Genomic DNA, 98,751 nt, shown 5'->3' with positions numbered 1-98,751 from the left:
CTCCTAGAAAAAACTTAATTTTGTTAATCCGTCCAACTTTTTGGGGTCATGTCAATTTGACACCCTTTTCTGTTTTAGTATTTTACTTATAACATCATTACACCAGGGATTTCTCCCACTTTTTTGTAATAGTTGACCACTTCGTCGGCATTGTTTACATAGTTTTCGATTGAGATCGAAGTGTATTTTCCTCCTGAAGATTTTTTCTCAGAAAACTTAGCTGAGGCATGAGTAAACAAGCCTTTTACCTTTTCAGCTTGGTCAGAATCAGATTTTACGATGAATTTGAAAGTATAAATGGACGGAAACTGTTCTACCTCAATCAATTTATCTTTGAAGTTTTTGTAAAAGTCCTGATTGTTGCTGTCGTCTTGTATGTCTTTGATGTTAATATTGTTGTTTAATTCTTCCATTTTTTCTTCTCCTTTCCCTTAAGTATCAATAAGTGTACCCAAGGCCAATATATGACAAAACGTTATATTTTTGGTTTTGTTTAATTTTCCATTGAAGTAGGTAATGATTTTTTTTGTGTTCCAAATTTTAGATTCGGTACATCAGTCATCTGGAATTCCAATGTTCCGCCCTTCAACATTTCATTATGGGTGATATATGTCTTTTTATATGGTTTTCCATTCAATGTAATGGATTTGATATAAATATTCTTTTTAGAATTGTTTTTGGCAATAATGCTGAACGTTTTGCCATTAGGCATGCTGATTTCAGATTTATCAAGAGCTGGACTTCCGAATACATATTCTCCATTTACCGGGGAAGCAGGGTATAAGCCCATCATCGACCAAACTGCCCAAGCGCTCATTTGACCAGCATCTTCATTTCCAGCATAACCATCTGGCCTTTCATGGTACATGGAATCTATAATGGCTCTAACTTTTTCCTGTGTTTTCCATGGTTTGCCTAGGTAGGAATACATGTAGGCAATATGATGGCTCGGTTCGTTTCCATGAGCGTATTGACCAATAAAACCACTTGCATCAGGAGATTGGTTTTCTCCAGTCATATAGGATGGGGCAGTGAATAAGGTGTCCAGCATCTTGTCTAGACCATCCTTTTTCGGGAACAATTTAGCTAAACCCCTAACGTCATGAGGGACAAAGAAGGAGTGTTGCCATGCATTTCCTTCGATATATTGGCTTTTTGAGAATTCATGTTCAGAATAGAACGGATCAAAGGGTTCCACGAATTTTCCGTTTTTCAATTTAGCCCGCATAAAACCAGAGTTAGGATCGAAAAGGTGAATGTAATTCTTAGCGCGTTTAGTGTATTCTTCAAACTCCTTTTTCTTTCCTAGTTTTTTGGCAACCAAGGAAATGCAATAATCATCAAAGGCGTATTCCAGAGTTGATGTCACTGATCCGCCGTTTACATCTTGCGGAACATATCCATATTCAATATAATCTGGAACTTCCCTGATTTTCTGATTTGCACTAGCTAGCATTGCCTTAAATGCTTTTTCCTGATCGATTCCAGGGATGTCTTTTAAAACAGCATCTGCAAGTACAGGGACAGCATGATAGCCAGTCATGGTATTGGTTTCAAAAGTGCTAAGGTCCCAAACCGGGAGCAATCCATTTTCATCATAAAAAGCTAACATGCTGTTCATCATGTCTGTGTAACGTTCAGATTGCGTGATGCTTAGTAAGGGTTTTAATGCACGGAAGGTATCCCAAAGTGAAAATAATGTGTAACGTTGGCCGGCATTATTCATTTTATGTAATTCCCCTTTGTAGTTCTTGTATTCACCATCTTTGTCTGAATAAAGGGTTGGGGAAACGGCAGTATGATATAAAGCAGAATAAAAGATTTTTTTTAGGGTTTCATCAGTGGATTCTACCTTGATTTTTCCTAATTCTTTTTCCCATTGGTTTTCGGCATTCGATTTAACCTGTTCAAAATTCCAATTTTGGATTTCATTTAATGCTTCAATTGCTTTTTCTGCTGATGTGGTTGAAAGAGCAACCTTGAGATCTACTTGATCTGTCTTTTGGAAAATAAATTGTGCATTTACTGCATTAACCGGGCCTTGTCTTGAATTGTTAAGTTGAGAAATCTGTTTTTCATTGGTTTTGTTCCCATTCAATAAATAAGAGTTAAATGGTTTATTGAAGCGGATGGCAAAATAAATATGCTGTTGATTTGCCCAGCCATAAGAATATCGTTTACCAATTGCTGTACTGTCGTTTAGGATCTTGATTTCGGTATCCATAGGTCTATCCCAGTTATAGGCATGTCCAAGGTCTAATCTGATCGTTGGTTCTGTGTTTTTAGGAAAAGTGTAGTTATGGAGTCCTACGCGTTCGGTAGATGTTAACCTAGCTTGTATCCCGTTGTCTAATCTCACTTCGTAATATCCCGGGCTAGCTTTTTCATTATTGTGTGAGAATTTTATTCGGGTGTCGCAGTCCTTTTTATTGACTGGTTGATTTAAGGGCATAATGGCAATATCCAGCCAATCGCCGATACCCGTTCCGCTGAGGTGCATATGGCTGAAACCAGCGATGGAATCTGCACTGTAATGGTAGCCACTCACCCAATCCCAACCATTCTTACCATTGTCGGGAGATAGTTGAACCAAAGAAAAAGGGACAGTAGCACCTGGGAAAGTGTGACCATGACCACCTGTACCGATAAAAGGGTCAACATATTTTGTATATTGCTGAGCGGCGACTTTGCATACAGGAAGAGACATTAATCCTGTTGCAAAAATAATTGCAAATGATTTATAATGTAATTTCATAAATGTCGTTATAAATAGTGTACAATAACAAATGTACGTTTTTAAACCTAATAAACCCTTTTAGCCAAATTTTTAGCAAAATCTTTAGCATAAATTTGCTAAAATTTAGCCGAGTTTATATATTTGATAGATTTTGAATTGCATTTTATTAACCTAACATGAGAAAACGAATTTTAATTAGTGACATTGCAAAGAACCTTGGGGTATCCGTGACGACCGTATCATTTATTTTAAATGGTAAGGCTAAGGAAAAAAGGATCAGTGAGGGTTTGACTAAACGGGTTTTGGACTATGTGAAAAAAGTGGGGTATAAGCCCAACCAATTAGCTCAGAGTTTGAGGACAGGTCAATCCAAGATTTTAGGCTTGATCGTTGAAGATATTTCCAATCCCTTCTTTTCCAATGTCGCCAAGTATATAGAAAGGATTGCCTACGACAATGGTTATCATATTATTTATTGTAGTATGGATAATGATGAGACCAAAGCAAGGGAATTAATCCAATTGTTTTATGATAGACAAGTTGATGGGTATATCATAACACCTCCTGAGGGACTGGATGATACGCTTTCGAATTTAATCAAGAATAATGTGCCATTGGTCCTTTTTGACCGCTATATTCCTCAATTAGAGACCCATTATGTGGTATTGGACAATTTTAATGGAGCATTTGAAGCAACTAGGCATTTATTGGAAAACCAGAATAATAAACGAGTTGGCTTTGTTTCTTTGTATTCTAATCAAACCCAGATGCGAGATCGACTAGATGGCTATATGAAAGCAATTGACGAGTTCCAACAACAGGCGTTTATTAAAAAAGTGAAGATTGATGAAAACGAAGATTCCTCAATAGATCAAATCCATGAATTTATCAGTGCCAATAATCTAGATGCTGTTTTATTTGCAACTAACTATCTGGCAATTGATGGTCTAAAAGCAGTGAAAAAGTATAGTATGAAGTTGCCAAATATGGTGGCGTTCGATGACCACACCCTGTTTAAGCTGTATGAGCCAGGCATCAGCGTGGTAACTCAGGATACTTCTGCCATAGCAAATGAGCTAATCCATACCCTATTAAATGAGATTAAGGGGAAAAACAAGGAATTACAGAAAATTGTAATCCCTAGTGAACTATTGGTTCGAGGTTCTTCGGTTATTTCTGAGGAGACGCTGGAACAAACTTCATTGAAATAGAATTGACACAGTGCCTAGTGTTTTTGGAGGTGAAGCCTTCGCCTTCAAAAACATGGCCCAAATGGGCCCCACAGGCAGCACAAAGGATTTCGGTTCTTCTGCCATCCGCATCAGTTTCTCTTTTTACTGCTCCTGGGATTTCATCATCAAAGCTTGGCCATCCGCAATGGGACTCAAATTTGTCTTCGGAATGGTATAAAGGAGCATCACATCGCTTACAAACATAAGTTCCCTTTTCTTTGTTATTCAGGAGTTGACCAGTAAACGGTCTTTCTGTTCCTTTATTAAGGATTACGTATTGTTCTTCGGGAGTTAATTCGTTGTATTTTTTGCTTTGTTCCATGGTTTCCACATTATTGTTTGATTGCGAATGAGCACAACCAGATAAAACAATTAAAATTAATATGCAATATATTGCTTTCATAAGGAAGCTAATTTACTAAAAAAAGATTATTGAAATATCAATTGAATGTTAATTTGTAATGATATAGAGCTATATAAAGCGTTCTATTTAGAATGATTATAAATTGATAAATTACGTCATCAAATTGTCAGGGATTGCTTAATAAGTTATACTTTTGTGCATTGTTTTGTACGGTATTGTGTACATGTACTGAAGAGTCAACAATTAATTATTACACATAAAATAGTATAAAGTGCTAAATATGAGAAATATCTCATCCGTTTTGGGAAGACTTGCGAAGTCAATATCAATCAGTTTGGTATTGTTATTTGCCGTTACTACTACCACGCAGGCGCAGGATGCTGCGAATGGTGCAGCGCTATTCAAGTCGAATGCGTGTAATTCATGTCACGCTGTAGGTAAGAAATTGACCGGTCCAGATTTGGCTGGTTTGTCTGAGCGTCGAGAAGAAGCATGGATTGTGAAATGGATCCACAACCCGCAAGGGATGATTGATTCAGGCGATCCACAAGCTGTTGAATTAAAATCTCAGTATCCTACAACAATGGCTCCTTATGCTGGCCTTTCAGAAGGTGATATTAAGGACATCATTGCGTACTTGAAGGCAGAAGAGGTGAAGTTAGCTGAGAAGAAGGCTGCTGGTCCTGCTGCTGGAGGTGCTGGTGCTGCAAGTTCAGATGCGAACAATTTGATGATTATCGGATTGATTGCATTGTTTGTAGTAGCTGTAGCTGTGATTTTTGCATTGAACAGAGTAACAAAAACTTTAGAACGTGTTATTGCTAATAACCAAGCGTCAATTGCTGAGGCTCAGGCGAAAAGTGAAGAGGAAGGCGAGAGTGGTTCTGTAAAATTTGCTAAGGCATTCTTAAAGAACAAAAAGTTGGTATTCTTCGTTGTACTGATGGTCGTTGGTTTATTGGGAGTTGCAGGTTGGAAAACCATGTGGAATGTTGGTGTTCACCAAGGTTACAAACCAGTTCAACCAATTAAATTCTCTCACCAAATTCACGCTGGTGTCAATCAGATTGAGTGTCAATATTGTCACGGTGGAGCATTTAAATCTAAAAACGCTTCGATTCCATCAGCAAACGTATGTATGAACTGTCACAATACAGTAACAGGTTCAGATCATTATGATGGTAACATTTCTCCAGAGATTGCGAAATTATACCGTGCAGTAGATTGGGATCCAGAAGCTAGAACGTATGGTACAAACACAAGACCTATCGAATGGGTTAGAATCCATAACTTACCAGACTTTGCATATTTCAACCACTCACAACACGTTGTAGTTGCTGGAGTTGAATGTCAAACATGTCACGGTCCAATCCAAGATATGGAAGAAGTTTACCAATATTCACCACTTACCATGAAATGGTGTATTGACTGTCACAAAGAAACTTCTGTGAACACAGACAATGCGTACTATGATCAATTGATCGAGGCTCATGATAAGCTGAAAAAAGGTGAGAAGATGACAGCAGCTATGATCGGTGGATTAGAGTGTGGAAAGTGTCATTATTAATAAATTAATTTAGAATAACGGAATCTTATATATAGCTTAAATGGAAAGCAATAAAAAATATTGGAAAGGTTTAGAGGAATTGAATCAAACTCCTGCTTTTGTTGAAGGAAGCAAGAGTGAGTTTGCTGAGCCTATTCCCGTAGAAGATGTGTTAAATGAAGCTGGTTTAAGTACCAAGACACCTCGTCGTGACTTTTTGAAAGCTTTAGGTTTTGGTTTAGGAGCTGTGACATTAGCAGCGTGTAACCGTACGCCAATTCACAAGGCAGTACCTTATATAATCAAACCTGAAGAAGTTACTCCAGGTGTACCAAACTTCTACGCTTCTTCCTTCAATGGTCAGAGTGTAATCGTTAGAACAAGAGAAGGAAGACCAATTTCATTGGAAGCAAATCCTAATGCAGTTGGCTTAAATCAAGGTACAGACGCTTCAACATCTGCATCTGTACTTGACTTGTACGATATGTCCAAATTACAAAATCCTCAAATTGGAGGTAAAGATGTAGATTGGGCAAAATTGGACCAAGCGGTAGTTGATGCATTGAATAAAGCACAAGCAGCAGGAAAACAGATTACAATTGTTTCAAACACAATCAATAGTCCTTCTTCATTGGCTGCTATCGCGGCATTTGCTGCAAAATATCCTGCAACTCAACATGTTCAAGTTGATGCAGTTTCGTACAGCGGTATCATTGAAGCCAATAGAGCTTCATTTGGTAAAGCAGTTGTTCCTTCCTATCATTTTGATAAAGCGCAAGTTGTTGTTTCAGTAGCAGCAGACTTTTTAGGAACTTGGGTAGCTGGAGAAGAACATACACAAGACTATATTAAAAACCGTGACTATAAATCGTTGAAAGGCGGAAAAATGTCACGTCATATTCAATTTGAATCAGGTTTATCAATGACTGGTTCAAATGCGGATGTTCGTATTGCAATCAAACCTTCAGAAGAAGGAGCAGTATTAATCAGCTTGTACAATGCCATCACTGGACAATCAGTTGCTGGCGGTACAAACAATGCGAAAGCAAAAACAGCAATTGCTCTTGCTGCTAAGGAATTGGTGAATGCAAAAGGTTCATCAGTGGTTGTAGCAGGATCGAATGATACCAATGTTCAAGCTTTAGCAAACGCAATCAATACAGCATTAGGGGCATATGGTTCAATCATTGACCTTGATAATTTCTCTAAACAACATCAAGGATCGGATTCAGCATTTCAAACTTTCTTAACAGCGGCTAAAGCTGGTCAAGTAGGTGTAGCTATTTTCTGGAACACAAACCCAGTTTATGACTACTTTAAAGCTGATGATGTAAAAGCAGCAATTTCAAAAATTGGTTATACAGTATCCTTAGGTGATCGTGCTGATGAAACTTCATCAGAATTGAAAGCTATTGCTACAAATAATACATTCTTAGAATCTTGGGGTGATGCTTCTGCAAAAGAGGGATTATTTACCATCGTTCAACCGACCATCAATCCAGTATTTAACACACGTCAAGCTGAACAAAGTTTGATCAACTGGGCTGGTGTCAACAAACCTATCCATGACTTCGTTAAGGAAAATTGGGAGACCAATATCTTAGCAGGAACCGGAAAAGTTTGGAAAGATGTACTTCAACAAGGTTTTGTTTATAAAGGTTCAAACACTGGTTCTTCCTATTCAGCTAACGTAGATGTCAATGCAATTGCTGCTGCAATTACAAATGATGCTAAACGTGTTGCTGGAGGGGTTGAATTAAAGATTTATGAATCTCCAAATATTAGAGACGGACGTTGGGCTAACAATGCTTACTTACAAGAATTGCCAGATCCAGTTTCTAAAGTAACTTGGGATAACTATGCAGCAATTAACCCAGCAGATGCTGAGGAATTAGGGGTTAAAGAGACCGGAAAAGTTACTGTTGAAGCAAATGGCTATAAAGTAGACCTTCCAGTGTTGTTACAACCAGGTCAAGCAAGAGGTACAGTCTCAATTGCAATTGGTTATGGTCGTACTAAAGTTGGTAAGGCAGGAAATAATGTAGGTGTTAATGCTTATCCATTTGCAAGTTTAGTAAATGGTACTATTCAATTCGCTGCAAAAGCTTCGATTTCAAAAGCTTCTGGAATTTATGAATTGGCTCAAACACAAACGCACCACACGATTGAGGGACGTAACATTATCCGTGAAACTACATTTGCTAATTACTTAAAAGATCCTAACTCTGAGTCTGGTCGTTTCTCTGATACGCACCAAACATATGATCTATGGAATAAATTTGAACAACCTGGTCACCGTTGGGTGATGGCAATCGATTTGAATGCTTGTACCGGTTGTGGATCTTGTATTGTTGCATGTAACGTTGAGAACAACGTTCCGGTTGTAGGTCGTGACGAGGTTCGCCGTCGTCGTGAAATGCACTGGTTGCGTATCGACCGTTACTATACCTTGAATACAGGAGAGGGCAAATTAACAAAAGAGAAAGAAATTGCTAAGGCAGCTGGTTATGACTACGAAGATGTATCGGTAGTTTATCAACCGATGTTGTGTCAACACTGTGAGCACGCTCCATGTGAGACCGTATGTCCAGTGTTAGCAACCGTTCACTCTTCAGAAGGTCTTAACCACATGGCTTATAACCGTTGTTTCGGAACACGTTACTGTGCGAACAACTGTCCATATAAAGTACGTCGTTTCAACTGGTTTAACTACTGGAATGATTCTCGTTTTGACAACTACTTGAACAACGAGTTTACACAATTAGTATTGAATCCAGATGTAACCACACGTTCTCGCGGGGTTATGGAGAAATGTTCAATGTGTATTCAACGTATCCAAGCAGGTAAGTTGCAGGCTAAAGTGGAGAACCGTAAAGTGAAAGACGGAGATATCAAAATGGCTTGTCAAGCGGCATGTTCGGCAAATGCAATCATCTTTGGTGATGCAAACGATCCGGAGTCAGAAGTTTCAAAAGCATTACGTAATGAACGTGTTTATTATGTGCTTGAAGAAATCAACGTACAACCAAATATTGGTTATATGACGAAGGTAAGAAACACATTTGAAGCATAATTTATTCTAGACTGAAATAAAATAACTATGTCATCGCATAACGAATCAATATTAAGAGAACCATTAATCACCGGCAAGGATATCACCTATGCAAAGATTACAGATGATATCTTACTTCCGGTTGAAAATAAACCAAACAAAGCGTGGTGGATCGGTTTTACCGTAGCTGCATTAGGCGCAATGTTATGGGTTGTAAGTGTTGGATATACGTTCTGGACGGGTATCGGCGCTTGGGGATTAAACAAAACAGTAGGTTGGGCATGGGATATTACCGACTTCGTATGGTGGGTAGGTATTGGTCACGCCGGTACCTTGATCTCCGCTGTATTATTAATATTCCGTCAGAACTGGCGTAACTCCATTAACAGATCGGCTGAGGCGATGACAATCTTTGCCGTAATCTGTGCTGCTACTTATGTAGTAGCTCACATGGGACGTCCTTGGTTGGCTTACTGGATTTTCCCATTACCAAATCAATTTGGATCCCTATGGGTTAACTTTAACTCCCCATTGGTATGGGACGCATTTGCGATCTCTACCTATTTCACTGTATCATTAGTATTCTGGTACTGTGGTCTATTACCGGATATCGCATCGGTTCGTGACCGTGCTTCTGGTATTAAGAAAAGAGTTTATTCTATTTTATCATTTGGATGGAATGGATCAGTAAAAACTTGGCAACGTTTTGAAATTGTTTCCTTGATCTTAGCTGGTATTTCCACACCATTAGTACTTTCTGTACACACTATTGTATCCATGGACTTTGCTACATCGGTAATTCCTGGATGGCATACGACAATCTTCCCTCCATATTTCGTTGCAGGGGCGATTTTCTCAGGCTTCGCGATGGTACAGACCCTATTGTTGATCTTACGTAAAGTAATGAATTTTGAGGATTACATTACTATGTTCCATATCGAAGCCATGAACAAGATTATCATGACTACTGGTTCAATCGTAGGTATCGCCTATTTAACTGAGTTATTCATTGCATGGTACTCAGGTTCTGAATACGAGATGTATGCATTTGCTAACCGTATTGCTGGACCATATGCTTGGGCTTACTGGGCGATGATGACATGTAACGTAATTTCTCCTCAGTTATTCTGGTTCAAGAAAATTCGTACAAGTATTCCTATTTCTTGGATTTTGTCTATCGTTGTGAACATCGGTATGTGGTTTGAGCGTTTCGTAATTATCGTAACATCATTACACCGTGACTACTTACCATCATCATGGGCAATGTTCTACCCAACTTGGGTTGATGTAGGTATCTTCGTAGGATCTATCGGATTGTTCTTTACTTTATTCTTATTATTCCTTCGTTTCTTACCAGGTATTGCGATTGCAGAGGTTAAGTTGTTGTTGAAAAGCTCAAGCTTACAGCATAAAACTAAACTTGTTCAAGAAGGTGCATTCCCTGAGGAGCAAGTTGAATACTTCAGAGATTCATTGGATAAATACGATACAGTTACAGAAGCGGACATTAAGGCATTACATCAAAAATAATAGCAATGAGCAATACAAAATATATACTAGGTAGTTTTGCTGATCCTGATGAAATGATGCATGGGATTGACAAGTTGCAAGCAAACAATATTAGCATTTACGACTGTTTTACACCGATGCCAATCCACGGGATTGAGGCGAAGTTGGGTGTAAGACCTTCCAGATTACCCATTGCGGCTTTTATTTTCGGAGCATTGGGAACAGTTTTAGGATTTAGTCTTTTGTTTTACACCATGTCCTATGACTGGCCTATGAATATTGGTGGAAAACCATCAATGCCATTGCCAAACTTTGTTCCAGTAACATTTGAGGTGACAATTTTATTATGTGCCTTGGGTATGGTTGCAACATTCTTTTTCCGTAACCATTTATTTCCAGGCCGTGCACCACGTGTGATGGACTTGAGAGCTACGGATGATCGTTTTATTATTGCAGTAGATGCAAATGAAAATACTGACCATGCGTTGATCGATGGCTTGTTGAAAGAAGCAGGAGCAGTAGAAGTTAAGTACAATGAAAGAAAATATGTTAGTTATGAATAAAAGGAATTTTCTTGGAACTGTATGTGTTGCTGTCGCTTTAGCAGCAGTTGTTTCTTCATGCGGAGATGGCACCACTCGCAGTGCAGGATGGGAATTCTCACGTAATATGTATGATCCAATTGCTTTTAATCCGGATCAGCCAAATAAGAATTTTAAGAATAATAGTACAGCTCAAACTCCACCTCAAGGCTCTAATCCTATCGGATTTGATCGTTTTGACTATGGAAACTCTGTTGAAGAATATGAGCGTGCGGGATTGGAATTAAAGAACCCTTTAGTTGTCAATCCAGCTCACTTAAAAGAAGGAGAGGCTTTATACTTGACGTACTGTGCAGTTTGTCATGGTAAAGATGGAGCAGGTGATGGTGCTATTACAAAAGATAGAGAAGTTGAGGATTCTAGAGGCAAAAGAGCTCTAGAGAATTTCCCTCCGCCACCATCATACCATAAATCAGCTGGAACTCCATCTTCAAGAGGAGGTCAAATGTCTGAATTGACAGATGGAAAGATTTACCATACAATTACTTATGGATATAATGCGATGGGTTCACACGCTTCGCAACTATCTCCAGAGGAGCGTTGGAAAGTGGTAATGTATGTTCACGAATTGCAAAAAAAATAATTTAACATCGAATATTATAAATGGGAACTCACAATCATCATCACGATTATAATTTCAGCGAGCAATTTAAATTCGCAGGTATCGCCAAGGTCCTGAGTTTAGTTGCAATCGTTGTAGGGATAGCCGCAATTGCAATTGGCTTACTATCAAGTGACCATATAATGGTTGAGCGTACATATGCCAATTTATTATTGATGGGATATTATTTTACTTGTGTTTGTGCAGCAGGAGCTTTTTTCGTTGCCTTACAATTAGTAACTCAATCAGCATGGTCTGCAGGTTTAATCCGTATTCCTCAGGCAATGGCTAGTATCCTTCCAATTGCTTCCGTGATTCTATTAATCATCGTAGCGTTAGGATTGAATACACATAATTTATACCACCACTGGCATGCAGATGGATTGACTGATCCAAACAGCCCTAACTATGACAGTTTAGTTGCTGGAAAGTCTGCTTTCTTAAATGTACCAGGATTCTTGATCCGTCAGATTATTTTCATGGGTAGTTATAGCATTTTTGCCTTTATCCTTGCAAAATTATCTTACAACGAAGATTTAGCAGGTGGCTTAAATTCATATAAAAAGAGCTTTAAATTATCCGCAATATTTTTGGTAATCTTCGGATTTACTACTCCAATCTGGTCATTTGATACCATTATGTCCTTGGAGGCACACTGGTTCTCTACTATGTTCGGTTGGTACAACTTTGCAGCAATGTGGGTTAGCGGATTAGCTGCTATTACGGTTATCTTAATCTTGGTTAAGAAAGCTGGTTATATGAACTGGGTAAATGAAAACCACTTACATGACTTAGGTAAATTAATGTTTGGTTTCTCGATTTTCTGGACTTATGTATGGTTTGCTCAATTTATGTTGATCTACTATTCAAACATTCCAGAAGAAACTGTTTATTTCTATAAACGTTGGGAACCAGAATATAAGCCATGGTTTTGGATAAATATTGTTATTAACTTTGTGGCTCCATTATTACTATTGGTAGACCGTGACGCAAAACGTAAGCAAAACATGATGTTGTTTGTTTCTATCGTCTTGTTGTTAGGTCACTGGTTAGACTACTATATCATGGTAATGCCTGGTACAGTTGATGCACACCGTGGTTTTGGTTTCATTGAAATCGGTACTGCAATAGGATTTGTTGGAATCTTTACTTTCTTAGTTCTTTCGAAATTGAGCAAACATGCTTTGGTACCGAAGAACCACCCGTTCTTGGATGAAAGTTTACACCACCAAATTTAATAGAGATTAAGTTGAAATAACGTTCAAACGTGTTATAAGAGATGAAGTTTAAATTACATAACAGATTTAAGTCCTTATTTGGAGGCTTATTAGCTATTAACCTATTGTTTGCTGCTCCTGCAATGGCTACCATTCAGGAACAAGCAGCTGATACAGCGAAGGTTGAGCAAGCGGCAACACCTGCAGTAACTGCAGATTCGGCTGCTGCACCAGCTGATAGTGCTGCTGCGGCTCCTGCTGCAACAGACTCAGCTAGCGTTTCAGCATCTAGTACTTCAAGCAGCACAGTAACTCCGGCTGCTTCAACAACTAAAGAAGAGAAGAAAATTGATCCTCAGGTTTACAAAAACTTGACTTACTATATTTTACTTTTCTTGGTTTTATGTACTGTGGTTGCAGTTATCGGAAAGGTACAGTCGATCTACGTATTGACTAAGAAAGTAAATGGAAAATACAATCCTTTGGCAAATAATACACTACAAGCAGTTTTATTATTTGTTTTCTTGGTTGGATTTTTAGGATTTGTGTATTACGGATATGCAGTTTGGGGAAGCTGGTCATGGAGACCTGCGGCGACCGAGCATGGTAAGGATATTGATAGAATGTTCATCATCACTACAGTTATCATTACTATCGTATTAGTATTGGTTCATATTTTATTATTGACCTTTACTTTTATCTATAGAATGCGCGCAAAACGCAAAGCATATTTCTATCCACATAATGATGCTATTGAAAGATTATGGACCATTGTTCCAGCGGTAGTATTAACTATCTTGGTATTGTTCGGTTTCTTTACTTGGAGATCAATCACCAATATTCCAGAAGATCTAAAAAAATCAGCTTTACAGATTGAAGTTTTAGGTGAGCAGTTTATGTGGACAGTTCGTTATCCAGGAGCTGATGGTGAATTTGGAAAACGTAATTACAAATTGACAACTCCTTTGAACTCTTACGGTATCGACTATAATGATAAAACAGCATGGGATGATGTTAAAGGTGATGAAATTGTAATCCCGGTTAACAAACCAGTGCGTTTCCACATTATGTCAAAAGATATTATCCACTCATTTTATATTCCTGATTTCCGTGTTCAAATCAACGCAGTACCAGGAATGACCAACTACTTCCAGTTTACACCAACCATCACTACTGATGAGATGCGTGATAAGATGAATGACCCGCAATACAACTTCGTTATGTTATGTGCGAAGATCTGTGGTGAATCTCACTACAACATGCAAAAGAATGTAAGAGTGGTTACCGAAGTTGAGTACAAAGAGTGGTTAAGCAAACAAGCTAAATTCTTCACAGAAGACCTTCAAAAAGAGTTTGCTCAAACAGAGGGAGAGAACACTGAGAAGAACGACCGTATCGCGGCTTCAATAAATTAAATATAACAGAGAATTTAAATAGAATATGTCAACTACAGTTATATCGCACGACGCAGCTCATCACGGATCACATGATCACCATCATGAGACGTTTTTGACGAAGTATATCTTCAGTCAAGATCATAAGATGATTGCTAAGCAGTTCTTGATCACTGGTATCATAATGGCGGTTTTCGCTATGATCCTGTCGATTTTATTCCGTATTCAATTAGCATGGCCTGATCATGAGTTTCCAATTCTTGAGGTTTTCTTGGGAAAATGGGCTGAAGGTGGTCGAATTAGACCGGACTTCTTCCTGTCATTGGTAACTATTCACGGTACCATGATGGTATTCTTTGTATTAACAGCAGGTCTATCAGGTACGTTCAGTAACTTATTAATCCCTTATCAATTGGGTGCCAGAGATATGGCTTCTCCATTGATGAACATGTTATCATACTGGTTTTTCTTTACAGCTTGTGTGATCATGGTCGCTTCTTTCTTTATCGAAAGTGGTCCCGCATCTGCTGGATGGACAATTTATCCTCCACTATCAGCGGTTCCAAAAGCTATCGCAGGTTCTGGATTAGGTATGACCCTATGGTTAATTTCCATGGCTTTATTTATTGCATCACAGGTATTAGGAGGTGTTAACTATATCTCTACAGTATTGAACATGCGTACTAAAGGTATGGAATTATGGAAAATGCCTCTTACGATTTGGGCATTCTTCTTAACAGCTATCGTTGGTTTGTTATCTTTCCCAGTTTTAGTTTCTGCAGTAGTTTTATTATTCTTTGACCGTTCAGTAGGTACTTCCTTCTATTTGTCAGATTTAGTTGTTCAAGGTACAATCCTTCCAAACGAAGGTGGTTCTCCAATTTTGTTCCAACACTTGTTCTGGTTCTTAGGACACCCTGAGGTATATATCGTAGTAATGCCTGCATTAGGTTTAACATCTGAGGTAATTTCTACAAACTCTCGTAAACCAATCTTTGGTTACCATGCGATGGTTTATTCATTAGTTGGTATTACTGTATTATCTTTCATCGTTTGGGGTCACCACATGTTCGTAACAGGTATGAGTCCATTCTTGGGAGGTGTATTTATGATTACCACGTTGATCATTGCTGTTCCTTCAGCCGTTAAGGCCTTTAACTATATTGCAACCCTATGGAGAGGTAACATCCGTTTCACTCCGGCTATGATGTTTGCAATTGGTATGGTTTCTTTCTTCGTATCTGGAGGTTTAACAGGATTGTATTTAGGTAATGCTGCATTAGACATCAACTTACATGATACTTACTTTGTAGTTGCTCACTTCCACTTGGTAATGGGTTCAGCATCTATCTTTGGTATGTTGTCAGGAGTTTACCATTGGTATCCTAAAATGTTCGGACGTATGATGGACGAGCGTTTGGGTTACTTCCACTTCTGGTTGACATTCATTGGTGCTTACTTGGTATTCTTCCCAATGCACTTTATGGGTATTGATGGAGTTCCTCGTCGTTACTATGCTTTCACTGAGTTTCCATTTATGGAAAAATGGGTTTCAGTTAACTTGTTGATCACTTGGGCGGCTATCGTTTCAGCTGTTGGACAAGTTGCTTTCTTGTGGAACTTCTTCGGATCCATCTGGTGTGGAAAACGTGCTCCGCAAAACCCTTGGGATGCAAATACATTGGAGTGGACTACTCCAGTAGAACATATTCACGGAAACTGGCCAGGAGAAATCCCAACAGTATACCGTTGGCCTTATGATTACAGTAAACCTGGACATGATGCAGATTTCATTCCTCAAAGTACTCCACTGTCACAAACAATGAGCTCAAACTTATTGCATGACTGGGAAGGAAATGAAGAGGGTATTGAAGCTCAAAAGGTTTACAATCGTGAGCATAACAGAGAAGAAGAAGGGTAGGTTCATACCTACCTCTCTTTATACTTTTTAATGTAAAAGGAGAGATCTATGTATCCAGCAGCTGAAAAGCGTTTTATACGGATAAATAAGATCACGATTATCGTTCTTTTCTTAGTAATAACAGCAGGAGGAGTCGTTCGGAGTACAGGTTCAGGAATGGGCTGCCCGGATTGGCCAAAATGTTTTAACAGGATTATCCCTCCAACAGATGCTTCTCAATTGCCTGAAGGTTTTGAGCAGCATTATGTAGAAGGTCGCATCAAGAAGAATGAACGCTTTGCCAAAATGATCGAAGCGTTTGGATATTCGCACTTAGCAGATCAAATTCGTCACGATGAAACAATCCATGAGCATGAAGAATTCAATGCTGTAAAAACTTGGACTGAATATATAAATCGTCTGACTGGAGTTTTAGCCGGTTTCAGTATGCTGTTTACAGCAATATATTCTTTTACTTATTGGAAAAAGAAAAAAGCCATAGTCATATGGAGCGTTCTTAATCTTATTGTCGTTGTTATACAAGCCTGGTTAGGGTCGATTGTTGTTTCAACAAATCTTACCCCTTGGGTCATTACCATTCACATGTTGTTGGCTTTAATAATTGTTTGTATTGCTATACAGACGTATTATTGGGCGATTAAATTGCGAGACAACTCTTTCTTGAAGAATACCAATAAAGGGTTCACATGGATCACATTGATCTCACTGGCAATTTTAGTTATTCAAGTAGTATTTGGTACTGATGTTCGGGAGATAATCGACCATCTTAATCAACAAGGAGTACAACGTAGCGAATGGATTGATTCTATTGGGTTACCTTATGTAACGCATAGACTCTTAGCATATGTCACCTTAGCCTTGAGTGTGTTTTTATACTTCAAGATTAAGTCTTCAGAATTGATCAATACAGTTCAATTCAAGTATGCGAAGATTTCATTGGTATTAGTTTGTATCCAAATGTTGTCAGGGATAATATTGGCTAGGTTTCATGTTCCCGCAGTGGCACAAACAGTGCATTTGGTAATTGCAAGTTTATTGGTTGGTTCACAATATTATTTATTGTTGATCCTAAACAAACCAGAGAAAGCATTATCAACAACGGTTTAGGGATTTATTTTGGTTATGAAGGAATTTATTTCAGATTTTAACAAACTTGTCAAGCTGAGGCTTACGCTAACAGTTGTGTTCTCTGCCTCCATTTCATTTTTGATTGGAGCAACACAGCAAGGTGATATCATCTGGTTTAATTGGGCGTTGTTGACTATTGGAGGTTTTTTGGTAACAGGTGCTGCTAATGGATTTAACGAGATCATCGAAAGAGATCTGGATAAATTGATGAAGCGTACCGAGGATAGACCATTACCTGCAGGAAGGATGACCACAGGACAGGCTTTGATTTTAAGCGTGTTCATGGGAATAGCTGGGACATTGATCTTAGTAGAATTGAATTTTATTGCAGGTTTATTATCTGTGTTTTCAATTTTCCTGTATGCCTTTGTCTATACCCCATTAAAACAAAAATCACCAATAGCAGTGTGGGTAGGAGCGATTCCAGGAGCATTGCCACCACTTATCGGTTATTACGCTGCATTTGAATCTGCAGGATTCGGATTAGCTTATGCCGAAGTTAGTGAACAGGCAATCGTAATTACGCCTTTAGTATTGTTTACCATTCAGTTCTTCTGGCAATTCCCCCATTTCTGGGCGATTGCTTGGGTATCTGATGACGATTACAAAAGAGCAGGGTTCAGGTTGCTGCCTACGACGAGAAAGGATAAATTATCAGCATGGTTCATTTTTGTTTCATGTCTGCTAATGATTCCAATTGGTTTTCTTCCGATGTATTTTGGAATCGGCGGATGGGTTTTCACCATTCTTTCCTTAATAGGAGGATTACTTTTCACCTGGTATGGTTATCAACATCTACACAAGATGGAGGTCAGTACAGCGAAAAAGATTATGTTTACTTCTTTTGCTTATTTGCCCTTAACTCAATTAGTGTTGTTGTTTGATTTTATACCTTTTAAATAAAAAATGGATTTACAATTATCGATGGATAAGCAAGAGTTGATGAATGAAGAACTATTAAAATCAAGAAAAGCTAAGAAGTTTAATCTTTGGCTTGGAATGATTGGTATGTTCATGATGTTTGCTGCTTTGACAAGTGGATTTATAGTATATACTGCGAGTGGTGTAGATAAGGGTATCAAAACTATCTTACCATATGCATTCATCTATAGTACCACAGTAATTGTATTAAGTAGTATTAGCATGCACTTAGCTTACAAAGCGGTAAAAGCTAATCAAATATCAAAACAAAAGACCTACTTATTGATTACTATTGTATTAGGGGTAGTTTTCTTTTGGTTACAAGTCGAAGCTTGGTCTGTATTGTTTCATAGAGGGATTACCTTTGTGAACTCTAATGCTTCGCAGTCGTTCATATACGTATTTACAGGCTTACACTTGGCCCACATCATAGCCGGAATATTGGTGTTGGTTAGATGTTATATTGGAGCAATGCGCAAAATTGCCCTTGATAACAATATCTTCCGGATGGAACTTGCCTCTATATTTTGGCATTTTCTAGGTCTATTATGGATTTATATTTATGTTTTCTTACTTTTGAATCAATAACAGTAAACAATGAGTACAACAGTATCGCAATTGGATAAGGTAAAACAAGGACCTTGGAGCGGAGGTAAATCACCTTGGAACTTAGAGTATGGAAAGATCATGATGTGGTTTTTCCTAGTATCAGATGCATTTACATTCTCTGCATTCTTGATTTATTATGGTGCTCAAAAATTTGCGCAACCTACCTGGGTTGATGCGGATAAGGTATTCCAATCTATTCCGGGTATCGCAGATTCAGGTCAACCTTTGGTTTTCGTGGGTATCATGACTTTTATTTTGATCATGTCTTCCGTTACTATGGTACTTGCCGTAGAAGCAGGACATCGAAATTCAAAGCAAGAGGTTGTCAAATGGATGTTATGGACTATTTTAGGTGGTCTAATGTTCATAGGCTGTCAGGCTTTAGAGTGGAGCCACTTACATCACATGGGCTTCTGGTTCGGTCAAAATCCAGCAACTGGATTGACGGATGATGATGCCATTGTGAAGGCACTCCAACCTTATTTTACTAAGGACATTTCTTACACAGCTGCCTTGCAGTTCTCTAATCTATTCTTTACCATTACAGGTTTCCACGGATTCCACGTATCAATCGGTATATTGTTGAACATTATTGTGTTGAGCATGACCTTAAACAATACGTTTGAAAGAAGAGGAACTTACCTAATGATTGAAAAAGTAGGTTTATACTGGCACTTTGTGGATTTAGTTTGGGTATTCGTATTTACCTTCTTCTACCTAGTATAATTTTTGTAAGAATTATTTTAAAATTCATTGAACATGACTAATCACGAAAATATATCAGAACACGATGCGCATGCGCATGGCGAAGGAATGGATAAAAAACGTATCTGGAGTGTATTCTTTGTTCTATTAGCTTTAACAGCATTAGAATTCTTAATCGCTTTAGGTTTTGTACACCACTGGGGAATCATACAAAAAGGAATGCTAGTGAATACAATCTATATTGTATTGACATTGGTAAAAGCTTATTATATCGTAGCATTCTTCATGCACTTGAAGTTCGAGAAATCTAGCTTTATCGTAACTTGTGCAGTAGTATTTTTCTTTATTATCTATTTCATTATATTAATGTTGGTTGAAGGTGGTTATTTACACACTGTAATGACTCATCAACCTACTTTCCCACATCAATAAGCATATAAGTAATGAGTAAAACTACTCGTTCAAAAAATATATCAAAATTAATAATCCTGGCACTTGTTCTATTTGTGCCAGGTTTTTTATATATACTGGTTAATAAAATGGGCTCCAACGAGTACATTAAGCTGCCAGTTTTTGGAGAGAAAAAGCTTTCTGGTGAAATGCGCCGTGTGATGGGAAGAGAAATCCCTGACACCGTATTCCACCAATTAAGTCCGGTTGAGTTTATGAATTATGACAATAAACCGGTTAAATTCCTTGGTACTGACACAGCCGTTTCAGTAGTTCATTTATTCTATACCAGAGATCAAGGTCTTTCTAAGCAATTGGTTCATGATATGAGTACCATTGCAGTTAGATTCAAATCGAATCCGAAGGTTGAACTTTATTCTATATCAGTTGATCCGAATGATTCGTCAGCAGATCTAGAAAAGTTTATTGCGCCTTACAAGAAAGACAAAAATCCACTTTGGTTTGTCGTAAATAAACCAAGTGTAGATATCTTTGAATTTGCAAGAACTGCAATGCTCATTGAAGCCATGCCAGTACCAGCGGATAGCACAAAATTTATTATCAGCAACCAATTTGTCTTGATAGATTCTGAGAAAAGAATCAGAGGTTTCTATGATATCAGTCTTCGATCAGAATTGGATCGCCTAGAAGATGAGATCAAAGTACAATTGGTTGAAGAGGTTAGAAATAATCCATTAAAAGTAGAGAGAAAGTAATTATGGGAATGACTGAAGAAGAAAAGAAGTATAAAGGCATAATCTGGACCCTGTCTGTAATTATTCCTCTAGCGGTTGCTGCCTTATTTGGCATAAACCTTCAAAAGATGGGCTATGATGTGGAACCCCTAAGTTTTCTGCCTCCGATTTATGCTACCATCAATGGATTGACAGCAGTATGCTTGGTAATCGCAGTTGCTGCCATCAAAAGAGGAAATGTCAAGATGCACGAAAACTTGATTAAGTTGTGCATGGTTTTCTCTTCCTTGTTTCTGCTGATGTATGTAGCTTATCACATGACTTCCACATCCACAAGTTATGGTGGCGAAGGAGCAATAAGGTATGTGTATTTTTTCATTCTTGTGACACATATCATTTTATCGATCGTCATTATCCCATTCGTATTATTTACTTTTGTTAGAGGGATTGCAGGTGCCTATGAGCGTCATAAGAAGCTAGCACGCATCACTTATCCTATGTGGCTTTATGTTGCAGTTACAGGAGTAATTGTGTATCTCATGATTTCTCCGTATTACACGCATTAATAGATTGAGATATGAAGAAAGTTTGGATTTATCAGGCAGATCGATTTTTTACCCAGCCCGAGCATGAGATTGCTCAAGCTAAATTAGATTCTTTTATCAAAGAATGGACTGCGCACGGTAGTCAGTTAGCAGGCAAGGCAGAAATTATCAATAACCTCTTTATTGTATTGACCGTTGACGAAGAGATCGCTCAGGTCACTGGATGTTCTATTGATAAGTCAGTCAGGATCCTGAAAGAGCTGGAGGAAGAATTGAACATTGGTCTGTTCAACAGGACCTTGATCAGCTACCGTGATAGTGAAAACAATATACAATTGGTTTCAAGGGATGTTTTTGAAGCGCTGTGCAAGGAAGGTGAAGTAAATGCTGAAACCATTGTCTTCAACAATTTAGTGCAAACTGAAGAAGAATTAGTGAACAATTGGCAGGTCCCAATGAAAAACAGTTGGCATGCCACTGTATTTAAATAGAAATTTCAAGAAAAAAACATAAAGGGCTTTGCAATCTGCAAAGCCTTTCTGTTTTTATAACTGTTATTTCGATTACTTTTTGTCGATGCTAAGTTTTCCAGGCCCCATAATGGCGAATGCGATATAGACGATCATGAACTCAATCGCGTGTGATGCTCCAGACAGACCATCACCTTTGGCAAGATGGTTCAATGTAGCCACCAACATGGTCAAGGCCAAAATAATGGCTGCTGGTCTTGTCCACAAACCTAATATCAATAACAGAGATCCTAGGGACTCTGCTAATCCTGCGGTAAATCCAAAAATAGTAGGCATAAAGTCAATCCCTAAGTTTCCCATTGATTTACCAATTGCAGTCCATTTTTCTGGACCACCCATTAACTTCTGTAGGCCGTGAAAGGCAATCATGGTCAATCCGAATCCTATGCGAATTATTAATAGACCTAAATCTGTTCTTGAATTTTTCATATTGAATAATAAGTGTCTGTAACTGAAGCGAAGATACATATTTTCAGAAATAGCTTCCATTATCATAGATCAAGAAGATAAAATTTTTGAATTATGGAATTATTTTTTTGTATTCTTCATGAAAATCACCATAGAAATAGCAGAATACTCCAAATTGCCTTATCTTTGTTCTCTGAGCTGAAAATGGCTCGATATTAATCATTAATTGCAATCAAATTGGATATATTCAGTAAACAACGTTATACCATTACATCTGCATTGCCGTATGCCAATGGTCCACTTCACATAGGCCACCTTGCTGGGGCTTATATTCCAGGAGATATTTTCGTGCGATTCTTAAGATTAAACAACAAAGACGTTGTTTATGTTTGTGGATCGGACGAGCATGGCGCTGCAATCACGATTAAAGCCAAGAAGGAGGGCGTAACTCCTCAAGAAATCATCGATAAATACAACCAACAGATCAAAGATAGCTTTGAACAGTTTGGTATTTCTTTCAATATCTATCACCGTACTTCTGAGCCTATTCATCATCAATTGTCCCAAGAATTCTTCTTGAACCTTTACGAAAAAGGAGAGTTTATCGAACGATATTCTGAACAATATTATGATGAAGAATACCATCAGTTTTTAGCAGACCGTTATATCGTAGGGACCTGTCCGCACTGTGGAAATGAAGGCGCCTATGGTGACCAATGCGAAAAATGTGGTACCTCACTTAATCCGACAGATCTGATCAACCCTAAATCGACCCTTAGTGGTAAAGCTCCGGTATTAAAGGAAACAAAACATTGGTATTTGCCTTTGGATAAATATCAACCTTGGTTAGAGAAATGGTTGATCGAAGGCAAAAAAAATGAATTGAAATCAAATGTATTCGGACAATGCCAATCATGGTTGAAATCCGGATTGCAACCACGTTCTATGACCCGCGACTTGGATTGGGGGGTAGATGTTCCTCTGGATGAAGCTGAAGGGAAGAAATTATATGTTTGGTTGGATGCTCCAATCGGATATATCTCTGCGACCAAGCAATGGGCCATCGATGAAGGAAAGGATTGGGAGAAATATTGGAAACAACAATCCAACCCTGAGGACAATTCAACATTGATCCATTTCATCGGGAAAGACAACATTGTCTTCCACTGTATTATTTTCCCAGCAATCTTACACGCTCATGGCGAGTATATCCTCCCTGAGAATGTTCCTGCCAATGAATTCTTGAACCTAGAAGGGGATAAACTTTCCACCTCAAGAAACCATGCCGTATGGTTGCACGAATACTTAGAGGAATTCCCAGGTAAGCAAGATGAATTAAGATATATGCTGACCTCTATCCTTCCTGAAACCTCAGATTCTGAATTTACTTGGAAAGATTTCCAGGCACGTGTAAACAATGAGCTGGTTGCCATTTATGGTAACTTCGTAAACCGTGTGATGGTTCTTTCCCATAAATATTTTGAAGGAAAGGTACTATTGGGCTCTCCATTGACTGAATCTGATCAAGCGGTATTAAATGAACTTGCTACCTATCCAGGATTGATTAAGCAATCGCTATCCCAATACAGATTCCGCGAGGCCTTAGCACAGTTTATGAGCGCAGCACGCTTAGGTAATAAATACTTGGCTGATGAAGAACCTTGGAAAGTAATCAAACAAGACGAAGAACGTGTGAAAACCGTATTATTCGTAGCTAGTCAAATTGTTGCAAACCTTGCCTTATTAGGCCAGCCTTTCTTGCCTTTCACTTCTACGAAAGTCTTTGAAATGCTGAACTTAGCCGCTCAGAATTGGGATGAAGCAGGAAAATCTGATCTATTGGAATCGGGCCATCAATTAGGTGAAACCCAATTGTTGTTCGATAAGATTACCGATGAACAAGTAGAGTTCCAATTGAATAAATTAGCCAATGCCAAAGCAAGCAATGCCTTAGCTGCACCTAAAGCAGAGCAAAAAGCGAATATCAACTTCGATGAATTCATGAAAATGGATATCCGTGTTGGTAGAATCCTGACTGCAGAGAAAGTCGCTAAAACTAAAAAGCTTTTGAAATTGACCATCGATACAGGCATTGATAAGCGTACGGTTGTTTCGGGTATTGCGGAATACTTTACGCCTGAAGAAATCGTAGGGAAACAAGTGTCCATCTTAGTCAATCTTGAACCAAGAGAAATTAAAGGGATCCAATCTCAGGGTATGATCTTGATGGCTGAAGATGCAGATGGCCGTCTAGACTTTGTTAGACCAAATACAGATATCTCCGCTGGAAGTATCGTAAGATAATCATTAACATAATTGAAATAGGAAAAGGCTGGTCTCATCGACCAGCCTTATTATTTATAGCGCTTTTTCTTCTTCTTTTTTCTGTCCAGTACCTGTAAACAGGATCAACAAAACAAACAACACAAAGGAAGGGACTACCCAACCTAATTCATATTGAAAGAATGGAATATGGTTCAGGGTTGAAATCATGCTTTCACTCAATAAGTTGAAATGTTTGGCCAATGATAAACAGGCAATAACGGTCGAACCGATCAAAGCAGCCACATAAGGCTTTTTGTTTTTCACAAAGCTTCCAAAGAAAACCGTGTATAGAACCAATGTGATGACAATCGGATACACAAAAGTTAGGATAGGATAAGCAAAGGAAATAATATTATCTACACCTGTAATAGAAAGCACACAAGATGCTACACAACATACAGTCACCAAAAGCTTATAACTCAATTTTCCTTTGGTCAATGAAGAAAAGAAGGTTCCCACAGCAGAAGTCAATGCAATGGCAGTCGTCAAACAAGCCAAAGCGATACTTACTGCGATGGCAATGGTTCCAAATGGTCCCATGATGGCACGTGAAATACGGATCAGCAATTCCGATCTCTTGATCGCCAAATCCTCGATTCCAGAAGTTGCACCAAGATAGATTAAACCTCCATATATAATGAAGAGGCAGGATGCAGCCAATATACCAGCTGCGATTACCACTTGGTTCTTTGATTTCACGCTCGTATAGCCCTTTGTGCGTGATGCCGTAATAATAATCCCGGCAAAGATCACAGACGCCAGCACATCCAAGGTTTGGTAGCCATCCACAAAACCTAAGGTAAAGGACTGCGCCGTATCCAAGGAAGATTCACTGAAATCTCCCATAGGGGAGAATAGACCCATGGCAATCAAGCTAATCAATAAGACCAGCAGCAATGGCGTCAATAGATTCCCGATAATATCTACCACTTTTGATGGCGCAATGGTCAATAACCAAGTCACTGCAAAAAAGGCAATCGAGGTCCAAAGGGGATCCGCATTAGGGAATGATGGCAATATTCCAACTTCAAAGGTTGTAGCTGCCGTCCTGGGAATGGCAATCAGCGGCCCAATACAGAGCATGATGACGGTTCCTAAGATGGGTGAAAGAAATTTGTTGATCCTAGTACCAAGATCCTCAAATGATTCCCCAGAATTTACAACGGAGAGTATTCCGAAAAAAGGCAATAATATTCCGGTCAGGCCAAATGCCAAGATGGTGATCCAGACATGGTCTCCAATTTGTATTCCGATATAAGGGGGGAGTAATAAGTTTCCAGCTCCGAAGAACATGGCAAATAAGGCAAAACCTATCGTGATTATGTCTCTAGTTTTCTTCAAAATGATTAGGTATAAAAAATTTCAATTAATTGTTTGGCCTCCTTGACATCATGGACCCTCAATATTTGGGCACCACGTTCCAGAAGCAAGGTGTTAAGTGCGATTGTTCCAGGTAATACTTGGTCCGGGGTAGATTTTATTTTTTTGTAGAGCATAGATTTTCTGGAAATACCTCCTAAAAGAGGTAACCCGAAATAATGAAGCTCTTGGATGCGCATCAGTAACTCATAATTCTGTTCAATGGTCTTGGCAAAACCATAACCAGGATCAAGGATGATATCCTTTACCCCTAATTCCCTGAGTTTTGCAACATTGTTCCCCAGACTTACCGCTACATCGTTTACAACATCATCATAATCTGTCATTTGCTGCATGGTAGCCGGTGTTCCGCGCATATGCATCAAAATATAAGGAACTTGAAGCTTAGCAACCGTATTGAACATATCCACATCTAGACTCCCCCCTGAAATATCATTGATGATATGGACCCCAGCCTTTACACAGGCTTCGGCAACATCAGCCCGAAAGGTGTCAATAGATAGAATAGCTTTAGGAAATTGCTTATGTATGGCTTCAATAATTGGTATAGCGCGATCTAATTCTTCTTGATGACTTATTTCCTTTGCTCCAGGTCGGCTTGAATAAGCACCGATATCGATGATATCTGCCCCTTCGCCAATTAATCTCTCCGTATGCTCCAAGGCTAAGTCCAGCGATTGGTGCTGGCCCGCATCATAAAATGAATCTGGTGTCAGATTGAGAATGCCCATGATCCTTGGGACTTCAAAAGTCATGAGTTGATTGCCAAGGCGAATGCTCTGACAAGGAACAGGCTGAAAAACTGACATTTACGTAAGATTAATAAAAAAATAAGGCTGCAAATTCTCATTTGCAGCCCCCAAAATAAGTCTTTTGTGTCTACTTTACAACTAGAACACCATCTGCAACCAAAGAAATATCCTTTCTTGGCTGGTTAATTTTAGCAATTTCTTCTTTGCTCTTGCCCATATCCTCAGCATAATGCTTTTGCCACTCTACTGTGGTTTCTTTCACTTTTGCCTTGCCTTCCAATACCACAGTCTTGCCAATGATATCTTGAGGAACAAAATAAGCATAGTCTGTAAAACGTACCATGATCGGTTCTTTGCCTTCTTCTGTTTTCAGCGTCAGGAAACAACCTTTTTTCGTACATACCTGAACAACCTCGCCTTGAACTTTCCCTGTATAGGATTCCTTTCCAGCTAGGTTCTTTTCAAGTTGTTTGACAGAGATAGCGCCATTTTTATCTATTTTCTTACCATAGCTAACACCAGCTTTTGCTGGTTGAATGGAAGTTTGTGCATGGCTAAATGCAATGAATGCAACTGCACAGATCAGTAAAGAGATAATTTTTTTCATATTTTTTTTCTAATAAATTCAAATTTTCCACTCAGGTCCAATTTCATGATCGTCGAAGCCGTACCATTTGAAGGATCCTGTTGCCCAAATTTAACAACATAATCCACACCATTTACAATCTCATCAGAGACTTCCATAAAATTCCTTGCTGAGGCTTCTCCACTGATGTTTGCCGAGGTAGAAACTATAGGTTTTCTGAACCTTTGTAACAACTGCTCGCAAAAGGGATGGTTCACAACACGGATCCCAATACTGCCATCCTCTGCTACGACATTGGTGGCTAAGTTCTTTGCTTTGGAATAGATAATGGTCAAAGGCTTATCCGTTGCTTCCAATAATTCATAAGCAATTTCAGGAACCTCGCTCACATAGCTTTGTAATTGATTGTCATTGCCCAAAAGGATGATCATGCTCTTACCTTTATCTCTTCCTTTCAACGCAAATATCTTTTCAACAGCTTCTTGATTTGTCGCATCACAACCAATACCCCAAATGGTATCGGTAGGATACAGGATCAATCCCCCAGACTTCAGTGTTTCCAAAGCCTGATTCAAATCCTCTTTATCTATATAAGGTCTTTGCATCAGGGTGCTATACTGCTACATTATGATCACGAAGCGCATCATTTAATGAAGTCTTCTTATCGGTAGATTCTTTTCTCTGTCCAATGATCAATGCACAAGGTACTTGAAATTCTCCAGCAGGGAACTTCTTGGTATACGAACCTGGAATTACCACAGAACGCGCAGGTACATAGCCTTTATATTCTACAGGCTCCGAACCTGAAACATCAATGATTTTGGTAGATGCGGTCAATACCACGTTTGCACCTAGTACAGCTTCTTCCTCAACTCGAACGCCTTCAACGACAATCGCTCTTGATCCAACGAATACGTTGTCTTCAATAATTACTGGCGCTGCTTGTACAGGTTCTAATACACCACCAATACCAACACCACCGCTTAGGTGAACATTCTTGCCGATCTGAGCACATGAACCAACGGTTGCCCATGTATCCACCATCGTACCTTCACCAACATATGCACCAATATTCACATAAGAAGGCATCATGATGACTCCCTTAGACAAAAAAGCACCGTAACGGGCTGAAGCTCCAGGAACAACACGGACACCTAACTCCTTGTAATTTGTTTTTAATTTCATTTTGTCATGGTAGACAAAAGGATCATTCTTGATTACCTCCATATTACGGATAGGGAAATAAAGAATTACAGCTTTTTTAATCCAATCATTGACATACCAAGATTCTCCAACAGGTTCAGCAACACGTAATTCACCTTTGTCCAAGTGCTGAATTACGAATTCAATCGCCTCGTAGTATTCTTTGTACTCCAATAACTGTCTGTTCTCCCAAGCTTCTTCTATTAATTTTTGAAGGGTTGTATTATCTACCATAATATTCTTAAAAGTAATTTTAAATTATTAACAAATATGGAGATTTTTAATGATATGTAAGTTACAGAAGGGGCAAAATTAAGAAGATATGACTATTTTTGTAGGATGGCAGAGGCAGCAGACAAATTGCGGATTGATAAATACTTATGGGCAATTCGTATATTCAAAACCAGAAGTTTGGCAACAGAAGCTTGTAAAGCAGGGAAAGTTAAACTCAATGGCCAAAATGTAAAACCTTCCGCAATCGTTAAAGTAGGGGAAACCTATAGTATTCAGAAGGGAATTGAGCGTAAGGTCATTAAGGTTACTGGATTGCTCGAACGTAGGTCTGACGCCAAAACGGCTGTTCAATTTTATGAGGATCACACACCAGTAGAAGAAACCTATGCTTTCAAATCATCATTCCATGCACCTGTCCTGAAAAGAGACCGTGGAACTGGTCGACCTACTAAAAAGGACAGAAGGGAAATTGATGATCTGAAAAGTGATTGGTGGGAAGAAGATAATGATAACTAAACTTGAATTAAAGAAAGTATTCTTTTCTATTTTATATTTATTGGCACTGGTAGTACAACCTTCCTTTGCCCAATCCGTTGTGGATGTGAGCCCTAAAGACTCTGTGGAAAGGGAACTTAAGAAGGTACTAGGCAGAAAGATTGAATTCGAAAAGGAAAAATTGATGAAGATCTTCGAAATCAAGGAACGCCTGAAACTCATGCCATCCCCTGCCGATCGATATAACTTCCAAGAAAAACTTTATAACGAGTTCAAGACCTATCAAATCGACTCTGCTATCTTTTATGTCAATGAAAATAAAAAGCTAGCCCTACAATTGAATGATAACTTTAAAAAGAATGAAGTCGATATCCAATTGGCAAGCTTATACTCCTCTGCGGGTCGATTCATCGAATCAAACGAAATCCTAAAAGGTATCCCAAGGCATAGCCTCTCCAGTGAACAGGAGGCTGATTATTACCGTGCTTTCTCCGATTTCTATTCCCATTATGGACAAAGTACCAACCACTATAATTATTTTAGCCTGAGCGAAGTCTACCGCGATTCCTTGCTCAACGTTCTTCCTAATGATTCCAAAGAACATCGAATAAGTTCTGCAACAAGAGCATTATTTGGGAATAATTTCGAAAAGGCGGAAAATGAATTGCTGCAATTATTGAGTGAATATAAAGATACCGACCATGAACGGGCTGTAATTGCCTATTTATTAGGATTGCTCTATAAAAACAAAGATGACCAAGAAAAACAGATCTACTATTTAGGTCTTTCTGCCATCACCGATGTTAAAAATACGGTTAAGGATAATGCTTCTATGCAAAGTCTCGCCTTGGTCTATTTTGAAAGAAATGAAATCGATAAGGCATACCTCTTTATTCAGGAAGCCATGGAAGATGCCCTTTTCTGTAATGTGAGATTTAGGACCATCGAAAACTCCTCTTTTTATCCGATTATCAATTCTGCTTTTCAGGAAAAAGAACAAGCTAATAAAAATCAGCTCAAAAACTTCCTGTACACCATATCCCTGATGTCCATCCTGCTTTTGGTCGCCTTCATCATATTATATATGCAGATGAAGCGCTTGAAAAAAACCAGAAAGGACCTGAAAAACCTAAATGACGAATTGCAAGGCCTAAATGCCCAATTGTTAAAAGTCAATCAAGACCTTCAGGAGTCAAACCATATTAAGGAAGAGTATATGGCGCAGTTTTTTGAATTATGCTCCGCCTATATCGATAAATTAGATAATACCCGAAAAGGCATCTTAAAAAAGATCTCCAATAACCAATTGGATGAACTCAGTAAGGAATTGAAATCTCAAGATTTTATCAAGACCGAACTTGATGACCTCTATCACAACTTCGACGTGATTTTCCTGAACCTTTATCCAACCTTTATTCAAGAGTTCAACAACCTGTTAAAACCCGAAGAAAGATTAACCTTGAAACATGATGAATTGCTGAATTCTGAACTCCGTATTTTTGCGTTGATCCGTCTCGGTATTTCTGATTCCACCAAGATTGCTAGGTTCCTCCGCTACTCTTTGCGTACGGTTTATAACTATAGAGTTAAGGTCCGTAACAAAGTTTTAGGTACCAAAGAGGACTTCGATGAACAGATTAAGGAGATTGGTAACCTAAAATTTTAGCAAAACCCTTTACTTTTTTTCTTTTTAAAAGCGCCTAATAACCTGTAAAACAATGCTTATTGATTTACTTTGGTTACTTTTTTGTTTTCACCCACCGCAAATGCTCACTAAAAATTAGCACCCTGCTTAACTTTGGATTGGGAAGTTTAGGTATACCCTAAATTATTTTATTAATCTCATAACTGATTATAAGACGTATGAAACTTTTTACTAAAGTTAGTATCGGTCTTTTCCTTTTTATGGTATCTGTTTTTTCAAATTTTGCCTTCGCGCAAAATGGAATTCGAGTTTCAGGAAAGGTTATAGACGAAGCCAACAATGAACCAATTATTGGGGCTACCATTACCGTTATCGGAGGTTCTGCATCTACCTCTTCAGATAACACGGGACTATTTACACTCGAGAATGTTCCGGCAAATTCAAAACTTCGAGTTTCTTATCTAGGCTATAAAAGCCAAGAAGTAATTGCACAGGCAGAAATGACCATCACTTTGAGCCCAGAAACAAATACGCTGGAAGATGTCGTTGTTATCGGTTATGGTGCAGTTAAAAGAAAAGATGTAACAGCCGCTATCTCCTCCGTATCATTGGAAGACCTTGACGAAAGACCAATTGTCAATGCCAACCAAGCTATCCAGGGTAAAGCAGCAGGGGTAACCGTTTCTCAACCTTCTGGTGCTCCAGGTGGTGGAACTTCTATCCGTATCCGTGGTACGACTTCCTTCAACGGAAGTAATGACCCGTTGTATGTTGTTGATGGAGTAACCGTTGACAATATCAATTTCCTTTCGCCTAATGATATCGCTGATATGCAGATCCTAAAAGATGCATCGTCAGCTTCTATCTACGGGTCGAGAGCTGCAAACGGGGTTATCTTGATCACTACCAAACAAGGTAGAGTTGGAAATCCAAAGATTACTTTAAATGCTTTAGCCACTCAAAATAGAGTGACCAACAGCATTACGCCCTTAAATACAGCGCAATACAAAGAGTTGATGGATGAGATCGGCATTGTGAAATTGCCTGATGGATTGACGGATCAAACAGATTGGTTCGATGAAACCTTCAGCAATGGATTGACCCAAGATTATCAGCTTTCCATTTCAGACGGTTCGGATAGAATCAAATACTTCCTTTCCGGTGGCTATGTAAACGATAAAGGGATCGTTCATTCCACATTCTACAAACGTTATAACTTCAGGGGTAACATTGAAAATAAAGTGAGGGATTGGTTAACAGTGAATGCTAACTTCTCCTATGCTGACTATAACGGAAACGGAATGGTGGAAGGTACAGGTTCCAATAGAGGTGGTGTTGTGCTTTCTGCTATCAATACGCCGACTTTTGCTCCGATCATGGACCCTTTCAATCCAAAACAGTTCTATAATAACTTCTATGGTCTGAACGTGACGTCTCCACTGGAGAATTTAGCGACCACTGGAAATAACCGCAACCGTGAAAACAGATTGATTGGATCAGGTTCGGCAACAGTACACATTACTCCTGGATTGAACTTCAAAACTTTATTCGCGTTAGACAGAAGAAATGCTTTTTCATCTACTTTCTTGGACCCATTGTCTACTTCATGGGGTAGAAACCAATTCGGTGAAGCAACGGATTCTAGAAACATGAATACCGTAATCACCTTTGATAACACTTTGACTTACAATAAAAGCTTTGATAAACATAACTTCGAAGCCATGGCTGGTACAGCTTGGTTAAGCTCAAACTATACCAACAGTTATATCCTAGGTTCGCACTTTAGAAATGATTTGATCGAAACCTTGAATGTGGCCAATAAAATCTCTTGGACTGGTACAGGTTCATCAGCATCTGATTGGGCAATGATGTCTTATTTCGGACGTCTTTCCTATAACTATGATGGCAAATATTTGGTAACCGCCAATTTAAGATCTGATGGTTCCTCTAAATTACACCCAAGCAAAAGATGGTCTATGTTCCCATCGGTTTCGGCCGCTTGGCGTTTATCGTCGGAGGAATTCCTAAGTGATGTGCCTTGGATGAACGACTTAAAACTTCGTGGAGGTTGGGGTCAAACAGGTAACCAATCGGGTATAGGTGATTATGCATACTTACAACGCTATAATATTATCCGTTCCCCATGGTTCGAAGAAGGTAAAACCAACGATTTAGCTTCCGTAACTCCAGAAAACCTAAGAACAATTGACTTAGGTTGGGAAAGAACCACACAAACTGGGGTAGGTTTAGACTTTACAGGTTTCAACAATAGATTGACCGTAAACTTAGATTACTACTACAAGAACACAACTGATATGTTGATGTGGGTGGATCTTCCAGGTAGTGGTAATATCTCCCAAATCCAAAGAAATGAGGGTGAAATGACCAACCGTGGTTTTGAAACCAATATCAATGCCGATATCTTAAAAGGCGAAGGCCTAACTTGGTCTTCAGGTTTTAATATCTCTTTCAACAGAAATAAATTCACCAAATTGGTGCTGAAACCTGTTTATTTCGATGCTAGAACCACTGACTATGTCAATGAAACCGTAGTAAGAAACGAAGCAGGAAGACCTGTAGGCGGTTTCTTTGGTTATGTCAGCGAAGGCGTAAATCCTGAAACGGGTGATATGATCTATTCCGATATCAATGGCGATGGAAAAGTGACTGTCAACGATAAAACTTATATCGGTGATCCTAACCCTAACTTCACTTTCGGATTTACCAATAATCTTTCCTACAAAGGATTGAACCTCAATATCTTTATCCAAGGTTCTCAAGGCAATGATATCTACAACGTTTCCAGAATGGAAATGGAAGGCATTTACGATGGTAAAAACCAATCTACACGTGTTCTTCAACGTTGGAGAGTCCCAGGTCAAGTTACCGAAGTGCCTCGTGCTGGTTATGATATGAAAAACTCCTCATACTTCGTAGAAGATGGAAGTTATATCCGCTTGAAAAACATCTCCCTTTCCTATAACATCAAAGCTCCAGCTTTGTCAAAAATTGGAATTAACAAATTGGCACCGTTTATCTCAGCCACCAACTTAATTACCTTGACAAAATACACCGGCTTGGATCCAGAGGTTAACCAATGGGGGAATTCAGGTAGGGTGCAAGGTTTAGATTGGGGTACATATCCTCAAACTAGGTCGTTCGTGTTTGGATTAAATATGGAGTTCTAAGATTAAGATGATGAGAACAATGAAATTTAATATAATGAAGAAGATGCTGATCGCAGTACTCGGTACTGTGGCCATCTCAAGCTGCTCTCTTGATAAAGATCCTCTTGGTCAATATTCTGACGTGACCGAAGGGGTAAATGAAGAAGGAAAAAAAGTAGTCTTTAAAGACAAAGCCGCGGTAGATAACTACATGCAAGGCTTATATAATATCCTACGTGATAGACAGGAACATTGGTATCTTGACCAAATGCTGATTGCTGAATCGCATTCAGACAACGCATACGCAGGAACGACTGGTGCCGAGGTAGTGCCTTATGAAAATAATGGCATCGAAGGTTCCAATTCAGTTGTTCAGCGCGATTGGATCCGATACCTGGAAGATATTGCTAAACTCAATATCCTGATCGTTAATGTGGATTCGGTTGCTGACAATTCCCTGTCCTCAGCATTGCGTAAGCAATACAAAGCGGAAGCAAAAATTCAAAGAGCTTTGATTTTCTTTGATATGGTGCGTCTATGGGGCGATATCCCTTTGGTGACCACAGTGGGTAAAGACATCACCGCAGAAAATATCGAAGAGGTTTACGACGATTATTTCCCGAGCCAGACGCCTGAAAAAGAGGTTTACGAATTCTTGGCCAAGGAATTGGAAGAGGCCATCGTCGATGCGCCATCCAATAATGCCGCTAACAAAACAAAATTCTCCAAATCCGTAGCCAAAGCTTTATTAGCTAAGGTCTATGCTGAAAAACCAATCCGTAACTATGCAAAGGTTATTCAATATGTGGATGACTTAGCAGCAGATGGATTTGCTCTAGACGCAGATTATAAAAATTTGTTTGGAGTTCAAGAAGGAAATGCAGAACCATTGATCAGAAATAGCAAAGAGGCTATTTTAGAAACCCAATTCTTTGCGGGTAATGGTAACTGGGTAACCTGGATGTTTGGACGTGACTTATCAAACTACAATAGCAATTTTACATGGGCAAAATGGATCACTCCTTCAAGGGATTTAATAAATGCATTCACCCGCGAAGGAGATGAGATCCGCTACACAGAATCCATTGTGTATTACCAAGCTGGTTGGAGCAACTACTATCCGGCAAGCAACTACCCATTCATGTATAAAACTCGTTCGGCATTCAGTAACATCATCAAAATCCGTTATGCGGATCTGTTATTGCTGAAAGCTGAAGCATTGATCAATGGCGATAGCCCTAATCTTACAGCAGCAGCTGCAATTATCGATCAAGTTCGCCAACGTGTGAAACTTCCGAAATTGAGCAATGCCGTTAAAGGAAGCAAAGATGCCATGTTAAATGCCTTGTTGAGTGAGAGAAGATTAGAATTGGCTTTCGAAGGGCAACGCTGGTATGACTTGGTGCGCTTGAATAAAGTTGAATCGGTGATGAATGCAGTGTATGCAAAAGATTCAGGCAGAAAAGCCCAAGTTTATCCATTTACAGAGAATTCATATCGCTTGCCAATTCCGCAGTCGATTATAGATGAAAACCCTAAAATCAAGCAAAATCTAGGATATTAATACTGAAACTATGAATAATTTAAAGAAATATATATTTGTTGCAAGCTTGTTCTCCTCGATTTTTACGGCTTGTGGAAATGACACGAATATCAATGGCGGAGACCCTGTTCCTGTAGACCCTACATCCGGAGATGTATTAATCTATACTACAACCGGTTCGCTAAGCCATGATTTCAAAAAATCCTATGTGGACTTTAGCAAGACCAGTAACATGGGAACTAAGACCATTAAGATCGATGAAAGCAAAACATTCCAAACCATGGATGGATTTGGTTCTGCTATCACCGGTTCAGCAGCTTTCAACTTATTGAAAATGGCACCAGAGGACCGTACGAAATTCCTTAAAGAAACATTCTCTCCAACAGAAGGTATGGGTCAAAGTTATATCCGTATCGCGATTGGCTGTTCTGATTTCTCATTGGATGAATATACTTTGGCAGATAAACCGGGAATTGAAAACTTCGCACTTCAATCGGAAGAATTGGAATATGTGATTCCTGTTTTGAAAGAGATTATCGCCATCAATCCAGAGATCAAGATCATGGGCTCGCCATGGACTCCTCCAAAATGGATGAAAGTGAATAACTTGACGGAATTGAAACCCTACGATTCTTGGACTGGGGGACACTTGAACCCTAAATACTACCAAGACTATGCAACCTATTTTGTAAAGTGGATCCAAGCCATGAAAGACCATGGTGTGAATATTTACTCCATTACAACACAAAATGAGCCATTGAACGACAAGAACTCGGCTTCATTGGTGATGTTTTGGAATGAGCAACAAGCATTTGTTAAAAATGCGCTTGGTCCTAAGATGAAAGCGGCTGGATTAACAACCAAAATCTACGCATTCGACCATAACTATAACTATGATAATATGCCAGAACAACAGGATTATCCAGTCAAGATTTTTGAAGATCCTGCTGCAGCTGCTTATTTCGCTGGTTCTGCTTACCATAACTATGGTGGTGACAAGGCCGAGTTATTGGATATCCACGCCAAAGCACCGAACAAAGATTTGATCTTTACGGAAACTTCCATTGGAACTTGGAATGACGGCCATGCACTAGGCAAAAGATTGTTGGAGGATATGCGTGAGGTAGCCTTAGGTACAGTAAACAACTGGAGCAAAGGGGTAATCGTATGGAATTTGATGTTGGATTCAGAAAGAGGCCCTAACCGTGAAGGTGGTTGCCAAACTTGTTATGGTGCCGTTGATATCAGCAAAGCCGATTACAAGACCATCCGTAGAAACTCACATTACTACATCATCGGGCACATGTCAGCCGTGGTAAAACCAGGTGCAGTCCGCATTGGGTCTGAAGGTTATACAGATGCTGGATTGTCATATGCTGCTTTCAAAAATACCGATGGTAGCTATGCTTTTGTGATTGCAAATGCTAATGGAAGCAATTCTAGAATTGTTATTGAGGATGGGAAAAATCATTTCAGTTATGATGTTCCTGCAGGTTCTGTTGTTTCTTATTCTTGGAAAAAATGAAAAAATTAATCAATTATTTAGCCTTTTCACTTCTTTTGAGCCTAATGTTCTCTTGTAAAGAAGATGAATTAATCGTGCCTTATGGCGCTGGGGAGCCTGCCATTGAAATAGTTAAAAGTCCAACTGCTTCTTTGTTTGGCGATAGCTTGCAATATACCGTGAATGTTTCGGATAAAAGCGTAGACCTGTCTACCTTGAAAGTACAATTATTGTTCAGTGATGAAGTCGTATCGGAACAGACCATACGTACAAAAGAAGCTGGATCGTACTCTGGAAAATTATTTGTTCCTTACTTAAAGAACATTCCTAATGGTTCTGCCTTATTGAAGTTTACCCTTCAAAATGTGCAGATGGTGAGTAAAACGGAAGAAAAAGTCCTGAATATCACGAGACCAGATTTTCCTTATTTAAACTTGGTAGCCGAAGGAAAGACCTATCGTATGAGCAAGGTTGGACCTAACCAGTACGAGGTTTCTGATGAATTTAAGATGAAAGCTCCGGCTTATATCGAAGCGCCTAAAGTAGGTGAATTTGGAAATAAGATTCAATTTGGATGGGAGAATAAAGCGATCCTGCAAGGGGTAAATACGCCAATTCCTTTTTCAAATGCTTTCGATGGAGTTTATAAGATCAGCTTCAACACCTTGACTTATGCAGCTTCACCTTTCCTTCGTTATGCAATCAATGATACGGATATGTCCATGGTAGAAGATGAAATCTTCTCAGTAGACCTAACGATCAACAAAGATGAAGAATTGACCTTTGAAGGAATGCCAGCGGGTTGGTGGGTCGATAAGGACTATATCCGCCAGGATGCGGGCAAATATTACTTCAATGCCATGTCTGGAAAATACCGTTTCATTGCCGATCTAGGTAAAAAATATATCAAGGTAGAAGCTATGAACGGAAATGATCTAGCAAGATTGAATGCCGATGGTACCGGAGCAATCTGGATTATTGGTGAAGGTATCGGTAAACCAACTGTTGCAGATAATCAGGTTGGTTGGGATCCAGGAAAGGCCATCTGTGTGACACCAATTGGAGGAAAGAAATACCAAGTGACCGTAGTGGCTGGACAATCCATCAATACCGATAATATCAACTTCAAATTCTTCCATGAAAAAGGATGGAACGGTGAATTCAAGAATACAGACTTGACAACCACTAGCGACGTTATCTTGATTGGAGATGGAACAAATGGCCGTGACCCAGGTAACTTAGGTCTTCAGGCTGGTAAAAAACTGGAAGCAGGTGCAACCTATGTATTCGTAGTTGATCTGTCTGAAGGAAATAACAAAGCAAAACTTAGTGTGACAAAACAATAAAACAACTAACAGTTTAGATTGATTAGGGGTGGATGAAGGCGTTTCCACCCCTTTTGTTTTTCAGGTATTAATTACGTTCTTTGTTTAAAACTGAATCTAATTATGAAAAAGAGTGTAACCTACTTATTAATCTTAATGTGTGTAACGATGAATTTAACGCCTTCTTCTGCACAGAGCAATTCAAAACCGAAGTATGTTTTAGCCATTCATGGAGGTGCAGGTACGATACTAAAAAAGAATATGACGGACTCCCTGGAGAAAGCCTATATCGAGAAATTGACCGAATCCCTACGGGCTGGTTATGAACAGATCAAACAGGGAAAATCTAGCTTAGACGCCATCGAAGCTGCTATCCATATCATGGAAGATTCACCACTTTTCAATGCTGGTAAAGGTGCCGTATTCACAAATCAAGGTAAAAATGAACTGGATGCCGCCATTATGGATGGATCTAATCTTAAGGCAGGTGCTGTAGCTGGTGTTACCAATATCAAGAATCCCATCAGTGCAGCGAGAGCTGTCATGGATAAATCGGAACATGTCATGATGATTGGAAAAGGCGCAGAGGAATTCGCGCAGCAAAATGGTATCCAAATTGTTGACCCATCCTATTTCTGGACCAAGCAGCGTTGGGATGGACTGCAAAGGGCATTGGAAAGAGATAAAGATCGTGCTGAACTGGACCATGACGATAAAAAGGCTTTCTTGCCTCCATATAAAGATGAAAAATTTGGAACTGTGGGCTGTGTAGCCTTGGATAAACATGGTAACCTTGCAGCAGGGACTTCCACTGGAGGTATGACCAATAAAAAATTCGGCAGGGTGGGTGATGCGCCAATTATTGGTGCAGGAACCTATGCCAACAATGCCACGGTAGCTATTTCATGTACAGGTTGGGGCGAGTTTTTTATCCGTTCTGTTGCTGCATTCAATGTGTCCGCAAAAATGCAATATGCCAAAATGGATGTTGCCAAAGCTTCGCAGGAAGTTATCGATGAAATTGGAAAATTAGGTGGCGATGGTGGATTGATTGCAATCGACAAAAATGGAGAAGTCGCTATGCCATTCAATACTGAAGGCATGTACCGTGGAACGGTCACTGCAGATGGGAAAATCCATGTGGAAATCTATAAATAAAGAATAAATTATAGCATTACTCCGGTATGCTATAATAATTCATATACCTCACGATGCTATTAGCTCTTCTGTTAATATAATTAGAAGGTCTTCTAGCATCCCACTTTTGTGGACTAGGCAAGATGGCAATGATCAATGCGGCCTCTTTCTTGGTCAGGCTTTTTGCCGACTTATGAAAGTAATACTGTGCCGCCCCTTCGGCTCCATACACTCCCTGTCCCGTTTCTATCACGTTCAGGTATACTTCCAAGATTCTTTTCTTACTCCAAAAGACCTCAATCAGTACCGTAAAGTAAGTTTCTAAACCCTTGCGGAGCCATGAACGTCCAGGCCATAGGAATACATTTTTTGCCGTTTGTTGGCTTATGGTGCTTCCGCCCCTTAATCTTTTTCCTTTTTTGTTTTTCTCAAAAGCTTCTTTGATCGCTTGGGTATCAAAACCATTGTGCGTCATGAAGTGTGCATCTTCACCAGCTAAAGCGGCTCGCTTCAGGTTGTTTGAGATGTCCTCATAGTCCAACCATTTGCGTTCCATTTTCCAATCCTTACCATCTGCTTTCCGCTCAAAACCTCTTTTTAACATCAAATAGGTAATGGGCGGATTGGTAAACCGTAGGGCAATGACCCAAAGTATGGTCAATACGAAAAAGGCAATCACTCCCCTGATTACCCAAGGAAGGACCTTGGTCTTCAGTGTGCTCCCGAAGGATGTCTTGGTTTGCTTTTTCCTGTTCTTGCTCGTAGAACGTTTGATTGCCATTACTTTGAAATTTTATGCAAACATAAGATGTATTTTTTAATTATTATGTCATTTCCCTAATGCTTTTTGGATGTAGGCATTGTTTTGCAAATCGCCACAATTCTGCTATTTTTACATCTTATACAAAAAAAGAATAACCTTGGCAAAAGCAAAGAAACAAACCCCTTTAATGCAGCAATATAATACCATCAAGGCCAAATACCCCGGTGCCTTATTGCTGTTTAGAGTTGGGGATTTTTATGAGACGTTTGGAGAAGATGCTGTTAAAGCAGCCAAGATTTTAGGAATCGTATTGACAAAGAGAGGAAATGGCTCTGAATCTGAGACCGCTTTAGCCGGTTTCCCGCACCATTCCCTGGAGACCTATCTGCCTAAATTGGTGCGAGCCGGACAGCGGGTAGCGATCTGTGATCAATTGGAGGATCCTAAACAAACCAAAACCATCGTAAAAAGAGGAGTAACTGAACTTGTTACACCTGGTGTTTCATACAATGAAAATATAGTCCAACAGAAATCCAATAATTACCTCGCTTCTATATTCATGGATAAACAGGTAGTAGGTGTCTCCTTTCTGGATATTTCAACCGGTGAATTCTTGGTCGCCCAAGGTTCCGTGGGATATATCGACAAGCTTTTGCAAGGCTTTAAACCTACTGAAATCATCCTTCCAAAAAAACAATATAAGGAGTTCGTGGAACAGTTTGGTTCCAACTATTACACCTATACCTTGGATGAATGGCCATATACCGGTGATTATGCCACCGAAAACCTCCTGAAACATTTCGAAGTCAATTCCATGAAAGGTTTTGGTATCGACCGTATGCCTATCGGGATTGTTGCAGCGGGCGTGGCATTGCACTACCTCAATGAAACCGAACATCGAAACCTGCAGCATATTTCCAATATCTCCAGGATCGAAGAAGATCGCTATATGTGGCTGGACCGTTTTACGATCCGCAACTTGGAGCTGATCAGTTCAGCCAATGAAAATGCAACTACACTTTCCGATGTGCTTGATGAAACTTCATCTCCAATGGGCGCCAGATTGTTGAAAAGATGGATCGTTATGCCCTTAAAGGATGAAAAATCCATAAATGAAAGACTTCAGGTCGTTCAGGATTTTTATCAAGATAGAAACCTAAGGGACCAATTGGTCCAAGAGATCAAACAGGTTGGTGATCTGGAAAGATTGATCTCTAAGATTGGACTGCAAAAAGCAAATCCTCGCGAAATCATCCAACTCAAAAGAGCCCTTTATGCCGTTGAGAAACTAAAAGAGCTTTGCCAAGAACAGGAATCAGAATCCTTAAAGGTCATTGCAGAACAGCTTAATCCCTGTCTGATTATCCGGGATAAGATCGAGCAGACCATTCAAGCTGAACCTCCAGTGGCCTTGAACAAAGGCAACGTTATTGCTGATGGAGTGGATCCTGATTTAGATAAATTGAGAAAGGTTGCCTTTGGTGGTAAGGATTATCTCCTGGAAATTCAGAGACGTGAATCTGAAATTACAGGTATTCCATCCCTGAAAATTGCATTTAATAATGTATTTGGCTATTACCTGGAAGTTACCAATACCCATAAGGATAAGGTGCCTTCGGGTTGGATCCGTAAACAGACCTTGGTCAACGCTGAACGCTATATTACCGAGGAACTGAAGGAATATGAGGAGCAGATCTTAGGTGCCGAGGAAAAGATTCAAGCCATTGAAAACCGTATTTATGCAGAGCTTATGCTCGCTATTGCGGAATATATCAAACCGATTCAATTAAATGCCCAATTGCTTGCAAAATTGGACGTGCTCTTGAATTTTGCCATCATTGCAGAAAAGAATTTCTATGTAAGGCCTGATGTCAATGTAGGAAAGAACATCGATATCAAAGGAGGAAGACACCCCGTTATTGAAAAGAATCTACCAATAGGGCAGGACTACATTACCAATGATACCTTTTTGGATCCCGAAGGTCAGCAGATCATTATCATTACAGGGCCTAACATGGCCGGTAAGTCAGCTTTACTGAGACAGACGGGGTTAATTGTGCTGATGGCGCAGATCGGTTCCTTTGTGCCGGCTAAAGAAGCATCCATTGGTATAGTGGATAAGATATTCACCCGTGTTGGTGCATCGGATAACCTAAGCTCTGGAGAATCTACCTTTATGGTGGAAATGAACGAGACGGCAAGTATCATGAACAACCTGTCTGACCGTAGTTTGATCCTGTTAGATGAAATTGGCCGTGGTACCAGTACCTATGATGGTATCTCCATTGCATGGGCCATTGCGGAATATCTGCACAACCATCCTTCTTGCCGGGCAAAAACTTTATTTGCCACCCATTACCATGAATTGAATGAACTGAGTACTTCCATGTCGCGGATCAAGAACTTTAACGTGAGTGTGAAGGAGGTCAACAATAAAGTGATTTTCCTTAGAAAACTGGTTCCTGGTGGCTCTGAACATAGTTTCGGTATACATGTGGCTAAGTTGGCCGGTATGCCTCCAAAACTGATCGGACGTGCTGGCGAGATCCTCAAACGCCTGGAACAGGAACGGACCGGCGGAGAAAAGATCAAGGATAGTATGCGTAAGATCCAAAAACAGGCTTATCAACTTCAGATGTTTGCCATTGATGATCCTGTGCTGGAAAAGATTCGGGATATGCTGAATAATTTGGATGTGAATACCCTCACTCCGGTAGAGGCATTGATGAAACTGGACGAGATCCAGCGTTTACTGAAGAACTAAAAAATATGCTGGTAGTTTAGTACCTACCAGCATCATATATATCATAGGAGATGTCATTTGGATCATACCCTAATCGAGGGTCGACCCGAATGATCATCGTTCCACGGAACGATTCACCGGCATATAAGGTCCCAATGGGTGCCTCATTGAAAAAAGGTGCCCCATTATGTCCAACCAGGGAGAACTCTAAGTAATAATCACCATCCTGACCTTGGTAATAATCAATGTTGGAAAGATTAGTTACCGCATACTCCACGCGGTAAGTATCTGGACTCACTTTATAGACATCAAAAACATCTACAGCAAAGTCTTCAGGATAAAAATAAGATCCCCCGATGTATTCTTTTGAACAGGCTGAAAATAGTCCTACGACCATGATCAAGGCTACGATTTTAAGTAATTTTGCTTTCATATGCTTGTCTGTCTTTAGGGAAATAGACTATAGGGATTCCATTTAGATTAATCCCAGCCTATAAATATTTTAGCAATGGTTCTTTTTTGGCTCAAAAACAAGCATTTAAAATTACCTTTGTGCTATGGGAAATATCTTCCAATTCAAGCAATTTTCAGTTAATCAAGAACACTGTGCCATGCGGATCAATACCGATGGGGTGTTGTTGGGGGCCTTTGCCGAACATATACAGGCCGATTCCATTCTAGATATTGGAACGGGAACAGGGGTCATAGCACTCATGCTGGCCCAAAAATATCCGAAAGCGAAAATTTGGGCTGTGGAAATCGATAAACAGGCCTCCCAAAGGGCATTGGAAAACTTTCAAGCTTCGCCCTTTCAGGATCGTCTTTCCATTGTGCACTCTGATATCTTCCATTGGAAGGCAGAAACTGAATTTGACCTGATTGTCTCCAATCCTCCTTTTTATATCAATTCGTTGCATAACCCTGATCAAAGGAAGAAAGTGGCCAAACATACCGATGTGGAATTCTTTAAGGGTTTGTTCCATTTTGCAGGCACAAAGCTTTCAGCCCTTGGAAAATTGCAGATTGTGGTGCCCATGGAGCTGTTAGATTTTATGGTAACCGAAGCTAAAGAGAATCAACTATTTCTGGACCAACAGATCAATATGCAATCCTTTGTTGATTCAGAACCCTTTCGCTGCATACTGAGTTTCCAAAAACAAGAAATCAAACCTGAGCGGCAGACTTTTGTTATCTATCAGGAGAGATCCCAATACTCAGATGCCTATAAACAGATCTTGAAACCTTATTTTTTAGCTTTTTAACATGAAAATCGGACTTCTTTCAGATACCCACGGATACCTAGATGATGCGGTCTTAAAACATTTTGAAAAATGTGATGAAATCTGGCATGCCGGTGATTTTGGCTCCATGGAGATCATCGAGAAATTGGAAGCCTTTAAGCCTCTTCGGGGTGTTTATGGAAATATCGATGATAAAGATATCCGCCTGAAATTCCCTGAACACCTCAGGTTCCATTGTGAACAGGTGGATGTTTGGATGACCCATATTGGTGGCTATCCAGGAAAATACAGCCCCCTGGTCAAACCTGAAATCTTGAACAATCCCCCGAAACTGTTTATTACAGGGCATTCCCATATCCTGAAGGTACAGTTTGATCCGAAGCTACAGTTGCTCCACCTCAATCCGGGAGCTGCCGGTAAACAAGGCTGGCATCAGATAAGGACCGCAATGCGTTTTGAAATTAATGGAGATAAAATTGAAAATTTGGAAGTTATAGAATTAGGAAGCAGAGCCTTATAGACTATCCCTCACTTCAATTAAAAAGCTTTTTAACCCCTCCAAAGATTCAATGATCCTTTGGTTTTCCCTTGCTTCGTTCTTGTTGCTTCGTAAGAATTCACGCGCTCCTTGTAGGGTATAACCCTTGTCCTTAACCAAATTGAAGATGATCTTGAGGTTCGCAATATCATTCTGGGTGAATAGACGATTCCCTTTTTTGTTTTTCTTAGGTTGTAGAATATCGAATTCACGCTCATAAAAACGGATTTGAGATGCATTTACACCGAACATCTCAGTGACTTCACCCATGGTATAATACAGCTTGTTTATTTCTCGTTCTTTGTACGGCATGAACTTTTAATTTTAGTGTATTAACAAATATACAATCTAAGTTTGAAAATCAAAAAAACCATGATTGATATAAAGTTAAAGGCGATTTCGTAATTTTAAACTTTAGATGAAAGGTAAAGTAATTGTAAGTAAGTTTTGGACCAAGTTCTTTTCCATGGGAAAAGCGCAAGCTATTACCATATTTCCTTTTATCTTCCTCAAGCATTCTTCTGACCGCGACAACAGGATTCTGATCAATCATGAACGAATCCACGTTTTGCAAGCCTTGGAGTTGCTCATTATCCCGTTTTATTTACTCTATCTATTGGAATTCAGCCTGCGAATGCTACAATACCGCAACTTTACAAGGGCTTACCTGAATATCTCCTTTGAGCGGGAAGCTTATGATAATGAGCATAACCTGAATTACCTCAAATCTAGAAAGCTATTTAGCTTCTGGAAGTATGTAACAAGGTAATTGGAGATTTATCAAAGAGGGCATATAAGCTATGCCCCCAACTTATCAAATACTTTCATTACGCCCATGATGCATGGAGCATTACCATTGATCTGTTCGAAACGGGGAAACCGGTAATCCATTGGAGTTAAACAGATTTGGCATGGCGATCTCCGTGAATCCAAAGCGTACCGCTACTGGGTCTTTGACCTCTGCAGATTCTACAATCAGCTTGTCGCCCTTAATCTTGCCCTTTGCCGCTTTGAACTGCTTGTCTGCTGCTGCAATAAATAAGTCAGTAATTTCACCTTTTGAAGTTAATTTCCCCTCTAGGTTACTAAAGCTAATTTCAATGCTGTTGCCTTTTATCTCCTGCGATTTAAAGATTGGTGATTTATAATCTTTCAGGGGTTTATGGTAAACCTCGGCAAGTGCTAGATCTGCCAACCGTTTAGCAACCGCCTTTTTCTGGATAGGATGGATGTCCTTAATATTGTCTACCAAGTCTGTTATCACGACCATGCCGGTATTGGGTAGCTCGTTTGCGGTCTTGGCCTGCTGTTCTCTTAGATAGGCTGCCAGAGGCTCTTTATTGTTATATTGGAAGGGTGCAATCTGCACGAAGTAAAAAGGGAAATCATCGTTCCAAGCTGATCTCCATGAACTGACCATGGTCTTCATCAGTTTATCATATCCATCCCATGTCCCTACATTGCTCTCGCCTTGGTACCAGAATGCTGCCGTGATATTATAGCCCGCAAAGGGATGTACCATGGCATTCCAAAGTACCCCACTGTTGTGCGGTCGCCAATCATTTGCACTTTGTTGCTTAGCTCGCTGCAACAGGAAAGGATCGTTATCGATTAAATAACTCGGCGTCCATACCTCTGCGGCCGTGCCACCCCAACTGGAATTGATCACTCCAATAGGAACCTGCTCCTGGGAATTGATCTCTTTTGCAATAAAATAACCAATGGCTGAAAAGGGCTGTAAGGACTCTGCACTTAGGGTTGCCCATTTATTGGAAATCTGATCTTGAGGGGTCAATGCGCCGTTCCTGCTGATATGTAATAACCTGATGTTTGGGTTATTGGCAGTTGGCATCTCATCGATGATCTCTTTGAGGTTTTGGGCCGCTCCCCATTCCATATTAGATTGTCCTGAACATAAGAATACATCCCCTAATAGAATATCTTTCAAGCTGATGCTCTCTTGGTTGGCCATAATCTTTATCTCATAGGGCCCTCCAGCTTTTCCTGCTGGCAAGGTGGTTTTCCATTGCCCATCACCATTCGTCTTTGCTTTTACGGTGTCTTGAAACCATGTTCCAACAATGCGGATTTCCGAACTGGCAGGTGCCAATCCCCAGAAATTGATATCGGTTCCGCGCTGCAAAACCATATGGTCCGAAAAGAAATTAGGGATCCGGAGCTGGGCGATGACACTTTGCTGAAAAGCGAATACGGCCAACAGGGAAAGTAAAAAGAGATTTTTTAAGTTCATGTGATTTTTTTAGGTTTATTGTTGTCTAAATTTAACAAAAAAATCTAAATCTTTATTCTGTTTAGCCTTGCTGGACAATTCGTTTTCAAAAATAACGCAGGTTTTCCGATTGATGATTTGACCTCATTCGAGGCATATTCGGAAAATTCCGAATTGGCTGGAGCTTTTTGGCAAGGTTTCTCGAATATGTCTCGAATGATTCTCGAAGCAGACCCCAAAATGGAAGGGTCAAGTTAGGGGGAAGAATAGGCATAAAAAAAGCGAGCCATGTCTAGCCCGCTTTCAAATATGTTTAGAGAAACTCTACTTTACCATTTTAAGGAAAGTGGATACTTTTTCTTTTAATTGTCTTCTGTCTACGATGAAATCTAGGAAACCATGTTCCAGAACGAATTCTGAAGTTTGGAAACCTTTAGGAAGATCTTTTTTGATGGTTTCTTTGATGACACGAGGTCCGGCGAAACCGATCAATGCCCCTGGTTCAGCGATATTGATGTCACCTAACATGGCATAAGAAGCTGTAACCCCACCAGTGGTTGGGTCAGTCAATAAACAGATGTAAGGTAATTTAGCTTGAGCCAAAAGGGCTAGTTTTGCCGAGGTCTTGGCCATTTGCATCAAGGAGAATGCAGCCTCCATCATACGGGCACCACCAGATTTAGAGATCAACATAAAAGGTAATTTATGCTCGATACAGTAATCGATGGATCTAGAGATTTTTTCTCCAACTACAGAACCCATTGAACCTCCAATAAAGGAGAAATCCATACAAGCTACAACAAGGTCTTGCCCGTTAACTTTACCAACGGCAGATCTCAAGGCATCGTTCAGACCCGTTTTCGCTTGGCTATCCAATAATCTGTCTTTGTAAGGTTTAGTGTCCACAAAGTTTAATGGGTCACCCGCTTTCAGGTTCGGAAATAATTCAGTGAATTCGTTGTTGTCGAATAATATGGAGAAATAGGCAGTTGATCCAATGCGGATGTGGTAATCACAGTAATGGCAAACATACTTGTTTTCAACTTGTTCCACATTCAAAAGAGGTTTTTTACAGTTAGGACATTTGTTCCACATCCCATCAGGTGCCTCTTTTTTGTTTTCTGTTGCAGTATGTATACCTGCTTTGTTTCTTTTAAACCAACTCATAGACTCATGTTAATTCGGTTTACAAATAAACGAAAAATATCTAATATGTGTATTTAGAAAACGAAATGAAGGAAATAAAGGAGAGTTTAGGCCAATAAAAAATGGGTAAGCTCCCTCTATCGCACCGCTCAACCAAATACCCTTGCTTTGTTCCCAACCTGGGGGAGTCAATGGGAGCTGGTCGTAGAGGACTTACCCACGGCAAAATTAACAAAAAATTAATCTTTTCGAAAAGAAAATCGCATTTAGGACGTATCCGGCTGAGATTCAACCTGAAAATTACATTTTGTCCTTCTGATATTCGCCTCTCAGGGCGAAATATCCAAAGACCCCAAGGCCAATCGAGATGATCGGTGTGAGGATAAACAGAATGATAATTCCAAAAACAACGTCTTCTTGCTTTCCGGAAATAATTTTTGGCAAGCCAAATTTGGCAATGCAGAAATATGCCGCAAGTAGCGCTAAAGCTATCCAAAGGATCCCTAATATTTTTTTAATGCTCTCCATATCAATTCAAATCTTTTGCAACCATGTTTTTGTTGATGTATAGGGCGCCTATGACAAAACAGACCGCCGAAATAATGATCGGGTACCATAAACCCTCCAGGTAAAATGTGGGATCGGCCGCTGTTTTTGCATTCGTGGCCAAATAAGTGGATACGGCCGGCAATAACCCGCCGAAGATTCCATTGCCGATATGATACGGTAGGGACATAGAGGTGTACCTGATTTTTACAGGAAAGATTTCGACCAAGAATGCCGCAATAGGACCGTAAACCAAAGTGATATAGATGATCTGTATAAAGATTAATGCAATCAGTTTAACATAATTGGAGCCAGCTAAAAAGACTGCAGTCTTGCTGGTACCCTTGACCGTATCGGTGTTTTCGATGCTGTGCGATCCATCATTGTAATAACGGGTCAGCGATTTGATCTCATGCTCATTATCTGCACTCACTGGAATAATGGTTTCCGTTCTTTTATCAACCAATTCCTGTTTGTTTTGACTGTTTGTGATCTGGTACATGGCTTGGTAAATTGGCCTATAGGTCAGTACCGCCAATAACATACCGGTGAGCATGACCCATTTTCGCCCGACCTTGTCCGAAAGCCTGCCAAAGACCACAAAGAATGGGGTTCCAAAGAGCAGGGCAATCCCTAAAATAATATCAGCCTGATCGGAATCGAGGAACATGACCGTTTTCATAAAGCTCATGGAATAGAACTGTCCAGTGTACCAAACCACACCTTGACCCATTGCTGCCCCAAATAAAGCCAATAGGACAAACTTAAGATTGTACTTATTTCCAAAACTTTCTTTCAGTGGATTAGTGGAGGTCCTCCCTTCCGCTTTTGCTTTCTTGAATTCTGGGGATTCATCCATGTTCTTACGGATCAGGTATGAAACATAGACCATAAGGATAGAAAGAAGGAAAGGGACACGCCAGCCCCAATGATCGAATTGAGCTTCGGTCAGAACAAGTTTAGTCAGTAAGATGACCACTAAGGAGATGAACAGGCCAAAGGTAGCCGTCGTTTGTATCCAGGAGGTCCAATATCCACGCTCTCCATTCGGAGCATGCTCGGCCACATAGGTCGCAGCGCCTCCATATTCACCTCCTAAGGCAAGCCCTTGAAGGAGTCTCAGGATCAGGACGATCAATGGGGCCAGAAAACCGATGCTTTCATAGCTGGGGATACATCCAATGAGGAAGGTCGCTCCTCCCATAAGCATCAGGGTGACCATGAAGGTATATTTCCTTCCGATCAGGTCGCCCAATCTGCCAAAGAATAGTGCGCCGAAAGGACGGACCACAAAGCCGGCGGCAAAGGTGGCCAAGGTAGACAGGAAGGCTGCGGTTGGATTGTCCGAAGGGAAGAATTTGGTGGAAATAACAATGGAAAGACTTCCGAAAATAAAGAAGTCATACCATTCGATCAGTGTCCCTAAGGAGGAGGCACCAATCACTTTCCAAATTCCTTTTTTACTTGCTTGTTCTTGCATAAAAGAAGTTTAGGTTTAAGGTAGTTTATAACGTTTTCCGGGTAAGGTCTGAATGATTCCATTCATTTCCATTTCCAGGAGGATCATAGCTAGTTTGCTCTGCGGAAATTCGCAGTAAGCGGCAATATCATCGATATGAGACTCTTTGCAGTCTTTAAGATAGTCAAAAACTCGTTGTTCTTGTTTAGTTAATTCAAAAATTAACGGGAGCTGTACATTTTTTTTGTTCTTGCTTATGGGTTCATCCCATTGCATCAGGTTGAGCAGGTCCTTTGCATTTCGGATCAGGTGCGCTTTGTTGGAACGAATGAGTTCATTGCAACCTGCCGAATAATAGAGGTCAACAGAGCCAGGAAAGGCACATACATCCCGGTTATAGCTATTGGCGATATCCGCGGTGATCAGTGCGCCTCCTTTATTGGCCGCCTCCACAACGACCGTCACATCGGATAGGCCTGCAACAATGCGATTCCGCATCGGAAAGTGGGTCTTTTCAGCAGTGGTTCCAGAAGGGTACTCGCTTAAGAGGCAACCATGCCTGCTGATCTCTTCGGCTATTTCACGGTGTTCAAAAGGGTATATTCTATCCAGACCATGTGCCAGGACAGCGGCAGTCTCCAGGCCTTCGTGCATAGCAGACCGATGGGCCATAATATCGATGCCGTATGCCAAGCCACTCACCACCAAGACTCCTAATTCCTTTAGGTCATGGACCAGTTCTTCGGTTAACCTTCTGCCATAGGAAGTCGCATTTCTGGTGCCTACGATACTGATGGATTTAGCATGGTTCAGGTTGCAATTGCCCTTTTGGAAGAGGATCAATGGAGCATCTTCACAATGCTTGAGCCGAGCTGGATAATTATCGTCTTCAAACCATAGGAGCTGTATATCGTTCTCTTCCATAAACCGATATTCTTCTTCAGCTTCTTTCAGATAGGTTTTGGAAATCAACTGTTCGATTGCGACTTTTTGTAAACCAGGGATGAGTTTAAGTTCTTTTTGGGGGCATTTGAATATTTCTTCCAAGCTTCCACAGTAGGCGAGTAACAAACGGCTTGTTTTCGGGCCTATACCTTTGATCTTGGTTAAGGCAATTTTTTCTATTGCATTCATTTTGGTTAGCTTAGAATTAAAGATAGGGATTCGATACACCTTATGCAATATCTATAAAGTATAATTGATTACCTTTGCTGAAAAAGAAGTCCATGGAAATGCAAGAACCTTTTGATATCGAAGTTGGAGGCGTAACCTATTCCGTTTTTCCGGATGAGGAGGATACCTATACTGTTTTTAAGGACGGAAAGGAATATGTACAGATCATAAAAGATACTGAAACCACTTGGTTGAAACTGAATCCGGAGACCGGTTTACCCTTGTTTGGGATGGACGAAGAGATTAATTTGATAGGGGCGGAGATCAATAAAAACGTGGAAGAGAAGTAGGTTGTTGAAGGGCAACATATTTGCTTCAATATGAGCAATAGACATAATATCATTAATCAATAGGTCATATGGATAAGAAAATCTTTACAATTGAACTGCCCGAAAAGGAAACTAAGCTATTCAAGCAACTTCTTATGAAGCTAAATGGAAAAATTGTTTCTCAAAGCAATAAGCCCAGCCATGAGACCCTAGAAGCTATGAAGGAATTGCAGGAGGGAAAAGGAGTAAGTTTTTCAAGTGTTTCTGAGCTTTTTAAAAGTATCGTTAAATAAAAGCAACCAATGTGTGGTTGCTTTTTTTATAACATTAAAAATCTTCTCCCCCTGTGCCCATTTCAATTCGCCTTTTTATAAAGCAGTTGAAAGTAAACAGGCAATTACATCGGGATATACATTACATACTTGGTATCAAAGAAATCTTCTTTGAAATAAGACGATATAGGGTGTAATTCAGCTTTTACTCTGGCTTCTTTGATTTCTTCTTTCAGATCACCACCCTTCAGATAAAGGATGCCATTAGGGATACCATTTTTATCTTGTTTTTCAATTTTGTTTCTCACCCAAGGGATAAAGTCACCTAAACGGGTAACTGCTCTGGAAACCACAAAATCGTATTTATAGTCCAATTGCTCGGCTCGGATATGGTCTGCTTCGACATTCGTAAGGCCTAAACCTTCTGCTACTTCGCGAACTACCTTGATCTTTTTGCCGATAGAGTCCACCAAATGGAATTTAACCTCTGGAAATAGGATCGCTAATGGGATTCCAGGAAAACCACCTCCGGTGCCTACATCTAGAACTCTTGTATTAGGGGTAAATTCACCCACAAACTTTCCTATTGCCAAGGAATGTAAAACATGTTTCAGGTACAGGCTTTCGATATCTTTTCTGGAGATCACATTGATCTGGTCATTCCATAAGGGATATAGTTCTTCCAATTTGGCAAATTGCTCTTTCTGGGTTTCCGTCAGTTTCGGGAAGTAATTATAGATAATGTCGACAGTAGGGTTCACGATGTAATAAATTAAGGGTTTTTATTTCCAAGAGACCTGCTTTTTGGAACGATTGAACAATCCATTGAAGCAGATGTAAAAATAATAATATAGATCTAATATCGGCAACCAGATTAAGAGGTCGCTGACGGCTAGTTTTTTGTAGATTGGGTTGAAGATCAAGAGTTGGCAGATCAATCGGATCAGGTAGGCCCCCAAGGCCAAATACCAATAGGATGGTCCATTTGCGACACAAACGATTAACATCACATAAAACAACAGGGCGGTTATCAATTGCGTTCCCAGCATGCGTTTATGTTTGCCTCTGTAGAGAACAGATGCCCCAGAATGCCTTGCCTTTTGTTTGTAATAGGATTTCCAAGTTCTTTTTGGATCAGAATAAACAAAGGCATCGGGATGGATATTGATCTCTACATTCGTTTTGTTGGCATTGGCATTTACAAAAAGATCATCATCACCAGATTTGATATGCATATGCTCGGTAAAACCTTTATTCTTAAAAAACAGCTCTTTTGTATAAGCAAGATTTCTCCCAACGCCCATATATGCATTTCCTTTTAAGGCATAGGACAAATAGCTCATAGCGGTATGGCTAGTTTCAAAGCGAATTAGTCGATTCAAAAAGCCTGGAAATTTGAAGTATGGCGAGTAGCCTAGCACAATCTCCTTGTTTTCTTGGAAGGATCCTGCCATTTCACGCAGCCAATTGCTGCTATTGGGTTGACAATCGGCATCCGTCATCAGGAGGTAAGGATATTGGGCTCCCTTGATCCCCATGGTAAGGGCAAATTTCTTGCTGTGCTTTAATTGTATATGCTCCTTGATCTCAACGATCTTGAGGTGGGCATATTGCTCTGCAAATTCCTTTAAAACCCATTTGGTATCATCTTCTGAGCAGTCATTGACTACAATGACTTCAAAATTTTGATAATCTTGCTCTAAAATAGCGGGAAGATAGGTCCTTAAATTTTCTTGCTCATTATGTGCACAGATGATAATAGAAACCTGCTTACCGGCTGCATTATCTTGTTTGGGTTTGACCTTGTAGAAAGCCAGTTTTCCATATACAAACAAAATATAGTTGAGTTGGATTATCAACAAAAGCGCCAAGACTCCATAAGGAATAAGCGATAGATCGAGATCGATATAGAAAATTAAACCCATAAAATTAGGTTCAAAGATACAGGTTATCGCCCAAATTTCTGTTAATTGTTAAGAAATGCGAATTAAAGGGCTGATATGCCATTCGCTAAGAATTTTATAGTATTTTTGCGGTCGATTAAGGATTACTATGAATTTTACGCTTCAAGCACAAGATAAATTTTCAAAAGCAAGGGCCGGAGAGATTGAAACCGCTCACGGAAAGATACAGACACCTATTTTTATGCCAGTTGGTACTGCCGGAACTGTAAAGGCGGTGCATCAACATGAATTGGTAAATGATATTCAAGCACAGATCATCTTAGGGAATACCTATCACCTGTACCTAAGACCAGGATTGGATGTGTTGAATAAGGCCGGAGGTCTGCATAAATTTATCAATTGGGACCGTCCAATCTTAACCGATTCGGGAGGTTACCAAGTTTATTCCTTGACCGAAGTAAGGAAGATCAAGGAAGAGGGGGTGACATTCAGGTCGCATATCGACGGTTCAAAACATTTGTTTACTCCAGAGAACGTGATGGATACCCAGCGTATCATCGGTGCCGATATTATAATGGCATTTGATGAGTGTACTCCATATCCTTGTGATTATCGCTATGCTAGAAGGTCCATGGAAATGACCCACCGTTGGTTAAAGCGTTGTTGTGATCGTTTTGATAGCACAGATCCTTTGTATGGCTATGATCAGACGCTTTTCCCGATCGTTCAAGGTTCGGTTTATAAAGATCTGCGTGAGAAATCAGCAGAGACCATCGCTTCATTCAATAGAGAGGGGAATGCAATCGGCGGACTTTCCGTAGGGGAGCCTGCTGAGGAGATGTACGCAATGACTGAGGTAGTGACCAATATCTTGCCGCATGATAAGCCAAGATATTTGATGGGCGTAGGTACTCCAGTGAACCTTTTGGAAAATATAGCCTTAGGGATCGATATGTTTGACTGTGTGATGCCGACCAGGAATGCAAGGAACGGAATGCTGTTTACGCAAAATGGTATCATCAATATCAAGAATGAAAAGTGGAAGGATGATTTCAGTCCTATCGAAGCGGAATCAGACTTGATGGTGGATCAAATCCATACAAAAGCTTATTTGAGACATCTGATCAGGTCACAAGAAATTTTAGGGGCACAAATCGCTTCATTACATAATTTACATTTTTATCTTTGGTTAGTTAATCAAGCAAGGGAAAAGATCATTGATGGAACGTTTTATGATTGGAAAAATAAAATGGTTCCAGTATTAGGTCAAAGACTATAATTCGAGAGAAAGCGCATGTTTAAGATCATCGATCGATATATCATGAAAAAGTACTTGTCTACTTTTGTTTTCACAGTGGCGATCTTCTGTGTCGTGATTGTGATATTTGATATTTCGGAGAAGATCGATGATTTCAATAAATATGGGGCTACCATGACGCAGGTATTCTTTGAATACTATGCATTGGGAAGTCTGCCTTTCTTTATCAACATGCTTACTCCGCTGTTCAACTTTATTGCCGTAATTTTCTTTACTTCCAAGATGGCCGATCAGACGGAGATTGTGCCGATCCTAAGTGGAGGGATGAGCTTTAATAGGTTGCTGAGGCCATATATGATCTGCGCAGCTTTGATATTTGGGATGACTTTGCTGTCCAATGTCTACATTATCCCTTTTACCAATAAGGTGAAGGTGAATTTTGAGAACGTCTATGTCAAGCCCAATAAAGTGAGTACAACCTCTTCTTCCATTCATATGCAGGTGGATTCAAATACCTATGTATATATGGGTTCCTTTGATACCAAATCCAAGGTGGGATATAACTTCAGCTTGGAGAAGTTTGATGGGGACAAGATGTTGGAAAAGTTGATGGCAGAGCGTGTGACTTGGGATTCTGTGGCTGGGAAGTGGAGCCTGCACACCTATACCACGAGGGAAATCAAGGGATTGAAGGAGGAGATGCTGAGCGGTGAGAAAAAGGATACCACCTTGGATATGCGCCCGCAGGATTTCGAATCCTATGAGGACGTGTTTACCACGATGGACCAGCATGAGCTCAATGAACGTATCAGCAAGGAGGAAGTTCGTGGGACCGGGATGATGAATGAATTGCTGCTCGAAAAATATAAAAGAATCATAAATCCATTTTCGGCTTTTATCTTGACCTTGATCGGGGTTTCCCTATCATCCAAGAAAGTCCGTGGTGGTATTGGCTTGAGCTTAGGTCTAGGTATCGGCTTGAGCTGTATATATATCGTGCTTGAACGATTTTCAAGTATGTTCTCCATCAAAGGGGGATTGGACCCTCTGATCTCTGTATTGATCCCCAATGTCATTTTCTTGATATTGAGTTTTTATCTGTTGAAAAAGGCTCCTAAATAAGCATCACAAACCATGTCACAGTTAACCATTAACCGCAATACACTGATATTGCACTTTACCGTATTAATTTGGGGCTTTACAGGTGTTCTGGGCGAATTGATTACCGTTTCTGCCCTACATTTGGTATGGTACAGGGTGTTGATTGCTGCGGTTTCGTTGGTGCTGTACTATCTATTTACCAAGAGGTCCCTGCTGGTTCCCAAAGATCAGCTGTTGCAGTATCTGGGTGTGGGGGTGATCGTGGGCTTGCATTGGGTTCTGTTCTTTCATGCCATCAAGGTGTCCACTGTATCGGTTACTTTGGTTACCCTATCTTCAGTGACCTTGTTTACAGCCATATTGGAGCCTATCATAAACCGAAAAAGGATTTCCATTGCTGATGTGATCGTTGGACTGGTGATCATTTTCGGAATCTACCTGATCTTTAAATTCGAGTTCAAATATTTCTGGGGAATCGTTTATGGCTTGTCCTGTGCATTCTGTGCCAGTATATTTTCCATATTGAATGCCAGAATGGTAAAGAAAGGCAGTCCGACGACGATTACCTTATATGAGATGGTCGGTGCTTGGATCGGCGTTTCTTTGGTTATGTTGTTTACAGGGGATTTCGATGAACAGATGATTCTCAGTCAATCTGATCTGTTGTATCTTTTGTTATTAGGAGTGGTTTGTACGGCGATCGCCTATGTGTTGGGTGTTGCGGTAATGCGTGAACTATCTGCCTTTACGGTTGCCCTGACGACAAACATGGAACCTGTTTATGGGATTATCTTAGCATTACTGATATTTGGACAGAAAGAAGCGATGAGTACAGGCTTCTATTTTGGTGCTGTTATTGTCTTGGCAGCTGTATTTGTATATCCTTATCTGAAGACAAAGATCAAGATTTAACCTTCCGTTGATTAAAGCTTTACAATAAAGTTACACTTGGTTGTTTGTGCAAACGATTGCTTATTTTATGCAAACGTTTTCGTTGTGAAATATTCATTTAATCTTTTCTATAAACTTTTACCTTCCTGCGTCTAAGTTGTGATATGGCCTACGGCTTATTACTAAATTTTATTTAATAGATTAATTATGATAAAGAGATTTTCAAGTCCGTTTTTTCCATTGAAAAGATCTCAATTAGTTACAGGAGCCATTATTTTAGGGTTGAGTCTATCAGGTGGATATTCTGTTGCCAATGATCTTAGTAAGGATAAAAAGGAAATCCATGCTTTTCAACAGGAGGTCAAGGGAAAGGTGACTTCAGGAGGTGTCGTCCTGCCAGGGGTGACTGTAACCGTGAAGGAAGATCCGAGTAAATCGACTTCTACCAATGCAGAAGGGGAATTCAGTATCGCCGCTGAAACTGGTCAGACTTTGATGTTTTCTGCCTTAGGGCATGAGAAAAAGGAGGTGGCCGTAACAGGTGCTACACTGAATGTGGAGCTGAGCGCAAGTGAGGAGAATATTGATGAAGTGGTGGTGACGGGTTATTCCACACAGAAAAAGGGAGAAATCAGTGCGTCCATCGTTTCCTTAGATCAAAAGAAACTGAAAGACAGCAAGTCTCCGAATGTATCTAACCTCTTGCAGGGAAAGGTTGCGGGAGTGGATGTGGTTGGAACAGGTAGACCTGGGCAACAAGCAAATGTTAAGATCAGGGGTAGAAGTTCCCTTTCTTCAGGAACAAATCCTTTATGGGTAGTGGATGGTGTTATCACGCACGGCGTTGCCAATATAAACCCGAATGATATCGAGACTATTTCGGTATTGAAAGATGCCGCAGCTACCACACAATATGGTTCCAGAGGTACCAATGGGGTAATCGTTGTAACTACCAAAAGAGCCTTGCGCGAAGGTGAGGGAACATTCTCGGTAAACCTTTCTTCTGGTGTCAGCAAATTCAACTTCGGGCAGTTTAAGCTGATGAACTCCCAGGAGCTTTGGGATTACTACCAAACCTTCCCTAATCAGAAAGATATTGATCCGAATGTAACCCCGGATGTCCTTAACAACGATTATAATTGGATCAAAAACGGTACTCAAACCGCTCCAGTGAACGACTTCTCGGCAAACTACATGGGTAAAACCGAAAAGACATCCGTTTTTGCAAGTGCCAATTACTACGGTGAAAAGGGATCTTTGAAAGGTTATGATTTTGAAAGGATGACCGGCCGTTTCAATGTGGAACATAAACTGACCGATCGCTTGACTTTCAAGCCTAAATTGAACGCGGCTTACACTACCTATCTGGACAAACAACATTCACTATATAATATGATGTTCTATTTGCCATGGGACAACCCAAATAATGCAGATGGAACAATCAAGAATCCGCAAGATGCCGATGCCAATGTGCTTTGGTTAGGTCGGGACCATACCAACTATTTGTATGATCTACAATATAACTACGGTAAGGGGCAGACGTTTGATATGCAGGGTAACTTTGATTTCTCGTATAGGATTTCAGATCGATTCACTTTCGAATCTATGAACAACCTGACCTACTACAACCAGACAACCATGAGTTATGCTGATCCGAACTCGAATGCTGGTCGTAATGATAAAGGAACCATCTATCAATTTTCTGATAAACGGATCACCAGGTTCTTTAACCAGATGTTGAAATATAATGAAACGTTCGGCAAACATACTGTATCAGGTTTTGCAGCCTATGAATACTCTGATTATGTGTATTCAAGTCTGAATGCTAAGGGTAAAGGGATTGCTCCAGGATCTCAGATCCTAGGGAATGCAGCCAGCGTTCTTGATTTCGGTGGAACCAAAAATGATTATTCTTTCCAGTCTGGAATCTTGCAGGGTACTTATGGTTATGATAACCGCTATAACCTGATGGCTTCCTTCCGTGTGGATGGATCATCAAGATTTGGTCAGAACCAACAATATGGTGCATTCTACTCCGTAAGTGCTGCATGGAATATTAATAATGAAGCTTTCTTTAATGTTCCTTCCATTAACTTGTTGCGTCTGAAAGCGTCCTATGGTGGCGTTGGAAACGTGCCGATCGATTATTATTCTTCATTCGCGACCTATGGCCTAAACGCCCAATACAATGGCGAGCCGGCAGCGATCCAGAAGAACTTCCAGAATGCGAATGTAAGTTGGGAAAAATCGTACGATGCCAATTTAGGTTTGGAACTGGGCATGTTCAATAGACTGAACTTATCGGTTGATTTATACAATAAAAATACCAGCGGACTGCTTTACTATGTGGAGTTCCCTTCAACTGCGGGATGGGATGGGTATTGGTTGAACATCGGTGGATTGAGGAACCGTGGGGTGGAAGTTGCCCTGAGTGGTTCGGTATTCAGTCCGGAAAACCCATTCCAATGGGACTTAGGTGTCAATATCGCTCATAACAACAATAAAATTACCTCCTTGAAAGATGGGCAGGATATTCCTAAAGGCAATATGCGATTCTCCGAAGGTCATGATGTTGACTCTTGGTACATGCGTAAGTGGGCCGGAGTAGATCCTGAGAATGGTGATCCTCTTTGGGAAACCATTGATGAGAATACTGGAGAGGTTTCAACCACTTCTAACTATAACGATGCTGCATTGCAGTTTGTTGGAGCAGCAACGCCTAAGTTCCAGGGTGGTTTCAACTCGGCAATGAACTATAAAGGTTTTAACCTGAATGCCAGCTTTGCTTATCAAAACGGAGGTGTAACCTATAATGCTGCCAGAGAGTTATTCGATTCAGATGGTGCCTATGCGTCATACAATCAAATGATCCTGATGGATGGTTGGTCAAGATGGTCTGCTGAAAATCCAAATGCTACCCATCCAAGAGCGGAGTACAATAACACCAGTCTTTCCAACAAAACCTCTTCTAGGTATTTGGAAAGCACGAATTTCTTGCGATTGAGAAACGTGACATTAGGTTATACCTTCTCGGAGAGCCTGGTTAGCAAATTGAAATTAAAAGGATTGAACGTTTATTTATCTGGTGATAACCTATGGACTTCAACCAAATTCTCCGGTCTAGATCCAGAGGCTGCGATCTTAGGAAATGATAATTCAGCGGATAAGGCTGGAGGTGGTGATGCTACCTCGCAATATCCTGCACCAAAACGCTTGATTTTCGGGCTTAACCTAACATTTTAAAAGAAAGAAAGATGAAGAAATTATTCATATTAAGTGGGGTCGTTGGTCTGTTGATGACATCTTGTTCTTTGGATAAGGAGCCTTATGATGCGATGACCAATGAATCGATCGAAAACACTGAGGGTGCTATCCAAGCTTTACATTTGGGGAATTACCACACCTTGAAAGGTTGGGTTGAAAACTGGCACCGCGTTACAGAATATCCAGGAGACAATGTCTCGTTGAGTGGAACAACTACCGATAACCTGTTTTATAATTACAACTACAAAAGAGTTGTCAATAATGCAAGGGTCAATAGCTATTGGGAAAACTCATACCGTGTAATTGCGGGAACCAATTTATTGCTTCAGAAATTGAAAGAAGGCGAAAGTGATGAGGTTGATCAGATGATTGCCGAGAATCTTTATTTGAGAAGCCTGATGTATTTCTATTTGGCAAATGTGTTTGGCAAGCCTTATACCCAAGATCCACAATCTTTGGCTGTGCCGATTAAACTATCCGATGATCCATTCGAGATCCTTCCACGTAATACCGTTAAGGAGGTCTACGATCAAGTGGAGAAAGACCTCTTGAAAGCAGAAGGTATGTTCAAATCCTATAAAAGTAATGTGTATGGAAATGTTTATGCAGCACAGGCATTGTTGGCGAGGGTTTACCTGTTCAAAGGCGATAATCAAAAAGCCGTTCAATATGCTGATAAGGTTATTGAATCGGGTAAGTTTTCCCTTTTGGCGGGGTCTGATTACAATAAACTAACTGTTTCCACTCCGGAAGAGAACAGGGAAAACATCTTTGCCATCAAATTCGTAAAGGATATTGATTACCCAGATGATGGATGGAATACGATCGGTTCCATGTATGCCAATATCCAAGGTTCAGGTTGGGGGGAGATGTATGCGTCCAGGACCTATTTGGAGGAAGTCAGGAAATATCCGGAAGATGTCCGCTATAAAATGATCCAGCCTGTTGTTGAAAAAGCAAATGAATTGCATGCATATTACGTCACTGATGATTTCAAATATGCGAGTGTGCAAGTTACCCAAGCTGGAACGGATTATTCTTATACAGAAGCTGGAGCTAAAAAGAACCTGATCAAAGAATCTAACGGAGCCGGTGCTTTCCAATACTATATTCAAATTGCAGGTAAGAAAAGAACAGTTTTGATTGACAAGAAATTGGCAAACCGTAACGGATATCTGAAATACTATGTGATGAAATGTTCCGGTCAGGAAGGCCAAGCGCATTTATGGTCGCCAATTATTTCCAGATTAGCTGAAGTTTATCTGATCCGTGCGGAAGCCAATGCGAAATTAGGCGATGTAACTTCGGCATTGAAAGATGTAAACCTAATTAGGCAAAGAGCCGGAATTCCTACAGCAGGACTTTGGACAGCTTCCAACTTAAATGGGAAGACGGCCCTGGATGTCGTATTGGAAGAAAGAAAATTGGAGCTTGCTTGGGAAGGACATAGAAAGTTCGATGTGTTCAGGAATGGTAAACTCATGGATAGAAAATATCCAGGAACCCATACTTCAGGAACAACTCCAATCTTGACCATCGATGCGAAGAGCAATCAAGCAATAGAATTTATTCCAGAGCAGCAAATTGTACTTTCCAACGGTGTCCTGAAACAAAATCCTTAAAACATATTATTAATATCAATAGAGCAGCCAATACCAGGCTGCTCTATTGATTTATAGCCCCGAACTATTAAAGTTCTGGGACTTTATTTGTCATATTAAAAAAAACTTTAGAGAATTATGATATTTGCAGGGGATAGGCCTTCGTAGTTTTAATTTGCTTTCCATGATGCATTTCTTTCTTGAGAAGAATAGTTTAACAATTCGTTTGCATTTATGAGTTATTAAGATTTCGAATATGTTAAAAAACTCTATTATTCAACTGATTAAAGAAGTTTATCCAATAAATCAGGTTAAAATTTCCTCCTGGAATTATTTAAGTTTTAGGAATAAATTTTCTATCTTTCAGCATAATTTGACGAAGTCAGATGTCTTTGTAGAGATAATCATCTAAGTAAAATTACTTAGTGGAAATTCTACAGAGATTCTTAATAACATTTCTAACTGTTAATTTTCAAAACTATTTTTAGGCCATCCCTTTCAGGGACGGCCTATTTTTTTGAAAAAAATGGGCAAAAGTTCAATAAAAGATTTCTCCCAAGAGGAGATTGAAAAAGAGCGAAGTCCATTATTTGTGCATAAAGCTGTCATTTTCTGATTTCTCACGCAAGATGTGCGATTTATCCGTAACTTTGTACCTTTACAAGATACCTGAAAACGTTGCCGTGAGGTAACGAATAGAAAGAAATATGGCAAATATCGTAGCAATTGTAGGGAGACCCAATGTTGGTAAATCGACCTTATATAACCGTTTGACAGAGAGTAGAAAAGCTATCGTAGATGACTACAGCGGGGTTACCCGTGACAGGCATTATGGACAAGCGGAATGGATCGGAAAGAAATTCACCGTGATCGACACGGGTGGGTTTGTTCATGGTTCAGATGATGTCTTTGAAGCAGCCATTCGAGAGCAAGTTTTGATTGCCATCGATGAGGCATCCGTTATTTTATTTGTAGTGGATGTCACTACTGGAGTAACCGATTTAGATGATGAGATCGCAAATATGTTGCGTCGCAGCAAAAAACCAGTATATGTCGTTGCCAATAAGGTGGATAGCGCCAAACAAACCCATGATTCAGCAGAATTTTATTCCTTTGGATTAGGTGAGATCTTCAATATCTCATCCATGACTGGTTCAGGTACTGGTGAACTTCTTGATGAAGTAGTCTCTAATTTTGAAAACGAAGAGGAAGATGATACCGAATTGCCTAAGTTTACTATCGTTGGTCGTCCTAACGTTGGTAAATCCTCATTGACGAATGCCCTGTTAGGTAAAGAAAGAAATATCGTAACCCCAATCGCAGGGACTACGCGAGATTCCATCCGCATCCATTACAATCAATTTGGCCATGAGTTCCTGATGGTTGATACTGCTGGATTGAGAAGAAAATCCAAAGTGAATGAGGATATCGAATTCTACTCGGTCATGCGTACGATTAAAGCATTGGAGGATTCCGATGTGGTGATCTTGATGATTGATGCCAAAGACGGTATCGAAGCACAGGATATCAATATCTTCCACTTGGCAGAGAAGAACAAAAAGGGTATCGTGATTTTGGTGAACAAATGGGATACCATTGAAAAAGACCATAAAACAGCCAAGGAATTTGAGCAAGCTATCAAAAACAAGATTGCGCCATTCACGGATGTTCCAATCCTATTTACTTCCGTAACGGAGAAACAACGTATCTTCAAGACCGTAGAAACGGCTATGGAGGTCTACAACAATAAAACTAAAAAGATCCCTACTTCTAAACTGAATGATGTGATGTTGGAGATTATCGAAAGGTATCCACCCCCAGCAACCAAGGGAAAATTCATTAAGATTAAATACGTAACGCAATTACCGGGAAGATCGCCAATGTTTGCTTTCTTCTGTAATCTGCCTCAATACATCAAAGATCCGTACAAGCGTTTTATCGAAAACAAACTGCGCGAGAACTTTGACTTTTCAGGAGTGCCAATCCAGATATTCTTTAGACAAAAATAATTAGTTTCAACCGTCGTATGGAGCATAATTTAGTATTATACAATACCCTTACCCGTAAGAAAGAAAAGTTTGTACCCATCCATCCTAACCTTGTTGGGATGTATGTTTGTGGACCCACTGTGTACAGTGATGTGCATCTAGGGAACTGTAGGACTTTTGTTTCCTTTGATTTGATTTTCCGCTACTTGTTGCACCTTGGATATAAAGTACGTTATGTGCGTAATATCACAGATGCTGGGCACTTAGAGGGAGACAATGATGAGGGGGATGATAAATTTGCGAAAAAAGCGAAGCTTGAACAGTTGGAACCCATGGAGATCGTTCAGAAATATACCATTGGATTCCATGACGTACTGCGTTTATTCAATACCATTCCACCAAGCATCGAACCAACTGCAACCGGTCACATCTCTGAGCAGATTGAAATGGTACAGGAGATCATCAAGAATGGTTTTGCCTATGAGGTAAATGGTACGGTCTATTTCGACGTGGAAAAATACGTCAAAGAATATAACTACACCATCTTGACCAATAGAAACCTAGAAGATCTATTGAACAACACCCGCGAGTTGGGTGGGCAAGATGAGAAGCGCGGCAGACTTGATTTTGCCTTATGGATCAAGGCTAAACCAGAGCATATCATGCGTTGGCCTTCTCCTTGGGGAGTAGGGTTCCCCGGATGGCATATCGAATGTTCAGCGATGAGCAGGAAATATCTGGGCGATCAATTCGATATCCACGGCGGTGGAATGGACTTGGCAGCTACCCACCACACCAATGAGATCGCACAATCGGAAGCATGTAACCATACCACACCGGCAAAATATTGGATGCATACCAATATGTTGACCGTGAATGGAACGAGGATGTCCAAATCTGCAGGAAATGGTTTCCTTCCGGGCGAACTGTTTACCGGTAACCATCCGCTTTTAAATAGGGGGTATTCACCAATGGCCGTACGCTTCTTTATGCTGCAGGCCCATTACAGAAGTACATTGGATTTCTCCAATGATGCCTTGGATGCTGCAGATAAAGGCTATAAACGCCTGATGGCAGCTATCGGCTTATTAGAAAAGGTAGTACCGTCGAAATCTTCTAATTTTGGCGACTTGGCTGAAATCAAAAAACGCAGCTATGCTGCCATGGATGATGATTTCAACAGCCCAGTTTTAATAGCTGAGTTATTTGAGGCTGTGCGTATCATCAACTCCATCTATGATGGGAAACTGACGATTACCGAAGCAGACCTCAACGAGCTGAAGAAATATATGCAAGAGTTTGTATTCGACATTCTAGGGCTTAAAGATGATCAGATCGGCGAAGGTGACAATATGGATGACCTGATGCAGATCATCATCAATATGCGTAATGAAGCCAAGAAAAACAAGGATTTCGTGACCTCCGATCGTATCCGCGAACAATTGAATTCCGTAGGTATCCAACTGAAAGATAGTAAGGAAGGAACACTTTGGAATAAGATTTGATTAGTAAGGTAAAATTTACAGTAATGATTAATAAAAAAGGCTTAACTCTATTAGCCGCAACGCTAATTTCTTTTTCGAGTTTTGCCCAACTACCTGAGAAGGTAGGGGGGCTTCTTTCGGTTGATAGAACAGCAGCGAATCTTTCAAAAACAGAAAGTCCCTATGCTGGACTTAAATATATCATTGACAAGGAATCTACTTTCCTTGTGCCTTCACCAGTCAATGCAGCAAACTATTTAGATAATAGACCCAATCTCCCAGATCGTCTTTCTTGGAACCCCAACTTTGTCCTTGTATCTAGGAGTCTGGACTGGGGAGTAACCTCAGGACCTATCGAATTCCAGAAGATGGGTTCTATCAAACGTTTCGGACAGTATCTTACGGTATGGCATCGTGATAGAAAGGGAAACTGGAGAGCTCACCTACGCGCCGAAGTAGAAAACTACGGCAAGAAGAAAGCCAGTCCTTTGGAATATTACGAACCCGATGATAAAGCATACCTAAAACATCGCTCTGTAAAGCGCTTAGAGCAACGTGAGGAAGTCGTAATGCAAACAGATGAACTCTTCTCTACTATTCTAAAAGCGGATACTAAAACGGGCTATAAAGAGTTCTTGGCAGATGATGCCCGGTTCTACTTCCCATGGCAGAACGAAATCGAGGGTAGGGACAATGTATTGGCCTTCCTGAAGAAAGAAAGAATCGAGATCGACACGGATCCTACCGAGGTAGGCCGTGCCTATAGCGGCGAATTTGCCTATACTTCCGGTACGGCTACCGTAGGCCTTAAGGACAAGGTGGTAAAATTCAGTTATATCCGTATCTGGCAACTAACTGGCGAGTTCCAATGGAAAGTGATCTTAGAAATGATGTTCGAAAGATAACAGGACAAAATAATATAAAAGAAAAACCCCGGTCAATCGATCGGGGTTTTCTTTTATCATTTAATTTTTTCTTAATCTTCTTTCGATGAGGCTAGGTTCTCACTTGCCGGCGTAATCCACATCTGCAGTTCATCACAAGTCGCAAATTCATTGTTGATGTGAACAAAGGTGTTCTTTGTTTTCTTTTCAAACCATTCACTTAAGCTTCTGCGGGTTTTATCCTCCTGTGCAGCTTCCTGGATCTTCGCAAAATCCTGCTCCAAGCTAGCTTTGTGCGGTGGGATCCTTGTTTTCAAGTAAGTGAACTTATAGCCAGACTTTCCTGTTCTAGGATCTTGGAATGGATATGGTCTAGACAATTGGCCTTCTTTCAAGGTATCGATTGCCATGAACACTTCTTTTTCCAACATGTCCACAGGGATCAAGGTAGAACGGGATGCTGATTGTTGGTTAACCACCATACCGCCATTGAATTTGGTCTCTTTATTATCCGAATATCTTGTTGCTGCGGTACTGAATGGTAATTTACCAGAATGTACGCTGTCATAGATCGAATCAATTTTACCTTTGATCCTGTCCATACTGGCAGTAGTTGGTTTGGTAGTCACAAGGATGTGCCTAGCATTTACCTCCTCACCACGGCGCTCCAACACCTGTAGGAAATGGAATCCGTATTCCGTTTCAAACACTGGAGAAATCTCGCCTTCCTTCAATCTAAAGGCCATAGCCGAAAACTCTTTCACGTAGTTTTCACGCGGTGCGAAACCTAATTCACCACCTTGCACTGCCGATCCTGGATCTTCCGAATAGAAACGGGCAACCGTACCGAAGTCAGTTCCGTCCATGATTTGCTTACGATATCCTTCAGCTTTCTCCCTAAATACGTTTTTCTCTTCTTTGGTCAACTCCGGATAGATCACCACTTCACCAATCTCCACTTCCGTGTTGAAAGCCGGTAAGCTATCTTGGTTCAAGCCTTCAAAATATTTCTTTACCTCCTGAGGAGTAACTGTAACCTTGCTAATGATGGTATTCTGGAACTTTTCAGCTTTGATCTGCTCCGAAAGAACAGGTCTCATCTCTTCTTTGTACTGCAACAAAGAACGCTTTAAAAAGGCTTCTAATCTTTCTTTACCACCTGCTCTACGCGTCATTTCACGCATACGGGCATTCAATTGATCGTCAACTTCAGATTCTGAAACTTCCACAGAGTCCAATACGGCCTGTTGCGAAAGCAATTTGGTCATGATCAATTGTTGAAGAGCGGTACATTTGAAGTCTTCACTTGGCGTTCCGCCGTTGGCTAGGTACTGCGAATATTGCATGTCAACATCTGATTGCAAAATAATTCCGGAACCCACAGTCGCCACTACACGGTCAATCAGTTTTTCTTGGGCATTAGCCTGAAATGTACAAGCTAATAAAAGTAATATAAGGAAACTTGAAAAGTTTTTCATGCTGTCTGTTGTCACACTAAATCTAAAGTTCAATCGCAAAATTATTAAATATTATGCCTTTTTTCTACTTTTATATAGTAATAATTGTAATAACACCTAGCCTAAGCTAAGATATTCGGGCTAAAATACTTAAACGGCTTTAAACTTAGGGCGATTTAACCATATTTAACAGATGAACACACGACTGCTATTTTTCCTATTCCTTTTCATGAATGTCACATTAACCCAAGCTCAGAATCCCCGGATTCCACTTTATGTCGGCACCTATACTTCCCCAAATGGAAGCAAGGGAATTTACGAATTCAGTTTTGATACCAAAACAGGAGATGCAACCTTGGTCCGCGAGAAGAGTACCCCTAACCCTTCATTCTTGGACAGAAGGGGCTATTTCCTGCTTGCTGCAAATGAAATGACCGACGGTAGTCAATCTCTTTCCTCCTTTTCACTGGGCAAAGAGGGCTTGACTTTTCAGAATAAACTGGCGACTGGCGGTTCCGCACCATGCCATGTGGTTATCGGTAAAGATGCTGAATATGCCGTAGTTTCCAATTATCTGGGGGGTGCTTTAGATTTATTTCAGCTGTCTCCAAAAGGAGAAATCCTATCCAAGGACGATACCAAACTATATCATGGAAAAAGTGTAGATAAAGCCCGTCAAGAGGCTTCCCATATACATTCCGCTTTTTTTGGTCCCGATAATTTACTGTATGTATCCGATTTAGGCGGTGATAAGATTTATATACTCGATATTCAGAAAGCTGACAACGGCAAATTCCAATTTGTTGAAAAGGGGAAACTCCATGTCAATCTGGGCGGAGGACCTAGACATATCGCTTTTCATCCCAATGGCAATGTCCTGTATTCCCTGATGGAAATGACCGGTGATATCGAAGTTTTCAAGAAGAAAGATGGCGTTTGGGATTCCTACCAGATTATCTCCATGCGTTCTCCAGAGTTTGAGGGAAAAAGTGGTGCCGCAGATATCAAAGTGTCCTCAGATGGGAAATTCCTATATTCCACCGATAGAATTGATGCCAATACCATAACGACCTTTGCGGTTGGCAAGAATGGGAAACTAAGAAGAAAAGAAGTGATTTCAGTACAGGGGAAAGGACCTCGAAATTTCAATTTCAGTCCAGATGAGCGATTCATCTTGGTTGGCAATCAGCTGACTGACGAAATTGTCGTTTTCAATAGGGATAAAAAATCGGGAAAATTAACCGATTCGGGAAAAAGGATCAAAGCATCCAAGCCCGTTTGTATCCTGTTTTAGTTAATCTGTTGCATCGTCGGTATCCGCGATATTGTCTGGCGCATTCTGGTCCGCTTTTTTAGGGTCGCTTTCCAGGCAGTGGGTCTCTTTATTGTACATCCCTTTCAGTTCATCGATGACTGTACCTTTCCACAGGGGAATGCCAATGAAATAAGCCGCCTTTCCGATCATATGCGCTGCAATTGGTGCCGTAAGCAGTAAAAAGAAGATGATGGCAATGGATTTTGTCGTCACGGAAACATCCTCAGGGAACATGATGGCTGCACAGATCAGCAACAAGCCGACCCCTAGGGTAGAAGCCTTTACCGTAACGGATAAACGCAGATAGAAATCAGGCATTCTCAGTACCCCGATGGAGGCAAAGAGGATAGAAAGTGCACCAACAGTGCTCAGTATAGCTAGAATAATTTCAATCATCTTTTTGTTTTTCTATATAGTAAGAGAATGCAATGGTACCGAGGAAGGCGATCAGTGCCAAGATAATGGCAACATCCAAGAGCACTTCCTGCTCCTGACGGATACTGTAGACCGTAATGATCCCAATACCAATGGTAATGATGAGGTCCAAGGCCATAACCCGGTCAACAACGGATGGTCCCTTGAACAAACGGATAAACACCAATAAAACCGATATGGTCAAGATTGGCAATATGACAAAATCAAAGTAGGTTTCTAAACTCATCGTAATATCTCCAATAATTTCCGTTCAACCCCTGTTTTTAATGTCCTTATAAATTGTTCTTCGTCCTTGAGGTACATAACATGGATGTAAATGGCTTTCTTATCATCACTGATGTCAATAATCAGTGTCCCCGGAGTCAGGGAAATGAAAGTCGCCAATATATTGATCTCAAAATCGGTCGTGGTATTGACAGGATAACGCACGATTCCCGGTTTGAAGAAGTATTTCGGAGTGATCACATCATAGGCCACCTGAATATTCGCTTTGATCAACTCAAATAGGAAGAAAAAGAAGAAACTGATGATCTTGGGTACACGATAGAAATAACGCTGATCAGTTTCATTCCTGTTCATGATCCATAGCACGCCGAACCCCAGCAAATAGCCGAAGATAAAGTTAGAATAGTACAGCGAGCCTGTCAGAGCTACCCAGATAAAGGATAGGAGCAGGTTCATTAAAAAAAACTTGATCATTGTTCAAAAGCTTTATCGCCCAAAACGGTACGGATGTAAGGGCTCGTGTCCAACAATTCATTTGTAATTCTATCGACCACCGTAATGATGTTCTCCGCATTGAATCCAATGTACAGGGTTACGGAGCACAGGATCAGGATCGGTCCCACCAACAGTATTTTCTTAAACAAGGGCTGATCATGGAATTTGTCCTCAACAACCACTCCGGCTGGAACATCCTTCCAGAAAACATCGGCCCACATCTTGGCAATCACATACATGGTCACCAAACTTCCGATGATCAATGCCGCAATGAAGAAATACTGCTTATCCACGAAAGCTTCCTGGAAGAGGTAAATTTTAGGCCAAAATCCTGAAAGCGGTGGAATGCCCACCAATGAAAACAGGACCAAGGCGATGATCAGGGAAATCAAGGGATAATCTTTATATAATCCGCCCAGTTTTTTCATGTCCATGCTGCCTCTTACCAAACGAATATACCCAGCGATCAGGAACATATTGGTCTTGACCATGATGTCATGGATCAGGTAGAATACAGTTCCCATTAAAGCGAGTTTGGTAAACATGGCAATACCTCCTAGCATAAACCCGATATGGCAGACGATAAGGTAGGAGAACATCCTTCTGATATTGGTCTTGATCAATGCCCCAAAGGCTCCCGTCAATACCGTCAAAACAGCAAGGACCATAAAAAGGTTCCTGGTGAACTCATCGGGTATAAAGATCAGACTGAAAACCCTTAAGATGGCGTAAATCCCTAATTTAGTCAATAAACCACCAAAAGTTGCCGCAACGGCAGAGGGTGGAGTATGGTAGGATGAAGGTAACCAGTAGTACAATGGGAATACCGCCGACTTGATTCCAAATCCTAGAATAAAGAAGATCGACGTAATGCCTACCAATGCCTTATTATCAAAATCCCTGATTTTTAGGGAAAGATCAGCCATGTTCAAAGAACCGGTGATTCCATATAGGATACCAATACCGGTCAGGAAAAAGGTGGAAGCCAAAATATTCATGGCCATGTACTTCACGGCACCTTCCAATTGCGCCTTTCTGCCCCCCAGGGTCATCAATACAAAGGAAGAAATGATTACCACCTCAAACCAAACATACAGGTTAAAGATATCACCAGTCAAAAAGGCTCCGTTCAGACCCATCAACAGGAAATGGAAGATAGGGAAATAGCCATATAGCATCCGTTGCCTGCTCAATCCAACCGATGAAAAGATGGATACGGCAAAGCCTGCAATGGAAGTCAATAAGACCATGGTGGTACTCAGCATATCTGCAACGAATACAATCCCAAAGGGAGGCTCCCAATTGGAGGCATTCATGTGCAAGGAACCTTCCGTGTACACCTTTGCAAATAAACGAATGGCAATCAGCAAACCTATAAATGCTCCACCAACGCTCAAGAAGCGCTGTGAAATAGTCTTTCGCCAAGCAATCAATTGTATGATTGCCGTAAAAAGATGTATGAATACAGGGGCTAAAATATGGTTGTCGATCATATATCTTCTTCTTCCGGCGTGTTTAAATCATCTAAATCATCTGTGTCCACTAAAGCATAAACACGTTTTAACAATACAATGGCAAAGGCGGTCAGGGCGAAACTGATTACAATTGCCGTCAAAATCAAGGCCTGTGGAATAGGGTCTGCATAAATATCCTGAAAAACATTGTGCGATGAATCGATCACAGGCGGTTTACCCTTGGTGATCGAACCTAATAGGAAGATCAGGATATTTGTCCCGTTCCCTAAGAGCATAATGCCCAGTAATAGCTTGACCATGCTCCTCCGAAGGATCAGATAGACCCCGGCAGCATATAAAAAACCTAAAACGAGTACTAACAGTAATTCCATCTATTAATCCTTAGTAAGTGAAATAGTGAATAAAATAGTTAATACAACTCCTATCACGACTAGGTAAACCCCTAGGTCAAAGAATAAAGCCGATCCGATCATCCCGATAACCGGGATTTTTTCTTCCCACCACAATCCAGTCATGGGAGGCAGCCCAAAAAAGGTAGGCATCACCACGGCAACAGCAGAGATACCCAATCCGATGGGAATCAGGGACAAGGGTTTCCTGCCCAATATCTTCATGGTCGCTTCCGTACCATTGGCAAAGCTGTGCAATACAAAAGCTATGGAGGCCACTAGGCCACCCACAAATCCTCCTCCAGGATAATAATGCCCTCTCAACAACAGAAAGAAAGAGAATAGAAGTAAGATGGGTAACAGGTATCTTGTAGCTGTCTGTAATATTATACTGCGCATGGTCTTATTCCTTTTCTGAAGATTTTAATCTCAATTTCAATAAACTGTATACGCCTAATGCGGCAATTCCCAAGACTACCGTTTCAAACATGGTATCAATCCCACGGAAATCTGCCAAGATCAAGTTCACCACATTCTTTCCTTTTGCCAAGATATAGGCGTTCTCGCCGTAAAAATCGCTGGTTTGCGTTTGTATCGGCTCATACAGCACTTTCAAGGCGATAATGGAAAGTATAGCGCCAAAGCCCAGGGCAACGATGCTATCCCGGTATCTTTCTCTCTTTGAAGCTAGGTTCAGGAAACTCGGTAATTTATATAGGACCAATACGAAAAGTACGGTACTCAAGGTGTCAATGGTAAATTGGGTCATGGCCAAATCTGGCGCACTGTAGAACACATACATCAAACAGATACAATATCCGATGACACTCATCGCCACCACCGATGTCAATCGGGAAGGGGTGGAGATAACGATCACCAAGGCACCCAAAAGGATGATCACGACAGCCACCTCGTAAATGGTCAATGGGGTCAGGTTGTCAAAATCAATCTGGATCGGGCCACTCTGCCAAAGTTTATATATCAATAAAGCTTCCGCAAAAAGGATGATCTTCATGTGGTATGACCGTAGATAGCCATTATGGAAGAAGTTACTGAACCAATCGGCAAAGCGTACGATGTCATTGGCATAACCGGTTATGATCCGCTGCGGAGAAATCCTATCTAGGTTTTCCACCCGCTTTACCTTTGCTTCGCTAGGCTTATTGATGAAATAAACAAAGGTTCCTGCCCCAAGTGTTGCCAAACTTAAGATCAGCACGGTGTTGAAGCCATGCCAGATTGCCAAATGCATTTCGGTATCGGCAGCAAAGATGGAATTGGCAGTTTGATAACTCAGGAAGTTTCCGGTCAGTCCGGGGATCAATCCAAAGATTAGGCCTAAAGAGGCAAGGATCAATGGTGGAATCCACATGGATTTATAGGGGAGGTGCAGTTTCGAATAGGCTGATGGAAGCTCGCCAAAGAAGGGCTTGATCCCTGCCATAAATCCAGCTGCCACCAAGCAGACATTGGTTGCGACAGCCAATATCGTTAAGATCAATATCCAATTTTCCTTTGCATGTAGGGTCGCTTCATAAATGAGGTCCTTGCCAATAAAGCCGAATGTAGACGGAAGGCCAGCACTGCTCAACGCGGCTAAACCAGCGGCAAGGGCAACTGGGCCCAACACTTTCCGCAAGCCAGATAGTTTCGTGATATCCCGTGTCCCAGTTTCATGGTCGATGATTCCTGTGACCAGAAATAGGGTGGCCTTATAGAGTGCATGCACCAGGATAAATACACTGGCTGCAATAACAGCTTCCTTCGTGCCGACTCCCAACAAAAAGACCAGCATACCAAGGGCTGAAATGGTCGTGTATGCCAAGATAGATTTCAGGTCTATCCTGAACAGGGAGTGAACCGCGGAATACAACATCGTAAATCCACCTACACCTATCAAGGTATAGCTCCATAATTCCGTTCCGCTCAGCACCGGGAAAAACCTAGCTAAGAGATAGATCCCCGCTTTTACCATCGTGGCAGAATGCAGATAGGCCGACACCGGAGTAGGGGCCTTCATAGCTCCCGGCAACCAGAAATGGAATGGGAATTGGGCCGACTTGGTAAATGCTCCAATAAAGATCAGGAAGAGGATCAATGGATATTGGGGATGGTTCAAGATAACGTCCCGATATTCTATTAATTCAGAAATCCTATAGGTTCCAGCTACATTGCCTATCAAGACAAGGCCGGCAAGTAAAAAGAAACCGCCCATACCGGTAATGGTCAGCGCGGTCATTGCACTTTTTCGGGATGCCTCTTGGTCATTGTTAAATCCGATCAGGAAAAAAGAACTGATACTGGTCAATTCCCAAAAGATAAACAGCAAAAAGATATTATCCGAAAGGACCAAACCCAACATGGCCGACATAAATAGATAGAGATATCCAAAAAATCGGTCAAAATAGGGGTGTCCTTTGAGGTATGTTCGGGCGTAAAAGAAAATTCCGCAGCCAATTCCGGTAATCAACAGGCAAAACAACAGCGATAGACCATCCAACTTGAGGTTGAAGTCGACCCCTAGCGATGGAACCCAGCTGATTTCTTGGAAAAAGGTAGATCCAGCAGCAATTTTTGGGATATATCCCATGTAATAAATAAATAGAGCTGTGGGAATGAGCGGAATGATGATGCTCCAGGATGATTTAAGCTTTTTGCCAAATGGAATGAGCAAAATCGAAGAAATCAAACCTAGAAGTATCGTAAATAACATGCGCGCTCTCTTAAAGAATTAATGGGATTCGGCTAAAAATAATAAAAAACAGCCATTTTTCTCGCCTTAATTAAGAGAAAACATGATGAAATTCAAAAATAATTGCATTAAGCCAATTCCTCAAAATCCATCATGAATATTTTTGTCCCCCAATAAAAACATATACTTTCAATAAAAATCCCCTTTTCTTATTAAATTTAGATAATCAACTTTTAATCATTATGAATTTTAAATCTCTTTCAGTGCTCTCCACTTTGTTGGCGTTGCTATTGTTCTCGCAGCAGTTAATTGCCCAGCAAAGCTATGTCAAACCTAAACTTACAAACAGCAAATCCTGGTCTTTGGTTTTGATTCCTGATCCCCAAACCTATGTCAAATACGACCGTAATGTGGGGATATTAAACCTGATGACCTCTTGGGTCCGTGAAAATGCAGACTCTTTAAATACCCAATTTGTGCTATGTACAGGTGATTTGGTTGAACAGAATGATCTATTGAACCCAGATACCAAGGCGGCCAACCAAAACAGCAAACAGCAATGGACCAATACCAGCGAAGCTTTTCGCAAACTAGATAACCGTGTTCCTTATGTCTTGGCAACCGGTAACCATGATTATGGCCATGTGAGCGCTGAATATAGAGCTACCCAATATGATAGGTATTTCTCGCCGGAACAAAATGGATTCAATGCAAGAGCATTGCGTGAGGTAGGTCCAAGCCTGAACGGCAACTCATCGGCTGTCAATGCTGTCTATGAGTTTGAAACGCCTCATCCAAAGAAATTATTGGTAATGGTCCTTGAATTTGCACCCCGTAATGAAGTGCTTGCTTGGGCAAAGAAAACCTTGGATCAACAGAAGTATGAAAATCATGACGTGATCTTGTTGACCCATACCTATCTGGACAGCAAAAGCAACCATATTCAAAAAGAAGGCTACAAGATTGAGGATGCTAACTATGGTGCGGCGGTTTTCGAAAAATTGGTCAAGCCTTCTAAAAATATCCGAATGGTATTCTCTGGACATATTGGCGATCCGGATAATTTTGACGGACACATCGGGTTCAGACAGGATAAGAACGCTGCCGGAAAAACCGTTAGCCAGATGACCTTCAACGCCCAAGCGATGGGCGGTGGCTGGTTCGGTAATGGTGGTGATGGCTGGTTGAGATATTTGGAATTCCTTCCGGATGGAAAGACCGTAAAAGTGAAAACCTTTTCGCCGCTTTTTGCGATCTCCCCAGCAACCCAGAACCTAGCATACAAGACTGAAAAAAACCAGGAATTTCAATTTTCATTGGAGGATTGATTCGATTTTCCTGACCAATTGGCTTCGGGTCTTGCTTTGACCTCATTCGAGACATATTCGGAAAATTCGGAATGTGTCTCGAATGAGGTCAAAATATAAACTAGGAAATTTCTAAAAAACTAGCCATAACATTTTTCCAGATCAAAACGGCAAAACAGGACATAAAAAAATGGAGCCCACTTATACTGTAGGCTCCATTTTTTTATGGAATATTTTTTTTAAATCCTGTGCGATTATTTCTTCATTTCCTTGGAACCTTCAATAATAGCTTCCACTACGTTTGGATCTTGAAGGGTCGAGGTATCACCTAGATTATTTAATTCGCCTTCGGCAATCTTACGCAGGATCCTACGCATGATTTTTCCAGACCTAGTTTTAGGAAGGTCCGTAACGAATTGGATAATATCTGGTTTTGCAATGGCTCCGATAATACGGGTCACCGTTTGCAGGATATCTTGTCTTGTTTTTTCGGCGTCGATATGGTGGTTGGCAATGACGTATGCATAGATACCTTGCCCTTTAACAGGGTGAGGGTAACCTACGATTGCTGACTCCACAACATCCGAGTGCATATTGATTGCATTTTCAACCTCAGCAGTGCCGATACGGTGTCCGGATACGTTCAATACATCATCCACACGACCGGTAATGCGGTAGTAGCCTTCAGGACTGCGGTAACAACCATCGCCAGTGAAGTACATATCTTGATAAGTAGAGAAATAGGTTTGTCTACAACGCTCATGATCGCCCCAAGTCGTCCGCAACATGCCTGGCCAAGGGAACTTGATACATAGGTTGCCCGTCACATCGTTGCCTTGGATTTCTTCACCGTTTTCATCCATTAAGCATGGTTGAACTCCCGGTAGTGGCAACATCGCATAGCCAGGGATCTCTTTCGTGATGCCTGCAATCGGGGTAATGAGGTGTCCTCCGTTTTCAGTTTGCCACCAGGTATCTACGATTGGACATTTGCCATGGCCGACTTTATCGTGGTACCAGTTCCATGCTTCCTCATTGATCGGCTCACCTACAGTACCTAAAACACGTAGCGAAGAAAGATCTTTTCCTTCTAGGAACTCATCGCCAAAGGCCATCAATGAACGGATAGCGGTAGGAGCGGTGTATAAGATATTCACTTTATATTTATCGACAATATCCCAGAATCTACTTGCATTCGGGTAGGTCGGGATTCCTTCAAACATCAAGGAGGTTGCTCCTTGAGAAAGCGGACCATAGACGATATAGCTGTGTCCGGTAATCCAACCGATATCAGCTGTACAGAAGTAAACTTCGCCCGGTTGATATTGGAAGGTGTTTGCAAAGGTGTATCCTGTATAAACCATGTATCCAGCTGTAGTATGAACCACGCCTTTCGGTTTCCCGGTTGATCCGGAAGTGTACAGGATGAACAAGGTGTCTTCAGCGTCCATCTCTTCAGCAGGACATGCAGGATTACCTTGGGTTTCCACTTTCTTGATCTCATCTTCCCACCATACATCACGGCCTTTGATCATGGAAACTGGAGTACGGGTACGGGTCAAAACGATTACTTTTTCAACAGAATCACATTGCATCAAGGCATCATCCACAATAGATTTCAGTTCCAATATTTTTTGGCCACGGAAACCACCGTCGGAGGTAATGACCAATTTACAGTCTGCATCGTTGATGCGATCAGCGATAGAGCGAGCGGAGAAACCGCCGAATACCACATTGTGGATCGCGCCGATACGAGCACAAGCCAAGACAGCAATGACCAATTCAGGTACCATCGGTAAATAAATGCATACCCGGTCGCCTTTGCGGATATTGTTGTTCTTTAGGACATTCGCAAACTGCTCAACTTTTTGCAATAATTGTTTATAGGTCAGGATACGGTGTGCCTCATTGGGGTCGTTAGGTTCCCAGATAATGGCAGGTTGATCTCCTAATTTATAGATATGACGATCTAAACAGTTCTCTGTAATATTAAGTTTCGCGCCTTCAAACCACTTGATGTCTGGATCTTTAAAGTTCCAGTTCAACACATTGTTCCATTTTCTTTTCCAAAAGAAATGGTCTGCCACATCACTCCAAAACGCTTCGGGTTCTTCTACACTCCTTTTGTAAGCTTCTTGATACTCCTCAAAAGATTTAAGCTGAAAATTCATCTTTTTTTAAAAAATTATAGGTCTACATTATCTTTACATCAGGAAATTATTTAATTCGGTCAATTAGTTATTGAATGCGGAAAAAACAAGGACCTGTATAGCTAATTTAATTTTTTTTCGATTGAAATACTAATTTTTGTAGGCTAGGAACAAATATTGAGAGCAATTGTTAGGTTACCATGACAGGCATTTTGAAAAGGATATATTATTTTTTGGTTCATACGAATCTACTGATTGCCTTGGCAGCGGTGGCCCAATGTGCCTTGACCTATTATATCCTACAGTTTCCGGTCAACAATGATATCCTGATCATTGAAGGCGCTACCACCTTGCTTCTCTATAACCTGAGCCTGTACCTGTCCTTGCCGAAAGATCCCAGCAAATCACCTTTTCAACGAACCCGATGGATCGGGAAGAACATGTGGCTTTTTTGGTTATTGAGTGGCCTGTCAGTTTTGATCACGGTTTGGGCCTTGTTACATGTGCATATCTTGACCTTGTTTTTTCTGGGCTTTATTGGTGTGATCAGTTTGGCCTATGCCGTTCCGCTGGTCAAGGTCAATAATAAATGGGTAGGGATGAGGCAGGTCCCTGGTCTGAAGGTTTTTTATATCGCCTTGGTCTGGTCCCTAAGTAGTGTGGGACTTCCCGTAGTGGAGCTGTTTGCCAATGGCGAGCAAATAGATTGGTACTTTGCCAATTACTTAGGACTAGTAAAAATTGTGTTCCTAGTGCTTTGTACACTCCCTTTTGATATCCGGGATTATGAACAGGATAGTTTGTATAACCTGAAAACAGTGCCGATCTTGTTGGGAAAAGAAAAGGCCATTAATTTATCCTATGGAATAGGGGTCTTCCATTTGGTCCTAATCCTTTTGTCCCCAAATACCTGGGCCGTTAAAATAGGTTTGTTGTTGACGACAATCCTCATCTTGGCCATGTTCAGGATCATTATCTTTTCAAAGGAAAAGCACTATCACCATGTCTATCTGCTAGACCTAGCTTTAGTGCTTCAATGGTTCTTTGTATGGCTATTGATACTCGTAAGCAATAACCTTATCGGCTAATACTTCGGATAGCTTATAATAACTTTCGAATGTCCAACCGGCAACATGTGGGCTCAATAGTACATTTTCCCTTTGGATCAGGTCCTGATACCAAGGCTCTTCGGCCAAAGCTGGGAATTTCTCAACGGGCAGCACATCAAATGCCGCGGCAATAATCTTACCTTCATCCATTTTCTTTAATACCGCTGGAACTTTAACGATTCCCCCGCGGGCACCCATCAAAAAGAAGATGGGTTTCCTGAAATGGAATAGGTATTCGTCATCCACCATACCTCGGGTCTCACGTGTTAAAGGGATATGGAAACTCAATACATCGGCTCTCCGCACGACTTCTTCCATAGAGACCTCGGTGGCATAGAGGTCGGAAAAACCAGTTTTATACTTGTCATAAGCAATGACTTTTACGTCGAATCCAGATAGTTTCTTCGCCATGGCTTGACCATTATGGCCATATCCGATGAGCGCCACGGTCTTTCCTTTCAGCTCATAGCCTCTGTTTTCTTCTCTTTTCCATTCGCCAGATCGAACCTCCCGATCTCCACGGTTCAGGTTGTTCATCAGGCTCAGAAGCATTCCGATCATGTGTTCCCCTACAGCATCGCGATTGCCTTCATTGGCGGGGATCAATTTGATACCCTTGCTGCTAGCGTATACTTCATCAATATTGTCCATTCCCGCTCCGGCTCTACCGATCATCTTGAGGTTGGGGTTGAGGTCAATAAATTCTTTGTCCACTTGGAATTTCGAACGGATGATAAGGCCATCAAAATCAGGGATAGCTTTTTCAGCTTCCGCTCTGCTGATGTCGGGTTGGTAAGAATAGGCAATTGCAGCGCGACTTAGTTTCTGCAACAGAACTTCATGTATATCGTCGACTATTAAAATATTCATATTATGCATTATTTCATGAAATCTTCCTTGAACAGCTTGATCAAAGCTTTTTGGTTCATGCTGTCGGGCATGATCTTCATGAGGTTATTTCGGACTGAAATTAAGAATTTATTCTCCCATTGAGCAACATCACCGATCAATTTTGAAGTATCTGTGATATACTTGGTCCGGGATAATCTTCGCTTTTCAAAAGATAGGAAGGCTTGCCATACGGACTGATCCTTTTGAAGTTCCTGATGGAGTACCGCGACATCTTCCATGGCTTGGCATGCCCCTTGGCCCATATTGGGGGTGCAGGCATGTGCGGCATCACCAATGATCAGGATATTGCCAAAGGCAAAGTTCTTTAACGGTTTGATATCAATGATATCGGACCAGATCAAATCGGAATCCAAGGTTCTCTCCAGTACTTCTTGTATAGGTTGGTGGTAATTTCCGAACTGACGCTTCAGTTCCTGTACGCCGTAATCCCTGAAAGTTGGGTTTTGCTGTGGGCCATTGATACAGGCATACCAATAGATGCGTTTATTGACAAGTGGTGTTAGGCCAAATCGGCCTTTATTTCCCCAAGTCTCCGATCCTCTGTTCAGGTTGAGTTCCGTGTTGTCTATCGTCGCTCGCCAACAGCTATAACCAGCATATCTGGGTTTTGATGTTGGGACGAGCTGTTGTCGCAAGGGAGATTTGACACCATCAGCAATGATGAGGTATTTGCTCCTGTGCGAACTTCCATCTTCAAACTGTATTTCCACATAATCCTCTTTTTGGGTAATTTGACGTGCTCTCTTGCCAAGAGCAATGTGATCCTGATTTACTTTTGATAAGAGGTATAAGTGTAGATCGGCGCGATGGATGGCAAAATTCTTTTGCGCGTATTTATCGGATAATTTACTGGTGTTTGGGTTGACGAGGATATTGCCTTTCTGGTCAAGGATGGCAAAAGAATCTAGGTAATAGCCGATCTTTTCGACTTCCTCACGGATTCCGATATATTCTAGGGCTTGCATGGCATTGGCTGCTAGGCCAAACCCCGCCCCGATACCTTTGATTTCTTTGGCTTGTTCAAAAAGAGTGAATTCACGGTTTAGGTTTTGTAGAGCAATGGCAGCGGTCAGTCCGGCGACCCCGGCTCCAATAATGGTAAATTCACTTTGTACATCCATGTCAGAGACTTTTTGATATTTCGTTGGTCAAGGTTTCAAAATCTTGAACAGACAGGCGTTCTGCCCTTAATTCATAGAGCGGATTGTCACTCATCCTATCTTTAGGGACTACAGCTGATAGGGCATTCCTCAAGGTTTTACGTCTTTGGTTGAAGCCTGCCTTTACAACGCGCCAGAATAATTTCTCATCACAGTCCAAGGTCACCCGATTGTTGCGGACCATGCGCATCACGCCGGAAAGTACCTTTGGCGGCGGATTGAATGCGCCAGCTTTTACGGTAAAGAGATAAGAAACATCATAGTATGCCTGCAGAAAAACACTCAGGATTCCGTATTCCTTGTTTCCCGGTTTGGCCACACAACGTTCGGCTACTTCCTTTTGGAACATCCCCACCATTTCGACCACACGGTTTCTTTCTTCCAGGACCTTAAAAAGGATTTGGGAAGAAATATTGTAGGGAAAGTTTCCGATAACGGCCATCTTTTCACCAAAATATTGGCTGAAGTCCAGGTTTAGGAAATCGCCATGGATCAGACGGTTGCCAAGTTCAGGGTATTTGTCTGCTAAATATTCAATGGATTCATCATCGACATCAATCAAGAAGGTTTCATAGGCCTCATTTTGAAGCAGGAAATCGGAGAGAACGCCCATTCCAGGTCCAACTTCCAAGACCTGGTTGAAGCCAAGAGAAGGAGTTAAAGCATCAACGATCCGTTGTGCTGCATTTTTATCGTTAAGGAAATGCTGACCTAAATGTTTTTTTGCGCGTACTGAACCCATAGGAATTATTTGCTACAAAGATAGTGTTTTTTAGGTGAGCAGGATTTGAATTGTATGTTGCATTTGCATGTTAATGGCATTTGAACCTTAATGTTTATGTTTTTTTGCTATTTTTGACTATATCTAATAGCATTGAAGATGAGTGAGAAACTAAAAATAGGCATTTCAGTAGGAGATATTAACGGAATCGGTTTAGAGGTTATTATTAAATCCTTGATGGATAACCGTGTTCTGGATTTCTTTACGCCCATAGTTTATGGCAATACCAAAGTTGCCTCCTTCCATCGAAAGGCGATTGGAGTGAATGACTTCAGTTTCAATGTGATCAACTCAGCGGATCAGGCAAACGCTAAGCGTCCCAATATGATCAATTGCTGGCAAGAGGATGTAAAAATCAGTTTGGGCGAGCAAAACGAAATTGGTGGGAAGTATGCCTTTATTTCTTTGCAAAAAGCTACAGAGGACCTGAAGGCAGGTTTGATTGATGCTTTGGTCACTGCGCCGATCAACAAACATAATATACAGCAAGAAGGCTTCAACTTTCCTGGACATACCGAATACCTACAGGATGCATTTGATGCCAAGGATGTCTTGATGTTCATGGTGAGCGATGACCTGCGCGTTGGCGTGGTTACGGGGCATATTCCTGTGAAGGAAGTTGCGGCTTCCATTACGGAGGAGGGTATCCTGCATAAATTGAGGATGATGAACGAAAGCCTGAAGAAAGATTTCTGGATTCAAAAACCAAAGATTGCGGTCCTTGGCTTAAATCCACATGCCGGTGATGATGGCCTGATCGGTACCGAAGATCGGGATATCATAAAACCAGCTATTGAGAAAGCTAATGAAGAAGATATCTTCTGTTTTGGCCCATTCCCAGCTGATGGTTTCTTTGCTGCTGATGCCTATACCAAGTTTGATGCGGTCCTAACCATGTACCATGACCAAGGTTTGATTCCATTTAAGCATATCGCTGCGCGTAATGGAATTAATTTTACGGCAGGTCTTCCAGTTGTGCGTACCTCCCCAGATCATGGAACCGGATATGACATCGCTGGAAAAAATATGGCCTCACATGCATCTTTCTTAGAAGCGATTTTTGAAGCTGTTCATATTGTAAATAGACGTAGAGAACAAGAGGTTCTGACTGAAAATCCATTAGCGTTCCGTAGGCTGTCGAAAGATCGTGACTAAGTAAAGGCGGGATTTTATAAAGGCTAACACCTGTTGTCTATAAATTTCATTACTTTTGCACTTTGTTGCTATGAGTGAGAATTTAAGTCATCCCATTTTTTCCATAATAAGAGAATTAGCCCATCAGGAGGGAGTTTCCTGTTTTGTTATCGGAGGCTATGTCCGTGATAGAATCATGGGCCGTCCATTCAAGGATGATATCGATATCCTTGTTTTGGGGAGCGGGATTGATTTCGCCAATAAACTAGGAGAAAAACTACATACGAAAGTTGCTGTCTATAAATCATTTGGAACAGCGATGTTGGTCTATGAAGGCCTTCAGGTTGAGTTTGTTGGTGCAAGAAAGGAATCTTACCGAAAGGATTCCAGAAAGCCTATCGTAGAGGACGGTACCCTTGAGGATGACCAAAATCGTCGTGACTTTACCATCAATGCCATGGCTTTTTCGCTGAATGAAGCAAATTATGGCGAACTCATCGATCCCTTCCAAGGATTGAACGATATCCAAAACAGATTGATAAGAACACCATTGTCTCCGGACATCACCTTTTCAGATGATCCATTGAGAATGATGCGTGCCATTCGTTTTGCTACCCAGTTAAACTTTAGGATCGACTCAACTGCCCTGAATGCCATCAGTGAAAACGCAGACCGTATCCAGATCATCTCCAAAGAACGGATCACTGACGAACTCAATAAAATTATCCTGGCTGAAAAACCTTCCATCGGTTTCAAGTATTTATTTGATACGGGCCTTCTGGAAAGGATATTTCCTGCCATGTATCAATTGTACGGTGTGGAATATGTGGATGGTAAAGGGCATAAGGACAATTTCTACCATACCTTGGAAGTATTGGACAATGTGGCGGAAATGTCTAATGATCTTTGGCTTCGTTGGGCAGCGATCATGCATGATATTGCCAAGCCTGCCACCAAGCGCTTTGATAAAAAAGTAGGATGGACCTTCCATGGACACGAGGACCGTGGGGCGAAGATGGTTCCCAAATTGTTTGCAGACCTGAAACTTCCTTTGAATGAAAAGATGAAGTTTGTGCAGAAATTGGTGATGCTTCATCTCAGACCGATTGTCTTGGCCAAAGATATCGTGACAGATTCAGCGGTTCGCCGCCTGTTGTTTGAGGCTGCTGATGATATCGATGATCTGATGTTGTTGTGCCATGCGGATGTTACCACCAAAAATGAATATAAAAAGAGGAAGTACAGGGACAATTTTGAGCTCGTAAAACAGAAACTGAAAGATGTTGAAGAACGGGACCACCTGAGAAACTGGCAACCTCCGGTGGATGGTGATGATATCATGAAAACCTTTGGTATCGGACCTGGAAAACATGTCGGAATTATCAAGAAGGCTATCCGTGAGGCGATTTTGGAAGGTGAAATTCCAAATTCCAGACAAGAAGCGCTATCATTGATGATAGAAAAAGGGAAAACATTGGGCCTAACCAAAGTTTGAACGGATTGATTTTTTAAAAAAATATGTAATTTTAAAGCTTGAAATAGAGCTTATCCAAATTAATACATTTTACGAATATGGCGATTTATAGATTTAGAGTAACTTTTGAAGACTACGAAGATGTTTACAGAGAGATTGACATGCCTTCAAAAAGTACTTTCTTAGATTTACACACACAGATTCAAAAAAGTACTGGCTACGACCAAGAGCGTTCCTCTTCGTTCTATGTGAGCAATGACCAATGGAAAAAAGGTACGGAGATTGCCTACTTGCCGAACGATAGGAAGAAAGCTGCTGGCGTGTTGATCGTGGAAGATGTTCGTTTGAGTAAATTTATTGATGATCCACATCAAAAGTTTTACTACACCTATAACTTTGACCGTCCGTATGATTTTCATGTGGAATTGATCAAGATCTTGAAAGAAGAGGAGGGAAAAGAATATCCTGCCCTATTCAAGAAAGTGGGTGAAGCACCAAGAAACTTGACTGCTGCAAATTTCCCTGTTACGGCGGATGATGAAGACGATGACGATTTTGTGCCAGAAGATGCAGAGGAATATGGTGTAGATGAGGAGGATGATTATGATATGTTTGATGATGAGGAAGGCGAAGAGTCTGAAGGTGAATCAAACAAGTCTAATGAAGACGAATATTAGGAGTATTCGACGATAAGATTTTAAATAGATGATAGAGCTTCTATCATCTATTTTTTTTATTCTGTAAATAAGTAAAAAGGATGTCCACTGAATTGAATAGGCAAAAAACATTGATCGTAGTCGTTGGGCCTACTGCTGTAGGAAAAACTGCTTTGGCAATCCAATTGGCTAATCATTTTAAAACATCCATCATCTCTGCAGACTCCAGGCAGTTTTACCATGAAATGAGCATAGGGACGGCAAAACCCAATGCTGAGGAATTAGCCCAAGCATCCCATTATTTTATTAATTCCCATTCCATTGCTGATGACTATACGGCCGGTGATTTTGAGCGGGAAGCTTTGATTCGTTTGGCGGTCTTGTTCAAGAGCAGGGATGTGGTGATCGCGGTCGGTGGTTCTGGACTATTTGTGCGGGCACTGACGGAGGGCTTGGATGACCTCCCAAAAGCAGGGGATGATATCCGTGAAAGCCTGAATGAATGGTTTCGAAGGGATGGCTTGGAGCCTTTGAAAGAGCGATTAAAAAAGATCGATCCGGTTTATTATGAGAAGGCGGACATTGACAATCCGCAACGTGTGATCCGTGCCATTGAGGTTTTTGAGGCTTCTGGGAAACCAATCTCTTATTTTATGACCAATCAGAAGGCGGAAAGACCTTTTCAGGTTATTACGATTGGTTTAAATACTGATCGGGAGTGGCTCTATGACCGTATTAATCAAAGGGTGGACCTGATGATGGAGGCGGGATTGTTGGAGGAAGTGAAATCCTTATTGCCGTTCAGGAATAAACCTGCCCTGTTGACCGTAGGCTATGCTGAAATCTTTGATTATCTGGATGGAAACATCAGTTTGGAAGATGCAGTTTCGCAGATCAAGCAGAATTCCAGAAGGTATGCCAAGAGGCAGATTACCTGGTTTAAGAAATATGGTAATACCGTTTGGTTTGAGCCTCAGGCTAAGGAAGAGGTGATCTCATATCTTGAGCAAAGGTTAAAGCAAGAAGGTTAATTATTTTCTTAAAAAGCTTTATATAATAAAAATAGCCCAGAGAGGGCTATTTTCAAATATAGTTTATGCTTCTAGTTTTAGATGTATTAGTCGTTCGGTAAGTATTCATTGATGTATTTGATGTCATCTTCATTCAGTCCATCTTCCGAATCGGTGATGGTCCAAAGAATATCCTGAAGTTTGCCCACTAAAGCATTATAACTTTGATCCACCCTATTATCCTTGTAATATTGTTCAATATTGATTTTCTTGTTCTTTAGTCTATTGATCAGATCATGAAGGCTGGAGGAATTGGAGATAACAGCCAAGTCGTATTTTTCATATTCTGAAGAAGCTGATTTTCTTTCATTTCCACAGTACATATGTAAATCCAGATAAATAGTCTTGTTTGCAGGGATATCGATGCTCACTTTTTTCAAAAGCACACCATTTTGATAGTCTCCAGATCTGGATTTGATAATCAGGCCGGCTGGTAGTTCCAGTTTTTTAGTCGTGGAGGTGCTGTTTTTTAATTTGATTCCCAATCTGACAAAATAACCGCTTCCACGTGAGAAATCAGGAGAAAGATCTGCAGGGACTTCCGCTTTTAATTCGGATGAATTCTTTGCTACCATCGCTTTTTTTGATCTAGCTCTGGCTGTCGTATTTATATCGCCTTCGTATCCAGTGATTTCCCCTTGCAGTTCGATGCCTTCAGGTAGGCTATATTTTTGACCAGTAGGCTCGCCCTCTGTATTCCCAAGTCCTGGTATCTTTCCGGGTTTATCCTCTACAATTTCTTTGTCATTGTCTTTGTCGTCTTTGCTGCAGGAGCTTACTGCGAAAGCTAATACTAAGGATAATAATACGACAAATGGCATGCTGATTTTCTTTTTCATGTTTTTTACAGGATTGATTTTATGTGATGTTTCAAAGGTATTGCTTAATGAAAAAAGGGTAAATACCTGTATTCGGGTAATTCTACTTACTGACTTTGTTACGAAAACCATTTCGCTATTCATGCAATCGATTGATAGCTTGAGGGCTATATGAATTCAGTATATTAGATTCATATAAAACTAAATCGTGAATTGATCTATACCAATGAACAGAATACTAAAACCGATATTCTTTGCAGCATTAAACCTGGCTTTTAGTCAACATTCCTATGCTCAATGGACAGGGCCAAAGGTTAAACCCACAGCGCATACCGAAGTGAAATATGGCTCCCTGACACCTGAGCACCGTACGGATGCCGATATGGAAGCCTTCCGTAACTATGGGCTTGGCCAATTTATCCATTGGGGATTATATGCCATTCCAGGGAATGAATGGGAAGGGGTGAGCGCCAGAAAGGGTGCGGCTGCCTCGGAATGGATCAGGACCTGGTCTGGACCTACTGCGCCAAAGAATTGGAAAGAAACCTATGATAACCTCTATAAAAAGCTTGATCCCAAGGACTTCGATGCCAAGAAATGGGCCAAGCAAGCTAAGTATATGGGGGCAAAATACATGATCTTTACCACCAAGCACCACGATGGTTTTGCTTTGTGGCCAACCAAGTATTCAGGGTACAATATCAGCAAATCACCCTATAAGAAGGATATCGTAAAGGAAGTCGTGGATGCCTATACAGCTGAAGGAATCGATGTATATCTGTATTTCTCCATTCTGGAATGGAACAATCCGGACTATCTTTCCAAGGAGCCCAAGACAGAGGAAGAAAAGAAGAGATACGATCGTTTCCTACAGTACACTAAAAATCAACTGTTGGAACTGTTGGCAAACTATCCCCAGATTAAGGGTTTCTGGTTTGATGGTACTTGGGATCAATCCTGGGTCAAGGCTTATGACTTCACCTACAATCTGGAAAAGGAAATGCGGGCAAAGCATCCAGGTTTGATTATCGGGTCTCGATTTAGAAATGATGAACATGGCAAAAGGCATTTTGATAGCAATGGGAAGATCCTTGGTGATTATGAACAGGGCTGGGAAAGGAAGTTGCCACAGGAATTTGAATGGCTCGATGGCAATGATTGGGATGCGGTGATGACCATTCCTCCGAATGGTTGGGGATATATGAAGGATTGGTCTGGTATCTATACCAAGACCACGGATGACCTGTTGGACATGTTAATGCATACGGTCTCCATGAACGGTAATTTTGTATTGAATTTTGGACCTGATGGTCAAGGGTTGATGCATCCTGAAGAAGATAAGATTGCAAAGGAACTGGGGGAATGGATGAAGGTGAATGCTGAGGCCGTTTACGGGGTGAGACATGTAGACCTTCCAAAAACAAAATTGGGCTATTTAACGCAAAAGGATAAGCATTTATATCTAACGGTATTCAATAGGCCGGTTAACAATATTGCAAGGATTGCTATCCCCAAAAAGGCTACAGAAGTTCCGGTATCAGCAGTATTGCTCTCCAATGGACAGAAGCTGCAGGTCAAGCATGCGGATATTGGGCTTGATCTGGATAAGAATACCTACTACGATGTGATTATTCCAGATGATTTTAAATCAGAGCGAGCATTTGTCATTAAGATGGAAATGGGAGCTCCTGAAACAAAGTCTGAGAAGCTGATGGATGCCAAGATGTAGACTGCGGGTTAATTTTTCTCCTGAATACTGGCTTCGAGATCGCTGAGCTTTTTCTTCGGCTTCTTGACGGTATCATCTTGGCCGGCAAGCTTGTTCCAGATGTTTCTAGACTCTTTGGTCAATAAGGGCGAAATAATGGAAAGTATCAGGACATAGACGACCACAAAGGATTGAATCACGGGCAGTAGCTTACCTGCTTTACCGATGTTGGCCATGATAATGGAGAATTCTCCCCTTGCAGATAGGGTAAAGCCGATGTCCACTGAGTTTTTGGGTTTCAATCCGGAGAAGCGGCTAGCAAAATAACCAGAAGCCACGTTGCCCACAATGGTGATGGCAGCGGCAAATGTTGCCCAGCCTACTGCACCTCCAAGGCTGTACATATCAATGGAAAGACCAAAGCTGAAGAAGAACATGGCACCAAAGAAGTCTTTGAATGGCAAGACCATTCCTTCGATTTTCTTGAGGTATTTGGAGTCTGCAAAAACCAATCCTGCCATCAAGGCTCCGATGGCTTCTGCCACATGTATGGTTTCAGAGAAGCCCGCAATGACAAACAGCAAGCTGAAGATGATCAAGATAAATAACTCCGAGGATTTCTCCTGAAGGAGCTTGTCAATGAATGGGACAAGCTTTCTCCCTAGAATCAGGAAGGATAAGATAAATCCTAAGGCCAATAGGGAAGTCCCAGCAACGGTCCAGAACGATCCGCCACCGGTTAGGATCAACCCTGAGAGGAAGGAAATATGCATGGCGATAAACAGGTCATCAAACATGATCATCCCCATGATTACTTCGGTTTCAGGATTGGCCGTCCGTTTCAGGTCTGTCAGTACCTTGGCTACAATGGCCGTAGAGGAACTGGTCATGATACCACAAAGGACCATCATTTCCTTAAAAGGAAGGTTCATCATCCAACCCACCAAGAGGCCAGAAAAAAAGTTGAGGACGACATAGATGCTACCTCCTGCAACAATGGATTTCCCTGATTTGATGAGCCTACCGACCGAAAACTCTAACCCTAAATAAAATAGGAGAAATAGCACACCCAAGCGCCCCATAAAGTCTATAAAGGGTTTACTTTCGGTGAAGGTCAGAAAGGACCAAACTGAGTCGACAGCTGAGGTTAAGCTCTCGTTGTTGATACTCGCCAGGAAGTCTGCTACGAATTTTGGATAAGATTGGTTGCCCAGTACCATTCCGATCACAATAAAAAAGGGGATCACCGAGAATTTTAGTCTATTGGCAAGTAGGCCAACTGAAGCTACCAATAATACTGCGATTCCTATTTCTATGATGAGGTTACTGTGCATATAATTCTTATAGTAATATTTCCTTTAAAAGTTTGATGTTTTTCTGCTTTCCGGCGATTACCAGGGTGGTTCCCGGAGTAATAACATAGTCGGGTCCTGGGTTAATAACGGTTTCCTCTTCGCGGATAGCGGCGATAATGGAAGCTCCGGTGCGTTGCCTAACTTCCAATTGACCGATACTCTTGTTGACTCCGTCGTTAGACTCGCCAACCTTGTACCATTCAATGCGAAGGTCGTCCAATGCCACCTCAATGGTTTCCAATGCCTTGGGTTTATAGGATAGCCCTCCTAAGATTCCGGCAACCTGACGAGACTCTTCATCCGACAATGTCATCACACAGTGGGTTTCGTTATCTTCATCCTCATGGCGGTATAACTCTCTCCGTCCGTCATCGTGGATGACAACCACCATATTGTCGCCAGCATCAGTTTCAATTTGGTATTTCTTTCCGATACCAATTAGGTCACTTTCTCTAACTATCGACATGATTTCCTTTTATTTAATTAAAAATTAGAAAAATTATTTTTCGTTATCCTCAAATATATCGATTCTGAATGGATTATTCGGCATTAACGATCTTATAACTGCCATCTGGCTTCTGTTCTGGTCGTCCTACCGCGATATTTTTTGAATGGTAAAATAAAAATACCCATCCCTCTGGAGCGCCTGCAGCCCAGTATTCTGCTCTCAGGTCTCTTGCTCTCCGGCCATCAAAATCGTATTTGGCGATAAAGCTCCTGAAGATTTCCTCTGGTTCTGGTAATTCATCTCCCCCAAAGAAAAAATGTTCACCTTCGGTCTCCACATGAAATACCTGATGGAACTCGCTGTGACCGCCTGATAGTTCATATCGTATCTCAGGAGTCAATTGTCCGTCGCCATTCACAAACAGGATATTTCCGCTTCTTTGAAGTACATCAAAAACTTCAGTACGGTAGGAAGGGGATTCGGAACTGTATGCTGCTTCCCATTCTTGTTCCTGGATGACATATTCAGCATTGGGGAATGCCAAGCGTTTTACGCCATCCTTGATGTCCACCATGCCGCTAGCATGGTCCTTATGAAGATGCGACATCAGTACATATCGCACGTCATCAATAGAAAAGCCTAGTTTTTTGATGTTCTCATGGATGACCAACTCGTTGTTTTCATTGCGTAATCCTAGACCGGTATCAAGGACGATAAGGCCGTCTTTTGTTTCAATTAAAAAGGGGTGGACATGAATGAACAGCGATCCGGGTCTATCTTTTGGATCATCTTTTTTTGGGTCGAAGGGGATAAATTGCTTGCTTATATCTACAGAGTAGGAACCTTCAAATAGTGAATGCGCTCGAGCCATTTGTATTTGTTTGTTATCTTGACAGTTATGTGTGCATATCATTTTACATCGGGCTCCTCATTAGGTAAGTCCCCTGATTTAATGTATCTTTACACGTTTATTAGAAGGCAAAGATATGCAAAAAAGGTGGGTGCTGAAACCTAAAAAGAACGTAGAGCAAGCGAAGAAGCTACAACAGGAGCTGGGTGTAAACCATATAATTGCAGAACTTTTAATAAACCGTGAGGTCGAAACCTTTGACCAAGCGAAAGACTTTTTCCGCCCTTCTATCGACAATCTCCACGACCCTTTCCTGATGAAGGATATGGACCGCGCCATAGACCGGATTGAGCGTGCCATCGGGAATAAGGAGAAAATCTTGATCTATGGTGATTATGATGTCGATGGGACCACCGCCGTTTCCGTAGTCTATAGTTTCTTTCGTGACTTCCATACCGGCCTGGAGTTCTATATTCCGGATCGCTATGCAGAAGGATATGGTATTTCCAATAGAGGTATCGATTATGCAAAGGAGAATGGATTCTCGTTGATCATTGCCTTGGACTGTGGTATCAAAGCCGTTGATAAGATTGAATACGCGAATGCCAAGGGCATCGATTTCATTATCGGTGACCATCACTTACCTGGAGATGTGTTGCCGAATGCTGTGGCGGTACTTGATCCTAAGCGAAATGACTGTCCTTATCCCTACAAAGAACTTTCAGGCTGTGGTATCGGATTCAAGATCATACAAGCATTCATCAAGCAAAATGACATGCCGATGGAATTGGCATACCAATACCTGGATTTGGTGGCGGTTAGTATTGCCTCCGATATTGTTCCCATTACAGGAGAAAATAGAATATTGACGCATTTCGGACTGAAAAAGCTGAACAGCAACCCTTGTTGCGGTCTTCAGGCCCTGATCAATCTTTCTACCCATAAATCCGGACATTTTACGGTTAACGATATTGTGTTTCAGATTGGTCCGCGTATCAATGCAGCCGGTAGGATTGACCATGCAAAGGATGCAGTCAAACTATTGATTGCAAAGACATTGGCCGAAGCAGCAGTGTTTTCTGCCAGTGTTGATGATCAGAACAATACCCGTAAGGGCTATGACCTGAAGATTACGGAAGAGGCATTGGCTCTGTTGGATAACAACGCCCACCTGCAAACGAGAAAAACCACCGTTCTATATAAAGAGGATTGGCATAAAGGAGTGATCGGTATCGTCGCATCCCGATTGACGGAACGATATTACCGACCTACCATTATCCTGACGAATACCAATGGTCATATCGCGGGATCTGCAAGATCGGTGCTGGGTTTCGACCTCTATGAGGCCTTGAGTGAATGTAGTGATCTGTTGGATCAATATGGAGGTCATAAATATGCCGCTGGATTAACCATGCCAACCGACAATATCGGTCTTTTTCAACAGCGTTTTGAAGAGGTGGTCAGCAAAAGCATCAAACCGGAGATGCTGCAGCAGGAGGTTTCCATCGAAAAGGAAATCAGACTGGCAGAGATTGATTCTAAATTTTACAGGATATTGCAACAGTTCCAACCTTTTGGTCCTCAGAATGAAGCCCCAACCTTCATCAGCAAAGGGGTGACCATGGGTTACAATGCTTATATCGTAGGCAGTACGCACCTTAAGTTTTCTGTAAAACAGGAGGATTCTACTATATTTGAATGTATTGGATTCGGACTAGGCGAGTATGCAGACCTGATCAATTCGGGAAAAGCCTTTGATATTTGCTTCAGTATAGAGGAAAACTCATGGCGAGGCAAGAAGAATTTGCAATTAAATGTAAAGGCAATTCGATTTTAAAAAATATATTTGCAAATAAGGGTTTATTCACATGATTCTAAGAGCAGAACATTTAATCAAGAAATATAAACAGCGAACAGTAGTAAACGATGTATCCTTCCATGTTGAACAGGGAGAGATCGTAGGTCTTTTAGGTCCAAATGGTGCCGGAAAGACAACTTCATTTTATATGATCGTTGGATTGATTAAACCAAATGATGGTCATGTCTTCTTAGATGATCTCGAAATTACCCAAGACCCCATGTACAAGCGTGCGCAGCGTGGTATCGGTTATCTAGCGCAGGAAGCTTCTGTGTTCAGGAAACTTTCTGTTGAAAACAACATCCTTGCCGTATTGGAAATCCATTATCCCAATAAGGAAGAGCGCAAAGCAAAACTAGAAGAGTTATTGACAGAGTTCAGTCTGCACCGCGTGCGTAAGAACCGTGGTGACCTTTTGTCGGGTGGTGAGCGTAGAAGGACTGAAATTGCCAGAGCCTTAGCTGCCAACCCTCACTTTATCCTTTTGGATGAGCCATTTGCAGGAGTTGACCCCATTGCAGTGGAAGAAATCCAAACGATCGTAGCCAAATTAAAGACCAGAAATATCGGAATCCTCATCACTGACCACAACGTTCAGGAAACTCTTTCCATTACGGATAGAGCATACCTGTTAACGGAAGGGAAGATCATGTTGACCGGTACCCCAGAAGAAATTGCCGACAACGAGCTTGCCCGTAAGTTCTATTTGGGAAGACATTTCGAATTAAGACGTAAAAAATTCTAAATAAAATATAGCATAAAACTAACCTATGGCTTTATTGAATTCTCTTTTTACTTGGATAATGAAAAAGCGGATGCATCAGATTGATCTTTTCATGAAGTATCCCCACGACGTTCAAGATGAATGGTTTCAAAGCCTAATTTCTGCTGCCGAAGCAACAGAATGGGGAAAGAAATACGGCTATAACAGCATTTATACTCCCGAGGAATTTAAAGAAAGGGTTCCCATCCAAGATTATGATGATATCAAGGTGTATGTAGACCGCATGATCAAGGGTGAACAGAACATCCTTTGGCCTTCTGACATCAAATGGTTCGCAAAATCTTCAGGAACGACTTCCGATCGCAGTAAATTTATTCCGGTCAGTATCGAAGCATTGGAGGAGTGCCATTATCAAGGTGGTAAGGACATGCTTTCGATCTATTGCCATAATAAACCTGAAAACAAGGTCTTCACCGGAAAATCCGTTGTCATAGGCGGTTCATCGCAAATCAACAATTTCAGCCCTGATTCCTATTACGGTGACCTGTCATCCATCCTTATCCGCAATCTCCCTTTCTGGGCTGAGTTTAAGCGGACACCGAACATCGAGGTGACCCTAAACCCTAATTTCGAAGAGAAGATTGAACAGATTGCCCAGATTACCATCAAGGAAAATGTAACGAGCTTGGCCGGAGTACCGACCTGGAACATGGTCATGGCAAACCGTATCCTTGAAATTACTGGAAAGGATAATCTATTGGAAGTATGGCCTAATCTGGAATTCTACAGTCATGGTGGCGTTAGTTTCAAGCCCTATAGAGAGCAGTTCAAGAAGTTGGTTCCTTCTGATAACATGTATTATCTGGAGAACTATAATGCCTCCGAAGGCTATTTCGGACTGCAGGACCGTTCCGATTCCGAAGATCTGCTGTTGATGCTGGACTATGGAATCTATTATGAATTCCTTCCAATGGAACAGATCAATGAGGAGCGTCCGAAAACCCTTTGTTTACATGAAGTGGAATTGGGCAAGAACTATGCTTTGATCATCTCCACTAATGCGGGGCTTTGGCGATACAAGATTGGTGATACCATTCGATTTACCTCTTTGTCCCCTTATCGTTTCCAGATCTCAGGAAGGACAAAACAATATATCAATACCTTCGGTGAAGAAGTGATCGTGGACAATGCTGAACAGGCATTGCAGGTCGCGTGTAAAGCTACTGGGGCAACTATCCAAGATTATACGGCTGGTCCGGTCTATTTCAATGACAAGACGGCTGGTGCGCATGAATGGATTATCGAGTTTGAGCAAGAGCCAGATGATTTCCAACGATTTGGCGAAATCCTTGACGCCACGCTCCGAGAGATTAACTCCGACTACGACGCCAAGCGCTATAAAAACATGGCTTTATCCTTTCCTATCATCCATAATGCAGCGAAAGGAAGTTTTTATACCTGGATGAAAAGTAGGGGTAAGTTGGGAGGACAGAACAAAGTTCCTCGATTGGCTAATAGCAGGGAATACCTGGATCCACTATTGAAGTTAATCCAAGCTTCTTAATAATTTTATCATTCTTACCTGAAATAGGCAGATCTGTAGAAGGATGGATAATAAACGTATTATTATTCGGAGCAGCTATTTATCAGGGGCGAATTGCGGTCTTGTACAAATAGATGAAAAAGCCTAGGATAAATTTCCAGACTCCAACTGTCGGAGCGGCTTGAGCATTAAAATCAGTCGATTCTCTTTCCATTTTCGGATTACTTAGTTAAACCTTTAATTATATGCCTTTTATTTTTAGCAAACCATCCATTTTAATTTAGCAGACTGTCCGAAAACAGAAATAAAAATCATCTTTTGCACTTACAATTCTTGGTTAGAAATCCTTTTCAAAGATTTGCTAAAAAGCATAAGCCCTATCCCAAATACTGTACCGAGAAAGAAAACAACCAATAAACAATAAAATTCAGCATTTTAGGACATTCCCTGTATAGCAAACACTATACAGTGATGGATAGGAAAACATACATATTTCATTATAGCTAAAATGCTCGATTCATAAGAAATCTCTGGGGAAGCCCTGAATTTGTGGAGATTGGACGATTATAAATCCACAATTCATTTAAGCTTTTGTTTTTTTTACCTAAATTGCACAGCAATAAATATTCTTTTTGATATGAGTGCCATAGATAATTTCACTATTCAAGTAGAGCCTACCCAACAATCAAGAATTTCGCAAGTAGACTTTGATCATTTAGTTTTTGGAAAAATAATGTCTGACCATATGCTGGTTGCCAATTATGACAATGGGCAATGGGAGGATGTCAAGATAGTGCCTTATGGAAACCTGAGTGTCAGCCCTTCGATGTCTGCCTTGCATTATGGACAGGCCATCTTTGAAGGTATCAAAGGTTATAAATTCCAAGATGGTACCGTGAGTATCTTCCGTCCTGATAAAAACTGGGAGAGATTCAATAAATCTGCAAGAAGACTTGAAATGCCTGAGGTTCCTGAAGAGATCTTCATGGACGGCTTAAAAAAGCTATTGGATGTAGATCGTAACTGGATCCCATCCAAAGAAGGAACTGCCCTTTATATCCGTCCATTTATGTTCGCTACAGAGGCTGCCCTAGGTGTTCATCCATCTAAATCCTACCAATTCATTATCATCACCTGTCCTGTTGGTGCTTACTACAGCAAACCGATCAGTCTAAAGGTAGAAACACATTATACGCGTGCTGCTGAAGGTGGTGTTGGGTTCTCTAAAAACGCCGGTAACTATGCCTTGTCCCTTTATCCTACCCAGTTGGCCAACAACGAAGGATATGACCAGATCATGTGGACAGATGCATTGGAACATAAATACATTGAGGAAGCTGGAACGGCTAACTTGATCTTCCGTATTGGTGATACCATAATCACGCCTCATGGAGACACTATCTTACATGGTGTTACCAGACGTACCATTATGGAACTTGCCGAGAAATGGGGTTATAAGGCCGAGCAGAGAAAAGTTTCTGTACAGGAGCTGATCGATGGAATCAAAGCAGGGGATGTAACAGAAGCCTTTGCTGCTGGTACCGCTGCGACCATTACGCACATTGACAGAATCGGCTTCAATGGCCAAGACTATACCCTTCCTCCGGTAGAAGGTCGTGAATTCTCTAACAAGGTATTGGCGTATCTAAATGATTTGAGATACGGTAAGATCGAAGATCCATTTGGTTGGAACTTTATCGTGAAGTAATTACGAATAATCCTATTCCATAAAAAAGACCGGCACACAGCCGGTCTTTTTTATTGATATAGTTTTATCTTAATCCTCATAACCAAACCTCTTCAGGTAGTTTTTCTTGCTTCTCCAATCAGGGAGCACCTTCACAAAAAGTTCAAGGAAGACCTTTCCGCCAATAAACTCCTCAATATCCTGACGGGCATAGGTTCCGACTTTCTTGATCATGGCGCCTGCCTTGCCGATGATAATGTTTTTCTGCGAATCACGCTCCACGATGATCTCTGCTGCAATACGGGTGATATGAGCCTCTTCCTTGAAAGAAGTTACCACGACCTCCGTACTATAAGGGATTTCCTTGTCATATAGCTTAAATACCTTTTCACGGATAATCTCCGAAACAAAGAAACGCATGCTCTTATCGGTCAGTTCGTCTTTCTCGTAATAGGGTGGGTGCACCGGCAATTTACTTTTGATATAAGCCATGACCGCTTCCACATTATAGCCTAGCAAAGCCGAAATAGGGAATACCGTATCCGGATTGATCTTTTCTTCCCAGAATGCAATCTTGGCTTTCACCTCTTCTTCCGAAGATTTATCCACTTTGTTGATGATCACCGCCACTGGAGAACTGGTGTTCCTTAATTTTTCCAGCACGTCGTTTTCATCATATTTTTCGTGGATATCTGTAACAAATAAAATAACATCAGCATCGATCAATGAACTCATAACAAAGTTCATCATGGACTCTTGAAGGTCATAATTTGGTTTTATTACCCCAGGGGTATCAGAAAAAACAATCTGATAGTCTGCATCGTTGACAATTCCGATGATACGGTGTCTAGTTGTCTGAGCCTTAGGGGTTATGATGGACATCTTTTCACCCACTAGGGCATTCATCAAGGTCGATTTACCCGCATTAGGTTTACCGATGATACTCACGAATCCTGCTTTATGTGACATTATTTGATTTTTTATTTGTTTTACAAAGAAACAAATAATATCTTTGTGCTCCAATTCGGAGATAGTATAATCTACTTTTAACAAATACCAACGTAGATTTCTAGAAAATATATTGCGGGGTGGAGCAGTTGGTAGCTCGTCGGGCTCATAACCCGAAGGTCATCAGTTCGAGTCTGGTCCCCGCTACTAAAAACAAAAAAGGATTGAGCGCGAGGCTCAATCCAAAAGAAATTCTAAAATACATTGCGGGGTGGAGCAGTTGGTAGCTCGTCGGGCTCATAACCCGAAGGTCATCAGTTCGAGTCTGGTCCCCGCTACTACTCAGGTTTCAATCGAAA

General features: G+C 40.9%; 87 protein-coding genes, 2 tRNA genes and 1 other RNA gene. 53 read left to right on the top strand and 37 right to left on the bottom strand.

Features of this window, described 5'->3' with window-relative positions:
- Positions 1 to 86: 86 nt before the first annotated feature.
- The gene (locus RT138_RS15040; RefSeq protein WP_313191333.1) at positions 87 to 413 is read right to left on the bottom strand and encodes a DUF493 domain-containing protein; all 327 of its coding nucleotides are present in this window, start codon (positions 411 to 413) and stop codon (positions 87 to 89) included.
- 80 nt (positions 414 to 493) lie between these two features.
- Positions 494 to 2,755, bottom strand: coding sequence for a GH92 family glycosyl hydrolase (locus RT138_RS15035; protein ID WP_313191332.1), 2,262 nt, complete (start codon positions 2,753 to 2,755; stop codon positions 494 to 496).
- 158 nt (positions 2,756 to 2,913) lie between these two features.
- Between RT138_RS15035 and RT138_RS15030 the strand changes: the two genes are divergently transcribed.
- Entirely contained in the window at positions 2,914 to 3,948 is a 1,035-nt protein-coding gene (locus RT138_RS15030; protein ID WP_313191331.1) for a substrate-binding domain-containing protein, read from the top strand.
- Here the strand turns inward: RT138_RS15030 and RT138_RS15025 are convergent.
- Positions 3,908 to 4,372, bottom strand: coding sequence for a methionine-R-sulfoxide reductase (locus RT138_RS15025; RefSeq protein WP_313191330.1), 465 nt, complete (start codon positions 4,370 to 4,372; stop codon positions 3,908 to 3,910). The two genes, RT138_RS15030 and RT138_RS15025, sit on opposite strands and share 41 nt — an antisense overlap.
- A 241-nt stretch (positions 4,373 to 4,613) precedes the next feature.
- On the opposite strand from RT138_RS15025, the gene RT138_RS15020 reads away from it, so the two are divergent.
- The 16 genes from RT138_RS15020 (at position 4,614) to RT138_RS14945 (ending at position 21,719) form a co-directional block, all read left to right on the top strand.
- Positions 4,614 to 5,900, top strand: coding sequence for a cytochrome c3 family protein (locus RT138_RS15020; protein WP_185211317.1), 1,287 nt, complete (start codon positions 4,614 to 4,616; stop codon positions 5,898 to 5,900).
- Positions 5,901 to 5,940: 40 nt separating this feature from the next.
- A complete protein-coding gene (locus tag RT138_RS15015; protein ID WP_313191329.1) occupies positions 5,941 to 8,952 on the top strand; it encodes a TAT-variant-translocated molybdopterin oxidoreductase in 3,012 nt (1,003 codons plus the stop codon).
- A gap of 27 nt (positions 8,953 to 8,979) precedes the next feature.
- Positions 8,980 to 10,461, top strand: a complete 1,482-nt coding sequence (gene nrfD / locus RT138_RS15010) for an NrfD/PsrC family molybdoenzyme membrane anchor subunit (RefSeq protein ID WP_185211315.1) — start codon at positions 8,980 to 8,982, stop codon at positions 10,459 to 10,461.
- A 5-nt stretch (positions 10,462 to 10,466) separates the two neighbouring features.
- Positions 10,467 to 11,003 carry a DUF3341 domain-containing protein gene (locus RT138_RS15005; protein WP_185215891.1) on the top strand — a complete coding sequence of 179 codons (537 nt, stop codon included), beginning with the start codon at positions 10,467 to 10,469 and terminating at the stop codon, positions 11,001 to 11,003.
- Entirely contained in the window at positions 10,975 to 11,625 is a 651-nt protein-coding gene (locus tag RT138_RS15000) for a c-type cytochrome (protein WP_185211313.1), read from the top strand. Before RT138_RS15005 ends, RT138_RS15000 begins: the two co-directional genes overlap by 29 nt.
- A gap of 20 nt (positions 11,626 to 11,645) precedes the next feature.
- Complete coding sequence (locus RT138_RS14995) at positions 11,646 to 12,881, top strand: quinol:cytochrome C oxidoreductase (protein ID WP_185211312.1); 1,236 nt, start codon at positions 11,646 to 11,648, stop codon at positions 12,879 to 12,881.
- Positions 12,882 to 12,922: 41 nt separating this feature from the next.
- Positions 12,923 to 14,275, top strand: coding sequence for a cytochrome c oxidase subunit II (locus RT138_RS14990; RefSeq protein ID WP_313191328.1), 1,353 nt, complete (start codon positions 12,923 to 12,925; stop codon positions 14,273 to 14,275).
- Positions 14,276 to 14,300: 25 nt separating this feature from the next.
- Positions 14,301 to 16,175, top strand: a complete 1,875-nt coding sequence (locus RT138_RS14985) for a cbb3-type cytochrome c oxidase subunit I (RefSeq protein WP_374670187.1) — start codon at positions 14,301 to 14,303, stop codon at positions 16,173 to 16,175.
- Positions 16,176 to 16,223: 48 nt separating this feature from the next.
- Positions 16,224 to 17,282 carry a COX15/CtaA family protein gene (locus RT138_RS14980; protein WP_313191327.1) on the top strand — a complete coding sequence of 353 codons (1,059 nt, stop codon included), beginning with the start codon at positions 16,224 to 16,226 and terminating at the stop codon, positions 17,280 to 17,282.
- Between the two features lie 15 nt (positions 17,283 to 17,297).
- On the top strand, positions 17,298 to 18,206 hold the full coding sequence (gene cyoE, locus RT138_RS14975) for a heme o synthase (RefSeq protein WP_313191326.1): 909 nt from the start codon (positions 17,298 to 17,300) through the stop codon (positions 18,204 to 18,206).
- Between the two features lie 3 nt (positions 18,207 to 18,209).
- On the top strand, positions 18,210 to 18,812 hold the full coding sequence (locus RT138_RS14970; RefSeq protein ID WP_313191325.1) for a cytochrome c oxidase subunit 3: 603 nt from the start codon (positions 18,210 to 18,212) through the stop codon (positions 18,810 to 18,812).
- 9 nt (positions 18,813 to 18,821) lie between these two features.
- Positions 18,822 to 19,559 carry a cytochrome c oxidase subunit 3 gene (locus RT138_RS14965; RefSeq protein ID WP_313191324.1) on the top strand — a complete coding sequence of 246 codons (738 nt, stop codon included), beginning with the start codon at positions 18,822 to 18,824 and terminating at the stop codon, positions 19,557 to 19,559.
- Between the two features lie 33 nt (positions 19,560 to 19,592).
- Entirely contained in the window at positions 19,593 to 19,970 is a 378-nt protein-coding gene (locus RT138_RS14960) for a cytochrome C oxidase subunit IV family protein (protein ID WP_185211309.1), read from the top strand.
- Between the two features lie 107 nt (positions 19,971 to 20,077).
- The gene (locus RT138_RS14955; RefSeq protein ID WP_313191323.1) at positions 20,078 to 20,704 is read left to right on the top strand and encodes an SCO family protein; all 627 of its coding nucleotides are present in this window, start codon (positions 20,078 to 20,080) and stop codon (positions 20,702 to 20,704) included.
- Positions 20,705 to 20,712: 8 nt separating this feature from the next.
- Entirely contained in the window at positions 20,713 to 21,249 is a 537-nt protein-coding gene (locus tag RT138_RS14950; protein WP_313191322.1) for a DUF420 domain-containing protein, read from the top strand.
- An 11-nt stretch (positions 21,250 to 21,260) separates the two neighbouring features.
- On the top strand, positions 21,261 to 21,719 hold the full coding sequence (locus tag RT138_RS14945) for an ABC transporter ATPase (protein ID WP_313191321.1): 459 nt from the start codon (positions 21,261 to 21,263) through the stop codon (positions 21,717 to 21,719).
- A 72-nt stretch (positions 21,720 to 21,791) separates the two neighbouring features.
- Here the strand turns inward: RT138_RS14945 and RT138_RS14940 are convergent, their stop codons facing one another.
- Positions 21,792 to 22,187 carry a DoxX family protein gene (locus RT138_RS14940; protein ID WP_185211305.1) on the bottom strand — a complete coding sequence of 132 codons (396 nt, stop codon included), beginning with the start codon at positions 22,185 to 22,187 and terminating at the stop codon, positions 21,792 to 21,794.
- A gap of 216 nt (positions 22,188 to 22,403) precedes the next feature.
- Between RT138_RS14940 and metG the strand changes: the two genes are divergently transcribed.
- A complete protein-coding gene (metG, locus tag RT138_RS14935) occupies positions 22,404 to 24,470 on the top strand; it encodes a methionine--tRNA ligase (RefSeq protein ID WP_313191320.1) in 2,067 nt (688 codons plus the stop codon).
- Between the two features lie 54 nt (positions 24,471 to 24,524).
- Here the strand turns inward: metG and brnQ are convergent, their stop codons facing one another.
- From brnQ to RT138_RS14910, 5 genes are all read right to left on the bottom strand, one after another.
- On the bottom strand, positions 24,525 to 25,832 hold the full coding sequence (brnQ, locus tag RT138_RS14930) for a branched-chain amino acid transport system II carrier protein (RefSeq protein WP_313191319.1): 1,308 nt from the start codon (positions 25,830 to 25,832) through the stop codon (positions 24,525 to 24,527).
- A gap of 5 nt (positions 25,833 to 25,837) precedes the next feature.
- Positions 25,838 to 26,680, bottom strand: coding sequence for a dihydropteroate synthase (gene folP, locus RT138_RS14925; RefSeq protein ID WP_313191318.1), 843 nt, complete (start codon positions 26,678 to 26,680; stop codon positions 25,838 to 25,840).
- Positions 26,681 to 26,750: 70 nt separating this feature from the next.
- Positions 26,751 to 27,230: a DUF4920 domain-containing protein gene (locus tag RT138_RS14920; RefSeq protein WP_313191317.1), complete on the bottom strand. Its 480-nt coding sequence runs from the start codon at positions 27,228 to 27,230 to the stop codon at positions 26,751 to 26,753.
- Entirely contained in the window at positions 27,227 to 27,814 is a 588-nt protein-coding gene (locus tag RT138_RS14915; RefSeq protein ID WP_313191316.1) for an L-threonylcarbamoyladenylate synthase, read from the bottom strand. Before RT138_RS14915 ends, RT138_RS14920 begins: the two co-directional genes overlap by 4 nt.
- Before the next feature lie 7 nt (positions 27,815 to 27,821).
- Positions 27,822 to 28,646, bottom strand: a complete 825-nt coding sequence (locus RT138_RS14910; protein WP_254526534.1) for a 2,3,4,5-tetrahydropyridine-2,6-dicarboxylate N-succinyltransferase — start codon at positions 28,644 to 28,646, stop codon at positions 27,822 to 27,824.
- A gap of 105 nt (positions 28,647 to 28,751) precedes the next feature.
- Between RT138_RS14910 and RT138_RS14905 the strand changes: the two genes are divergently transcribed.
- The 7 genes from RT138_RS14905 to RT138_RS14875 all read left to right on the top strand — a co-directional run bounded on the left by RT138_RS14905 (position 28,752) and on the right by RT138_RS14875 (position 39,483).
- Positions 28,752 to 29,162, top strand: a complete 411-nt coding sequence (locus tag RT138_RS14905; RefSeq protein WP_185211298.1) for an RNA-binding S4 domain-containing protein — start codon at positions 28,752 to 28,754, stop codon at positions 29,160 to 29,162.
- Positions 29,152 to 30,807, top strand: coding sequence for a DUF6377 domain-containing protein (locus tag RT138_RS14900; RefSeq protein ID WP_313191315.1), 1,656 nt, complete (start codon positions 29,152 to 29,154; stop codon positions 30,805 to 30,807). Before RT138_RS14905 ends, RT138_RS14900 begins: the two co-directional genes overlap by 11 nt.
- Positions 30,808 to 31,004: 197 nt before the next feature.
- A complete protein-coding gene (locus RT138_RS14895; RefSeq protein WP_313191314.1) occupies positions 31,005 to 33,974 on the top strand; it encodes a TonB-dependent receptor in 2,970 nt (989 codons plus the stop codon).
- A gap of 19 nt (positions 33,975 to 33,993) precedes the next feature.
- Complete coding sequence (locus RT138_RS14890; protein ID WP_313191313.1) at positions 33,994 to 35,517, top strand: RagB/SusD family nutrient uptake outer membrane protein; 1,524 nt, start codon at positions 33,994 to 33,996, stop codon at positions 35,515 to 35,517.
- 10 nt (positions 35,518 to 35,527) lie between these two features.
- On the top strand, positions 35,528 to 37,021 hold the full coding sequence (locus tag RT138_RS14885) for a glycoside hydrolase family 30 beta sandwich domain-containing protein (protein ID WP_313191312.1): 1,494 nt from the start codon (positions 35,528 to 35,530) through the stop codon (positions 37,019 to 37,021).
- On the top strand, positions 37,018 to 38,346 hold the full coding sequence (locus tag RT138_RS14880; protein ID WP_313191311.1) for a DUF5125 domain-containing protein: 1,329 nt from the start codon (positions 37,018 to 37,020) through the stop codon (positions 38,344 to 38,346). The genes RT138_RS14885 and RT138_RS14880 overlap by 4 nt, the downstream gene beginning before the upstream one ends.
- A gap of 102 nt (positions 38,347 to 38,448) precedes the next feature.
- Positions 38,449 to 39,483 (top strand): isoaspartyl peptidase/L-asparaginase, encoded by a 1,035-nt coding sequence (locus tag RT138_RS14875; protein WP_313191310.1) that lies wholly within the window; start codon positions 38,449 to 38,451, stop codon positions 39,481 to 39,483.
- Between the two features lie 16 nt (positions 39,484 to 39,499).
- On the opposite strand, the gene mtgA is transcribed toward RT138_RS14875, so the two are convergent.
- Positions 39,500 to 40,243 carry a monofunctional biosynthetic peptidoglycan transglycosylase gene (gene mtgA, locus RT138_RS14870; RefSeq protein WP_313191309.1) on the bottom strand — a complete coding sequence of 248 codons (744 nt, stop codon included), beginning with the start codon at positions 40,241 to 40,243 and terminating at the stop codon, positions 39,500 to 39,502.
- Between the two features lie 139 nt (positions 40,244 to 40,382).
- Here mtgA and mutS point away from each other — a divergent pair, with 139 nt between their 5' ends.
- Positions 40,383 to 42,989, top strand: coding sequence for a DNA mismatch repair protein MutS (mutS, locus tag RT138_RS14865; protein ID WP_313191308.1), 2,607 nt, complete (start codon positions 40,383 to 40,385; stop codon positions 42,987 to 42,989).
- Between the two features lie 16 nt (positions 42,990 to 43,005).
- On the opposite strand, the gene RT138_RS14860 is transcribed toward mutS, so the two are convergent.
- A complete protein-coding gene (locus RT138_RS14860; RefSeq protein WP_185211290.1) occupies positions 43,006 to 43,401 on the bottom strand; it encodes a hypothetical protein in 396 nt (131 codons plus the stop codon).
- Positions 43,402 to 43,525: 124 nt separating this feature from the next.
- Here RT138_RS14860 and RT138_RS14855 point away from each other — a divergent pair, with 124 nt between their 5' ends.
- A complete protein-coding gene (locus tag RT138_RS14855; RefSeq protein ID WP_313191307.1) occupies positions 43,526 to 44,230 on the top strand; it encodes a methyltransferase in 705 nt (234 codons plus the stop codon).
- A 1-nt stretch (position 44,231) separates the two neighbouring features.
- Positions 44,232 to 44,729 (top strand): metallophosphoesterase family protein, encoded by a 498-nt coding sequence (locus tag RT138_RS14850; protein ID WP_313191306.1) that lies wholly within the window; start codon positions 44,232 to 44,234, stop codon positions 44,727 to 44,729.
- Here the strand turns inward: RT138_RS14850 and RT138_RS14845 are convergent.
- Positions 44,724 to 45,059, bottom strand: coding sequence for a MerR family transcriptional regulator (locus RT138_RS14845; protein ID WP_093100690.1), 336 nt, complete (start codon positions 45,057 to 45,059; stop codon positions 44,724 to 44,726). The two genes, RT138_RS14850 and RT138_RS14845, sit on opposite strands and share 6 nt — an antisense overlap.
- Before the next feature lie 106 nt (positions 45,060 to 45,165).
- On the opposite strand from RT138_RS14845, the gene RT138_RS14840 reads away from it, so the two are divergent.
- The gene (locus RT138_RS14840; protein WP_313191305.1) at positions 45,166 to 45,516 is read left to right on the top strand and encodes a hypothetical protein; all 351 of its coding nucleotides are present in this window, start codon (positions 45,166 to 45,168) and stop codon (positions 45,514 to 45,516) included.
- Between the two features lie 81 nt (positions 45,517 to 45,597).
- On the opposite strand, the gene RT138_RS14835 is transcribed toward RT138_RS14840, so the two are convergent.
- The 6 genes from RT138_RS14835 to dprA all read right to left on the bottom strand — a co-directional run bounded on the left by RT138_RS14835 (position 45,598) and on the right by dprA (position 51,262).
- Positions 45,598 to 46,998: a sialate O-acetylesterase gene (locus RT138_RS14835; protein WP_313191304.1), complete on the bottom strand. Its 1,401-nt coding sequence runs from the start codon at positions 46,996 to 46,998 to the stop codon at positions 45,598 to 45,600.
- Between the two features lie 303 nt (positions 46,999 to 47,301).
- A complete protein-coding gene (accD, locus tag RT138_RS14830) occupies positions 47,302 to 48,144 on the bottom strand; it encodes an acetyl-CoA carboxylase, carboxyltransferase subunit beta (RefSeq protein WP_094255578.1) in 843 nt (280 codons plus the stop codon).
- Between the two features lie 100 nt (positions 48,145 to 48,244).
- An RNA gene (gene ffs, locus RT138_RS14825) (signal recognition particle sRNA small type) lies at positions 48,245 to 48,342 on the bottom strand.
- An 81-nt stretch (positions 48,343 to 48,423) separates the two neighbouring features.
- On the bottom strand, positions 48,424 to 48,651 hold the full coding sequence (locus tag RT138_RS14820) for a DUF6814 family protein (RefSeq protein ID WP_185211286.1): 228 nt from the start codon (positions 48,649 to 48,651) through the stop codon (positions 48,424 to 48,426).
- A gap of 1 nt (position 48,652) precedes the next feature.
- Entirely contained in the window at positions 48,653 to 50,149 is a 1,497-nt protein-coding gene (locus RT138_RS14815; RefSeq protein WP_313191303.1) for an MFS transporter, read from the bottom strand.
- Positions 50,150 to 50,164: 15 nt separating this feature from the next.
- Positions 50,165 to 51,262 (bottom strand): DNA-processing protein DprA, encoded by a 1,098-nt coding sequence (gene dprA / locus RT138_RS14810; protein WP_313191302.1) that lies wholly within the window; start codon positions 51,260 to 51,262, stop codon positions 50,165 to 50,167.
- 92 nt (positions 51,263 to 51,354) lie between these two features.
- Between dprA and RT138_RS14805 the strand changes: the two genes are divergently transcribed.
- On the top strand, positions 51,355 to 51,591 hold the full coding sequence (locus tag RT138_RS14805; protein WP_185211283.1) for a hypothetical protein: 237 nt from the start codon (positions 51,355 to 51,357) through the stop codon (positions 51,589 to 51,591).
- Between the two features lie 68 nt (positions 51,592 to 51,659).
- Positions 51,660 to 51,863 carry a hypothetical protein gene (locus RT138_RS14800; protein ID WP_313191301.1) on the top strand — a complete coding sequence of 68 codons (204 nt, stop codon included), beginning with the start codon at positions 51,660 to 51,662 and terminating at the stop codon, positions 51,861 to 51,863.
- A gap of 104 nt (positions 51,864 to 51,967) precedes the next feature.
- Here the strand turns inward: RT138_RS14800 and rsmG are convergent, their stop codons facing one another.
- Both rsmG and RT138_RS14790 read right to left on the bottom strand, forming a co-directional pair.
- Positions 51,968 to 52,603 carry a 16S rRNA (guanine(527)-N(7))-methyltransferase RsmG gene (gene rsmG, locus RT138_RS14795; RefSeq protein ID WP_313191300.1) on the bottom strand — a complete coding sequence of 212 codons (636 nt, stop codon included), beginning with the start codon at positions 52,601 to 52,603 and terminating at the stop codon, positions 51,968 to 51,970.
- A 21-nt stretch (positions 52,604 to 52,624) separates the two neighbouring features.
- On the bottom strand, positions 52,625 to 53,767 hold the full coding sequence (locus RT138_RS14790) for a glycosyltransferase (RefSeq protein ID WP_313191299.1): 1,143 nt from the start codon (positions 53,765 to 53,767) through the stop codon (positions 52,625 to 52,627).
- A 127-nt stretch (positions 53,768 to 53,894) separates the two neighbouring features.
- On the opposite strand from RT138_RS14790, the gene tgt reads away from it, so the two are divergent.
- The 8 genes from tgt (at position 53,895) to RT138_RS14750 (ending at position 66,238) form a co-directional block, all read left to right on the top strand.
- A complete protein-coding gene (gene tgt, locus RT138_RS14785) occupies positions 53,895 to 55,025 on the top strand; it encodes a tRNA guanosine(34) transglycosylase Tgt (protein ID WP_185211279.1) in 1,131 nt (376 codons plus the stop codon).
- 15 nt (positions 55,026 to 55,040) lie between these two features.
- Complete coding sequence (locus RT138_RS14780) at positions 55,041 to 56,126, top strand: LptF/LptG family permease (RefSeq protein ID WP_093100532.1); 1,086 nt, start codon at positions 55,041 to 55,043, stop codon at positions 56,124 to 56,126.
- 12 nt (positions 56,127 to 56,138) lie between these two features.
- Complete coding sequence (locus RT138_RS14775) at positions 56,139 to 57,017, top strand: DMT family transporter (protein ID WP_185211278.1); 879 nt, start codon at positions 56,139 to 56,141, stop codon at positions 57,015 to 57,017.
- A gap of 186 nt (positions 57,018 to 57,203) precedes the next feature.
- Positions 57,204 to 60,239 carry a SusC/RagA family TonB-linked outer membrane protein gene (locus RT138_RS14770; RefSeq protein ID WP_313191298.1) on the top strand — a complete coding sequence of 1,012 codons (3,036 nt, stop codon included), beginning with the start codon at positions 57,204 to 57,206 and terminating at the stop codon, positions 60,237 to 60,239.
- An 11-nt stretch (positions 60,240 to 60,250) separates the two neighbouring features.
- A complete protein-coding gene (locus RT138_RS14765; protein ID WP_313191297.1) occupies positions 60,251 to 61,882 on the top strand; it encodes a RagB/SusD family nutrient uptake outer membrane protein in 1,632 nt (543 codons plus the stop codon).
- Between the two features lie 686 nt (positions 61,883 to 62,568).
- Complete coding sequence (der, locus tag RT138_RS14760; RefSeq protein ID WP_185211275.1) at positions 62,569 to 63,870, top strand: ribosome biogenesis GTPase Der; 1,302 nt, start codon at positions 62,569 to 62,571, stop codon at positions 63,868 to 63,870.
- A 17-nt stretch (positions 63,871 to 63,887) separates the two neighbouring features.
- Complete coding sequence (cysS, locus tag RT138_RS14755) at positions 63,888 to 65,354, top strand: cysteine--tRNA ligase (protein ID WP_313191296.1); 1,467 nt, start codon at positions 63,888 to 63,890, stop codon at positions 65,352 to 65,354.
- A gap of 23 nt (positions 65,355 to 65,377) precedes the next feature.
- Positions 65,378 to 66,238 (top strand): nuclear transport factor 2 family protein, encoded by an 861-nt coding sequence (locus tag RT138_RS14750; protein ID WP_313191295.1) that lies wholly within the window; start codon positions 65,378 to 65,380, stop codon positions 66,236 to 66,238.
- 71 nt (positions 66,239 to 66,309) lie between these two features.
- Here the strand turns inward: RT138_RS14750 and RT138_RS14745 are convergent, their stop codons facing one another.
- Entirely contained in the window at positions 66,310 to 67,695 is a 1,386-nt protein-coding gene (locus RT138_RS14745; protein WP_313191294.1) for a peptidylprolyl isomerase, read from the bottom strand.
- A 208-nt stretch (positions 67,696 to 67,903) separates the two neighbouring features.
- Between RT138_RS14745 and RT138_RS14740 the strand changes: the two genes are divergently transcribed.
- Complete coding sequence (locus RT138_RS14740; protein WP_313191293.1) at positions 67,904 to 68,968, top strand: lactonase family protein; 1,065 nt, start codon at positions 67,904 to 67,906, stop codon at positions 68,966 to 68,968.
- Here RT138_RS14740 and mnhG read toward each other — a convergent pair whose 3' ends face one another.
- The 7 genes from mnhG to RT138_RS14705 are packed head-to-tail and all read right to left on the bottom strand — an operon-like array spanning position 68,969 to position 74,721.
- Positions 68,969 to 69,385, bottom strand: coding sequence for a monovalent cation/H(+) antiporter subunit G (gene mnhG / locus RT138_RS14735; RefSeq protein ID WP_185211270.1), 417 nt, complete (start codon positions 69,383 to 69,385; stop codon positions 68,969 to 68,971). It lies immediately after the preceding gene.
- Entirely contained in the window at positions 69,378 to 69,650 is a 273-nt protein-coding gene (locus RT138_RS14730) for a monovalent cation/H+ antiporter complex subunit F (protein ID WP_099372782.1), read from the bottom strand. The genes mnhG and RT138_RS14730 overlap by 8 nt, the downstream gene beginning before the upstream one ends.
- Positions 69,647 to 70,123 carry a Na+/H+ antiporter subunit E gene (locus tag RT138_RS14725; RefSeq protein WP_094255556.1) on the bottom strand — a complete coding sequence of 159 codons (477 nt, stop codon included), beginning with the start codon at positions 70,121 to 70,123 and terminating at the stop codon, positions 69,647 to 69,649. Before RT138_RS14725 ends, RT138_RS14730 begins: the two co-directional genes overlap by 4 nt.
- Positions 70,120 to 71,637: a proton-conducting transporter membrane subunit gene (locus tag RT138_RS14720; RefSeq protein WP_254526513.1), complete on the bottom strand. Its 1,518-nt coding sequence runs from the start codon at positions 71,635 to 71,637 to the stop codon at positions 70,120 to 70,122. The genes RT138_RS14725 and RT138_RS14720 overlap by 4 nt, the downstream gene beginning before the upstream one ends.
- Positions 71,634 to 71,990: a Na+/H+ antiporter subunit C gene (locus RT138_RS14715; protein WP_313191292.1), complete on the bottom strand. Its 357-nt coding sequence runs from the start codon at positions 71,988 to 71,990 to the stop codon at positions 71,634 to 71,636. Before RT138_RS14715 ends, RT138_RS14720 begins: the two co-directional genes overlap by 4 nt.
- A gap of 3 nt (positions 71,991 to 71,993) precedes the next feature.
- Positions 71,994 to 72,407 (bottom strand): Na+/H+ antiporter subunit B, encoded by a 414-nt coding sequence (locus RT138_RS14710; RefSeq protein ID WP_093100507.1) that lies wholly within the window; start codon positions 72,405 to 72,407, stop codon positions 71,994 to 71,996.
- A 4-nt stretch (positions 72,408 to 72,411) separates the two neighbouring features.
- Complete coding sequence (locus RT138_RS14705; protein WP_313191291.1) at positions 72,412 to 74,721, bottom strand: putative monovalent cation/H+ antiporter subunit A; 2,310 nt, start codon at positions 74,719 to 74,721, stop codon at positions 72,412 to 72,414.
- A 221-nt stretch (positions 74,722 to 74,942) separates the two neighbouring features.
- Between RT138_RS14705 and RT138_RS14700 the strand changes: the two genes are divergently transcribed.
- Positions 74,943 to 76,028, top strand: a complete 1,086-nt coding sequence (locus RT138_RS14700) for a metallophosphoesterase (RefSeq protein WP_313191290.1) — start codon at positions 74,943 to 74,945, stop codon at positions 76,026 to 76,028.
- Between the two features lie 233 nt (positions 76,029 to 76,261).
- On the opposite strand, the gene acs is transcribed toward RT138_RS14700, so the two are convergent.
- Positions 76,262 to 78,178: an acetate--CoA ligase gene (gene acs / locus RT138_RS14695; protein WP_185215919.1), complete on the bottom strand. Its 1,917-nt coding sequence runs from the start codon at positions 78,176 to 78,178 to the stop codon at positions 76,262 to 76,264.
- Between the two features lie 212 nt (positions 78,179 to 78,390).
- Between acs and RT138_RS14690 the strand changes: the two genes are divergently transcribed.
- Complete coding sequence (locus RT138_RS14690; RefSeq protein ID WP_313191289.1) at positions 78,391 to 79,245, top strand: hypothetical protein; 855 nt, start codon at positions 78,391 to 78,393, stop codon at positions 79,243 to 79,245.
- Here RT138_RS14690 and RT138_RS14685 read toward each other — a convergent pair.
- Genes RT138_RS14685 through rsmA form a run of 3 tightly spaced genes read right to left on the bottom strand, consistent with a single transcriptional unit; the run spans position 79,210 to position 82,080 of the window.
- Positions 79,210 to 80,145 carry an NAD(P)-dependent oxidoreductase gene (locus RT138_RS14685; protein WP_409529458.1) on the bottom strand — a complete coding sequence of 312 codons (936 nt, stop codon included), beginning with the start codon at positions 80,143 to 80,145 and terminating at the stop codon, positions 79,210 to 79,212. The genes RT138_RS14690 and RT138_RS14685 overlap by 36 nt on opposite strands.
- Positions 80,145 to 81,299 carry an FAD-dependent monooxygenase gene (locus RT138_RS14680; RefSeq protein WP_313191287.1) on the bottom strand — a complete coding sequence of 385 codons (1,155 nt, stop codon included), beginning with the start codon at positions 81,297 to 81,299 and terminating at the stop codon, positions 80,145 to 80,147. Before RT138_RS14680 ends, RT138_RS14685 begins: the two co-directional genes overlap by 1 nt.
- Position 81,300: 1 nt before the next feature.
- Positions 81,301 to 82,080 carry a 16S rRNA (adenine(1518)-N(6)/adenine(1519)-N(6))-dimethyltransferase RsmA gene (gene rsmA, locus RT138_RS14675; protein ID WP_313191286.1) on the bottom strand — a complete coding sequence of 260 codons (780 nt, stop codon included), beginning with the start codon at positions 82,078 to 82,080 and terminating at the stop codon, positions 81,301 to 81,303.
- Positions 82,081 to 82,218: 138 nt separating this feature from the next.
- Here rsmA and pdxA point away from each other — a divergent pair, with 138 nt between their 5' ends.
- The 4 genes from pdxA (at position 82,219) to miaA (ending at position 86,414) form a co-directional block, all read left to right on the top strand.
- Entirely contained in the window at positions 82,219 to 83,274 is a 1,056-nt protein-coding gene (pdxA, locus tag RT138_RS14670; protein WP_313191285.1) for a 4-hydroxythreonine-4-phosphate dehydrogenase PdxA, read from the top strand.
- A 70-nt stretch (positions 83,275 to 83,344) separates the two neighbouring features.
- The gene (locus tag RT138_RS14665) at positions 83,345 to 84,748 is read left to right on the top strand and encodes a CCA tRNA nucleotidyltransferase (protein ID WP_313191284.1); all 1,404 of its coding nucleotides are present in this window, start codon (positions 83,345 to 83,347) and stop codon (positions 84,746 to 84,748) included.
- A 77-nt stretch (positions 84,749 to 84,825) separates the two neighbouring features.
- Entirely contained in the window at positions 84,826 to 85,404 is a 579-nt protein-coding gene (locus RT138_RS14660) for an IS1096 element passenger TnpR family protein (RefSeq protein ID WP_313191283.1), read from the top strand.
- Positions 85,405 to 85,484: 80 nt separating this feature from the next.
- Entirely contained in the window at positions 85,485 to 86,414 is a 930-nt protein-coding gene (miaA, locus tag RT138_RS14655; RefSeq protein WP_313191282.1) for a tRNA (adenosine(37)-N6)-dimethylallyltransferase MiaA, read from the top strand.
- An 86-nt stretch (positions 86,415 to 86,500) separates the two neighbouring features.
- Here miaA and RT138_RS14650 read toward each other — a convergent pair whose 3' ends face one another.
- The gene (locus tag RT138_RS14650; RefSeq protein ID WP_313191281.1) at positions 86,501 to 87,292 is read right to left on the bottom strand and encodes a hypothetical protein; all 792 of its coding nucleotides are present in this window, start codon (positions 87,290 to 87,292) and stop codon (positions 86,501 to 86,503) included.
- 205 nt (positions 87,293 to 87,497) lie between these two features.
- Between RT138_RS14650 and RT138_RS14645 the strand changes: the two genes are divergently transcribed.
- Positions 87,498 to 89,000, top strand: a complete 1,503-nt coding sequence (locus RT138_RS14645; protein ID WP_313191280.1) for an alpha-L-fucosidase — start codon at positions 87,498 to 87,500, stop codon at positions 88,998 to 89,000.
- Between the two features lie 8 nt (positions 89,001 to 89,008).
- On the opposite strand, the gene RT138_RS14640 is transcribed toward RT138_RS14645, so the two are convergent.
- The 3 genes from RT138_RS14640 to RT138_RS14630 form a co-directional block, all read right to left on the bottom strand.
- On the bottom strand, positions 89,009 to 90,313 hold the full coding sequence (locus RT138_RS14640) for a cation:proton antiporter (RefSeq protein ID WP_313191279.1): 1,305 nt from the start codon (positions 90,311 to 90,313) through the stop codon (positions 89,009 to 89,011).
- Positions 90,314 to 90,320: 7 nt separating this feature from the next.
- Positions 90,321 to 90,800: a cation:proton antiporter regulatory subunit gene (locus tag RT138_RS14635; RefSeq protein WP_185211253.1), complete on the bottom strand. Its 480-nt coding sequence runs from the start codon at positions 90,798 to 90,800 to the stop codon at positions 90,321 to 90,323.
- A gap of 73 nt (positions 90,801 to 90,873) precedes the next feature.
- Positions 90,874 to 91,653, bottom strand: coding sequence for an MBL fold metallo-hydrolase (locus RT138_RS14630; protein ID WP_313191278.1), 780 nt, complete (start codon positions 91,651 to 91,653; stop codon positions 90,874 to 90,876).
- A gap of 115 nt (positions 91,654 to 91,768) precedes the next feature.
- Here RT138_RS14630 and recJ point away from each other — a divergent pair, with 115 nt between their 5' ends.
- The 4 genes from recJ to RT138_RS14610 all read left to right on the top strand — a co-directional run bounded on the left by recJ (position 91,769) and on the right by RT138_RS14610 (position 97,465).
- Positions 91,769 to 93,469 (top strand): single-stranded-DNA-specific exonuclease RecJ, encoded by a 1,701-nt coding sequence (recJ, locus tag RT138_RS14625; RefSeq protein ID WP_313191277.1) that lies wholly within the window; start codon positions 91,769 to 91,771, stop codon positions 93,467 to 93,469.
- Positions 93,470 to 93,500: 31 nt separating this feature from the next.
- Positions 93,501 to 94,235, top strand: a complete 735-nt coding sequence (gene lptB, locus RT138_RS14620; RefSeq protein ID WP_185211250.1) for an LPS export ABC transporter ATP-binding protein — start codon at positions 93,501 to 93,503, stop codon at positions 94,233 to 94,235.
- Positions 94,236 to 94,260: 25 nt separating this feature from the next.
- Complete coding sequence (locus RT138_RS14615; RefSeq protein WP_313191276.1) at positions 94,261 to 95,778, top strand: GH3 auxin-responsive promoter family protein; 1,518 nt, start codon at positions 94,261 to 94,263, stop codon at positions 95,776 to 95,778.
- A 616-nt stretch (positions 95,779 to 96,394) separates the two neighbouring features.
- Entirely contained in the window at positions 96,395 to 97,465 is a 1,071-nt protein-coding gene (locus RT138_RS14610; protein ID WP_313191275.1) for a branched-chain amino acid aminotransferase, read from the top strand.
- Between the two features lie 69 nt (positions 97,466 to 97,534).
- Here RT138_RS14610 and era read toward each other — a convergent pair whose 3' ends face one another.
- Positions 97,535 to 98,413 carry a GTPase Era gene (gene era, locus RT138_RS14605; protein ID WP_185215929.1) on the bottom strand — a complete coding sequence of 293 codons (879 nt, stop codon included), beginning with the start codon at positions 98,411 to 98,413 and terminating at the stop codon, positions 97,535 to 97,537.
- 113 nt (positions 98,414 to 98,526) lie between these two features.
- On the opposite strand from era, the gene RT138_RS14600 reads away from it, so the two are divergent.
- Together RT138_RS14600 and RT138_RS14595 are read left to right on the top strand one after the other, a co-directional pair.
- A tRNA-Met gene (locus tag RT138_RS14600) sits at positions 98,527 to 98,599 on the top strand.
- 58 nt (positions 98,600 to 98,657) lie between these two features.
- Positions 98,658 to 98,730: transfer RNA gene (locus RT138_RS14595), tRNA-Met, on the top strand.
- The last annotated feature ends 21 nt before the right edge of the window (positions 98,731 to 98,751 follow it).

This window comes from Sphingobacterium sp. (assembly GCF_032065005.1).
Classification (GTDB): Bacteria; Bacteroidota; Bacteroidia; order Sphingobacteriales; family Sphingobacteriaceae; genus Sphingobacterium.
The sequence above is the reverse complement of the archived record's forward strand: the minus strand, read 5'-3'. Positions and strand labels throughout refer to the sequence as shown.

What these genes read in the sequence shown, in the direction of transcription:
- RT138_RS14820 (WP_185211286.1), bottom strand. Translation starts at nt 48,651, where the DNA reads ATGGAGAGCATTAAAAAAATATTAGGGATCCTTTGGATAGCTTTAGCG.
- RT138_RS14965 (WP_313191324.1), top strand. Translation starts at nt 18,822, where the DNA reads ATGAGTACAACAGTATCGCAATTGGATAAGGTAAAACAAGGACCTTGG.
- RT138_RS14915 (WP_313191316.1), bottom strand. Translation starts at nt 27,814, where the DNA reads ATGCAAAGACCTTATATAGATAAAGAGGATTTGAATCAGGCTTTGGAA.
- pdxA (WP_313191285.1), top strand. Translation starts at nt 82,219, where the DNA reads ATGAGTGAGAAACTAAAAATAGGCATTTCAGTAGGAGATATTAACGGA.
- accD (WP_094255578.1), bottom strand. Translation starts at nt 48,144, where the DNA reads ATGAGTTGGTTTAAAAGAAACAAAGCAGGTATACATACTGCAACAGAA.
- lptB (WP_185211250.1), top strand. Translation starts at nt 93,501, where the DNA reads ATGATTCTAAGAGCAGAACATTTAATCAAGAAATATAAACAGCGAACA.
- RT138_RS14660 (WP_313191283.1), top strand. Translation starts at nt 84,826, where the DNA reads ATGGCGATTTATAGATTTAGAGTAACTTTTGAAGACTACGAAGATGTT.
- RT138_RS14840 (WP_313191305.1), top strand. Translation starts at nt 45,166, where the DNA reads ATGAAAGGTAAAGTAATTGTAAGTAAGTTTTGGACCAAGTTCTTTTCC.
- RT138_RS14685 (WP_409529458.1), bottom strand. Translation starts at nt 80,145, where the DNA reads ATGCATAATATGAATATTTTAATAGTCGACGATATACATGAAGTTCTG.
- RT138_RS14835 (WP_313191304.1), bottom strand. Translation starts at nt 46,998, where the DNA reads ATGAACTTAAAAAATCTCTTTTTACTTTCCCTGTTGGCCGTATTCGCT.
- RT138_RS14800 (WP_313191301.1), top strand. Translation starts at nt 51,660, where the DNA reads ATGGATAAGAAAATCTTTACAATTGAACTGCCCGAAAAGGAAACTAAG.
- RT138_RS14905 (WP_185211298.1), top strand. Translation starts at nt 28,752, where the DNA reads ATGGCAGAGGCAGCAGACAAATTGCGGATTGATAAATACTTATGGGCA.
- RT138_RS14855 (WP_313191307.1), top strand. Translation starts at nt 43,526, where the DNA reads ATGGGAAATATCTTCCAATTCAAGCAATTTTCAGTTAATCAAGAACAC.
- RT138_RS14705 (WP_313191291.1), bottom strand. Translation starts at nt 74,721, where the DNA reads ATGTTATTTACGATACTTCTAGGTTTGATTTCTTCGATTTTGCTCATT.
- RT138_RS14740 (WP_313191293.1), top strand. Translation starts at nt 67,904, where the DNA reads ATGAATGTCACATTAACCCAAGCTCAGAATCCCCGGATTCCACTTTAT.
- RT138_RS14960 (WP_185211309.1), top strand. Translation starts at nt 19,593, where the DNA reads ATGACTAATCACGAAAATATATCAGAACACGATGCGCATGCGCATGGC.
- cysS (WP_313191296.1), top strand. Translation starts at nt 63,888, where the DNA reads ATGGAGCATAATTTAGTATTATACAATACCCTTACCCGTAAGAAAGAA.
- RT138_RS14720 (WP_254526513.1), bottom strand. Translation starts at nt 71,637, where the DNA reads ATGATCGACAACCATATTTTAGCCCCTGTATTCATACATCTTTTTACG.
- RT138_RS14750 (WP_313191295.1), top strand. Translation starts at nt 65,378, where the DNA reads ATGATTAATAAAAAAGGCTTAACTCTATTAGCCGCAACGCTAATTTCT.
- RT138_RS15005 (WP_185215891.1), top strand. Translation starts at nt 10,467, where the DNA reads ATGAGCAATACAAAATATATACTAGGTAGTTTTGCTGATCCTGATGAA.
- RT138_RS15020 (WP_185211317.1), top strand. Translation starts at nt 4,614, where the DNA reads ATGAGAAATATCTCATCCGTTTTGGGAAGACTTGCGAAGTCAATATCA.
- RT138_RS14980 (WP_313191327.1), top strand. Translation starts at nt 16,224, where the DNA reads ATGTATCCAGCAGCTGAAAAGCGTTTTATACGGATAAATAAGATCACG.
- RT138_RS14970 (WP_313191325.1), top strand. Translation starts at nt 18,210, where the DNA reads ATGGATTTACAATTATCGATGGATAAGCAAGAGTTGATGAATGAAGAA.
- tgt (WP_185211279.1), top strand. Translation starts at nt 53,895, where the DNA reads ATGAATTTTACGCTTCAAGCACAAGATAAATTTTCAAAAGCAAGGGCC.
- RT138_RS14635 (WP_185211253.1), bottom strand. Translation starts at nt 90,800, where the DNA reads ATGTCGATAGTTAGAGAAAGTGACCTAATTGGTATCGGAAAGAAATAC.
- RT138_RS14780 (WP_093100532.1), top strand. Translation starts at nt 55,041, where the DNA reads ATGTTTAAGATCATCGATCGATATATCATGAAAAAGTACTTGTCTACT.
- RT138_RS15030 (WP_313191331.1), top strand. Translation starts at nt 2,914, where the DNA reads ATGAGAAAACGAATTTTAATTAGTGACATTGCAAAGAACCTTGGGGTA.
- RT138_RS14630 (WP_313191278.1), bottom strand. Translation starts at nt 91,653, where the DNA reads ATGGCTCGAGCGCATTCACTATTTGAAGGTTCCTACTCTGTAGATATA.
- miaA (WP_313191282.1), top strand. Translation starts at nt 85,485, where the DNA reads ATGTCCACTGAATTGAATAGGCAAAAAACATTGATCGTAGTCGTTGGG.
- RT138_RS14985 (WP_374670187.1), top strand. Translation starts at nt 14,301, where the DNA reads ATGTCAACTACAGTTATATCGCACGACGCAGCTCATCACGGATCACAT.
- RT138_RS14880 (WP_313191311.1), top strand. Translation starts at nt 37,018, where the DNA reads ATGAAAAAATTAATCAATTATTTAGCCTTTTCACTTCTTTTGAGCCTA.
- RT138_RS14700 (WP_313191290.1), top strand. Translation starts at nt 74,943, where the DNA reads ATGAATTTTAAATCTCTTTCAGTGCTCTCCACTTTGTTGGCGTTGCTA.
- RT138_RS14875 (WP_313191310.1), top strand. Translation starts at nt 38,449, where the DNA reads ATGAAAAAGAGTGTAACCTACTTATTAATCTTAATGTGTGTAACGATG.
- acs (WP_185215919.1), bottom strand. Translation starts at nt 78,178, where the DNA reads ATGAATTTTCAGCTTAAATCTTTTGAGGAGTATCAAGAAGCTTACAAA.
- RT138_RS14650 (WP_313191281.1), bottom strand. Translation starts at nt 87,292, where the DNA reads ATGAAAAAGAAAATCAGCATGCCATTTGTCGTATTATTATCCTTAGTA.
- RT138_RS14900 (WP_313191315.1), top strand. Translation starts at nt 29,152, where the DNA reads ATGATAACTAAACTTGAATTAAAGAAAGTATTCTTTTCTATTTTATAT.
- RT138_RS14645 (WP_313191280.1), top strand. Translation starts at nt 87,498, where the DNA reads ATGAACAGAATACTAAAACCGATATTCTTTGCAGCATTAAACCTGGCT.
- nrfD (WP_185211315.1), top strand. Translation starts at nt 8,980, where the DNA reads ATGTCATCGCATAACGAATCAATATTAAGAGAACCATTAATCACCGGC.
- mtgA (WP_313191309.1), bottom strand. Translation starts at nt 40,243, where the DNA reads ATGGCAATCAAACGTTCTACGAGCAAGAACAGGAAAAAGCAAACCAAG.
- RT138_RS14665 (WP_313191284.1), top strand. Translation starts at nt 83,345, where the DNA reads ATGAGTGAGAATTTAAGTCATCCCATTTTTTCCATAATAAGAGAATTA.
- RT138_RS15000 (WP_185211313.1), top strand. Translation starts at nt 10,975, where the DNA reads ATGAAAGAAAATATGTTAGTTATGAATAAAAGGAATTTTCTTGGAACT.
- RT138_RS14950 (WP_313191322.1), top strand. Translation starts at nt 20,713, where the DNA reads ATGACTGAAGAAGAAAAGAAGTATAAAGGCATAATCTGGACCCTGTCT.
- RT138_RS14845 (WP_093100690.1), bottom strand. Translation starts at nt 45,059, where the DNA reads ATGCCGTACAAAGAACGAGAAATAAACAAGCTGTATTATACCATGGGT.
- RT138_RS14640 (WP_313191279.1), bottom strand. Translation starts at nt 90,313, where the DNA reads ATGCACAGTAACCTCATCATAGAAATAGGAATCGCAGTATTATTGGTA.
- RT138_RS14990 (WP_313191328.1), top strand. Translation starts at nt 12,923, where the DNA reads ATGAAGTTTAAATTACATAACAGATTTAAGTCCTTATTTGGAGGCTTA.
- RT138_RS14710 (WP_093100507.1), bottom strand. Translation starts at nt 72,407, where the DNA reads ATGCGCAGTATAATATTACAGACAGCTACAAGATACCTGTTACCCATC.
- RT138_RS14940 (WP_185211305.1), bottom strand. Translation starts at nt 22,187, where the DNA reads ATGAAAAATTCAAGAACAGATTTAGGTCTATTAATAATTCGCATAGGA.
- RT138_RS14945 (WP_313191321.1), top strand. Translation starts at nt 21,261, where the DNA reads ATGAAGAAAGTTTGGATTTATCAGGCAGATCGATTTTTTACCCAGCCC.
- RT138_RS14770 (WP_313191298.1), top strand. Translation starts at nt 57,204, where the DNA reads ATGATAAAGAGATTTTCAAGTCCGTTTTTTCCATTGAAAAGATCTCAA.
- RT138_RS14680 (WP_313191287.1), bottom strand. Translation starts at nt 81,299, where the DNA reads ATGGATGTACAAAGTGAATTTACCATTATTGGAGCCGGGGTCGCCGGA.
- der (WP_185211275.1), top strand. Translation starts at nt 62,569, where the DNA reads ATGGCAAATATCGTAGCAATTGTAGGGAGACCCAATGTTGGTAAATCG.
- RT138_RS14860 (WP_185211290.1), bottom strand. Translation starts at nt 43,401, where the DNA reads ATGAAAGCAAAATTACTTAAAATCGTAGCCTTGATCATGGTCGTAGGA.
- folP (WP_313191318.1), bottom strand. Translation starts at nt 26,680, where the DNA reads ATGTCAGTTTTTCAGCCTGTTCCTTGTCAGAGCATTCGCCTTGGCAAT.
- RT138_RS14615 (WP_313191276.1), top strand. Translation starts at nt 94,261, where the DNA reads ATGGCTTTATTGAATTCTCTTTTTACTTGGATAATGAAAAAGCGGATG.
- RT138_RS14995 (WP_185211312.1), top strand. Translation starts at nt 11,646, where the DNA reads ATGGGAACTCACAATCATCATCACGATTATAATTTCAGCGAGCAATTT.
- cyoE (WP_313191326.1), top strand. Translation starts at nt 17,298, where the DNA reads ATGAAGGAATTTATTTCAGATTTTAACAAACTTGTCAAGCTGAGGCTT.
- RT138_RS14765 (WP_313191297.1), top strand. Translation starts at nt 60,251, where the DNA reads ATGAAGAAATTATTCATATTAAGTGGGGTCGTTGGTCTGTTGATGACA.
- era (WP_185215929.1), bottom strand. Translation starts at nt 98,413, where the DNA reads ATGTCACATAAAGCAGGATTCGTGAGTATCATCGGTAAACCTAATGCG.
- mnhG (WP_185211270.1), bottom strand. Translation starts at nt 69,385, where the DNA reads ATGATTGAAATTATTCTAGCTATACTGAGCACTGTTGGTGCACTTTCT.
- dprA (WP_313191302.1), bottom strand. Translation starts at nt 51,262, where the DNA reads ATGAATGCAATAGAAAAAATTGCCTTAACCAAGATCAAAGGTATAGGC.
- RT138_RS14715 (WP_313191292.1), bottom strand. Translation starts at nt 71,990, where the DNA reads ATGGAATTACTGTTAGTACTCGTTTTAGGTTTTTTATATGCTGCCGGG.
- RT138_RS14850 (WP_313191306.1), top strand. Translation starts at nt 44,232, where the DNA reads ATGAAAATCGGACTTCTTTCAGATACCCACGGATACCTAGATGATGCG.
- RT138_RS14815 (WP_313191303.1), bottom strand. Translation starts at nt 50,149, where the DNA reads ATGCAAGAACAAGCAAGTAAAAAAGGAATTTGGAAAGTGATTGGTGCC.
- RT138_RS14955 (WP_313191323.1), top strand. Translation starts at nt 20,078, where the DNA reads ATGGGCTCCAACGAGTACATTAAGCTGCCAGTTTTTGGAGAGAAAAAG.
- RT138_RS14790 (WP_313191299.1), bottom strand. Translation starts at nt 53,767, where the DNA reads ATGGGTTTAATTTTCTATATCGATCTCGATCTATCGCTTATTCCTTAT.
- RT138_RS15040 (WP_313191333.1), bottom strand. Translation starts at nt 413, where the DNA reads ATGGAAGAATTAAACAACAATATTAACATCAAAGACATACAAGACGAC.
- RT138_RS14730 (WP_099372782.1), bottom strand. Translation starts at nt 69,650, where the DNA reads ATGAGTTTAGAAACCTACTTTGATTTTGTCATATTGCCAATCTTGACC.
- RT138_RS15035 (WP_313191332.1), bottom strand. Translation starts at nt 2,755, where the DNA reads ATGAAATTACATTATAAATCATTTGCAATTATTTTTGCAACAGGATTA.
- rsmA (WP_313191286.1), bottom strand. Translation starts at nt 82,080, where the DNA reads ATGGGTTCAGTACGCGCAAAAAAACATTTAGGTCAGCATTTCCTTAAC.
- recJ (WP_313191277.1), top strand. Translation starts at nt 91,769, where the DNA reads ATGCAAAAAAGGTGGGTGCTGAAACCTAAAAAGAACGTAGAGCAAGCG.
- RT138_RS14745 (WP_313191294.1), bottom strand. Translation starts at nt 67,695, where the DNA reads ATGAAAAACTTTTCAAGTTTCCTTATATTACTTTTATTAGCTTGTACA.
- RT138_RS14805 (WP_185211283.1), top strand. Translation starts at nt 51,355, where the DNA reads ATGGAAATGCAAGAACCTTTTGATATCGAAGTTGGAGGCGTAACCTAT.
- RT138_RS14775 (WP_185211278.1), top strand. Translation starts at nt 56,139, where the DNA reads ATGTCACAGTTAACCATTAACCGCAATACACTGATATTGCACTTTACC.
- RT138_RS14610 (WP_313191275.1), top strand. Translation starts at nt 96,395, where the DNA reads ATGAGTGCCATAGATAATTTCACTATTCAAGTAGAGCCTACCCAACAA.
- RT138_RS14885 (WP_313191312.1), top strand. Translation starts at nt 35,528, where the DNA reads ATGAATAATTTAAAGAAATATATATTTGTTGCAAGCTTGTTCTCCTCG.
- RT138_RS14895 (WP_313191314.1), top strand. Translation starts at nt 31,005, where the DNA reads ATGAAACTTTTTACTAAAGTTAGTATCGGTCTTTTCCTTTTTATGGTA.
- RT138_RS15015 (WP_313191329.1), top strand. Translation starts at nt 5,941, where the DNA reads ATGGAAAGCAATAAAAAATATTGGAAAGGTTTAGAGGAATTGAATCAA.
- RT138_RS14910 (WP_254526534.1), bottom strand. Translation starts at nt 28,646, where the DNA reads ATGGTAGATAATACAACCCTTCAAAAATTAATAGAAGAAGCTTGGGAG.
- RT138_RS14725 (WP_094255556.1), bottom strand. Translation starts at nt 70,123, where the DNA reads ATGATCAAGTTTTTTTTAATGAACCTGCTCCTATCCTTTATCTGGGTA.
- RT138_RS14890 (WP_313191313.1), top strand. Translation starts at nt 33,994, where the DNA reads ATGAAATTTAATATAATGAAGAAGATGCTGATCGCAGTACTCGGTACT.
- RT138_RS14920 (WP_313191317.1), bottom strand. Translation starts at nt 27,230, where the DNA reads ATGAAAAAAATTATCTCTTTACTGATCTGTGCAGTTGCATTCATTGCA.
- RT138_RS15025 (WP_313191330.1), bottom strand. Translation starts at nt 4,372, where the DNA reads ATGAAAGCAATATATTGCATATTAATTTTAATTGTTTTATCTGGTTGT.